This is a genomic window from Sulfitobacter noctilucae (genome assembly GCF_000622365.1).
In the GTDB taxonomy this organism is placed as follows: domain Bacteria; phylum Pseudomonadota; class Alphaproteobacteria; order Rhodobacterales; family Rhodobacteraceae; genus Sulfitobacter; species Sulfitobacter noctilucae.
Genome location: NZ_JASC01000013.1, coordinates 166373 through 279300 on the forward strand (window position 1 = coordinate 166373; position 112928 = coordinate 279300).

Sequence of the window (112928 nt, forward strand, 5' to 3'; positions counted from 1 at the left end):
ATGGAAAGTTTGTCAATGGAAAGTCCGCTCATATTCACACCGTCCCACCCCTGTCAGGGTCAAAAGGGCAGGGTTTTCCCCGCCTCTATGTCATTAAAGGTAAAGAGAGCGCGGCCCTGTTCTCAAGGGCCGCGCCGCAGCATTTACATGCCTTTGGCTGCTTCCAGCGGGCCCGTGTTCACGGTGCCGGAATAGTCATCAAGCGCGCTGTCGATAGAACCCGCTTCGACGAACACATCAGCCACGCCCTTCATGAAGGGTGCCGCGTTACCGCCGAACCATGAGGCCGAAAGCTGTTCGTCAATTGTAGGAAACACAAAGCCCGCGATAGAGGCGCGTGCAGCTTCAACATCCATGCCTGACTGCTCTGCGATCACGGCCAGCATTTCATCGCTTTGGTTCGCGGCCCATTCAGCGTTCGCATCTGCTGTGACTTTCACAAACTTGGCGACCGTATCACCGTTCTCGGCGATGTAGGACGCAGGTGCGGATGTGACATCAAACACCAGAATGCCTAGCTCCTGCTTTTCAGCGCCGGTCAGCAGGATGTTGCCGTATTCCTTCATCCGGCTCAGGCCACCGCCCCAGCCGCAGGCGAAATCAACAGCACCTTGAGACAGCGCCGCGGCACCTTCTGGTGGGGCCATGTCGACGATCTGCAAAGACGCAAGATCGACACCAAAATGATCCATCTGTCGCAGGAAGCCGTAGTGCGCAGCGGTACCCAGCGGCACGGCGACCTTTTTGCCCGCAAGTTCGCCAGCAGAATCCTTGTCGATCTCAAGCTCGGAACGAACAACGCAGTTATCATTGTCAGAATAGGACACGGCCACATCGACGATCTGCAAGTCCTGACCACCTGATGTTGCCACAACGAAAGGCGGCACACCCTGTGACACGGAGAGTTGCACATCGCCCGATGCCATCGCGGCGGACATCGCTGTGCCGGTCTCGAAGGACACCCAGTTCACTTTCATGCCCAGCGCTTCGTCATAGGATCCATCGGCCTTGGCGGCGAGGAACGGCATGGGCCATTCGAGGAAATAGCCGACGGTGATTTCACCATGGCCGTCTGCAAAAGCGGCCTGACCGGTCATTGCCATCACGGCACCGGCGACAAAACCTGTTGCTGTTTTTTTGATCATTTGATTCTCCCTATTGATCAAACCCAGCGCTGTTTCGCGCGGGCCTATTCTCCGCCGACATGTTTGCCGGTCTTGGTTGGTCCTTGTGCACATCATACCGCCCCCGGAAACATCTTGTCTTAGATAGCAGCACAGATGCACATGCGTCCGCCGTCACCATGTCCGTTCTGGGATTGTAAGGCAAATACATCTGCGTAAAACATAGCCAGACCACTTCCATTGAACCCAAGGCGTCGAAATGCATGCACAAACCGCTTGGATGTTGTGCAATGGACTATTTGAAATGGATTGCGAGCATAGATGATATGTCCAATTTGCGCATAGCCTTGAGTCCACGCGACCTTGTGCAGGCGATGGCGCGCGGTGTGTCTCACCCCATATTTTAGGCAAGTGCATCGTCCAGCACGTTGCCCCCCAACCCGCCTCCGACCACCTTCCAGGCACATCCGCAGCTGTTTCCAGCGTTAGACAGGCGCAAATTCTGGCGCTACAGTCAAAGGGTGTCTGGCCCTACTCGATTCTCGGATTTTTCAGCACTGATTGGAAAACACGGGGGCCTTTGCACCGTGATTTCACGCATCATCTCTTATTGAAAGGTCTGGCACATGGACGGCAATTTCAACGAAAACGACATCTCCCGTGTTGTCGAGGCGGACCGCGCCCACATCTGGCATCACCTGAGCCAGCACAAGCCGTACGAGACAACTGATCCCCGCATCATCGTCGAAGGCAAGGGTATGCGCGTTTGGGACCAGAAGGGCAAAGAGCACATTGATGCCGTGTCCGGTGGCGTCTGGACCGTCAACGTTGGCTACGGCCGCGAGCGGATCGCCGATGCCGTGCGCGACCAGCTTGTCAAACTGAACTTCTTTGCGGGTTCCGCCGGTTCGATCCCCGGCTCCAACTTTGCCCAGATGCTGATCGACAAGATGCCCGGCATGTCCCGCGTCTATTACGCGTCTTCCGGATCCGAGGCGAACGAGAAGGGCTTTAAAATGGTCCGCCAGATTGCGCATAAGCGGTACGGCGGCAAAAAGCACAAGATCCTCTACCGCGATCGTGATTACCACGGCGGCACCATCGGCACGATGGCCGCGGGCGGGCAGGACGAGCGGAACGCGCAGTATGGCCCTTTCCCCGAAGGCTTCATCCGCGTCCCGCATTGTCTCGAGTATCGCAAACACGAACAGGACGGCGCGCCCGATGAAAACTACGGCGTCTGGGCCGCCGACCAGATCGAAGCGGTCATTCTGCGCGAGGGTCCCGAGACTGTTGGCGCGCTTTGCCTTGAGCCTGTGACCGCAGGCGGCGGCGTCATCACGCCCCCCGACGGCTATTGGGATCGCGTGCAGGAGATCTGTAAAAAGTACGACATTCTACTGCACATCGACGAGGTCGTCTGCGGTGTGGGCCGCACCGGCACTTGGTTTGGCTATCAGCAATACGGCATCAAACCCGACATTGTGACCATGGCAAAGGGTGTTGCCTCCGGTTACGCTGCAATCTCCTGCACAGTCACGACCGAAGCCGTCTTTGACATGTTCAAGGACGATGCGGCGGACCATATGAATTACTTCCGCGACATCTCGACCTTTGGCGGATGTACCGCGGGCCCCGCAGCGGGGATCGAGAATATGCGCATCATCGAAGAAGAGGATCTGCTGCAGAACACCACCGATATGGGCGGTTACATGCTGGACCAGTTGAACGCGCTGGCCGACAAACATAGCGTGATCGGGCATGTACGCGGCAAGGGTCTGTTTCTGGGGGCCGAACTGGTCACTGACCGCGACAGCCGTGATCCGGTTGCCGAGGCGCTGGTGGGCAAGGTGGTCGCCGACTGCATGCAGCAGGGTGTGATTATCGGCGCGACCAACCGTTCCCTGCCGGGCAAGAACAACACCCTTTGTTTCTCCCCCGCGCTGATCGCGACCAAAGACGACATCAACCAAATCGTGACGGCGGTAGATGGTGCCTTGGGCCGGGTGTTTGGCTGAACCAAGCCAAGCGGCATTCACGCAATCGCCGGGCATCGCCCCGGCGATTTGCATTTGAATTGGCACGATCAGCTAATTCTCGCTCAAAGCTTCGATACCAGAATCTTGTTGGAACCCTTTGCGCTGCGACACGTTAACACATCAATCAATTAATGGAGTCCAACATGAAAAAGCTTATCCTTTCCTTGCCGCTGATGGCCGCCTTGGCAGCCTGCGCGCCTGCCGATCAGCAGACAAACACACTCGCCGGTGCCGCTCTTGGTGCCGCTGCCGGTGCTGCAGTTTCGGGCGACGATGATAAGGTTGTGGGTGCGCTGGTTGGTGGTGCAGCCGGTGCCGCAGCGGGCAGCTACTTGGGCCGTACATCAAGCGGTGCTTGCGTCTACCAGAACGCAGACGGCTCCCGCTACACGGCAGCTTGCCCATAAACCAGAAATTCAGAATACTGAAATGAAACGAAACCCGGCCATTGTGCCGGGTTTTTTTCATATAGACCTTACGCCAGACGCGTCATGGCTGGCGCGTCCAGCCGACCGGCGTGCCCTGTCCCAACCATATTCACACGGCGATATTACCAGATTGAAAACAATTTCGGTCCAGATTAGGCTCAGTCTATGACCCTTCCTGTCGAGACATTCTTTCTGAAACCGCAGGCGCAGGGCACGCTGCAACAACAGATACAGCAGATGATTGCGCAGGGCATATTGTCCGGCCGCTTTCAACAAGGCGAAAAACTCCCCTCGACGCGCAAACTCGCCGCACATCTGGGCGTCAGCCGGATCACCGTCACAATCGCCTATACTGAGTTACTGGCGAATGACTACCTGACCTCCAAGGGGCGCTCGGGCTATTTTGTGTCGGAAAATGCCCCCGCACCGCCCGCCTTTACTGCGCTGCCTGAAGGGCCGGATGCCGTTGACTGGACCCGCGCCATCGGCCAAAAATTCAGTGGTGGTGCGGTCCTGACTAAGCCCGAAGGCTGGGCCAATTTCCGCTATCCCTTCATCTACGGGCAAGCAGACCCGAACCTGTTTGACCATGCGAATTGGCGGCTATGCGCTTTGCAGGCTTTGGGCCAGCGCGACTTTACTGCGTTGACCACGGACTACTACGATCAGGACGATCCGCAACTGATCGAATTCATCGTTCGTCACATCCTGCCCCGGCGTGGGATTACTGCGCGCCCCGAACAGATCCTGATTACATTGGGCGCTCAAAACGCGCTCTGGCTGACGACGCAAGTCCTGCTCACCCAACGCCGCTCTGCTGCGCTCGAAGATCCCTGCTATCCGGCGTTGCGCGAAATTCTGACGCAGTCCCGCGCCCATGTAACCCCTGTGCGCGTGGATCAGGACGGCCTGCCCCCGGATGCCATTCCGCCCGAAACGGATGTGATCTTTGCCACGCCCAGCCATCAATGCCCAACCAATGCGACGATGCCGCTGGACCGCCGACAGGCGCTGCTTGACCACGCCCGCGCTATTGATGCGCTCATCGTCGAGGATGACTATGAATTCGAAATGTCGTTTCTGAAATCGCCCTCCCCCGCGCTCAAATCACTCGATGCCGATGGCCGGGTGATCTACGTGGGCAGCTTCTCCAAATCGCTTTTCCCGGGTCTGCGGCTTGGCTATCTGGTAGGCTCCGAACCCTTTATCCGCGAGGCCCGCGCCTTGCGCGCCAGTGTGCTGCGCCACCCGCCCGGCCATATCCAGCGCACCGCGGCCTACTTTTTGTCCCTTGGTCACTACGACGCGCTGATCCGACGCATGGGCACCGCACTGCAGGACCGCCGCCGCGTGATGGAAGCCGCATTGGCCGCCCGAGGGCTGACCATTTCCGGCCGTGGCTATTTCGGCGGATCGTCCTTCTGGATGCGGGCACCGGTGGGCATCGACACGAAAGTTCTGGCCCGCCGCTTGCAAAGCAAAAGCGTGCTGATTGAGCCCGGCCACGTGTTTTTCGCGCCCGACCAGCACTCCTCGAACCACTACAGACTGGCCTATTCCTCCATCCCCAGCGCAAGGATTGCAGCAGGGGTCGATCTGATCGCAGATGAGATAGCCGGATTTGGCAGGTCTGGCCCTATTTCCTAACAATCACTGGCCCTAACCTGTATAGACTGAAAAGCCTAGCTTGCTCCAAAGACAGAATCGCATCCCCATAGAATCCAAGGAATCCCGCCATGAAAATGACCACCGAAGAAGCTTTCGTCAAAGTCCTGCAAATGCATGGGATCGACAATGCTTTCGGGATCATCGGCTCGGCCATGATGCCGATTTCCGATCTGTTCCCTGCGGCTGGCATCACGTTCTGGGATTGCGCCCACGAAACATCCGGTGGGATGATTGCGGATGGCTACACCCGCGCGTCCGGCAAAATGTCGATGGCGATTGCGCAGAACGGCCCCGGCATCACTAATTTCGTGACGCCGATCAAGACCGCCTATTGGAATCACACTCCGATGCTGCTGGTCACACCACAGGCCGCGAACAAAACCATCGGTCAGGGTGGGTTTCAGGAGATCGAGCAGATGAAACTGTTCGAAGACATGGTCTGCTATCAGGAAGAAGTCCGCGATCCGTCGCGCATGGCCGAAGTGCTGAACCGTGTGATCGAGAAAGCATGGCGCGGTTCTGCGCCTGCGCAGATCAACGTGCCGCGTGATTTCTGGACTCAAGTGATCGACATCGAACTGCCCCAGATCATCCGTCTTGAGCGCCCGCAGGGTGGTGAGCAAGCGGTCAAGGACGCAGCCAAGCTGCTGTCCGAGGCGGAGTTCCCCGTCATCCTGAACGGTGCGGGCGTAATTCTGTCGGGTGCCATTGACGCATCGGCCAAGCTGGCCGAAGCGCTGGATGCCCCTGTCGCCTGTAACTACCAGCACAACGATGCTTTCCCCGGTTCGCACCCATTGGCCATCGGCCCGCTTGGCTACAACGGGTCCAAAGCCGCGATGGAGATCATTCAAAAGGCCGACGTGGTGCTGGCGCTGGGCAACCGGTTGAACCCCTTCTCCACCCTGCCCGGCTACGGCATCAACTATTGGCCCACGGACGCCAAGGTCATTCAGGTAGACATCAACTCTGACCGGATTGGCCTGACCAAAAAGGTCGATGTGGCCATTCAGGGCGATGCAAAGCGCGTGGCCGAACAACTGTTAGAGAACCTCGGCGCGGGTGCCGGCGACAAAGGTCGGCAAGAGCGCAAGGATCTGGTGGGCCTGACAAAATCCCGCTGGGCGCAGGAGCTGTCGTCGATGGATCACGAGGATGACACCGACGAGGGCATCGATTGGAACGAGCGGGCCCGCAACCGGCAGCCCGACCGCATGTCGCCCCGCATGGCCTGGCGTGCGATCATGTCCGCGATGCCCAAGGACGCGATCATCAGCTCTGACATCGGCAACAACTGCGCCATTGGCAATGCCTATCCGTCCTTTGACAAGGGCCGCAAATATCTCGCACCCGGTTTGTTCGGGCCCTGTGGCTATGGGCTGCCTGCGATACTCGGGGCCAAGATCGGATGCCCCGATGTTCCGGTCATCGGCTTTGCCGGGGACGGCGCATTCGGCATCTCCATGAATGAGATGACAGCCTGTGGGCGCGGCGACTGGCCTGCGATCACCATGGTCATATTCCGCAACTACCAGTGGGGCGCGGAAAAGCGGAACACCACGCTGTGGTTCAAGGACAACTTTGTCGGCACCGAACTGAACGAAGGCGTGAACTATGCCGAGATCGCCAAGGGGTGTGGTCTGAAAGGCGTGCAGGTCGACGGAATGCAAGACCTGACAGAGGCGCTGAACACAGCCGTTAAAGAGCAAATGAAGGATGGGATCACCACCTTTATCGAAGTTATCCTGAACCAGGAGCTGGGCGAGCCGTTCCGCCGCGATGCAATGAAAAAGCCGGTGCAGGTGGCAGGCATCAGCAAGGATGACATGCGCCAGCAACAGACTGTGTAAGGGCTTGGACCGGGCCGCCGTGATCAAAGCAGCCATCCTTGTCCTGAACGCCGGCTCTTCCTCTATCAAGGCGGCCCTTTTTGACTCAGACCTCACCGAGGTTTTGCGGATCGAGGCAAGCGGCATTGCAGAGACGGAGGGCAAGCTGGTCTGTGCAGGGCGGGTACAGCCCTGCCAGCTACCAGATAATGCGGCGGCCCTCGACGCGGTCCTGAGATCACTGGTAAACGAGGGTATCGCGCTGAGCGATCTGCAAGGCGTGGCGCATCGTGTCGTGCACGGGGGGCCGCACCTGACCCGTGCCGAACGCATCACCCCTGCGGTGCGCGATATGATCGCGGCCAGCATCCCTCTGGCCCCGCTGCATAATCCGCATCATTTGGCTGCCATTAATGCAATTGCTGCACAGGCCCCCGATTTGCCCCAATGTGCCAGCTTCGACACCGCTTTTCATGCCAGCCTTCCAGAGGTCTCCTATCGCTATGCGCTGCCAGATGATCCCGAACATGCCGACCTGCGGCGCTACGGATTTCATGGCAACAGCTATGCGGCCATGGTGCACGCGCTTTCCCAACGCCCGGACGGCGTGCCGCCGCGCCTGTTGGCTATGCATCTGGGCAATGGTGCCTCGCTTTGCGCCATTCACGAGGGAAAGTCGGTTGCGACCACCATGGGATATTCGCCGCTTAGCGGTCTGACCATGGGCACGCGCGCGGGTGAAATTGACGCCGGCGCTGTCTTGCGTCTCGTGCGGGATCTGGGGTTGGAGAGTGCGGAGACCCTGTTGTACCACCGCGCCGGTTTGCTGGGCCTATCAAATCTCAGCGCCGATATGCGCACCGTTAGCCAAAGCGAAACACCGCAGGCCCGTTTTGCCATCGACCATTTTTGCTACTGGATCAAACGGCATGCGGGATCAATGATCGCGGCCATGGAAGGCCTTGACGCCGTGGCCTTCACCGGCGGGATCGGCGAAAATGCCCGCGACATCACGGACAGGATTCAGCGTGACCTTTCCTGGGCCGGACCGTTCGAGACGCTTGTGATCCCCGCCGCAGAAGAATTGCATATTGCCCGCGAGGCACAAACGCTGCTGACGCAAGGCGAAAAGGGTTCAGATGTTTGACGCCTGGGGCCAACTCTCGCTCTCCTCTGGCGAGGTGGCAGCGCTGATCGTCATCGTCTTTGTTGCCGGTCTGGTGCGTGGGTTTTCGGGTTTTGCCCTATCGGCATTGGTCATGGCATCGGCAGCGAGCTTTGTGGCACCCATCCTGCTTATCCCGATCCTCTGGTTTCAGGAAATATCCGCCAGTCTGTTGATGGCCAGCGGCGGCTGGCGCGATGCGAACCGCAAGCGGGCCGCGCTTTTGGTCGTCGGCAACTGGCTGGGCTGGCCGCTGGGCCTATGGATGACAATCAGCCTGCCGGTAGAGACCTCGAAACGCATTGCACTAACGGTCATCGTTATCCTCGCAGCGCTACAACTGCTCAAGGTCAACATCCCTGCGCTCGCCAGCCGTACCGGTACCCTGATCACCGGAGTTGTTGCCGGGATCGTATCCGGTGTCGCACATGTCGGCGGCATGGTCGTGGCGCTTTGTGTGCTCAGCCAGAACGAAAGCGCACGTTCCATGCGCGGCACGTTAGTGCTCTATCTCTTCGCCGGCTCACTTGGTTCGTTGATCTATCTGATCTTTTTTGGCGTGATGACCTATACCGCGCTGCTCTGTGCTCTTACGCTGATACCCGCCACACTGCTGGGTGTCTGGCTGGGCACAAAGTTCTTCAACCCCCGGTGGGAACCCTACTACAAACCTTTCTGCCTGTGCCTGCTGATCGGCTTGGCGGCATTCTCCCTGCTCCGCAGCCTGATCTGACCTGAAAAGGACCGCTTCGCATGACCCAACCGACGCTAGACCTGAGCCCCAAGGTATCGGACGAAATCCGCAAGACGACCTGCTACATGTGCGCCTGCCGCTGCGGCATCAACGTCCACATGAAGAAAGACGACGCGGGTGAGCTGCGCGTCGCCTATATCGAGGGCAACCGCGATCATCCGGTCAATCAGGGTGTGCTCTGCGCCAAAGGTTCGGCGGGCATCATGCAGCACAACGCACCCTCACGGCTGCGCGCACCTTTGAAACGGGTCGGCCCGCGTGGATCGGGCGAATTCGAGGAAATCTCATGGGATGAAGCCTATGACATTGCGGCAAGCTGGCTGAAACCGATCCGCGACACCAACCCTGAGAAGCTAGCTTTTTTCACCGGACGCGACCAGTCTCAGTCCTTCACCTCCTTCTGGGCGCAGAATTTTGGCACGCCCAACTATGCCGCCCATGGCGGGTTCTGTTCGGTAAACATGGCTGCCGCTGGCATCTATACAATGGGCGGTGCGTTCTGGGAATTTGGCCAGCCCGATTGGGACCACACAAAACTGTTCATGCTGTTTGGTGTGGCTGAAGACCACGACAGCAATCCCATCAAAATGGGGCTGGGCAAAATCAAGGCACGCGGCGCGCGGGTGATCGGCGTGAACCCGATCCGCACCGGATATAATGCCGTGGCGGATGATTGGGTCGGCATCACGCCCGGCACCGATGGTCTGTTCATCTTGGCGATGGTCCATTGCCTGATGAAGGCAGGCAAGATGGACCTGACCTATCTGGCTCAATACACCGACGCGCCCGTCCTGCTGAATATGGACGAGAAATCGCCAGACTATGGCCTTTACATGCGCGATGAGAACGGCAAGCAATTGGTGATCGACCGGACGACGGGCAAACTTGCCCCCTTCGACAGGCCAGGCGTGAAACCTGATCTGTCCGCTACCCACCGCGCCAAGGGCATCACCCATGTGCCCGTCTTTCACAAGATGGCCGAGAAGTACCTAAACGAGGAATACGCGCCCGAAGCGGTCGCCGACCGCTGCGGCATTCCCGCCAATCGTATCCGCGCCATCGCCGCCGAACTGGCCCGCGTCGCCTTTGACGAGGCATTCGAGCTGGACCAGGAATGGACCGACTTCCGCGGCGAAACGCACAAGACCATGACGGGCCGCCCGGTATCGTTTCACGCGATGCGCGGGATTTCGGCCCACGCCAACGGGTTCCAGACCTGTCGCGCCTTGCATGTGCTGCAAATCATCCTTGGCACGGTCGAGGTGCCGGGCGGGTTCCGCTTCAAACCGCCTTACCCCAAACCCGCGAGCGCGCATCCCAAACCGCATGTGGGCCTGACACCGGGTGCGCCGCTGAACGGTCCGCATCTGGGCTTTGTCCACGGCCCCGACGATCTGGCGTTGAAAGAAGACGGCACGCCCGCCCGCATCGACAAGGCCTTCACCTGGGAAAACCCCATGTCGGCCCACGGGTTGATGCACATGGTCATCAGCAATGCCCACGCGGGCGATCCTTACAAGATCGACACGCTGTTCATGTATATGGCGAACATGTCGTGGAATTCGTCGATGAACACCGGCGGCGTGATGGAGATGCTGACGGACAAGGATGAAAACGGCGACTATGTGATCCCGCATATCATCTACTCCGATGCCTATTCCTCCGAAATGGTTGCCTATTCCGACCTGATCCTGCCCGACACCACCTATCTGGAACGACACGATTGCATCTCCCTGCTGGACCGCCCGATCTGCGAGGCCGATGCGATGGCCGACGCGATCCGCTGGCCTGTGGTCGAACCGGACCGCAACGTGAAGGGTTTTCAATCCGCGCTCTGTGATCTGGGGGCCAAACTGGGCCTGCCGGGGTTTGTAAACGACGATGGCAGCCAGAAGTTCGCCGACTACGCCGATTATATCATCAACCACGAACGCCGTCCCGGCATCGGGCCACTGGCCGGCTGGCGTATGGGGGACAGAGGCCTGCAATCGGGGCGCGGCGGCGTGAACGCCAGCCAGATCGACAACTACATCGAAAACGGCGGCTTCTTTGTCGAACACGTTCCCGAAGACGCGAACTACTACAAACCGTGGAACATGGCCTACCAGAAATGGGCCGTCGACATGGGCCTCTTCGACAGTCCGCAACCCTATCTGTTCTCGCTTTATGTCGAACCGATGCGCAAGTTCCAGCTGGCCGCCGAAGGGCATGGCGACCGGCAACCGCCCAACCATCTCCGTCAGCGGATCAAAGACACGATGTCCCCCCTGCCCATCTGGTATGAGACAGATCAGCAAGGCAACGAAGGCTACACGATCACGGCCCTGACCCAGCGGCCTATGGCGATGTACCATTCCTGGGGATCGCAAAATGCATGGCTGCGGCAACTGCACGGCCACAACCCGCTGTATCTGCCGACCAAACTGATGCAGCAGCACGATCTGAGCGATGGCGACTGGGCGCGGGTCTCCTCTCCGCATGGCGAAATCACGGTGCCGGTCATGGAAATGGCCGCGCTGAATGAAAACACCGTCTGGACATGGAACGCTATCGGCAAGCGCAAAGGCGCATGGGCGCTGGACAAGGACGCACCAGAGGCCACCAAAGGTTTCCTGCTGAATCACCTTATCCACGAATTACTACCGCCCAAGGGCGACGGCCTGCGCTGGGCAAACTCCGACCCGATCACCGGACAAGCAGCGTGGTTCGATCTCAAGGTGCGCATCGAAAAGACCGATGCCCCCAAGGAATCGCGCCCCGAATATCCGCCTATCACATCCCCTGTGGGCCAGGGCCCCGACAAACTGGCTTGGAAGGTCGGCAAATGATGCTTTCTCTTTTTGGCCTTATATCCCGCGGGGAATCGATCTTTGATCGATGGGGCAGAGCCCCCTCCAACAAAAGCAAGGAGCGCCACATATGACGACCCTTCCCGAAACCACCCACAAGAAGCTCGGCCTTGTCATCGACCTCGATACCTGTGTCGGCTGTCATGCCTGTGTCATCTCCTGCAAGGGCTGGAACACCGAAAACTACGGCGCGCCCCTGTCTGACCAAGACCCTTATGGTGCCGATCCTTCCGGCACCTTCCTCAATCGCGTACACTCCTATGAAGTGCAACCAGCCGAAGGTGCGGCGCAACTGATCCACTTTCCCAAGTCCTGCCTGCATTGCGAAGACGCCCCCTGCGTCACGGTCTGCCCCACCGGTGCCAGCTATAAACGCGTCGAAGACGGCATCGTGCTGGTCAATGAGAGCGATTGCATCGGCTGCGGGCTGTGCGCCTGGGCCTGTCCCTACGGCGCACGCGAGATGGACGCCGAGGAAAAGGTGATGAAGAAATGCACCCTCTGCGTGGACCGTATCTATAACGAGAACATCCCCGAGGTAGACCGCGTGCCTTCCTGTGTGCGGACCTGTCCGGCGGGCGCGCGGCACTTCGGTGATCTGGGCGACCCTGACAGCGCTGTCAGCCAATTGGTGGCAGAGCGGGGCGGTATGGACCTGATGCCGGAACAGGGCACTAAACCCGTGAACAAATATCTACCACCGCGTCCCAAGGATGCCTTGCCGGAATTCGACGTGCTGGCCCCCTTCCTCGATCCAGTGATCGCCGAACCGAAAGGTTTCCTCGGCTGGCTCGACAAAGCGCTGGAGAAACTCTGATGCATCCCGCGCCGTCCGTCATCTTTTTCTCGACCTTTTCGGGCCTGGGCTTTGGCCTGCTGTTCTTTTTGGGTTTCGGCTTTCCCGCCGTAACCGGCTTCACCGCATTTGCCTTTTTTGCCATCGCCTATGTGCTGGCAGTGGGCGGATTGATCGCTTCCACCTTCCACCTTGGGCATCCCGAAAGGGCGCTCAAAGCCTTTACGCAATGGCGTTCAAGCTGGCTGAGTCGTGAAGGTTGGTGCGCAGTTGCGGCACTCTTGGTGATGGCCCTTTACGGCGCGGGGCTGGTCTTTCTGGAACAACGCTGGACGGTGCTGGGCATTATCGGAGCATTCCTGTCCATCGGAACAGTTTTCACCACAGCCATGATCTATGGACAGCTCAAGACGGTCCCCCGTTGGAACACCCCCCTGACCCCTGCTTATTTACTGTCGATCAGCATCGCCGGTGGTGCCTTGATGGCCGGACAGATCACATGGGCCATTGCCTTGCTGGTTCTTGCCGGTGCCGTGCAGGTGATCACATGGACAATGGGCGACAATGCCTTCGAGTCGGCTGGCACCGATCTGGCGAGTGCCACGCAGCTAGGCAACATCGGTACCGTCCGCTCGTTCGAGCCGCCGCATACAGGCACCAACTACCTGCTGCGTGAGTTCGTCTATGTGATCGGGCGTAAGCATGCGCTGAAACTGCGGGTCATCGCACTGGGGTTAATGGTGGTGCTGCCGGTTCTCGTGCTGCTCTTACCGTTCAACCACTGGCTCGCGCTTGTCGCTGTGCTGTCCCATGTGGCAGGCGTGCTCGCCTCGCGCTGGCTGTTCTTTGCGCAAGCCGAGCATGTTGTGGGTCTGTACTACGGCAAGCGCTGACGAGGGCGTTAGGTCAGCAGACCCGCGTGGCGCATGCCCTCTTCGACCAAGCCCTTGGTCTCGTCAGACAGGCCGGTCAGCGGCAGGCGCACCTCTTCGGAACACAGGCCCAGACGCGACATGGCGTATTTTACGCCAACCAAGCCAGGCTCTGTAAAGATCGCCTTGTGCAGCGGCATCAGCTTGTCCTGAATTTCCAGCGCCTTGGCATAATCGCCTGCGGCACAGGCCGCTTGCAACGCGGCTGACAGTTGGGGTGCCACGTTCGCTGTGACCGAAATACAACCCACACCGCCCTGAGCGTTGAACCCATGCGCGGTGGGGTCTTCGCCGGACAACTGGCAGAAGTCCGGTCCACAGGTGATCCGCTGCATCGACACGCGCGCCAAATCGCCCGTGGCATCCTTGACACCGACAATGCGCGGCAACTTGGCCAGTTCACCCATCGTCGCTGGCGTCATGTCGATGACCGAACGGGGCGGGATATTGTAGATGATGATCGGCAGACCGCAGGCGTCATGGATCGCCGTGAAATGCGCAATCAGCCCGCGCTGGGTGGGCTTGTTGTAGTAGGGCGTAACCACAAGAACAGCATCTGCCCCGACCTTTTCGGCGTGCTGCGCGAGGCGGATCGACTCGACCGTGTTGTTCGATCCTGCTCCGGCGATCACCGGAATACGGCCCGCCGCAGCTTTGACCACTTCTTCGACCACAAGTTCGTGCTCGCGGTGTGTCAATGTCGGCGATTCGCCCGTGGTCCCTACAGGCACCAACCCGTTCGACCCTTCGCCGATGTGCCATTCCACCAGTTTCTTGAGCGTTTCCAGATCCAGTTCGCCGCCCTGAAACGGCGTGACGAGTGCAGGCAGTGAGCCATTGAACATTTGCACGCTCCTTTGATGTGCTGGCCGGCGCAAAACCGGACTGGGAACAAGGTGGCGACAGCTTCGTGATTTGATTGCGCCGCCCCATGGGATATGTTGGAAGGCTGTAGCCCCTAGATCACAGGAAATGCAAGCGATGACACGGATTCTAACCGCACTGCTGCTGGTATTTGTGACCGCGTTGCCCAGCTTGGCCGAGCGACCGCGCCCTTTGGGCTGGGCCATCGAGGCGATGCGACAGGGCAATTGGGACAGCGCGCGGCAGCTTGCAGCCCGTGATGGGCAGGTTGCTGCCGATGTGATCGAATGGCACCGTTTGCGGGCGGGACGCGGTACCTTTGAACAGGTGCAGACATTCCTTGAGCGCCGCCCCGACTGGCCGGGAGAGACTTATCTGCGCAAGCAATCAGAGGACGCTGTGATCAAGGAAGATGACAGTGCGGTGCTTGCCTTCTTTTTGCAACAGCCGCCTCAAACCCCGCGCGCTGTGCTGGCCCATGCCGCCGCACTTACCCGCGCTGGTCAGTCTGCGAAGGCGCAGGACAGCGTGACGAACGCCTGGCTAACCATGCCGATGAATGCGACCTCGCAAGCGCTGTTTCTGGCCGAACATGCCGAGCTGCTTAAACCGCACCACCGCGACCGGCTGGATGCGATGCTTTGGGCCCGGGAACATACCAAGGCCCGGCAGATGTTCGACCTTGTCGACAAAGCCGATATTGCTTTGGCTGAAACGCGGATCGCGCTGCAGCGGCGGCAGGGCGACGTGAACGCCATGATCAATGCTTTGCCCGCGCCACAAAACACCGACGCAGGGTTGCAAGCAGACCGTTTCGAATGGCGCATTCGCAAGGGGTTGGTGAACGATGCCAAGACGCTTTTGCTGGAACAATCGACCAGCGTTGAGGCACTGGGCAATCCCGCCGCCTGGGCAAACCGGCGCCGCGCGTTGGCCCGGGGCGAGATGCGCTCTGGCGATCCTGTGCGCGCCTACCAAATGGCCTCCCAGCATTTCTTGACTGATGGGTCGCACTATGCGGATCTGGAATGGCTTTCAGGCTATATCGCGTTGAGGTTTTTGAAAGACAACGATGCCGCCTACCAGCATTTCCTAAACCACGACCGCGCTGTCGCATCGCCCATTTCCCAAGGCCGCGCGGGGTATTGGCAGGGCCGCGCACTCGAAGCGATGGGCAAGATCGAAGAAGCCGCCAAAGCCTATGCGATGGGTGCGAAATACCAGACCTCGTTCTATGGACTGCTTGCCGCTGAACGCGCCGGATTGCCGTTCGATCAGGACCTAGTCGGTGCGCCGCCTGCCATCGACTGGCGCAAATCGCCTTTGGCCGCTGCGCCGTTGTTCGAGGCAGGATTGCTGCTGCAAGCTTCGGGCGAGGTGTCGCTGGCCGAGCGGTTCTGGACCCATCTGGCCGAACAACTGGTGGCCGAAGACATCGCGCTGCTGGGACAAGCCGCCATCGACGCCGACCAGCCGCATTTGGCGGTGATGATCGGCAAACGCGCCGCGCAGCGTGGCTTGACCATCGCGGCCCCCTATTATCCGCTGCATTCCCTGACCGAGATGGACCTGCCCATGTCGCCCGACATGACGCTGGCCATTGCACGCCGCGAAAGCGAATTTGACGCCGGCGTGCAAAGCGGCGCAGGCGCGCGCGGTTTGATGCAGGTGATGCCCGCGACCGCCCGCGATGTGGCGCGCGATCTGGGCGTTTTAGCACTACACAGCACCGACAGATTGACCGCCGATCCCGACTACAACGCCCGGCTTGGCGCGAAATATCTATCGCAGATGGCCGGACGCTTTGACGGTAATGTGGTGATGGTATCAGCGGCCTATAACGCCGGACCTGCGCGTCCGCCACGCTGGATGGAGGATTATGGCGACCCGCGCGCGGGGGAAATTGATATCGTCGACTGGATCGAGATGGTCCCGTTTCGCGAGACGCAAAATTACATCATGCGTGTCACGGAAAGCTTGCCAGTCTACCGTGCACGGTTGGGGATGGACCCGCTGCCCATCCCATTCAGCGAGGAACTAGTCGGCAGCACGCTGAAGGCGTTCGCGCCAGAAGGTGAATAGCCCCGCCGCGACAATCAGCGCGGCACCGATGGCGACATTGGTCCGCACGGTTTCGCCAAAAATACTGATCCCGATGATCGCTGCGAAGACCAGTTGCAAATAAGCAAAAGGCTGAACCGCGCTGGCCTCTGCCACCTCATAACATTTGATCAACAGCCAATGTCCTGTCACGCCGGTTATGCAGAGACAGCCCATATAGAACCAATCTGAAGCGATCATCGGCTCCCAAAACCATACGCCAGCGCATGTCATCGCCACTGACCCCATAACACCCGTCCAGAAAAAGCTTGTGGCGGTGGTATCTTCGCGTGCGACATAGCGTGTCAGCAATCCGTAGACCGCGAACATCGCCGCCGCCAGCAGCGGGATCGCCGCCGCCGGATCAAACACACTCATCCCCGGCTGCAGAATGATAAGCACACCGACAAAGCCGACACCGATCGCTGCCCAGCGCCGCCAGCCGACCTGTTCGCCCAACACGGGGCCCGAAAGCGCCGCGACCAACAGCGGATAGCACGTGAAAACAGCATGGCTTTCGACCAGCCCTAGAATGGTGAATGCGACCACCATCACGCAAATCTCCGCCGCCAGCAGCAGTCCGCGTGCCGCTTGTAACAGCGGTTGCGAGGTTTGCGCCGCGGCACGAAGACTGCCTGCGTTGCGTTTGGCGATGGCCATCACGAATGCCGCGAAGAACCAATATCGGATCATCACAACCATCATCACATTGTATTCCGAAGCGAGGTGCCGCGAGAGCCCGTCCTGAACGGCAAATACAAATGTCGTGGCGACCATCAGACCAATGCCAAGAGGGATGTTGTTGCTCTGGCTCATACTGGCATCCTCGCGCGGGTCATATGCCGTTTGCGGCCAAAGCCTGATGTGCGCTCTACCTCAAAGCCTGCATCAGTCAAACCGCGCCGCACAAATCCCGCAGCAGTATAAGTTGCCGCCGTTCCATTCGTCACCGTATGGTTGGCAACCTCCGCCATCAGATCTTTCGACCAGAGTTCGGGGTTCTTTGCTGGCGAGAACCCGTCGAGAAACCAGGCATCGGCTTTGCCTTCCCAGCGGGGCAGCATCTCGCGGGCGTCACCCTCGATGACTTCGAGCCGCAAACCGGGAAGCTCTATCAAACCGCCCGCTCCTGTCCACGCTTCGGCCAAGGCATCGCGGCGACCGTTGAAATTTGGAAAGGCACGATGGGCCCGAACCATATCAGCAGGTGCCATCGGATAGGCCTCGAAACTGGTGAAATGCAACGCACCATTTTGACCCGACGCAATCCAGGCATCCCACGCCACCAACAGGTTCAGCCCGGTGCCAAATCCAAGTTCAGCAATCTGAAACCCCGGCGCAAAACGCGCGGGCAGGTCGTTGCCCCCCAAAAACACATGCTGAGTCTCGGCCACGCCATCCTCAAGGCTGAAGAACGGGTCGTCGAACAGGGTCGACACGGGCACGTCGCCGTCCCGCCACGCGATCTGATCTGACTGGTTCTGCATGGCGACACCGCGTAAAGAGTAACTGCGTCACATGTGCGCGAAGGAGAAACGCTTGGCAAGCTGCGATATCACTGTCCGGGGGGCCGGGATTTTCGGCCTATCCATTGCTTGGGCCGCTGTGCAGTGCGGCGCGCGGGTCCAGGTGATGGACCCGAACGGCCCAGCCAGCGGCAGCAGTGGCGGGATCGTCGGTGCGCTTGCCCCGCATGTGCCCGAAAACTGGAACGCCAAAAAGGCGTTTCAGTTTGAAAGCCTGCTGATGGCGCAGGATTTCTGGACGGGTGTTGAGGCCGCGAGCGGTGCCAGCAGCGGCTATGCACGCCACGGACGCCTGCAACCTATCGCAGACGATCACGCCCTCGATCTTGCGCACCAGCGGGCCGGTACAGCGCAGGAACTTTGGCAGGATCATGCGCGTTGGAAGGTGATCCCCGCAACCGATGCACCTTGGGAGCCGCACAGCCCGTCGGGCTACCTGATCTACGACACGCTGAGCGCCTTGGTTCATCCGCGCCGTGCCTGTGATGCGCTGGTGCAGGCATTGGCCGCCAACAGTGTGCGCATAGCGGCAGAAGCAGAGGACAGCGGGCAGACCATATGGGCCACCGGCGTGACGGGCCTCCAAGACCTCAGCGCCCAGCACAGCCGCAACATGGGGGGAGGCGTCAAAGGTCAGGCCGCCCTGCTGCAATATGATGCCAGCGGACAGCCACAGCTTTTTGCGGACGGATTGCACATCATCCCGCATTGTGACCGAACGGTCGCCATCGGATCAACGTCGGAGCGGGAGTATACGTCGCCGAGCGACACCGACGCGCAGCTTGACGAGGTGATCGCGCGGGCAAAAGCCGCCCTTCCGGCCTTGAAGGATGCACCCGTCATCGCCCGCTGGGCCGGGGTGCGCCCCCGCGCTCGCAGCCGCGCCCCGATGCTGGGGGCCTGGCCGGGCAAAGCCGGTCATTTCATCGCGAATGGCGGGTTCAAGATTGGCTTTGGGATGGCCCCCAAGGTGGCCGAGGTTATGGTCGATCTGCTGTTGGACGGGCGCGACAATATTCCGGATGGCTTTCGGGTAGAGGACAACCTCTAGCGCTCGGCAATCTCAACCGTTGCCGTCATGCATTGCCTGCCATCCGGCCCCCGCACCCACAGATCGGTCCCTTTAAGGCATAGCTCTGCTTTCTCGAAATGCATCAGGGGTGCCGTTGCTCGGAACGAAAAACGATGCAAAGCACCAAGATGCCGCTGCGCCATCAGCATGAGAAGCTGCGCCAGCAACGGACCATGCACCACCAACCCTGCATAGCCTTCAATATCGCGGGCATAATCCAGATCATAATGGATGCGGTGCCCGTTGAATGTCAGCGCCGAATAGCGAAACAGCAGCGTCGAGGTGAACTGCGCCTTTTCGCAAACCATCTCGTCGCATCGGGCTGTCGGTGGCACCGGCGTTGACGCCGCCGGGTTCGGGTCTTCGCGGTAAACCAAATCCTGCGTTTCGCTCAACGCCAATTTACCATTCTGATGCACATCATGGCGCAGAGTGACAAACCCAAGCGGCCCGCTGCGGCCCTCTTTGCGCTGTGCGTTTTCACAAGTGGTGGTGCGGGTCGCTGGCACCCCTGCAAGCAATGGCTGGTGAAACACCAGTCGCCCCGCCGCCCACATCCGGCGCGGCAAATCCAAATCGGGTATCAACCCGCCCATGCGCGAATGCCCGTCGCGCCCGAGCGCATCAGGCGGCTGCGGTTCCCAGAAATAGAGCTGATGGAAGAAAGGCGGCAGCGCATCACCCGCTACAATATCGGCCCCCTGCCCCAAAGCGACGCGCATCGCATTGGCCCGGGCCGGGTCCATTACATCGCTTTGACTTGTGCTTTGCATAGGGTCAGATTGCATACGTTTTAAGTAAGGAAGACCCGCCCATGTCGCAAGACCAACCACGTCTCGTCTCCCTGGATCATCTGGTGCTGACCGTTGCCGACATTCCCGCAACGCTCGCCTTTTATACAGAAGTGCTGGGAATGACCGTGCAGGAATTTACAGTCGCGGATGGCAGCACGCGGCAGGCTTTGCGGTTTGGGATGTCCAAGATCAATCTCCACCAACGCGGTGCGGAATTTGAGCCGAAGGCAAGCAAGCCCACGCCGGGCAGCGCGGATCTGTGCTTTATCACCGATCAACCGACGGCCGCATGGATCCGACATCTCTCCCATCATGGTATTGCGATTGAAGAAGGTCCGGTGCCGCGCAGTGGGGCCACCGGGCCGCTCACCTCTATCTACCTGCGCGACCCCGATCAGAACCTCATCGAGATTGCGACGCAGATCTAGATCATCTCGCGCAAAGACTTCATCAGTTGGGTCAGTTCCTTGATGTACATCTCGCCTTTCAGCTGACCGTTCTCGTCGAATTCTTCGCTGCTATTGGCCAGATGAATTTCCGGTCCTTGCAAGATGCGTGTGCGGAAAGGCACCATGAAACCACGCAGGATCATCTGTGCCCGCTCACCGCCCGCGCGCCCCGCCGCAGCGGACATGACCGCCACCGGTTTGTTGTCCCACGGCGCGCTCTCAACCCGGCTGATCCAGTCCAGCGCGTTCTTCAGCACACCCGACGGCCCCTTGTTGTACTCTACGGTCGAGATGATCACCGCATCGGCCTCGGCAATCTGTGCAGCGGCCTGCCTGACTGCCTCCGGCACGCCAGTGGCTGCTTCATCGTCGCCGCTATACAGCGGGAAACGGAGGTCCAGCAAACTGAACTCGTTTTCGCCAAAGAGGCGCGATGCCTCGTACAGAAGCTTGGTGTTTGTCGATGCGCCCCGCAGCGATCCCGAGATACCGACAAGTTTGGGTGTAGCCATTCAGTGGTCTCCAATCCGGTTGCAACTTGCCCTATACCTTGACCGGATACCCCAAAAAGCAAGAAGCCCCCGCGTGATGCAGGGGCTTCTGTGCGTTTTCGCTGAAATATCGGATCAGGACGGGTTCGGCAGGATCACAATTTCGACGCGGCGGTTTTGCGCTTTGCCTTCCGGTGTCAGGTTGCTGGCCACAGGCTGGTTTTCGCCCCGGCCAAACGTCTGAAGACGGCTTTGCGGTACACCATTGCTGACCAAGACATTTGTGACGGCCCGTGCGCGGCTTTCGGAGAGCGTTTGGTTATAGGCCGCATCGCCATCGCTGTCTGTGTGTCCAACGACCTGCAGCGTAGAATTGGAATAGACCTGTACGTTTTGCGCCAAGGCACGCAAATCACCCTGCAGCGTCGGGGTCACCGTGCTGCTGTCTGTGGCGAAAAGCAGACCACTGGGCATTGTAACGATCAAACGGTCGCCGGTATTTGAAATGGCGACATTGCTGCCCATTTGCTGACGCAGTTCGGCCTCTTGGCGGTCAAGCGAATAGCCGATGCCAGCACCCAGCGCGCCGCCCAGCACGGCACCTGCAAGCGCACCATCTGCGCGGTTGCCGTCGCCTTTAGACAGCGCGCCAATCAAAGCACCGGTGCCTGCACCGATCAGCGCACCATTCTTGGTTTTCTGGTTCGGATCACCCGGCTGGGCCAGGATATTGCCGCCACCCGGCTGCGTACATGCGCCCAGCGTCAGTGCGCCTGCAACGACGGCGACAAGGGAAAGTTTGGAAGAATTCATAGCAACTGCCTTAATATGTGTTGGCCCCGTTCGGGCAGGGCGCTTGGTATGTTCAGTATATATGCTCTGCCGGATGGAAAAATCACAGGGGAAATTTTTCGGCGTGAAGTCGCCTATCCCTCGGCGCGCGCCGCCTCGAATGCCAGCATCACGCGCTTGACCGGCAGACCCCAGTGATAGCCGCCCAACGCCCCCGACTTGCGCAATGCACGGTGACAGGGGATCAGCCAAGACACCGGATTGCGGCCCACGGCTGTGCCTACTGCACGCACCGCCTTTGGGTTGCCAACCGATGCCGCAATATCTGAGTAGGTCGTCACATAGCCCGACGGCACCCGCAACAGCGCCTCCCAGACCTTGATCTGAAAGGGTGCGCCAATGAGATAAAGTGGTGCTTTGTCCGCCACGCCGTCCTGCGCTCCGAAAGCCGTCAGCACCCAAGGGCGTAGCATCTCGGGATCTTCGACAAACTCTGCCAAGGGCCAACGCCGTGTCAGGTCGGCCATTGTGGCCTCTTCCCCCAACTCGGCAGCCAAAGCCAATCCGCAGATGCCTTTTTCCGTGCCCATCACCAGCACCTGACCAAAGGGGCTGTCGAACCACCCCCATGAAATGCGCAATCCTGCGCCTTGCCGTGCAAACTCTCCGGGGCTCATCGCCTCCCACCGCAGAAACATATCGTGCAGGCGGCCCGTGCCAGACAGGCCAACCTCATGCGCGGCCTCAAGCGTGGTGGCCTTCGTGCGCAGCATTTCCTTGGCCTGACCCAGCATTAGATACTGCTGATAGCGCTTTGGCGACACGCCGACCCAACGCGAGAACAAACGCTGGAAATGGGCAGGCGACATGCCCATCTCGGCTGCGACCTGATCAAGGCTGAGGGGTTCCTCGGCCCCGTCAAGGAGGTCAATCGCACGGCGCATCACCTTGTAATGATAGCCATCGTCCAAAGCGGGGATGTTCAGTGTCTGGTTCATACCCCCAATCTAAAGCCAACACCGCCGCCCCGCGACCCGAAACATGCGCAACTGCTTGCCCCTGTGCGTCGCATCGCGCATACCCTGCACATGGCAAAACAGCTCGACTATCATACCATCCGCGAGATTTTTACGCGTTTTGAGGCGGCGGACCCCGAACCCAAGGGGGAGCTGGATCACGTCAATGTTTATACGCTGGTCGTGGCCGTTGCCCTGTCAGCGCAGGCCACGGATGCAGGTGTGAACAAAGCGACTGCCGCGCTGTTCAAGATCGCGGACACCCCGCAAAAGATGCTGGATCTGGGGTTGGACGGGTTGACCGACCACATCAAAAGCATCGGCCTTTTCCGCCAGAAGGCGAAGAATGTAATGAAGCTCAGCCAGATACTGGTCGATGATTACGGCGGCGAAGTCCCTAATTCACGCGCTGCGCTGCAATCGCTGCCCGGCGTGGGCCGCAAGACCGCCAATGTCGTGTTAAACATGTGGTGGAACTTTCCTGCGCAGGCGGTGGACACGCATATCTTCCGGCTGGGCAATCGCAGCGGCATTGCACCGGGCAAAACGGTCGAGGCCGTTGAAAAAGCCATCGAAGACAACATTCCCGCCGATCAGCAGTTGCACGCCCATCACTGGATGATCCTGCACGGGCGCTATCATTGCAAAGCGCGCAAGCCGCAATGCCCGACCTGCCTGATCAAAGACCTCTGTGCCTTTGAGGACAAAACCGAACTTTCCTAAGGATTCCCCATGAAAACCTATGACCTTGTTGGCATCGGCAATGCCGTTGTGGATGTGATCAGCCAGACGGACGACAAATTCCTGACCGATATGAACATCGAGAAAGGGATCATGCAGCTGATCGAACAGGACCGCGGCGAAGTGCTGTATTCTGCGATGAAAGACTGCGTGCAAACGCCCGGTGGGTCGGTCGCCAATACCATCGCCGGGGCCGGTGCGCTGGGTCTGGACACTGCTTTCATCGGGCGCGTGCGCGACGATGAACTTGGCACCTTCTACGCCAGCGCGATGGCCGATCACGGTATTGATTTCGTCAATGCGCCCGTAGCGGATGGCGAGGCACCGACCTCGCGCAGCATGATCTTTGTCACCCCCGATGGGGAACGGTCGATGAATACCTATCTTGGCATCTCGACGGGGCTGTCTTCGGCGGATGTGCCTGCGAATGTGGCGGGCACTGCGCGGATGATGTTCCTCGAAGGCTATCTGTTTGATCAGGACGCGGGCAAGACCGCTTTTCGCGAAGCTGCACGCGCCAACACGGCGGGCGGCGGCATGGCAGGCATCGCCATTTCCGATCCGTTCTGCGTCGAGCGGCACCGCGCCGACTTTCTGGACCTGATCAAGAATGATCTGGGCTATGTCATTGGCAATGAGGCCGAGCTGAAATCACTGTTCGAAACCGACGATTTCGAGGCCGCTCTGTCAAAGACCGCTGACATCTGTCCCATCGTGGTCGCCACCCGCTCCGGCGATGGCGTGAGTGTGATCAAGGACGGCACCCGCGTCGATGTGCCCGTGACCGAGGTTACTCCCGTGGATGCCACCGGTGCCGGGGATCAATTCGCAGCCGGGTTCCTCTATGGTCTGGCCAAGGGGCTGAACCTTGAGACATGCGGGCGTATGGGCAACCTGTGTGCAGGCGAAGTGATCAGCCACATCGGGCCGCGCCCGCAAAAGGACATGCTGGCGGTGTTTAAAGCGGAAGGGCTGGTCTGAACCATGATGAAAGACGGTATCTTTGAGGTACCCGCGGGCAAAGTGGCTACTGTCGTGACGCATCTTGAGATGACGGCCAAGCCAGCCCCGCGCGAGGCGAGCCTGCCCGGCGACGTCACCTTTCGGCAGGTCGCCCCCGATCTGGAGTGGTACCGTGATATGTTCGACCGCGTGGGTCGGGCGTGGCTGTGGAACGGGCGGCGTAAGCTGAGCGATGCGGCCCTGATGGAAGTGCTGAACGATCCGAAGGTCGCCTTGTTTACGCTGTCCCGGAACGGCCAGGACGAGGCACTGCTGGAGCTCGACTTTCGGCAAGAAGGTGTTTGCGAGCTGGCCTATTTCGGTCTGGCCGATGCGCTGATCGGCACCGGCGCGGGCCGGTACCTGATGAACGAGGCGATTGCACGGGCCTGGGCGGCCCCGATCGAGCGGTTCTATGTCCATACCTGCACGCTCGACAGCCAGCAGGCGATGGCCTTTTACCAGCGCAGCGGTTTCACCCCCTTCAAGCTAGAGGTCGAGATCGAAGACGATCCGCGCCTGACGGGCCTTCTACCCGAAGATGCGGGATCGCACGTGCCTTTGGTGCGCTGAGATCAACGCGCCGTGCATTCTTTCCCGACGAAACAGGTGTGCAGCTGCTGCAGCATCTCCGGCTCCGGGCTACCAAAAACCGCACCGCCACAGGGCCTGATGGCCAGCGCATAACCGTCTTCGTCTTTGCGCACAAAAGCCACGATATCTTCGCCGGTCTTGGCGTTGCCACACCATGGGCCAGCGCAGCTTACCTCCAGCGTGACCGGCTGGTCATAGGACCGCACAAAGCCGTCCGTGGTCAGCGAGGCGCCTTTCAGATGTGCGGACACCAATGTGAGCTCCGGCGGTAGAGGATCCTGCGTCATACCTTCGGGAAGCAATTCCGGATCGAAGTTCAGCTTGCCGTGCACGACAATATAAACCTCTTCCGCTTCCTGAAACTGGGCAAAGCTGCGTTCAACGGAGGGGGCCATACAAGACAAGGCAAAGGCAGGTGCAGGGGCCAGCAAAGCAATGGCAAACAGCAGCGCACGCATCACAGAGCATCCTTGAATTCAGCCAAAACAGCCTCGTAGACGGGACGCTTGAATGGGACGATGCTGTCCAGCAAATCATCGACAGCCATCCATTTCCAAGCGGAAAATTCCTGATGCTCAGTTTCGATGTTCACATCCGTGTCTTCCCCATGAAAGCGCAGCAAGTACCACTTCTGCTCTTGCCCGCGAAACTTGCCTTTCCACAGCTGCGGCACCAGATCATGCGGCAAATCATAGGGCACCCAGCCCGCTGTCTCGGCCAGCACACTCACCTTGTCGCGGCTTATACCGGTTTCTTCTTCCAACTCGCGCAGGGCGGCATCGCGCGGTGCTTCGCCCTTCTCGACTCCACCCTGGGGCATTTGCCAGGCTTCGGTGAAACGGTCCTTGCGTTGACCTACAAAAACCGCGCCCTCTGCGTTCAGCACCATCACGCCTGCGCAAGGGCGATAGGGCAGTTTTGCAATCTCGTCTGGGGTCATCTGACACGGCTCCTTTGGGCAATTGCGGCAGAGGTATCATGGCACGGCCAGCGCCGTCCACGTCTGCTGTTGTGCCAAGCGCCGCGTTGATATCCAATAGCAATCAGATGACGCCGCGTTTGGCGTGACACAAAGGGTCATTGCGGCAATGCTGCCTGACACCGCCACAGCCAGAAAGGTTCGCCCGATGTCCAGCTATCCACATATGCTCGCCCCCCTCGATCTGGGATTCACCACGCTGAAAAATCGCGTGCTGATGGGGTCGATGCATACCGGACTTGAGGAAACCAAAGACTGGAACCGCGTGGCCGAATTCTATGCCACCCGCGCGCGCGGCGAAGTGGGGCTGATGGTGACAGGCGGGATCGGGCCAAATTCTGAAGGATCGGTCGCCCATGGTGCCGCGATGATGGTGTCGGACGAAGACGTGAAGAACCACAGCATTGTCACCAAACGTGTGCACGATGCAGGCGGCAAGATCGCCATGCAGATCCTGCATGCGGGCCGCTATGCGTTTTCACCCGATTGTGTCGCCCCCTCTGCGATCAAATCCCCGATTTCCATGTTCGCCCCGAAAGAGCTGGACGAAGAAGGCATCGAAAAGCAGATCGCCGATATTGCCGCCTGTGCGGGCCGCGCCAAGGAGGCGGGGTATGACGGGGTCGAGGTGATGGGATCGGAAGGATATTTCCTCAATCAGTTCCTTGTCACCCATACCAATAAACGGGAGGATCGCTGGGGCGGCTCATACGAGAACCGGATGCGCCTGCCAATCGAGGTGGTCAAGCGCGTGCGCGAGACGGTCGGGCCGGAATTTATCATCATCTACCGGCTGTCGATGATTGATCTGGTGCCCAACGGATCAACCTACGAAGAGGTTGTCAAACTGGCGCAGGAAATCGAGAAAGCCGGGGCCACGATCATCAACACAGGCATCGGCTGGCACGAGGCACGCATTCCCACCATCGCAACCTCCGTGCCCCGCGCGGCATTCGCATGGGTCACAAAGAAACTGATGGGCGAAGTCGGCATTCCGCTGATCACATCGAACCGTATCAATACCCCCGTCGTGGCCGAAGAGGTGCTGGCGGATGGCTGCGCCGACATGGTGTCGCTGGCGCGGCCCATGTTGGCCGATCCTGATTTCGTATTGAAAGCGATGAACGACAAGGCCGCGCAAATCGCGCCCTGTATTGCCTGCAACCAGGCCTGTCTGGATCACACCTTTGGCGGCAAAATCTCAAGCTGCCTCGTCAATCCCCGCGCCTGCTATGAGACCGAGCTGGTTGTCGAAGAAGCATCAACCCCCAAGAATATTGCGGTGGTCGGCGCTGGCCCGGCGGGGCTTTCTTCGGCGCTGACAGCGGCGGAACGCGGGCACAAGGTTACAGTCTTTGACCGTGCAAGCGAAATTGGCGGGCAGCTGAACCTGGCCAAACAGGTCGCAGGCAAAGAAGAATTCTGGGGGTTCGTCGATTGGTACCGCGAGATGGTGCAAACGCTGGGCGTGACCGTGAAGCTGAACACCGAGGTCAGCGCCAACGATCTGGACGGCTTTGATGAAGTGATCATCGCCACCGGCGTTGTGCCGCGTGATCCGCAAATCCCCGGCCAAAACGCGAGCAATGTCGTCAGCTATATCGACGTGCTGAACGGCACGGCAGAGGTGGGACAGCGCGTTGCCGTGATTGGCGCGGGCGGCATCGGGTTCGATGTGTCCGAACATCTGGTGCATGACGGCGAAAGCACCACTTTGAACCTGCCGGAATGGATGAAGGAATGGGGCGTGGCCGATCCGGCCGAGCATCGCGCCGGTCTGGCCCCCGAAGGCCCGCAGCCGCACAAACCGGCGCGTGAGGTTACCATGCTGCAACGGAAAACCAGTAAGGTTGGCAAAGGGCTGGGCAAAACGACCGGTTGGATTCACCGCGCCTCGCTGACCATGAAAGAGGTCAAGATGATCGCCGGTGTGAACTACGAAAAGATCGACGCGGACGGCCTGCATATCTCATTCGGGGAGGCCCGCGAAAAGCCGACGCTGATTGAGGCAGATACGATTGTGCTGTGTGCCGGGCAACTGTCTGAACGGTCTCTTGCCGACGCACTGGAGGCGAAAGGCAAGACCTGCCATGTGATTGGTGGGGCCGACGTGGCTGCCGAACTGGACGCCAAGCGCGCCATTGACCAAGGCACACGGCTTGCCGCGGCGCTCTAGGCCTTAAGCAACCAGCGCGGCGACTTCATGCCGGCGCAAACAGACACGCGCAGCTTGGCCTGCGCGGGTCATCACATCCTGGCACGGGAAGAGTGACAGTAGCTCTGTCTGCACCGCCATTGGCAGATGGGTTTGATCCGATGGCAAAAAGGATTCGCTCGGGCATCCGCCCGAAAAGATGATCTGATGGGTGTCGAAAACCAGGTGGATATAGCGCACGGAACCGCCTTCGCGGCGGTAGCCCAACCCGTGCTCTGCCAGAAAAACAGCAGGCACCAGCACTTCTGCTTCACCGAACAAAAGCTCGGCCCGTGGTCCGGTCAGCAGCATCCTGTGCTGGGGAGAGACCACAATCTCGATTGTATTGCCAAGGATTCCCACTGGAAAAACCACAGGCGCAAATTGGGCGATTGCCGCGACAGACTGGGACAGCACACCGCGCAAAGGTTGCAACCCTTGGTCCATGGTCACCACCAGATCGCCCTGCTGTAAATCGCCCGCTGCAACGGGGCCGCGATCTGTATCAATCATCGCGCTATGCGCAAAACAGGCGACATAGTCCGCATATTGATTGTTCTGCTGGTGCGACGTCCGTTCGGCATCAAAAGTATAGCTTTGACCTGACTGCAAAATCTCTGTTGAGGCGATGCCGGCCACGGCCCCTTGCTGATAGCCGTCGCCGCCAAAATGTACCGATGTAACGCGGTGGCCGGTGGTCGTATTTATCAGATCATAGGCGGTATTGATCGTGGTGCCCGCGGCATAGGTCGTGCCATCAAGATCAATGTCATTGGTGATGCTTTGTGTGGCATCAATTTCGTCAAAAACGGTATCGTCATCCGTAATCTCAACCACCGTTGGTTTCGCACCGGGGCGAAGGGTAAGCACGAAAGGTGCCACGCCATCTGCCGCAGCACCCGCTTCGATCGGGGGCGCGGTGACAAAATCATCTGGGCTGTAGATATAGACAAAGGGCATATCGGGCACTTGGAAACGAAAACACTAGGCCTTGTCATCTGAGCGATGTCTGCGCTCACAGCGCGGCATCATTTGGACATTATTAAGGTTAATCATGCATCTGGCGGGCCGCACACGCCCCCGTCAATCATGGCGGTCAGAATAATTGTGTCTGGCAATTGTGCGAGGTTTGCGAAAAGGGCATCGTTGCCAGCAAAGCAATGGAATGCCTTTATGCCGATATGTGTCTTTGACGTCGCCGCAGATGGAACAACCTCCGTTCCAACAGACCGCAACCTGACTGGACCGGGGCGATATCGCTGGTGGCATTATGACATGACCGATCCGGATTTTGCCGATTGGGTGCACCAACATTTGCCATCCATTCCCGCCGGTGCGCTACTGCAAAGCGAAACGCGGCCCCGGTGTGACCGGTTCAATGACGGGCTGATCCTGAACCTTCGTGGTATTAATATGAACACCGGATCGCAGGCAGACGAGATGATCTCACTTCGGATGTGGGCGGCGGATGATGTGATCATAACGGTGCGCCGCCGCAAGGTATTCGCCATTGATCTGATCCGCCAGCGCTGTGGCGCGGACCGTGCTCCCCTCACTACAGCCGCGTTTCTGGAAACGCTGATTGCCGGGCTAACAGACAGGGTCGAAACCCACATCGACACCATCGAAAAGCTGACGGACCATTATGAGACCGATCTGGAAGACCTGACCACCCCGCCCCCACGCGATCTGCCCGAAACCCGCCGCAGCATCATCCGCCTGCGCCGCTATCTAGAGCCGCAACGCACGGCGCTGGCAAAACTGGCCGCAGTCGACATTCCCATCCTACCGGAACCCAACGCCCTGCAATTACGCGAATTGGCCAACCGCTCTACCATCGCGGTCGAAGAACTGGACGAATTGCGCGACAGGCTGATCTCGGTTCAGGACGAACATGACACCAACGTCGCTCAAAGACAGGCACGACATTCCTATGTTCTGTCCGTCGCCGCAGCAATTTTTCTGCCGCTCAGCTTTATAACGGGACTGTTTGGTGTGAACCTGAATGGCATGATCGGCGCAGAATCGCCCTATGCCTTTGCTGTCTTATGCCTGTCTATGGTGGCGCTTGCCGTTGGTATGGTCGCCGTCCTGCGTTGGGTGCGTTGGCTTTGAGATTATATTGTGGAAACACAGCGTTCACCTGTTTCCGCGCCCTGAACGATCCGCTCAATTACCTTGCTACTGTCCCACCCCTGCCCCGTTCCTGCCTGATTTGATCCGCATACACTCTTTCAAATGAAGTGATGTGAAGGAGCGGGTATGGACCGCCTGACAGAAATGGAAGCTTTCGCCACCGTGGTGGATCAGGGAGGCTTTACCGATGCCGCAAAGAAGATGGGGATCTCGAAATCCGCCGTGTCCAAACATGTTTCCTCGCTTGAGGCCCGCCTCGGCGCACGTCTGCTGAACCGGACAACCCGCCGCGTCAGCCCGACAGAAATCGGTCTGGCATACTACGACCGCGCACGCCGCGTTCTGAACGACGCAGGCGAAGCCGATGCGCTGGTCACGTCCATGCAATCGGCACCCTCAGGCCTTCTGCGCATTTCGGTCGCGACCGACTTTGGCGTGAACCACCTGTCACCCGCCTTGTCAGAGTTCCTGTCAGATTTTCCCGACATCACGGTGAACATGGTCCTGAACAACCGCTATGTTGAGCTGATCTCGGAAGGCTTCGACATGGCCGTACGCATCGGCGAGTTGGAAGACAGTACGCTGCGGGCCCGCAAGCTGACTGAAACCACAAAACGCATGATCGCATCCCCGAAGTATTTTGAACAATACGGGCGCCCCGAGAAGATCGACGATCTGAACGATCACAAGCTTTTGCACTACTCCAACCAGTCCAGCGGCAACGTCTGGAAGTTGACCGCGCCCTCGGGCGAAAAGCGTCAGGTCCGTACCGCAGGCTGGCTGTCGGTCAACGATGGTCAATCTCTGCTGAACGCCGCAATCTCCGGCCTCGGCATCGCCTATTTGCCTAGCTTTCTTTACTCGGACGCGATGGAGAAAGGGCTGGTCGAAGATGCCATCCCCGAGCTTCCGCTGGAAACCCAAGGCATCTATGCCGTCTATCCGCCGGGTCGCTTTACCCAGCCCAAGGTCCGCGCCTTTATCGACTTTCTGGTCCATGAATTTGCCGAAAAAGGCCCCAGCGACTGGTAAGACACCACACCAAGACACCGCCTCCCTCGGTGAAACTGATCCCCCGTTGCGCTTCTCGCATCGGGGGCTTTTTCGTTTTCCCGGAAGTGCCGTGACAGTTTAACGCCTGCCAAGAACGCTTTGTAATTGATTTGGAGGACGGCAGATCCGAGCATGAAGATGGCGCGGACCACGACGATACGTTTTCAGCCCGCGGCAATAATCACCTGCTTTATGCGCTACTCTGCCCCCAGCAGGACCACTTCAACGCGTCGGTTGCTTTCGCGGCCCGCTGGGTTGAGATTGTTGGCGACAGGCGCAAGATATCCCATGCCTTCGGCATCCAGCCGTGCACCCGAAATGCCGTAGCTTTCGATCAACCGTTGGCGCACAGCACGGGCACGGGCGCGGGAAATACTGATGTTAGTGTCCAACCCCCCCACCGTATCCGTATGCCCGACCAGTGCAATCCGCATGTCAGGTTGCGCCTCAAGGAATGCTGCAAGCTCGGTCAAAGACCCGAAAGGCCCCGGCCCCAGATCGGTCGTGCCAGTGGCAAAATCGAGATCGGGCAACACAGCATGGCCTGCGGACAGCAACTGCGCAGTGACACCTTTTTCCACGTCCTTATCGTTTGAAACAAGAAGTGGCGCATCTGCCGCTGCGGTCGCCGAAACGGAGGAAACCTCGCCAGCCTGAATGATCTGCACATAGGCAGAGGTCGCAGATGTGCTGGCCAGCAGCGTGATCACTTCGACCACCTTACCCTCATCCCGACGCAACCCCGTGACGAATTGAAAGGCGCGGATGTTCACATAGAGGTTTGGGCCGGGCAGCGTTTCGGTGGCAAAGCGAAAATCAAAACCGCCGCAGGTAACGGCACGACAATCCAGCTCAATCTCATATCCGGCATCGATCAATTGAGTGCGCAAGGGACGCATCACCTGGAACGGCGTCAACCCCGGCGAATCCAGCCGCCAAGCGCTGCGCCGCACTGGCCCTTCGACCGTGACAACCGGCACTTTGCCATCCGCAAAGACGCCCACCGGCGCATCATAGATATCAGGGGCGGTATCGCGTTCGACGGTTTGGCGTGCCGTGGCAGGCAGGCTGAATTCCAGTGCCGCAGCCGGCCCTGCAAGCAGGAAGACCAGTGCAGCGACGGCGCGGATCATCTGGCCTGTGCGTGATATTCGGCATTGGGGCGCATATCGGTTCCGCTAGCGACCCGGTTGGTCATGTTGAAAAACGCCGCGACCGAGGCGATGTCCCAGATGTCGCGGTCGCTGAACCCTGCTTCGCGCAGCTTTTGGCGATCAGCCTCGACCACACTGGCGCTTTCGCGGGTCAGTTGAACGGCGAAATCAAGCATCGCCATCTGTTTGGCGCTGACATTCGCAACCTTGTAATTCATCACCAAAGCTTCACCCAATGCCGGATCCCCCGACAACTGCCGCACTGCCGCGCCATGCGCGACGAGGCAGTAAAAGCATTTGTTGACCGAGGAGACCGCCACCGCAATCATCTCGCGCTCCAGCTTACTGAGGTTGCTGTCCCTGAGCATCAGATCGTTGTACATCGCCGTGAAACTGTTCAGCTTTTCCGCATCAAAGGCGTAGGCCCGCAGGACATTCGGTACCATGCCCAGCTTTTCCTGACAGATGTCGAAGTATTTCTTCGTGTCCTCCGGCAGCGGGTCCATCATCGGCAGGTCAAGGGCGGTGGGCATGTCATCAGCCATGGGAAATATCCTTTAATCCGGGTGCTTTCGATAATGGTATCCGCCCATGGCGGCAAAGCCCAGAGCCCGGTACAGAGCGTTCGCGCTTTCGTTGTCATCCACGCAAAGCACCGCCATATGCGTTGCCCCCTGCGCCTGCCCCCAGAAAGCAGCGCGACGCATCATCCATTGCGCTACGCCCTGTCGGCGCTGGTGGGCCAGCACGACAACCGCGTGCACCATACAGATCTTGCCATGCACCGCAGCAAAAGCCACACCGCCCGGCTTTTCGTTCCAACGCGAAAGCACAGCCGTTTTGCAGGCTGCACGCGCCATCACATCGCGCCGCGCTTGCCCCACTCCGTCAGTCTCCCAGACCTCATTCATGATCGCCAAAGGCTCCCAGATTGAAAAAGCTGTGACTGGGGGAATATCTTTGTCGGTAAGCTGTTCAATCGGCAGGACGTAAACGGTGGTCGGGTCTTTGGCGATGTACCCTCGCGCTACAAGCGCCTCGTCCAAGTCAGGCGCATCACCCAACAAGCGAAACAGCGGCGTTTGACCCATTTCGCGCATCGCTCCCTCTGCGGCATCTATCTGTGCTGCGGTCACCGGACCATCAGCTGTCGCGGCAGACACCCGCTGGCCCCCGCCTTGCCCGTCACGCAGGGTAAATCCGTGGTCCTGCCAACATCGCGCAGCGGGCCAGGTTGCTTCGGCAGCGGCAAACAGTTCTGACAAGGACGGGTTCACGGAAAAGCCACCGCAAGCTTGCCCAACGCCGCGTCGATCTCGTCGGCGTCATTGCCCCGGATCACGATATGCGCGCCGTATTTGCCGTCTTTCTGAAACGGATAAGAGCCCATCGACAGGAGCGGATACTCTTTAGCCAGCACCCCCAATGGACCGGCAATGTCACCCTCCCCCCGTTCGATCCGCATCGTCTTGCTGATCAAGGGCGCACCGCCCGTCAACGTTGGCAGAACAGACGCGACCATTGCCTCAAACACCGCAGGCACCCCCGCCATCACATGCACGTTGCGCAGCAGAAAGCCCGGTGCAGCGGACACCGGATTGTCGATCAGCGTCGCGCCATCGGGGATGCGCGCCATGCGCAGCCGCGCGTCGTTCAGGTCGGTCGCCGATTTTGCGTAGTGCTCCGCAAGAACGGCCTTTGCATCCGCGCGCACATCGATCCCGACATCAAAGGCGGCAGCAATGCAATCGGCGGTAATGTCATCATGGGTGGGGCCAATGCCGCCGCTGGTAAAGACGTAGTCGTACACTGTCGCCAAGGCCTGTACCGCTGCGATGATTGTGCCGCGCTCGTCACCCACAACGCGCACTTCCTTCAGATCAATGCCTGCCTCCGTCAACTGACCGGCTAGATGATGCATGTTGCTGTCGCGGGTGCGTCCTGACAGAATCTCGTCTCCGATCACAATCATGGCGGCGGTGGGGTTGGTCATGGCGCTTCTCCTTGAGCGGGTCTTGGATAGGGTATAGGCCGCGCCCCATGCGCTTTCAAACCGAACTTGTCCCCGCCCGTCTGATCCGCCGCTACAAACGGTTTCTGGCCGATTGCACACTGGAGGACGGGAGCGAGGTGGTGGCCCATTGTGCCAACCCCGGCTCCATGATGGGACTGGCCGAACCCGGCAGCAAAATATGGCTGGAACCCAATGACGACCCCAAGAAAAAGCTGAAATACGGTTGGCGATTGGTAGACCATGAAAACGGCCATTTCACCGGCGTCGATACGTCGCTGCCCAACAGGGCCGTGCGCGCCGCGCTGGAGGCGCAACAGATCGAAGCACTGGCCGGATACACCACCGTCAAACCGGAGGTGAAATACGGAGAGAACTCCCGCATCGACTTTCTGCTGAGCGCTGAGGGACTGCCGGATGCCTATGTGGAAGTGAAATCCGTTACCTTGTGCCGCCAGCCGGGACTGGCCGAATTTCCCGATTCCGTGACCGCACGAGGGGCCAAACATCTTGGCGAACTGGCCACCGTCGCCCGCGCCGGGCACCGCGCCGTTCTGCTCTATCTTGTGCAACGCACCGATTGCGCACAGGTCGCGATGGCACAGGATATTGACCCGACTTATGCGGCGGCTCATGTTTTAGCAACGCAGGCAGGGGTGGAAACCATGTGCATCGGCACCCATATCACCCCTAAAGAGGTGCGGATTTCAGCGCCTCTGGCCCTTGTCGGCCCCACGCGCTAAGAAGACTCAATACTAGCCGATAGGAGAAACCGGTGAACGAACAACACCGAGGCCGCCAGACCAAAGACGGTATCCGCATTTACGATCCTTCCGACTTTGCTGGCATGCATGCCGCAGGGCGGCTGGCTGCGACCATTCTGGACGATATTGCCGCGCATGTGACCGTTGGCCAAACCACCGGTGAGCTGGATCGCATCATCGAGCAAATGGTGAATGACGCAGGCGCAAAATCGGCGACCATCGGTTACAAAGGCTACAAGCACGCCAGCTGCATCAGCGTGAACCACGTTGTTTGCCACGGTATCCCCGGCGACAAAAAGCTGAAAGACGGCGACATTCTGAACATTGATGTCACGGTCATTGTCGACGGCTGGTTCGGCGACACGTCACGCATGTATGTGGCCGGCAAGCTGCCGCGCAAGGCGGAGCGGTTGATCGACGTCACCCATGACAGCTTGATGCGCGGGATTGACGCGGTTAAACCCGGCAACACATTCGGCGATATCGGTCACGCGATCCAGACTTTTGTCGAAGGTCACCGCATGGGCGTGGTTACCGATTTCTGCGGCCACGGTCTGGGCCGTGTTTTCCACGCGCCGCCCAATGTTCTGCACTATGGCAAACCCGGTACGGGTGCCGTTCTTGAACCCGGCATGTTCTTTACGATCGAGCCGATGGTGAACCTTGGACGGCCGGAAACCAAAACACTGGCAGACGACTGGACCGCGGTGACCCGCGACAAATCCTTGTCTGCGCAGTTCGAACATTCTGTCGGCGTAACCGAAGACGGGGTAGAGATTTTCACCCAATCGCCCGGCGGAATTTTTCATCCCACCTACGGCTGATCGTCTTTCATCATCCGCTTCATCAGCAGTGACAGCACCGTTTCCCCCGCCAGCGGGGTGACGCAGTCATGGATAAACACAGGTCCACCAAAGGGTTGCGGTTTGGGCAACGGCAGGCTGGGTGCTTTCTGTTTTGGGGCGACAAAGGCTCCCTTGATGTAGCTCGCATCAGTCATGTGCTGAATATACCTGATAATGCTCTATTTTTTAAATAGTGTTCCATCCAGGCGGAAATAGGTAATAATTGTTGCCATAAATTGCGATCCGTGATGATTTCGCCAAAACAGGGAGGGATTCTGTAATGGACTGGACCAATATTTTTGCCACGCGCATGGACCGCATGAAGGCGAGCGAGATTCGCGAACTGCTCAAGCTGCTGGACCAGCCCGATATTATTTCTTTTGCGGGTGGCATCCCCGACCCCGCGCTGTTCCCGACGCAAGCCTTTCAGGAAGCGCTGACCGATGCGCTGTCACCTGCGAACAGCAGCGCCGCGCTGCAATATTCGGTCTCCGAAGGCTACGGCCCCCTGCGCGACTGGATCGTTGATCAAATGGCCGAACTGGGCGTACCCTGCACCCGCGACAACGTGCTGATCACTTCCGGCTCGCAACAAGCGCTGGATTATCTGGGTAAAATGATGCTGTCGCCCGGCGACACGGCGCTGGTCACATGGCCCACCTACATGGGTGCCTTGGGGGCGTTCAACGCCTATGAACCGACCTATGACCGGTTGATACCCGGCGGCAACCGGTCCGCTCAGGACTATGCGGAAACCGCAGAAGCCTCAGGCGGGCGGGTGAAATTCGCCTACGCCTCTGTCGATTTTGCCAATCCCACCGGCGAAACACTGGATCTGAAAGCGCGCGAGAGCATCCTTGATCTGGCGGATGATTTGGACATCGCGGTGATCGAGGACAGCGCCTATCAATCATTGCGCTATGACGGTGATCCGATCCCGCCCATGCTCGCGCTTGAGATCGCCCGGAAAGGCAACATTGACGCTTGCCGCACGCTGTATTGCGGGAGTTTCTCCAAATCCCTGGCCCCCGGTTTGCGAGTCGGTTGGGTCTGTGGCGCGGCCCCGGTGATCAGCCAGTTGGTGTTGATGAAACAAGCCGCTGACCTGCATTCAGCTACGCTCAACCAGATGGCAGTGAACACGGTGGCGCGGTCGGTTTTCGCAGAACATACCACCACGCTCCGCCGCACTTATGCCGCGCGCCGCGATACCATGCTGGCCGCACTTGCCGAGCATATGCCCGAAGGCGTGACATGGACCAAACCGGAAGGCGGCATGTTCATCTGGCTGACCCTGCCCAAGACCATCGACGGGGGTGACCTGCTGAAATCCGCGCTTGAGGCGCAAAAGCTGGCCTTCGTGCCCGGACAGGCGTTTTTTGCAGATCGCTCGGGCGCAAATACCCTCAGGCTCAGCTTTTCTCTCGCGGATGATACCAAGATCGTGGAAGGCATGAAACGCCTCGGAGCCGCGATCAGGGCTGCGCTGTAACGCGCAACAGGGTGACATGCGTGTCGCCGTATTTTCGTTTGTCGATCCGCTCAAAGCCTTTGGGCGGCAACATGGGTGCCGCCTCTTCCCAGACAACCGTCGCTGCTGGTGCCAGCCATCCGCCAGCCAATGCCGAAGCCAGCGCCACCTGCCCCATGCCTTTGCCATAGGGCGGATCGAGAAACACCAGATCAAAGGGGGCCATCGGCCAGGCTCCCAACGCAGTGGCGTCGCCACGCACCAGTGTGGCAGTGTCCTTGACGCGCAGCTTTGCGATGTTTTCGGTCACCAGCTTTTGCGCCGTTCGGCCATTTTCGACAAAGCACACTCGTTCAGCGCCCCGAGATAAGGCCTCCAGCCCCAAAGCGCCGGTTCCGGCGAACAGGTCCAGCACATTGGCTCCGACCAGCACATCGTGGTGCGTCAGCATCGAAAACAGGCTTTCGCGCACGCGGTCAGAGGTGGGGCGCAGATGTGCTGCCGCGTCGCCCTTGCCCAGTTCGGCCAAAACCGTACCGCGAAATTGTCCTGCAATGATCCTCATGCTTTTAGCATCGCCTTGAGGTCGGTCGCCGCATCCGCGACGGCGGCAGGGTCCGGCGTCTTTCCAGCCTCGATCAGCCGTTTGCCCACCATATAACCGCGTGGATCGTTCATGGCGTCCACGGCCAGCAAGCGGCCCCCGCCATAGTACCAGAAGCTCACCGAATCCGCATCGGCCCGCCGTGTGACCACCCGGTCATATCCGGTGTTCAGCCCGGCGATCTGCAGTTTCACATCGTATTGATCCGACCAGAACCATGGCTTCGCCACATATTCTTTGGCCGTTCCCATCAGGTTTTCGGCCACACATTCCGCTTGTTCGATTGCATTGGGCACCGATTCCAGCCGGATACGCCCGCCGCGATAGGGAAACGACGTGCAATCCCCCGCAGCCCATATGCCGGGCAACGAAGTACGCCCTTGCGCATCCACCTTGATGCCATTCTCAATCGTCACGCCTGCTATTTCAGCAAGCGCGGTTGCGGGTCTGATCCCCACGCCGACAATGACGAAATCCGCCTCAAGCGTGCTGCCATCGCTCAGTACCGCGCCAGTCACTGCGCTGTCCCCCGTCAGCCGCTCCAGCCCGACGCCCTCGCGAATATCGACACCATGCTGCTTATGTAGATCACGAAAGAAATCGCTGGTCTCGGGGGCGGCGACCCGTTGCAGGATGCGGTCTGACATCTCAACCAGCGTGACTTGCACGCCCAGCTTGGCCGCGACCGATGCCGCCTCCAGCCCGATGTAGCCTCCGCCCACGATCAATACCCGCGCACCTTTGGCAAAGCGCGGGGCCATGGCATCCACGTCCGCCAGATCGCGCACCACATGCACGCCGCCTAGATCCCCGCCAACGGCAGAGGGCAGCCGGTTCGGCACCGAACCTGTCGTCAGCACCAGATCATCATAGGCCAACACCTCGCCCGCCAGCGCGATGGTTTTTGCCTTAGCGTCAACCGCCGTCACCGCCTGACCCATCCGCAAATTGATGTTGTTCTCGGCATAGAAACTCTCGGGCCGCAGAAACAACCGCTCCAATGTCATATCACCCATCAGATAGGCTTTGCTCAGCGGGGGCCGCTGATAGGGGGGCACCGGCTCTGCACCGATCAGGGTCACATCGCCGTCAAAACCACCATTGCGCAGTTTGGCCACCAGCGATGATCCCGCCTGCCCCGCGCCCACGACTACCACATGGCTCATAAAACTCTCCCGCAATCACTGGTCGCACCTGCCCGCAAAACCTATATGCTGCGATAGAACAAACGCAATGACATGAAAGGCCTATCCTATGACAATCTCCCAAGGTGACAATCTGCCCGACGCAACTCTTGTGGAAATGGGTGCCGAAGGGCCCTCGCCTGTAAAGATGTCCGACAAGCTGAAGGGCCGCAAAGTTGTTGTCTTTGCTGTGCCGGGTGCTTTCACACCGACATGTCATTCTGCTCATGTGCCCAGCTTTGTGCGCACCAAGGGTGATTTCGACGCCAAGGGCGTGGACGAGATCATTTGCGTTTCTTGCAACGACCCTTTCGTGATGAAAGCCTGGGGCGAGGCCACGGGTGCCGCGGATGCAGGCATCACCATGCTAGCGGATTCATCTTCCGAATTCACCAAGGCCATCGGTATGGATTTTGACGCACCGCCTGCCGGTCTGGTGGCGCGATCCAAGCGCTATGCCATGTTGGTAGATGACGGCAAAGTGACCCTTTTCCAGGCCGAAGAAAATCCCGGCGTCTGTGATGTTTCTGGTGGTGAGGCGCTGCTTGCCAGCATGTAAATCTACGCTTGTCTGAAAGAAAATCGGGGCGTCCATCTGGACGCCCCGATTGTTTTTCGGTCCTGCTAACCCGATCAATCTTCGCGATGATCCTGACGTGCGGCAGGGCTCTCTAAAGGCGCAACGTCCGTGGATGTTGTCTCCTTCTTCGCTTCCCCTTCCGCGTCGCTATTAGCATAGAATATGGTCCGTGAGGGAAACGGAATATCAACGCCGCCTGCGTCCAGTGCTTCTTTGACCTCACGTGTCATATCTGCGCGGAAGGCGAAATAATCGCCCGCGCTGCACCACACCCGCACCAGAAAATCGACGGAGCTGTCGCCCAGGTTCGTGACCTGAATAAAGGGTGCCGGATCGCTGTGTGCGCGTTCGTCGGCCATGATTGTGTCACGGATAATATTTTCCGCATCCTTCAAATTGGCACCATACCCGACGCCAAAGGTCCATTCCGCCCTACGCGTGGCATTGCTGGAGTAGTTGGTAATCACATTGCCCCAGACTTCGGAGTTGGGCACGATGACTTGCACGTTGCTTAGATCGGCAAGTTCGGTGAAGTTCAGATTGATGACCTTTACCGTGCCCATCTGACCTGCAACCTCGACGAAATCCCCGATCTTGATCGGCCGGAACAGGATCAACATGACCCCGGCCGCCACGTTCGACAACGTACCTTGTAACGCCAGACCAATCGCCAAACCGGCGGCACCGATGACAGCAACAACCGAGGTGGTTTGCACCCCAAAGGTGTTGAGGACGAACAATAAGGTAAAGCCCAGCACGACATAACGGACAATGGATGCCAGAAAGTCGAACAGCATCTCGTCCAGATGCCTGTTCTTGCGCCCCAGATTGGACACCCGCCGCTGCAGCCAGGCGGATACGATCCAGCCCAGTAGGATGATGGTGATCGCCCCAAGGATTGACCCCGCTGCGCTTGCCAAAAATTCAAGCGTCAACAGATCGGACAGGCTTTTGCCATTCCAGATTTCCGAGGTCATGAAGCCGTCGACGGTATTTGCTACTTCCTCCATCAGCCCGCTGCGCTCCCTGCGAGGCCGTCCATCTTGCGCGCCAGCTTGGCGTCAAGGGCGCTCAGGCCATCAACATCATGGGTCGTCAGGGTCACATTCACCGTCTTGTAGACATTGTCCCATTCCGGATGGTGGTCCCATTTTTCGGCCCAGATCGCCACCTGCGTCATCCAACCAAAGGCATGGACAAAATCGTCAAATACGAACGTCTTATGGATTGCATCCCGGCCATCTATGAGTTCCCAACCACTGGCATAAAGGGGTTCCAGCACTGTTTTTCGCGTTTCTTCGCTTAATCTCTCAGTCATTCCTGCTCCTCGATACGGACCTGCTTGAAAGGTCCGTATTCTGTCAAAACTTCAATCTCGTGGTCAACGGCATCACGCTCGGCCTCAAGGTATTCTCCGACCGCGCGACCAAACCCCGCATCTCGCATCCAGTGCAGCGACCAGGTTGCCGTGGGCAAATAGCCGCGTGCCAGCTTGTGTTCACCCTGTGCGCCCGCCTCTACGGTCGATAGCCCGTTTGCAATCGCAATGTCGATGGCCTGATAATAGCACAGTTCAAAATGCAGGCAGGGGTGATGCTCTGTGCAACCCCAATACCGCCCGAACAACGCATCGGCCCCGATAAAGTTCAATGCGCCCGCCACCCAGCGTCCGGCCCTTTCGGCCAGCACCAACGCCATATCATCGCGGAGCGTTTCTTGTGCGCAGTCAAAGAACGCCCGCGTCAGATACGGCGTGCCCCATTTGCGCGCGCCAGTGTCCTGATAAAACTGCCAGAAGGCATCCCAGTGCTCAGGCTGCAATTGATCACCCGTAAAGGTCTGGATCGTCCCACCAAAACTCTGCGCCTGTGCACGTTCCTTGCGGATGTTCTTGCGCTTGCGGGAATTAAGGCTGGCAAGAAAGCCATCAAAATCAGCGTAGTCATGGTTGCGCCAGTGGAACTGTTGGTTCTTGCGGATCATCATGCCGAGAGTTTCGGCATATTCAGCCTCTGCCTGCGTACAGAAGGTGATGTGCACCGAGGACAGATCGTTGTTGTCTGTCACCTGCATCGCCCCTTGGATCAATGCCTGTCGTCCAATGTCCTCGAACCCCGGCTTGGTCAGAAAGCGCCGCCCCGTCACTGGCGTGTGCGGCACGGCGATCTGTAATTTGGGATAATATTGCCCGCCCGCCCGCTCATAGGCGTGGGCCCAGTTGTGGTCGAATATGTACTCGCCCTGCGAATGGACTTTGGCATAGAGCGGTGACACCGCGATCAGTTCATCTTCGACAAAAGCCGCAAGGTGTTGCTGTTGCCAGCCCGTGCCCGGCCCCACACTACCGCTGTCCTCAAGCGCCGAGAGAAACCGGTAAGTTGTGAAGGGATCATTTGGCCGTCCGCCATCCGCGGCTTCGGGGCAGGCGCAGGAATCCCATGCGGGCTGACCGATCTCGGCAATATCGCCCATCAGCCTGATTTCGATGCTTTGCGTGCTCATATCCTGCCCTTGGGATGCCTTTCCCCTTATCTGTGCCTGATGGCGCGGGGTTCAAGCGCCAAGCGCTGCGGCATAACCTTCGAAGGTAATATTGTCGGCAATGGCGCGGGCCTGCGTTTCCTGCTCAATATCGCGCACCGTCCAACAACAGACCATCGCGCCCTGCGCCTTAAGCGCTGCAACACGCGGTGCGGCCAAATCACTGACTTCATGACTGATAAAGGACGCTCCCACCCTGTCGTAGTCGGGGACCGCGCGCAGATGATCACAGATAGAACGCGGCAGCGGCCAATCCTCATAGCGGTAGGCGCTGGTCGTGATACCGCGTGGTACATCTGGCAAAAGTTCGGCCATCGCTGCCACGGAATGCGGGTTGAAAGACATCACCGCCAGTGGCCCTTGATAGCCTTGCAATGCCGCCGCTGTGGCCCGCTCCAATGCGCCCACATCGGCACCCATGCCGCCATCCTGGTCCTTGATCTCAATCAGCAGGGGCACCTGCCCTGCAATGAGATCAAGCACTTCAGGCAGGTCCGGTATGCCCTCATTGCCACCGGTCAAAGGGATTGCGGCCAGATCATCCGCAGTGCGCAGACGCACCGCCCCTCTGGCACCTGTCAACCGCTCAAGCGCATAGTCGTGAAAGACAATCGGTCTTTCATCCGCGCTCAACTGAAGATCAATTTCAATGCCATAGCCCGCCGCAATTGCGGCTGAAATAGCGGCACGGCTGTTTTCAGGGCGGCCATCGCTGACGTCATGCAAGGCACGATGCGCCAATGGCACCTCATAAAAAGAGTGCGGCAGTGTCATTTGATCTCGAAAATGCCTTCAATCTCGACAGCGACCCCCAGCGGCAGGGACGCGGCAGAAACGGCCGAACGTGCGTGACGGCCAAGGTCGCCCAGCGCTTCGACCATAAAGTCAGAGCATCCGTTGATGACCTTGGGCTGATCGGTGAAGTCAGGCGTTGAGTTTACGAAACCGGTCAGCTTGACCACCCGCACCAACCGTTCGATATCGCCTTGGCAAGCCGCTTTGACCTGCGCCAACAGGCTGATTGCGCAAGCCTTGGCAGCGGCGGCCCCGGCATCCACATCCATGTCCGCGCCCAGCTTGCCTTTGATCAACCCGTCAGAACCGTTCGAGATCTGCCCCGACACATAAAGCGTGTTTCCGATCTGAACGAAGGGGACATAGTTCGCGGCCGGAGCGGGCGCGTCCGTTAGAGTGACGCCCAGCTCTTCCAATCGGTTGGTAATGCTCATGTCGGGATCCTAGCTGATATTATTCTTCTGCAAACTAGCGGGCCTGCACAGGAACGAAAAGCCCCCGCCGCTGCCAAGTCTCAGCTTTCACGAAAGGCACGGGCGAAATAATCCGCCACCGGCTTTGTCAGATACTGGAGCGGCGACCAGGTCCCTGTCTGCAAGAAGACCTCCACCGGCATACCCGGCAACAGAACCGCGCCCTCAGGCAGCTTGTTCAATTCACCTGCAAGCGGAGCGACACTTACGCGGTAGTGGGACGCGTTAGTGTTTTCATCGGTGATGACGTCCGCAGAGATAGTGGACACTTTCCCGAGTATTTCTGGCGTCAGCCGCTGATCCAGCGCTGACAACCGCAGCTTGACGGACTGGCCCACCTGCACCTGATCAATATGTCTGGGCGAGACCTGTGCCACAAAAATAGGTGGTCTATCCTGCGGTACAATATAAAGAACCGGCTCGGCCGGGCGCAGCACAGACTGTGCAGCGTGTATCTTCATCCCGTAGATAATGCCTGACGCCGGCGCCCGGATCTCGGCCTGCGCGATCTGCGCCTGCAAGGATTGTACTTCAGTGCGATACCGACGCATTGGCGTTTCCAGCTCTCCGGCCTGCAGGATCGCCTTCTCGCGGTGCTGCGCCATCCGCTGCAACCGCTCCACCTCGACACCGGCAAGCCGCTCTTTCGCTTGCGCACGTTGTCCGACCACCTGCGCGATATCACCCAGCAACCGCGATCTTTCGCGTTCAAGGTCCAGCACCGTCGCGGCAGGCACCAGCCTGCGGGCCAGTAAGTCCTTTTGGTTTTCCAGTGCCACTTCAATCAATGTGAGTTGCACTTGTAGGGCAGCGTTGTGTCCGTCGATCCCCGCAAGCTGCGCATTGATTTGCGCGGTTTGCTGACGCAGTTGATTGACCTGTTCGGACATGGTCGCCTGCGCTGCCCGAAACATTTCGCGCTGACCTGCCAGCAAGGCCGACAGTGCGGGATGTTGATCGCTGTAGGCCAATAGAAAAGGTGCGAAGGACACCGATTGATTATCGAGATAGATTGCACGCAGCCTGTCTCTTTGGGCGGAAAGATCAAACAGGTGCTCTTGCGCTGCGGCAAGGGCGGCTTGCGCGGCACCGGTATCAAGGCGGACCAGAACATCCCCTTCGGAGACCAGATCCCCGTCGCGCACCAGAACATCGCTCACGATACCGCCGGTCGCGTGCTGCACGATTTGCCGGTTGAGGTCTGCCTGCACCACCCCCGGTGTGATAATCGCCCCTGCCAGTCTGGTTTGCGTGGCCCAAGTGCCAAACCCGGCAAGCAGTAGGCCCAACGCTATGACACCGGCAACAACATAGCGCAGCAGCTTTGGCTCGGGCACGGACGAGGCGGGGGCTGCATATGCTTTCATCGCATGCCCGCCGCTGCGGGAGAAACGGTCTGGATAGATTTGGCATTCTTGACCATGCCCTTGAGGACTTCTTCCTTGGGGCCGAAGGCCACGCGCATCCCGCCATCCAGAACCAGCAACATATCACATTCGTGGATCGCCGCTGGACGGTGCGCCATAATCAGGACCGATCGTCCCATTTCCTTCATCTGGCGTATCGCGTGGTTCAGCGCGGCCGATCCGGCGTTGTCGAGGTTTGAATTGGGCTCGTCCAACACCACGATGACTGGTTCGCCATAAAGCGCCCGTGCCAGACCGATCCGTTGTAGTTGCCCCCCTGACAGGCGAAGCTGGCCCGCAATTATGCGCGTGTCATAGCCTTGCGGCAAACCAAGGATCATCTCATGTGCGCCGGCCATACGCGCGGCACGCACCACAGCGTCATCATCTGGCGCGGGCGATAGCCGGGAAATGTTCTGCGCGACAGTGCCGTCAAAAAGCTCGACTCGTTGGGGCAGATATCCGATGTGGCGGCCCAAAGCATCAGGCTCGTATTGATTTAGCGTTGCATTGTCCAAACGGATATGCCCTCCGGCGGTCGGCCAGACGCCGACCAATGCGCGTGCCAATGTGGATTTGCCTGTTCCGGAAGGACCGATCACACCGACAGCCTGCCCCGGCTCCACCGTAAAGCTAACCGATCTAAGTGCCGCGATCCGGTCACCCGGCGGCACAACGGTCATGCCCTGCACTGCCAACCGCGCGGCGGGTTTTGGCAGCGCGATACGCGGTGTTTCAGCAGGCACTTCCCCCAAAAGCGCGGCAAGGTTTGTCCAGCTTAGTCGCGCTTGCTGTGCCATCGGCCATTGGTTCAGCAGCACTTCAACCGGAGCCAATGCACGCCCCAGCAGAACGGATCCTGCAATCATGCCGCCCGGCGTCATCTGATCGCTCATCACCAGCCAGGCCCCTAGCCCCAGCATCGCGGATTGCAGCAAAAGGCGCAGCACTTTGCCAAAAACCGAAAACCCCGCGCCGGTGTCCGCCGCCGCCATATCTGCGCTCAGTACCAGATCATTGGCCTGTTGCCATCGGGCAAAAGCTGCACCTGTCATGCCCATCGCCCGCACTGATTCAGCTTCGGACCGCAACTGCTCTGCCAAGTTCGTGGCGGCTTGCCCATGATAGCCTGCCGCCGCTTGGTTGCGAAATGACAGCATCTGGTTTGCGATGGTAAGCGCCACCAACACCCCAGCGCCCAGCAGCGCCAAGCCGCCAAGAAGCGGATGAAAGATAAAGATCACAGCAAAGAAGACAGGTGTCCAAGGCAGGTCGAACCCCGCCGATGCAACAGGTGCTGCGATCACGCGGCGCAACATATCCAGATCAGAAAATCCGCTGGTTGTACGTTCATCGGGCAACACCGCCGCCTTGCGCATTACCGCGACAAAAACCCGGTGCTGAAGGGCCCGCCAGACCCGCAGCCCGACCTGCGCCATGATCCTTCCGCGCACAAAATCGAGCGCGGCCATCACGCCATAAAGGAATAGAACCAGCAGCGACAAAGCGATCAATGTCTCGGTCGACTCGGAAGACAGAACCCGATCATAGACCTGCAGCATATAGAGCGGCCCTGTCAGCATTAGCAAATTGGCGAACAGGCTGAACAGGCCCACGACCCAGAACAGCGCATGATCCTGCTGGCGCACCTGACGCAACTCTTGCAATCCGCGTCTTGTGTGATCGCTGCGCATCTTTGTTTCCCACTCAAATCGCACACCGACAAAGGCCTGTGCCGGTGCTAGCCCGGCGCAGTAAGAACAGGTGTTGTTTAAGATTGGATTGCCGTTGGGCAGGGTGGTTAACGAAGCCTTTTCAAGCCTCATCCATCCAGCGCACCGCGCCGCTGACCCGCACGGAAGCGCCTGGCGTGCCGGTCACATCGACCCGCAAAGCGGAAGGCATGCCCATGTCTTCGCCCTGCCGCACATCAAAGCTGCCACCACGCCCCAAGCCGTCCCAGTCAAGATCGACCAGCATGCCCCCGAGTGCTGCAGCGGCGGCGCCGGTCGCGGGGTCTTCGATCACGCCCCCGCTGGCGAAGGCGTTCCGCGAAATAAACAGCCGCGGCGATTCTATGTGCAGCAGGTTGACCGTGACCAGATCGTGCGCCGCCATCAGGTCGCGCATCGCATTAAATGGATAGGACATCTGTGCCAATCGCGATCGTTCTTTCAGTGTCAAAACCGCATGCTGCACTCCAGCAAAGGCCAGCCGAGGGGCCAGCGCAGGATCAAGATCACCATCCGACAGAGCAAAGGCGTCGAGCAAGGCATAGCGCAGATCGTCGTCCAACGGGCGCGACCATGTTTCGGGCGATTGCAATGCTGCGTGCCACCGATCGCCCCTTTTTTCCGCCTCAACCGAAATCTTGCCATTCTGCAACGACAGATCAAACCGGCCCGCGCCATATTGCGCGCCGAGGGCCGCGCCCAGTGCGATCGTCGCATGACCGCAAAAGGCGACTTCTCCGACAGGGGCGAAATAGCGGACGGTCCAGCCGCCGCTCCGGGGCGCTGCAAAGGCCGTTTCGGAAAAACCCAAGTCTGCCGCGATGCGCTGCATCTCTTCAGGGGCCGGTAGCACTTCGGCGATCACGACACCGGCCGGATTGCCCCCCGCGTCCCGTTCAGAAAAGGACGTGATTTTGATCGGTTCCATAGCCATGCTCCACCCCCGCTAGGCCTAAACGATGACAAACTGGTGAAACAGTATCAGATAAATGCAGATCCAAGCAGATCGCATCGTACCAAGCAATCAGCCCTAACGGTCACCGCCACTCGGGGCCGGTATGTTGTTGCCTGACCCACCGCCGCCAAAGATATCGCGCAAGACCTGATCAATGATGGTACCACCGGTTTCGCGCGGCGCTTGCTGTTGTACCGGAGCGGGCGCCTCCACCGCAGGCTCACCAAATCCTGTCGCCGGGCCGGGTTTGACCATCGGCAAGGGCGTCAGCGGCAATCCTTCATGCGTGCGGCTCATCACTTCGCGCCAGATGTCAGTTGGCAATCCGCCACCCGTCACACCCTTGAGCGGCGTGTTATCGTCATACCCCATCCAGACCCCGGCAACATAATCCGCGGAGAACCCGATGAACCAGGCGTCTTTGGCCGCAGAGGTGGTGCCCGTTTTACCAGCCAGTTGGCGCCCGCCAAACTGACCACGCTGGCCGGTCCCTTCTGCGATCACCTTTTCCATCATATAGATCAGCTCGCCCGCCGCACTTTCTTGCACAACGCGCTCACCGATGCCGCCGCCGGTGCCCATCAACGGGCTGTCATCGCCCAGCAATGTCAGCTCGACCAAGCCGTACGGCGTCACGGATGACCCACCGTTCAGGATGCCCGCATAGGCCCCTGTCATCTCGATCAACGTGCTCTCGGAAGCGCCCAGCGCCAGCGCGGGTCCTGCGGCCAGATCGTTCTGAATGCCGAATTGGGTTGCAACCTGACTGACTAACTCGCGGCCCACACTTTCTGATATCTTGACCGCCGGGATGTTAAGCGAATCCTTTAACGCCTGTGTCAGCGTCACCTGACCCTTGAACGAATTGGTATAGTTTCGCGGACACCATTCACCCGAACCGGGGATGTTGAGACAGTAGGGAGAGTCGTCGATCAGATCGTTGGGCGAATAGCCCAGATCAAGCGCTGCCGCATAGACGAAGGGTTTGAACGCCGATCCGGTCTGGCGAAGCGCCTGGGTCGCGCGGTTGAAGGCCCCTGCTACCTTGGTCTTGCGCCCGCCGACCATCGCCCGCACCGCGCCATCCGCCGACATCACGACAATGGCAGCCTGCGCTTTTGAGCCTTCGCGGACCTTGTTGTCGAACACCCATTTCAACCCGTCCTCGGCTGCTTTCTGAATGCGCTGGTCCAGCGTGGTTTTGATGCGCACATCCTCTGTGGTGTTGCGGGTAAAGAACTCCGGCCCCGTCGACATAACCCAATCGGCGAAATAGCCGCCCGCGCGGGCTTCTGCCGCCTCGGACAGTTCCGCAGGGTTGGCGCGTGCCGCTGCTGCTTCCTTGGCACTCAGATAGCCTTGTTCTTCCATCAAACGGACGACTGTGGCCGCGCGGTTTTGCGAGCGGTCCAGGTTGTTGGTGGGAGAAAGCGTTGTGGGTGCCGTCAATAGCCCCGCCAGCATCGCCCCTTCCGCCACACTGAGCGCCGCCGCCGGTTTGCTGAAGAACCGTTGCGCCGCCGCCTCAGCCCCGAAAGCCCCACCGCCCATATATGCACGGTTCAGATAGATCGATAGGATGTCGTCCTTGGAATACTTCGCCTCCATCGCCATCGAAAAGAGCGCTTCCTTGGCCTTGCGTTGGATGGAGGTGCGCCGACAGCCTGCTTCGTATTCTTTTTCGGTAATGCCTGCGGAGGGGTCAAAGGGTTCACCAAGGCAGATCAGCTTGGCCACCTGCTGTGTGATGGTTGACCCACCGTGGCCTGACAGCGGGCCGCGCCCCTCGCTCAGGTTGATGCGCACCGCCGAGGCAATGCCACGGGGGCTGATGCCGAAATGACGGTAGAACCGTTTGTCCTCGGTCGCGATCACCGCGTTGCGCAAATGCGGTGACACGGAATCTGCCGTCACCACGCCGCCAAACTGATCGCCACGCCAGGCAAAGACATCTCCGTTCCGGTCAAGCATTGTGACCGACCCCTTGGCACGACCGTCCAGCAAGGCTTCAAGCGGCGGCAGGGTGGTGTAGAGATAGCCAACCGCCAACGCGAGCACGAGTGTTACCACCGCCGTGATCCGCCATGTGATTTTCCAGATCAAACGCAGTATCCAGCGCAGCACTGCGCTGAAAAACCCCAACACACCGCCCCGGCGCGCAGCTTTGGGCACTGGCTTTTTGCGGGTGACCTTCGTTGGCTTTTTCTTGACGGGTTTCTTCGCCGCCTTGCCAGAAGCCGCAGCCGATTTGGACGTATAACGTTTGTCTGCAACAAGCGGACGCTTGCGCTTGGATGAATCACTCATAACTCTGCCTGCTCGGCTGCTCTTTTTTCGCACCATAGCCCGCTTTGCGCAGATTGTTTAGAACTTGCTTGGCCTGATACGCATCAAACATATGCACATTTATTATGCGATATTCTATGTTTGATTAATTATTAATCATCTTCGGCAGTTTGGGCGGACTGAATCGGCCCGAGAACCTTCCAAACCAACGTGAAATACCTGCTCCTGCTCCCACACAACGCGGGTTCAACCTGCACATTGGAAGAGGGATCAAAGGTGAAACTCATCATTGCAACTATCAAACCATTCAAGCTGGAGGAGGTGCGCGAGGCACTGACCGAAGCGGGCGTCCGCGGGCTGATGGTCACTGAAATCAAAGGTTTCGGCGCACAATCCGGCCACACTGAAATCTATCGTGGTGCGGAATACGTCGTGAACTTCGTGCCCAAAGTGAAACTGGAACTGGTCGTCGCAGATGCGATTGCCGACCAGATGGTCGAAGTGATTTCGCGCACGGCACAGACCGGCAAGATCGGCGACGGCAAGATTTTTGTGCTCGATGTGGAACAGGCGGTACGCGTGCGCACCGGCGAAACCGGCGATGACGCCATCTAAACGAAGGACGTAATGATGAAAAATACAACTCTCATTCCCGCAATCGCCGCGGCGCTGATGCTGCCGACGGTCGCGCTGGCGCAAGACACTGCCGCGGCACCTGTCAGCGCTGAAATGATCTGGATCATGAACACATTGCTGTTCCTGATTGGTGGCTTTCTGGTGTTCTGGATGGCCGCAGGCTTTGCCATGCTTGAAGGGGGTCTGGTGCGTTCCAAGAACGTGACCATGCAGATGACCAAGAACGTGTCTCTCTTCTCTCTGGCCGCAATCGCCTATTGGGCGTTTGGCTATAACCTGATGTACCCGCTGGGCTCATGGTCTGTCGAAGGTGTGCTTTCCGGCGTCTTTGGCCCCGGTGTTCTTGAAGCTGTTGGCATTGATCTGGCAGGGGCCGACGATGGCGAATATGCCTCAACCGGTTCCGACTTCTTCTTCCAGTTGATGTTCTGTGCGGCGACAGCTTCGATCGTGTCGGGTGCTTTGGCTGAGCGCATCAAACTGTGGCCCTTCCTGATCTTCGTCGTGATCCTTACCGGCATCATCTATCCATTGCAGGCTTCCTGGAAATGGGGCGGTGGCTTCCTGGACGAAATGGGCTTCCTCGACTTCGCAGGTTCAACTGTTGTCCACTCTGTGGGTGGCTGGGCCGCTCTGGCCGGTGCCCTGATCCTCGGGCCACGTATCGGCAAGTACAAAGACGGCCGTGTAAACCCGATGCCGGGCTCCAACCTCGCCCTCGCGACACTGGGTATGTTCATCCTGTGGATGGGTTGGTTCGGCTTTAACGGTGGTTCGCAGCTCGCTATGGGGTCTGTAGGCGATATCGCTGACGTGTCCCGCATCTTTGCAAACACCAACGCAGCCGCTGCCGGTGGTGCTGTTGTGGCGCTAATCCTGACGCAGATCATGTACAAAAAGCCTGACCTGACAATGATCCTGAACGGCGCGCTGGCGGGCCTTGTCTCCATCACAGCCGAGCCGCTGACGCCAAGCCTTGGCATGGCGACACTGATCGGTGGCATTGGTGGCGTGATCGTGGTCTTCGCAGTGCCCTTCCTCGACAAGCTCAAGATCGACGATGTGGTCGGTGCGATCCCTGTGCACCTCTTTGCAGGTATCTGGGGCACCATCGCGGTGGTCCTGACAAACGGCGACGCAAGCATCGGCACGCAGCTGTACTCCATCCTCGTCGTGGGTATCTTCACCTTCGTCGTCTCGGGTGTGGTGTGGTTCATCCTGAAGGCCGTGATGGGCATCCGCGTCAGCGAAGAAGCCGAGATCATGGGTCTGGATACATCAGAGCTGGGCATGGAAGCCTATCCTGACTTCTCCAAAGGCTAATCCCTTCCCATAAGTACAAAGAAGGCCCGGAGCATTGCTTCGGGCCTTTTGCGTTTCAACATCAGGGTGGGTCTGGCAATCAGGCCGCTTGGCTCAGGAAGGTCAGCCAATCATAGCCCTCCGCCCGGTCTGCCTCGCGTCGTTCCGGCGTTACAAGGCAGTAGCCCCGCCCTTTCACCGAGTGGATCACATCCTTGGGTGCCCCGGCCTGTGCCATCCGGCACCGCAAACTATGGACGAAGACATGAAGTGTGCAGGATAGCGTGCCCTCTTCGATACCATACAGCAGCCCCATCATTTCATTCTGGTCCACCAAACGCTCCTTGTGTAAAACAAGATGCTCAAGCACTTCATACTGCGACGGTGTCAGGTGCAGCGGGTTCGACGCCCAGAAAGCACGTCGCGCCACCGTGTCGATGGTCAGCGCACCCGCCCGCAAAACCGACGTGGCAAAACCGGCCCGCCGGGTCATCACACGCAAGACACGCGCTCTCACCTCATCTGCACTCATGCGGGGTGTAAGGATATCATCGACACCCTTTGACAGGATCGCGATGTCCTCCGTCACGGATTGAGATTCGGAGAGCGCGATAACAGTCGCCGCTGGCTGTGCGTTACGTATCTCGTGAAACAGGCTCAGCCAATTGCGATCCGGCAGGTCAGTTTCTATCAAAATCGCGGCGCGGCGCACAAGATCGAGGCAGGCCAACAGATCTCCTGCGTCGGAAACTGCCGTGACCAATGTACCCGTTGATCGCAAGTCGTGTTCGACCTTTGCGCCGAACCACGTTGCCGTGCTTAGAATTGCCCTCATACGTCACCTCGTCAGATTGAGGTGCATGATTCTGCGCGGCCCGCAGGACCACGCACATGGTTGTCAAAATCCACCGGCCTATCCGGCCTGCAGGAGAGATAACACCTGACCCTCGCTGCCGTCAGCAGCTTCCTGAGTGCTTGGTAAACGCTACTGCGGCGAACCTGGAGCGGCTTTTAGATACCCACATCCACTATTGCCGCAGCAAGGATCGGCACAGTCTGGCTGTTCAGCCCGGCAATATTCATCCGGCTGTCCCCGACCATGTAGATCCCGTGCGTGGCCCTTAGCGCCTCGACCTTGTCAGCCGTCGTGCCCAGCCGAGAGAACATCCCGCGGTGCTGCGCGAGAAAGCCGAAACGGTCAGACCCGGAAAGCCGCTGCAATTCGCCAGCAAGCTGCGTACGCAGGCCCAGCATGGTGCCGCGCACCTCCTCAAGCTCCGCCATCCAATCAGCCCGCAAGGCGTCATCGTTTAGAATCGTGGTGACGATCCGTGCCCCATGATCAGGTGGAAAGCTGAAGTTCTGACGGTTGAGATATGCCAGCGTTTGCTGGTTTACCGCATGAGCGGCGGGATTCGCAGCCACCGCCATCAACAAACCGGTCCGCTCGCGGTAGATGCCGAAGTTTTTCGAACAACTGGCGGCAATCAGGCACTCCGGTACCGCCGCCGCAATCTTGCGTGTCGCTGCGGCATCCGCATCCAGCCCATCCCCAAATCCCTGATAGGCGATATCAATCATTGGCGTGGCCCCGGTGTCTTGCAACACCTTGATCACCGCATCCCACTCCGCCGCATTCAGGTTCGCACCGGTGGGATTGTGACAGCAGCCATGCAGCAAAATGACATCACCCGCATGCGCCTGTTTCAAATCTTCAATCATGCCGTCGAAATCAACGCCGCGTGTTGCATCATCAAAGTAGCGGTACGGCACCACCTCGACCCCAAGATAACTCAGGATCGACAGATGGTTCGGCCATGTCGGGTCAGAGACAAAAACCCGCGCATCGGGTTTCGCCATCTTAATCATCTCGAACGCCTGACGCACGGCACCTGTGCCACCCGGCGTGGCCGCAGCCGCGACAGTTGCGCGGGGCACAGCATCGTCCAGCACAAGCTTGACCAGTGCATCGGCAAAGGCAGGATCACCCGCCAACCCGGTATAGACCTTACTGTCCTGTGATTCCCAAATCTGCTGCTCGGCCGCCTTGACCGACCGCATCACTGGCGTAAGCCCCGTGGCGTCCTTGTAGACCCCGACACCCAGATCAATCTTGGTGTCGCGCGGGTCGTCCTTGAACATCTGCATCAAAGCGAGGATTTTGTCGGCAGGCTGTGCCTGAAGTGTTTCGAACATTAGGCTTCTCCGGTAGCGACAGGAACCGTAGGGAACATGCCCCACTCGGACCAGGACCCGTCATAAAGCGACCAGTCATTGTGGCCCATCCGCTCGAGCGCCAATGCCAAGACTGACGCTGTCACGCCAGAGCCGCAGGTGGTTATCACAGGCTTGCCCAGATCGACTCCCGCAGCCTCGAACACCGCGCGAGTTTCCTCGACCGATTTCATCGTCTTGTCGTCGTTCAGCAGCGTCTCATAGTGCACGTTGCGCGATCCGGGGATATGCCCGGCACGCAACCCTTCGCGTGGCTCTGGCGCTTCGCCTTTAAAACGGGCGGGCGCACGGGCATCAACAATCTGCGGGTCTTTCAGCTTGGAGGCATGGGCCACTTGCGTAACATCGCGCACAAGTTGGTTTTGCAGGCGCACGGTCATGTGACGATCGCGCGGAATGGGCGGCATGTCTTCGGTGGGATGCCCTTCGGCCACCCATTTCGGCAGCCCGCCATCCAGCACGGCAACATTTTCTTGACCCATCAGTTTAAACAGCCACCAGACCCGCGCCGCCGACATCAAACCGGCCCCGTCATAGACCACGACCTGATGGCCGTCGCCCACGCCCATCGCCCGCATGCGCGACATGAATTTCTCGACCGGCGGGGCCATATGCGGCAGATCGGACCGTGCATCCGAGATATCGTCTATGTCGAAGAACCGCGCGCCTGGAATATGCGCCGCGTCATATTCAGCCTTGGGGTCACGGCCCGCATCCGGCAAATACCATGAGCCGTCCAGCAGCCGCAGATCTGGGTCTTTCAAATGTTTGGACAACCACTCAGTAGAGACAAGCGTTTTGGGATCATCAGACATGGGCCATCCTTTCAATAGGTCTCTTCTGACCTACCTTTCACGCGCTCTGCCCGCAAGAGGATGGGTGTTTTTCCAACGCCACAGGCAACCCTCTGCACGGTCAGAACTCGACCGCGAAACGCGTGCTCCTAGCCGTGGTCCTTAAGCAGTCGCGACTTCTGCCGCGCCCAATCACGCTTGGCCGATGTTTCGCGTTTGTCGTGGTTCTGCTTGCCCTTGGCGACACCGATTTTGACCTTGGCCATGCCGCGATGGTTGAAATACATCACCAGCGGCACCAGCGTCATGCCTTTGCGCTGGGTGGAGGACCACAGATCGGCCAATTGTTTGCGGCTCACCAGCAACTTGCGGCGGCGCCGCTCCTCATGACCAAAGGTTTTGGCCTGCTTGTACGGCGCGATATAGGAGTTCACGAGCCACAGCTCCCCATCCTCAACCGCCGCATAGCTTTCGGCGATGTTCGCACCGCCATTGCGCAGCGATTTCACCTCGGAGCCTTCAAGCATGATGCCACATTCGATATCTTCCTCGATCGCGTAATCGTATCGCGCCCGCCGGTTCTCGGCGATGACCTTATAATTCGGGTCGGATTTTGAGGATGATTTAACCTGAGACATATAGGGCATTTAGGATGATGTACGCGCGCGCGCAAGGGACAGGTAAGAGAGGCGGATCGTAGATATGAGACTTTTGCTGCTTGCGCTCGTTCTCGTGCTAGGGACAGGCACCCCGGGCCTCACCGATCCCGATCCGCCACGCATCCTTGTGATGGGCGACAGTTTTATGACCTCGAACGGCTCCTCGCAGCAGTCGTTTTCGCACGCTCTGCGCCGTGGCTTGAATGCATTTGTGAAAAGCACCGCCGTCACCGGGGCCATGTATGTCTATCGGTTACCAATCACCGGTGTGGTGGGGCTGAACATCACCAAGCAATACCGCAAGGGCAGCTGGGACTATGTGGTGATGAACGGTGGCGGCAATGACCTATGGCTGGGCTGTGGCTGCATGCGGTGTGCCAAACGTATGGCGCGGCTGATATCGCCTGATGGCACCGCCGGGCTGATCCCTGACACCGTGCGCCAAGCACGGGCTGGCGGCGCGCGCGTGATCTATCTGGGGTATCTGCGCAGTCCGGGCCTTGGATCGCCCATAGAGCATTGCAAAGATGAGGGTGCCGCTTTGGAGGCACGACTAAGAAACATGGCGAGACGCGATTCCGGCGTCAGCTTTGTGTCCTTGGCCGATCTCGTGCCACAGGGCGACCGCAGCTTTCATGCGCTCGACCTCATCCATCCTTCTCCGAAGGGCAGTGCCGCCGCCGCAGCGCGGGTGATCAAGCTGATCCAAAGCCTCGAGTGAAGCGGCTGGTGACGTCAGTCGCCCAGCTTTTTATGGACCTCTTCCAGATCAATCTCGCCAATCGGCATCTTGTTGCCCGGATTATCAAAGTCATATTTGAACAGATCAAAGTCGCGTTTGTAAATTTCGCGCACCAGATGCATCGAGAGATCATCGAAATAATTCTCGACCGGATGCGCGCGCTTGGGCCCATGCCCTTCGCTTTCGTTAAAGCGTGGGATCTCGGTCAGGTTCACCTTGTTCGGCGTTTTGATTGAATCAAGGACGTCCTGCATCCCGTCATTAAAGCTTTCGGTCCAAACAATCTTGTCATAGGTGCCGCCGTTGGCAATGAAGGTGCTGACATGCCCTGACATTGCGGACCAGTGGATGTCCGGGTCCATCGGACGACGCCAGCGGATGGTATCGCGGGCAAACAGTAGGAACCGCCGGAAGCTGGCGATCTGATCAAACTCTTGCTTGCCATCGGGACCGCCCACATCGATCCCGTATTTCTGGATCAACAGCGGCACAAGATTGCCGCGGTAGCGTTTGCCGTTGCGCTGAATGCCGCAAATCTTGTCAAAGAACGAAGACAGGATGCGCGTGTAAGGGTTGCGCACACAGGTAAAAGCATAGGACGCATGATTGGTCACATTGGCCGAAATCGGTGTCTGCGAGGCTTCAAGCGCCCATTTGTGCATGCCGGACTGCGCATCATGGATATCACCGTCAAAAAACGCGCCATGATCGGAATAAAACATGATCTGACCAATAGTCGAGCAGGCACATTTGGGCACCACCCGGTACACAACGCTTTCACTTTCCGTCATCCAGGTGCCCGGAAACCCCATATTCTCGCCCTCTGCTCATATGACTGTTTTGCGCAACAGTTCACTCTTGCCTTAAAAAAGCAAATTAATGGTGTTTATTCAATCTGTCTTCACCTTTATCAACGAAACAATCGCAGTCTAACAGGCGCATCGTCTTCAATATGGCCAAAATCGCCTATATTCTTCTATGTCACAAGGACCCCGTCGCCGTCATTCGGCAGGCGGAGCGTTTGACGGCAGTGGGCGACTTTATGGCGATCCATTTTGATGCCTCTGCCAAACCCAGCCACTTCAAGCAAATTCAGGACGCTCTGAAGCACAATCCAAACGTGACCTTTGCCAAGAAGCGCATCAAATGCGGATGGGGTGAATGGTCTTTGGTGCAAGCCACATTGAATGCCGTGCAGTCAGCGGTCGATGCCTTTCCGCGGGCCACGCATTTTTACATGCTGTCGGGTGATTGCATGGCGATCAAATCCGCCGAATACACCCACAAGTTCCTCGACGAGAACGATGCCGACTTTATCGAAAGCTTCGACTATTTCGAAAGCGACTGGATCAAGACAGGTTGGAAAGAAGAGCGGTTGATCTACCGTCACTTTGTCAACGAGCGTGAACACAAGAAGCTGTTCTATTTCCTGTTTGAAGCGCAAAAGCGTTTGGGGCTGGAACGCGCCATTCCCGGCGATTTGCAAATCATGATCGGAAGCCAGTGGTGGTGCCTACGTCGTCAAACCATCGAATGGGTGCTGGATTTCGTGCGCATGCGGCGCGACGTTGTAAGGTTTTTCCGCACCACATGGATCCCGGATGAAACCTTTTTCCAGACACTGGTACGCCACCTTGTCCCCGGGAAGGAAATCCGTTCGCGCACACTGACCTTCTTGATGTTCACCGACTACGGCATGCCAGTGACGTTTTACAATGACCACTACGAATTGCTGCTTTCGCAAGATTATCTGTTCGCCCGCAAGATCAGCCCCGAGGCCCAAGACCTGAAACGCCGGCTTGGTCTGCTTTACGTGGCGCAGAAGGTGCAGTTCCAGATCAGCAACGAGGGGCGCAGCCTGTTCCAATTCTTGTCGGGCCGGGGGCGCATTGGCCGCCGCTTTGCCACGCGCTTTTGGGAAACGGAATCGACGCTGGGCCGGGAGCGTGAGTTACTGATTGTAGTGTGCAAAAAATGGCATGTGGCCAAACGCGTGCTGGATCGGGTCCGGCAGGTGACGAACGTCCCAGCCATCGAATACCTCTTTAACGAGGAGGACACGCCACTGCCTGATCTGGGCGGAATCCAGAACACTTTGGAAAAGCGCCACCGCCACCGGAGGGCGCTGATGCGTATGCTGTTTGACTATTTCGAAACGGACAAGCTGATCATCTGCATGGACCCGGCCAACCTTGATCTGCTGAACGACTTCGCCTCTGACCGCTCTGTCACCCGTATTCTGGAAATCGAATGCCAGTTTACCGATGACTATCTGACCGGCCATGCGATGCGCGTGGGTCTGGCGGGGGATCAAACCTCGGCCGATACGCTGGATCGGCTACTGCCCACCATCCGCAACGACATGGTGTTTGAATCCGACCGCATTCGGGACGCGCAGTTTGAACATCTGACCCGGATGCGGGAAGCCGCAGATGCGGAAATGAACGCCGAGGCGCTCAGTGCATTTCTTGCCGTTCCGAAAGACAAGGCCGAAGAAATCGCGCAGACCGACTATTTGTTCGCGGATTAGGTTTTCTTCTTCCACGTCCCGAACCAGCGCCGCACAGCACCGCGTCTCTCGGCCATATCATCCTCGATCGCTTCTAGCGTGGGATCAATCCGCGCCATGCGAAAACGGCGCCAGCGCACCCAAATGGCCCAGCTGATTGCGGCAAACAGCGTGATGATAAAGATGTTCAGGAAGGGTATCCCCTTGGAGGCCTCCGGCCCCTCGACCTGGCGCAGCGAGATCGCATTGGGAAAGATCGTGAAAAACTCGTTCCGCCAGCCATAGTGTTTGAGCGCGAAATAACGCGGTGCCTCGTTGGTTGATTTCGCGTCGGCCGCTTCGGCCTGCAGGTTCGACGTGTCAAACTTGAAATACGGCGGCCAGCCCCAGCCCGTATCCTCATTGCGGTACACCATGACATCGCCCTTCACCCGCCGCGTCTGGATAAAGAACACATCGCGGTTGGCCATCGTCCCGTCAGAGCCGACATCCGCCTGCGCCCAGAACAGCGAATTCTCGCCCGGATCAATCCGCTTTTCATAGGTGTCCGTGACCCGCACAATATCGACCTGCGGCAGGGTATAGTGGAAAACCGCAACCACCAGCGTCCAGAAGGTCGCCCAGAACACCCATTTGAGTACTGTAAACATCAACACACCCTCTCAGGTAAAATTCGTCAGGTAGATGATCACCGCGATCACAACCACAGGCACCACATAGACACCTAAAATCAGCTTGCGCCGGATCGACCCGTCATAGCGTTCCAGCCCGCGCTGCACAAAGGTATCACGGTCCACCAGCTGTTTGCCATCATGCCACTTTTTCTTCAGCTTGGACCGCCGCACCGCGCGGGAATAGAACGACAGGCTGACATAAATCACCGTCAATGCCACGAACAGCATGATAAACAGCCGGATAAACCCGATCATCGTTTTTTCCTCACCGCGCCCCAGGGGCCAACCCGTGCGATCATATCGGGCACGGGGCCAGGCTCTTCCATCGGCGCGTCATGGCCGAATAACGTATCGCGCGCCCCCGCTTTATCCACCTGATACTCCGCCACAAGGAAATCCACAACGTAGGCCTTCTTGGCCTCGTGCCAGCCTTTGTAGGTCGCGTAGAACAACTCCTTGTGACAAATGAACATCTGCCGCGCATCCTTAGGCGCCAGTTCGGCCAGCAGCATGTTCACCAGCGCCGCATCGGGCGTGTCACTGGCCCGAAACATATAGAAGTAAGCCGGATGGTCGGAGGCGATCTTGGGCCAGGCACCGCCACTTTCGGCCCAGTTGACCAGCGCATTCAGCGCGTGGAACTCCGGCGGCAGCAGCGCATGATGCTGCCGCGCCAGCCTGCGCATATCGGCGCGTGTGGCCCCGGTCAGGTCACCGCCCTGATCGGCCACAGCATCGACCAGAATGAAATCCATCTTCTGCCGCAGGATCGCTGCTGCACGTGATTTGCGCCCTTCGACAATCGGCTCCACCAGCCCGTTCAGCTTGAGGAATTTGGCGATCTGGTTCCGGTCGCCCGCGTCAAAGACGTGTTCAATCGGCAGCTTGCCCAGATGATCCTTACCCCCCGGCGCAATCACCGCCGGATGCGCTACGTCCTGAAACAGATACATCCCGCCAAAATGCGCCGTCCAGAAGTTGCGCTGGTCAAACCGCATTTGCGACAACGAAACCGGGTTTCGCGTGATATCGCCCGTCTTGCCCGCCAGCGTTATCATCTCGGCGATCAGCACATCGTCGTACCAGCCGTCCTTGTCATTCTTGAACCGCCCGACCAGCCGCCCCAACTCCCACGCATCCTTCACCGCACCGCCTGTGGTATCGGCCTCAATCTCCACCCGCCGGTAATCGAACAGCCGCGCGGGCGTGGACACATCGTAAACCGAATTCACCAACTCCCCCGCCACCGCATCGCGGGCCGTCAGGGCAAAGAGTTGCGCTTCATTTTTGTCGATGAATTCCTTCAGGATCCCCCGCGAGGTCGAGAATTTCATATGCAACAAAGGCGCCGTCCGCTGCTCCATACTCAGCAAAATGAACTGCCGGTTCACCCCTTGGTGGTTGAGGTAGGCATGGTCTTGCAGCGCGTCCCCGATCTCAGGCGAATAGCCGGAGATATCGATGTGGAAATCGGTGAGGTCGGTGCGTTTGCCGGTGAGGTGCTCGAGCGCACGGTTGTAGCGCTCGACCAGCGCGGGCGAGGAGACATGGAACAGGTTACCGAACATGAGGCCGTGGCGGATGAGGCGGTTCATGGCGGCGTTATCCCTTCACCGCCAGCCCAGAGGCCATCCTCAATCAGAACGGCTTCCAAATCATGTACCAACTTCTCCAAGCCAAGGCCCTCGAATCTAATCGTGTGTGCGTCTCCAGCGACATGGGCTTTTGAATTGCAGAGCTCTTTCAAGAGCTCTAGGATTTGGGAATATCCTTGGTATCTTGTTGCTGTGCTAAGTAAGCCGCGCTCCTTTTCAGCACTTGCCAAAAAGCTCATCACTTCCGCTCTAAGAAAATGCAGTTCCCTAGACCACTTTGCAAGTTTGGCCAGATTGCTTTCTAGTGAAGGATCGCTCTCAAAGATTTTCACATGACGACTATATTTTTTTCTCCATTCAGGCTTGGCAACATCTCGCATACCCTTGGGTGGGTGCGGAGTAAAACTCCATTTCCTGCATCTGATTGGAATAGCCTCGATATGAAAAATTACGACCTGCAATTTCTCTTCAATTATTCTCCATACATTCTCAGAACGTCGATAATCCTGTTCTTCTGAGAAGATTTCCCCTTGCTTAACTAATAGCAGCACTTGCTCTTCCTGGGCATCTGCCATTTTTTCGAATTGTTCTCTTTGTTCCCTTAATTCAGCGGCTTGAAGCAAAACTGTCACAACGATCCAGATAAAAGCGAGGGCTCCAGCGAAACCAGCAAGCAAATCTCCTATCTCATTTGGCTTGGAATCAAAGCGAAGGACATCCCAGTTCGACTTACATGGTCCGACATCCACGCAAGGCGGCCACGAAAACAGGGAGAACGCCGCAAATGCAAGCACCACGATTGTCAGCACTACGCCGAAAATGAACGGTCCCCGCGACCAAATTGATGATCTTGTAATTGCCGAAGCCATTAACTTTCCCGATCCAAATACCGTTTTTTCGCCTCTTCCATCCGCCCCATATCCCGCACCGCGTTCTCAATCGCCACTTCATCCGACTTATCCGCGTACCGGAACTCAGAATCCGCGTACCGATTGATCTCTTGCACCACCATCTCCACGGTGATCGGCTGGCGCATCCCCTCAATCATCGCCTTCTTCTCATCATACCCTTTGAACAAAAACAAATCCGGCTCGGCCATCCATTCATCCGGCAGTTCAAAGTCCATCGCCCGCACCTTCACCGCGTCCGTGATGTTCTTGATCGCCCGCCCGGTGAACCGCGGATCGGCCTCCTGTATCGCCTTCAGGTACGTCCCCAGCTTGCTGATCGTATCCAGCTCCCCGATCTCCGCCTGCACCGCCTCATAGACCGTCAGCAAACCCGCCTCATGCGGGCGCGCATGCCCCTCGAACGATGCCGCCACAGCCTTCTTAATCGCCTGCGCCTCGAACACCTGATGATCGCCCAGCGGGATGTCGTGGTTCTCGCCCATCAACAGATAAAGGATATCCACATAATCCTCCCGCGTCTGCGGCCCGTCGACCAAAAACCTTGCCCCCGCCCGCTGGCGCAAGGCATCGTCCACATTCTCTGGATAGTTCGAGAACATGCCGAAGGTGCAATTCCCGCGCACAACCGTATTCGCCCCCGCAAAACTCTCCATCAGCACGGCGGTAATCTCCAACTGCCCCGCCGAAGACTGCCTGTCGCCGCGCTTGCCTGCCAACTGATCAATGTCGTCAATCGTCCCAAAGCCGATGACGTTGGGATCAATGATGTTGTTGATAAACGCCTTGGCGTTCTGCCCCGATTTCCCCTGATAGCTGTCGATATTATCGGTGCTCAGGTTCTGATATCGAAACGGATAGCCGGCATTGCCACAATACTCCGAAATCAGCCCCGCCATCATCTGGATAAGCGTGGTTTTACCCGTCCCCGGTGCGCCGTCGCCCATGAAGGTAAAGATGAACCCGCCCAGTTCGGCAAAGGGGTTCAGCCGCCGGTCAAAGTCATAAGCCATCAGCATCTTGGCCAGCTTCATCGCCTGATATTTGGCGATATGGTTGCCCACAACCTCGTTGGGTTTCTTGAACGTCATGGTCAGCTTGGTGGATTTGGCCTTGGACGCAGGCGAGAACCCCGCGACAATGAAATCATCCGCCTCCACCCGCCAGCTGGCGTTCTTGAACCCCTCCAACCGCGGCGCTTCCTGCGCCCGCAGCGCGACCTTCTCCATCAACTGCTCCGCAAACGCCGCGACCGTCGCCACCACGTGCGCATCATCCGACCCATGCGCACCGATGTCCTGATCCAACTCCCACAACGCGCCGTGCAAAGCGGTCTGCCCGTTGTCGAGCAAAACCTCCTCAACCTCGCCGACCTCGACAGAAACCTCCGGCAAATGGGACGACAGCAAATAGGCAGTCGCATTGCCAAAGACATAAAGCGTGACCAAAGACTCCGCGGCCAGCAATTCAGAGAATTCCGTCTTACGCGCAGCAGGCAATGACCCGTCAAGGTTCGACCGCTTTAGATCGCCAAGCCCGGACTGCTCTGCCACATTCTCGGCCACCGCCACCGCAATCGCGATGGCCCGGCGCAGCGCGTGCAGCACCGTCGCCTGCATCGGCGACATCAGCGCATCATCGCTATCCGCCCCTTCAACCCGCCCGATCAGTGTCACCGCCCCCGAGGCCACCCGCCGCTGCGTCACCAACCCCGGTGTGGTACTCCGGAACCGCCGCCGCGTCACGATGCCCGAAGACCGCTCTGCCGGCGCACCACTCCGCGCCGTGCCGATCCGCGGCGCATGATCGAACCCCTCCAACAGCGATTGCGCGATGGCCACATGGCCCGCAATATCCTCTTCCCGCAATTCCATCGCATCAGATGTCTGGCTCACATGCGCCTCCTGTTTTCTCTTTTTGGCCTTATATACCGATCCAACACGCGCTGCCCGCACCACCCTCTCGGATTTAATACTGCAACACCCGCCCCGACGCGCCGACCACAAACTTCCGCACAGAAGCAAAACCGCTAGGCTGCTTTTCATCCAGTACCTGAAACACCCGCTGCGGCAGAATGATCGAACGTTCTTGCCGCGTTGCCCCCAGATCAGGCCCTTGTGCGGCGAAGGGGTCAAGTGCGAACACCTCGCGCTCTACAGTTGAAAACCAACCGGACTTTTGTGCGATCACCCGGTCCGACAAAAGCTCTTCCTCGGTCCAGACCAGCGCCCAGTCCTGACCTTCGGGCGCGGCAGCCTCTGCCAAAACATCGCGCAGCGGTCCGGCCTGCCGGGTATAGGCATGTGAATACATCGGACCGAGATGAAACCGGCGCAAGCGTTTGGGGTGCAGGTCGTCAAAATCTTCGTCAAACCCTTTGGCAATTGTCAAAAGTTTCAATCCCCCCAAAGCCTGTGCGCTCAAATGGCCCTGCACTTCGGGCCACCGCCGGGGGTCTTTGGGCAGGCCGACGCGACCGGTATCCTCAAGCTCCATCATGTAAATGACAGGTAAATTGACTTCGCTGTCGTAACTTGCCCAATGCAGACGAAACTGCCGCCGGCCGTCCGCGGCGATCCCCACCCACTGCGCCTGAACCTCGTTCTGCACCCAGAACAGATCGCCCTTCGCCAGCTCTTCATAATAAAGCCGTTGTGACAGCGCGAATTGCAACTTGGTGGGCACTTTGCGCTCGGCCAATATCGCCTGAACCATTTGATCCTTCAGCGCATCAACTGCCGCCATGCCTGCCAAATGTGCCGATGCCTGTTGTGCGTCATTGGCCATCGTCATGATTTCGGCGGTCACAGGCAATCCGCTGTCGCGGTTGTCAATGGTCAATGATCCAAAGAAACGGCCCGTCTCGCGCCCGACCAGGAGATATTTAAGACCCAACGCCTTGAAACTATGGTTCAACTTCACCGCATAGCGCGTCAAAATCTCGACTTCATCCGTGTTCAGCCTGCCCTCGGCGCGCAAGACCGCTGCCACGTCCAGCATATGCTGCATGATGCCTTCGAATTTGCGGAAGTACCGACGCGAGGCTTGGGTTTCGCTCAACCCGACATGGTCGCGCGTGAGATCAGACATGTGCCGCCATCACCGGGGCGAAGAAGTCTCGGCAGAGACCGGATGAGCCGCACTCACCCATTCAACGTAATCGACGGTGCGCGCCGCATTGAAACCCCGAGCCAAGCCAGTGGCACGGCAATCAGCCAGATCGACGCAACCAAAGGGATGCGATGCTTCTTAGGCATACTCATTTAAGCCCCGTACTGGTTGCTGTCATGCTTCTCGATGATGGCCTGAAACCGCCGGGCAAACCTTTCGTCTGCCTTGGCTTTTGCCTCCAGCACCTCGCGCGCGAATACCATGTGGTCCTCGTGCTTCTCCATCATCTCGGCCATACGTGCATTGGTGGCCGCCCCGATACCCGCCATGGCGGACTGCGCCTCTTGGTCTGTCTTAACGCCGATTTCATTGATGCGGTGTGCCACATCCTGCTGCTGCGCGGTCTTGAGCGATTTCGTCAGCGCATCATACAAAACAACACGTTGCTTGGTGTCGGTTTGCAGCTTGTTGATCAGCACCATCTGCGTTGCCGCCTGATTTTGCAGCGAGTCGATCCAAGTTTTGCCCTTCTCGATATAACGCTCAAGCGTCTGGGACTTGGCCAGCTTGACCTGCTCCTCCTGCACCAGCGCATTATACTTCGTATTGGCCTCGGCTAATTCGGTTTCCAGCTTGGTACGTTTGGCCGCATCGGTCTCGGACGCGATAGCATTTTCCAACTTGATGATCGCCGGATCCATCCCCTGAATATCACTCCGCACCGTTTCCAGTTCGGAAACGGTGAACTCGCGTTCGTCCAGCGTTTCGGTCAGGTTGTTTTCCACCTTGATCTTTTGCTCTTCCAACATTGCCAACTGGCCTTCCAGCAGGTTCACGATGGTGTCGGATTTTGAGATCAAATCTTGTAACTTGTCGTCAATCGACGCACTGCGCACCCGCTCCTGACGCATTGCATCGGACTTGGCGCTGGCAAAAATACCGACAAAGCTTTCCCAACCTGTCTTGTTGCGCATCTCGTCGAAATCACGACTGAAACCTGCAGTGACGTCATCCAGCCCCATGATCAACTCGGCGATATTTGCGTTCATCACTTCGGTATGGGCATGCACATCCTCAAGCGTGGCATTCTCGATGTCCATCATCGCATCATCGCCCGACTTCAGCTTGGCACGTGCAATTTCAATCCGACTGGTCAGTTCAGAGATTTTACTCTGCGCCTGCGCGACCTGAGCCTGAGACTCTTTGACCTGTGCATCCAAATTCGCCACGGCGTTCCCCTGTCTTCAATGATTTATCTCAATATAGGAAGTTTGATGGCGTACCAAACCCCGCTTGGCGTGAGTTTGTCAAAACCGTGTGGCATTTGAAAGGGTAAACCCTCAATACGCTCGCGGCACCTCTACGCCAGCAGATCGCGCGCTCAGCGCCAGTCCCAGCCAGACCACCGCACCCGCCGCGATGTACCACATCAAGATTGTCCGTATGTCGGCATGCGGCATCTCGGCCATGGTTGAGGCCGAACCCGCTGCGACCAGCAAAGACACCGAGAACACCAGTTTTCCGGATAGGTTCTGAACCGACACATAGGTCGCCCGCACGTCGTCGCGCAACAAGGGCTGGATACGCCCCATGACAAAGGGCCCGGACAACGCATCCGGCACCATCCGTAGGAAGAGTACCGCGATGGCAATCCAGCTTTGCGTGAACGCCAAAACCGAGATGAGTGCGATCTGCATCCCAAAGGCCACAAGCAGAATACGCGACAAACCGATCTTGCCACGCAGCCGCACCGCAAACAGCGATGCGATCAGGGAAAGGCCCATCATAACAGCCGACACACCGCCGCTAACCAGCGGTGCTTCGTCGCTTAGTCCAACGTCTTGCAAGGCGGCTGCGATGAACGGCTGCCCGAAAACGAAGGGCAGATGGCTAAAGCCATACATCACCACCACCAGCACAAAAATCCACCGCAATACGGATTGCGCCATCGTCGCACGCAGGGCCTCCCGCGTGGTCCCCGGCACCACCGTGCTGATCTTGTGGGACGGTTCGGTCAAGCTGACTGCGATGGTACATGACACCAGCATCGCCATTCCCGCGAGCCAGAAGGTCGCCTCGAATGACCACAGCGCCATCGCACCACCCAAAGCCGCCGAAAACGCAAAGCCCCAAAGCGCATATTGCAAGGCGCGGGTTTCCTGCTGCTCGACCTCTTCGGCGCGACCGGATTCTGCAAGGGATTCATACAAAAGCGCGCTATCCGTACCAGATGCAAAAGCAGCACCGGCCCCGATCAGAACCTGCCCGATCACAAACACAGCAAAGCTATCGCCCAAAGCCAGAAGGATCGCCCCCGCGGCACCGCATAGCCCGGATGCGATCAACGTTCGTTTGCGCCCGATCCTGTCTGAAAGCACTCCCAGCGGCACCTCGCACAGTGTCACCGATATATCATAAACCGCATAGAGGGCGATGGCCGCCGCCGGAGTCAGCGCGTTTTGAAAGTACAAGAACCACACCGCCTGCCAGAACATCAATGACTGCGCGAATTTGAACCAAGGGTACAGCGCAAGGTTTCGCTCCATCGCGATGATCTGTCCGTCCTGCGCCATCCTACCTACAATCGCCCTTGCCCTAGCCTAAATCACCGCTTCTTTGCCCCTATGAAGCAGAAGGGAACTGGACAATGATACGCTTTGTTGCTTTGGAAGCTACAAAGCATATGCGAAAGGACAGAATTCATGACCGACGCCACAAATCTTAAATCCATGCTCAAGGATCCAAGCCTGCTGGAAACCCGCGCCTATATCGGCGGCAAGTGGGTCGACGGCGAGGATGGCACCTTTGACGTAATGAACCCCGCACGCGGTGACGTGATCGCACAAGTGGCGAACTTGAGCCGCGCACAGGTGGCCGGTGCCATTGCACAGGCTGAAGCCGCGCAGAAGGAATGGGCCACTTGGACCGGCAAGGAACGCGCTGGCGTTTTGCGCAAATGGTTCGATCTGATGATGGCCAACCAAGACGATCTGGGCACCATCCTGACCGCAGAGCAGGGCAAGCCACTGGCCGAAGCCAAGGGCGAGATCGGCTACGGGGCCAGCTTTATCGAATTCTTTGGCGAAGAAGCCAAACGCATCTATGGCGAAATGATCCCCGGCCACCAGCGGGACAAGCGGATCATGGTGCTGAAACAGCCCATCGGCGTGGCCGCCTCGATCACCCCCTGGAACTTCCCCAACGCGATGATCACGCGCAAAGCCGCACCTGCTTTGGCCGCGGGCTGTGCTTTTGTTGCTCGCCCTGCTGCCGAAACACCGTTGTCTGCCATCGTCATGGGCGTGCTGGCCGAGCGCGCGGGCATTCCTGCGGGCGTGTTCAATGTGGTGCCGTCGTCGTCCTCCTCTGCCGTGGGCAAGGAATTTTGCGAAAACCCCGCCGTACGCAAACTGACCTTCACCGGCTCGACCGAAGTGGGCCGCATCCTGCTGAAACAGGCCGCAGACCAGGTGATGAAGTGTTCCATGGAACTGGGTGGCAACGCGCCCTTCATCGTGTTTGACGATGCAGACATCGATGCCGCCGTCGAAGGCGCGATCCTGTGCAAATTCCGCAACAACGGGCAGACCTGCGTCTGCGCGAACCGGATCTATGTGCAGGCCGCTGTCTATGACGAATTCGCCCAGAAACTCAAAGCCCGCGTCGAACAGATGAAAGTCGGTGACGGATTTGAAGACGGGGTGGAGCTGGGGCCGCTGATCAACGGGGATGCCTCTGAAAAGGTCAAAGAGCACATCGAGGATGCTGTGTCGAAAGGCGCCGAACTGATCCTTGGCACCAAGGACGAGAAAATGGACGGCAACTTCCTTGCGCCCACCATTCTGACAGGCGTGACGCAGGACATGATCGTGTCCAAGGACGAAACCTTTGGCCCGCTTGCACCGCTGTTCAAATTCGACACCGAAGACGATGTGATCGAGATGGCAAACGACACCATCTTTGGCCTCGCGTCCTATTTCTATGCCAAAGACCTAAGCCGCGTGTACAAAGTGGCCGAGGCGCTCGAGTACGGCATTGTTGGCGTGAACACAGGTCTGATCTCGACGGAAGTCGCGCCATTTGGCGGCGTCAAACAATCCGGTCTGGGCCGCGAAGGATCGCACCACGGGATCGAGGATTACCTCGAAATGAAATACGTCTGCCTGAGCGTTTGAGAGTTCAGCGCAAATACGAATGGGGCGGTGCAACTGCGCCGCCCTTTTTTGTGCCTTGGTGAAACCAGAAGGGCGCGTCGCCGGTCCACAGGCGTAGTCTATCCCCGATCCGGCCCGACCCGCCGCATCACGGCTTCGAACCTTGCCCAAGAGACGGACGCCTTGTTGCCTGCATAGCCAGCGTAATGGGACTTTCCACTTGAGTTCGGCAAACCAGCCCAGATCTTTGCAAGATTGTTCATGAATGCCGTGCGACCCAGCTTACCGGCACGAAACCGGTTAAGGCCCGCCTCGGCCAGCAAGACATCCGCCAGCTGGTCCTGAACAGCGGGGCTAAAGCGTTGTCCGGGCTTTACACCGGTTTTTTTCACCACGCGGCGCAGGGTTGCGGGAATGAACTGATACCGGCCAATTGCATGGGGCTGGCCCGGCGTCGCTTTGATCCAGTTGAAAATCTCCGCAAGTGTCATCTGCGTGGGCCGTTTACCCGGCTTGACCCGCGCCCCATGCTGCACGGCATCATAGCCATCACGCCGCGACTCCGCTTCCTCGATCAGCGCGCGGATCACCTGCACGTCGGATCCGCGCAAGCCCGTAACAGCGACTTCATCAAACGCAGGCTCATGCGCAGGCCGGTCTGAAAACATGCCTTTGTGATCCCGCCCGATGAACAAAGCTGCCGAATTGCGGCTCTCCGGCAGTCGCGCTGTGATAAACAGACTGTTGCGCCCGGAGTTCAAGCCGCCACTACCCAGTATCGAAACAGCTTCCGCCCGCGCGGCACCCGCAGCCACAAAAAGCACCATCAGAAAAACGCGAAGAACAAACATGCAAACTCCAGCAACTTTCGATCCCCACTCGTATCGCAGCAAGAGATTGCTAATCCGTTCAGAAAGTTTGCACCTGAACCAAGGATTGACGTTTGGCGCGCGTCATACCTAGGTGATGTTGATGCAAACCGATGACAATACGCTGGCGCTTGCTGCAGCCGGGGGGGATGCGGGTGCCTTTGCCACGCTGATAGAGCGTCAGTATGACCGGCTGTTCCGCCTGTGTTTCCGCCTGACCGGATCACAGGCCGAGGCGGAAGATCTGTGTCAGGACATTTGTGCGGCCCTGCCTGCCAAGCTGGGCGGATTTCGCGCAGAGGCAAGCTTTACCACATGGGTCTACCGCATTTGCGTCAATGCGGCCCATGACCGCCGCCGCCGCGCCGCCACCCACGCCCGCGCGGCAGAAGGCTGGGGCGATTGGGAGTTAAACCGCCGTGCCGCCGATGAACAAAGCGAAGAAGCGCTGGACTGGCTGACCACTGCCATGCGCCACCTGCCCGCCGATCTGCGCGATACACTCGCACTGGTGCTGGATGACATGACCCACGCCCAGACTGCCGAGATCCTTGGTGTGTCCGAAGGCACCATCAGCTGGCGCATCAGCCAAGCCAAAAAAAACCTCGCGTCCCTGCATAAGGAGGACACGGTATGACCGACGACCTCGACGATCTCAAATCCCTGATGAACCGCGCTACACCCCGGCCCGATGCCGCGCGCAAACGCGAAAATATCGCGCTGGCGCAAAAAAACTTCGCTGACCTCCAAGGATCGCGGGATGGCATGCGTCCTACTTCTGATCGCCCGAAAACGGGTTTTATCTCAGGAGTACGAACCATGCTGAACGCCCTTACCTCTCGCGCTGGTCTCACAGCCTCGACTGCCATCGTCGCCGTCGGTTTCATCGCCTTACTGCCGCAGACCCAAGATTTGATGCCCCGCTCCCCATCAGCCCCACCGCCCTCGGTGGTGCTGAAACAGCAACCGCCCACGACCTCGCCCGCGCCAGCACTTGCACAGGGGGCCGCACCAGCACCCCAGATGGAGCTGCAGGCTCAGGACTATGCCGTTACAGCCCCTGCCGCGGCCACTCGAATGCGTGTGCAAGGCGACGCGGCCTCTGGCATGGTCATGCCCGAACCCCCGATCCTTCTGCCGGAGGCCAATACCGAAAGCTTTGCCAACGCAGAGGCAAATCCGGTCAAGATCACCGCCGAGGACCCTGTTTCGACCTTCTCGATCGACGTTGACACCGCATCTTATGCGGTGATCCGCAACGCCCTCACCTCTGGCCAGATGCCGCCGGCAGATGCCGTGCGCATCGAAGAAATGATCAACTATTTCCCATATGACTATGCCGCTCCCGCCGATGGCGCGGCCTTCCGCCCGACTGTGACGTTGAACCAGACGCCGTGGAACCCTGACACGCAACTGCTGCAAATCGGAATTGAAGGGGCCGCGCTTGAAGTCGAGAACCGGCCGCCGCTGAACCTTGTCTTTCTGATCGACACATCCGGGTCGATGCAGAACGCGGACAAACTGCCGTTGCTGAAACAGAGCTTTCGTTTGATGCTGGGACAGTTGCGCCCCGAAGATCAGATCGCCATCGTCACCTATGCGGGCAGCGCGGGTCAGGTACTGGCCCCCACGCCGGCATCCGACAGATCGACTATCCTGAATGCACTTGAAAACCTCGAAGCCGGCGGCTCCACGGCGGGACAGGCAGGTCTGCAGCAAGCCTATGCCACCGCTGCCAAGATGGCCAAGGACGGCGAGGTGAGCCGGGTTATCCTCGCCACCGACGGGGATTTCAACGTCGGTCTCAGTAACCCCGAAGCGTTGAAAGACTATATCGCCGATCAGCGCGACACCGGCACTTACCTCAGCGTCCTGGGTTTCGGACGCGGCAATCTGGATGATGCCACGATGCAGGCGCTCGCCCAAAACGGCAACGGCACCGCCGCCTATATCGACACGCTGTCAGAGGCGCAGAAGGTGCTGGTCGACCAGCTGTCGGGTGCCCTGTTTCCCATCGCGGATGATGTGAAAATCCAGGTGGAGTTCAACCCCGCCACTGTCGCTGAATACCGACTGATCGGCTACGAAACCCGCGCCCTGCGGCGCGAGGATTTCAACAATGATGCCGTGGACGCAGGCGACATCGGTGCGGGCCATCAGGTGACTGCGCTTTATGAGGTGACGCCTGTAGGCTCCCCCGCGATCCTGAACGATGATTTGCGCTACGCCACAGAGCCCGCACGGACCGAAAGTGACGAGCTTGCCTTTCTGCGCCTGCGCTACAAGGCACCGGGTGCCTCCGACAGCACCTTGATCGAAACACCGATCGTCCAGACCAATGCAACCGATCCGACCTTTGCCGCGGCAATCGCGGGCTTTGGCCAGCTTTTGCGGGATGGCAGCTATACCGGTGACTGGTCCTATGCCGATGCTATTGCGCTGGCGACCCGAACAAAAGGCGACGATCCCTTTGGCTACCGTACCGAGGCGATCCAGCTGATGCGATTGGCCCAAAGCCTGTCGGTGCAGTAACGAAAAAAGCCCGGCGCATTGCGCCGGGCTTTCCGAGGTCTGTCTCGGGGGAGGAGGTCAGACACTCTGTCTATCAAGAAGCCGGGGGTGGCCTCAATTGACAGATTTGGCGTCGACCACATCTTTCTCAATCGACTTTACGTCGGATGCGATCTGGATCTGGCGCGGTTTCAGCGCCTCAGGCACCTGCCGCTCCAGGTCGATATGGAGCATCCCGTCGACATGGGCAGCGCCCGTCACCTGAACGTGATCGGCAAGGTGGAAGCGGCGCTCGAACGCGCGCGTCGCGATGCCACGGTGCAGATACGTTTTACCCTCATCCTCATCCGCTTTGCGGGCGGATACGATCAGTGACTTGTCGCGCACTTCAACGGACAGGTCCGCATCAGAGAAACCCGCAACCGCGATGGAAATGCGATACGCATCATCTTCACGCTTTTCGATGTTGTAAGGGGGATAGGTGGGGGCAGAACCATCGGTGCTTAGCGCCCTGTCCATCATGTTGGCGATCTGGTCAAAACCGACACTGGACCGGTAAAGCGGTGCAAAATCAAAACTACGCATGTATTCATCCTCATCTTTGAGCGATTGAAAGTGTGAGCCTTCCGTTATTGGACAGGCCTTTTTTTCGTCACCAAAGCCCTAGTCAGGCGCTTTGGTATCACTCATGTGGGAATGGGCGTTTACGGTTTCAAGACCCCTTTGCCGTCACGAATTTCGCACCTGAATTGCCTTTTTTGCCCCCGACACTCAGGCGGCGGACCTGTGCTGTAGGGCGCGGCGCGTTCGCCCGCATCTGGCGTTTCAGATCAGATACCAAAGCGGGAAGGGCCATGCCGAAAGCAACTGATTTCCCACCATAGACACCACCCCCGGAAATCACCGAAGCAATCCGTCCGCGTCCGTTTTGGTGGGTAAACACCGGGGCGCCGCTTGATCCGAATGTCACATCGCAATCAACTGCAACGATGCGATCGCGCTGGCCCAGAACCTGGCATTGGTTCTGACGCGACAATTGATCCAACCGGCCCTGACCGTAAGAGACGACACTGACCGGCCCATCCGGCACATTGCCTTGATGCACGATGAACGGGTCAAGAACATGAGTCGGGATCGGCTCTGCCAGCCGCACCAGCGCCACATCGTGACGGACGTTGTTCATGTCATGGGTGCCTTTGGGCACATAGCCCACATGCGCTTCAACTTGTGCCACCTTGCGCTTGGCCGCCGCTTTGCCGTGTGTCAGCCCCGCCTGAAAGGTAATGCTGTCCGGTTCTGCCAGTTTGCGGTCCTTGCCATAGACACAATGCGCCGCCGTCAGCACCAGATCGGGCGCGATCAACGTGCCGGTGCAGTGACCCTTGCGCGCGATGTCAAGCCGTCCCACCGCTTCCCACGCCAGCGCATCGTTGCGCGTATCGAGCGACCGCAGCTTGGTGGACTGTGCCGCAGCAACGCCTGCGTTCAAGCAAAGGGCCACAGAGAGGCCCGCGATAATATTGAATATCTTCATGGTTTTACGAATTTCGCTCCGGTGTTTGCGTTGCCCTGCCCCACCAGCACCCTTTTCCGACGGGGTGCATCGTCTTGAAAGACGCCTTTACCGGCGACCAGCTCCGCCTGCAAAACCGCCAATGTCGCGCCAAGCGCCGTGCCCAATGACACCCGCTGCCCGTCCACCTCGGCCTTTGCCGAAACGACCGATACGATATGCGGCGCGCCATCCTCAAAGCTGAAAATCGGTGCACCACTCGATCCGAAATCAACGGAGCAAGAGGTGACAAGCACACCTTCCTGCTGCGCCAGCACTTTGCAAACCTCCTGCAAAGATGGTGCCTCTGATCGGTCCTTGGCATAGCTTACCACACCTACTGAATCACCCGGACGCGGACGCGCAGCAGTGCCGAAAGGTTTGATCGTGGTATTGCGAATGGGCCGCTGCAATTCCAACAGCGCCAGATCGTTGCGCACCCGGTCGGAAGACACATCGCCATCATAGACGAACTCGGGGTGCACCACAGCGCGACGCACATCACGGTAAGCACCGGCGCGGCCATTGCGCCATCCCGCAAGGAATTGCACCTCGCCGTGATCAATCCGCAGTTTTGTGTCGCGATTGTAAAGGCAATGCGCCGCCGTCAACACCAGCCGTGGCGCGATCAATGCGCCCGTGCAAAAACCGGTGCCGCCAATGTCCAATCGACCCACCGCTTCCCAAGCACTGGCGTCCACACCGGAATCAAGGCGTTTAAGCCGTGCGTCCTGTGCGAATCCCGCCGTTGCGATGACCATTGCTACCAAAGAAACAGACATCCATCGCCGCACAGACTTACCCCATCATTAATCAGAGGGTCCGGATAGCGAAGACTTGCGGCGAAAATAGGGCAACTAGGTTAACGAAGTCGGGGAATAGCCGGATCAGGCAAAGTTTCGCCACAAAGCGCCGGTGGTTTGGGGCCACCCGACGCCCAGTCAAGCAATTCAACCGTATGCACAATCGGCATTTTGGCCGCTGAGCCGATCTGCATCATGCATCCGATATTGCCAGCGGCGATCACATCGGGCTTTTTGGCCTCCAACGTGCGCACCTTGCGTTCCTTCAACTGCGCCGAAATTTCGGGCTGCATCAGGTTATAGGTGCCCGCAGACCCACAACACAAATGCGGGTCCGATGGCTCCACTACCGTAAACCCGGCCTTCTTCAGCAAGTCTTTGGGATAGGTCTTGATTTGTTGGCCATGCTGCAAGGAACAAGCCGCGTGATAGGCGACCACCATGCCTTCGGGCACAGGCTCCTGCCGGATATGCCGATCTATTCCTGCGATCTTGCCTTTAGCCGGGCGGGGTGCTGGCGGCTCAGGCGTCTCTTGGCTCAGGTCCATCAGCACCTCGGACACATCTTTCGCGATGGCAGAAACCCGCGCGGCGTCAGCGGTCAGTGGGTCATTGCGGAACATATGCCCGTAATCCTTGACGGTGGTGCCACAGCCGCTGGTGTTGATCACAATGGCATCCAGCCCGTCGCCGTCCATTTCCGCACACCATGCCTTGATGTTTTTTGCCGCAGTCGCGTGGCTTTCGGAGGTTTTGCCCATGTGATGGGTCAGCGCACCACAACATCCGGCACCTTCGGCGACAACGACATCGCAACCCAGCCGCGTCAGTAGCCGGATCGTGGCATCATTGATGTCCGTGTTCAGCGCTTTCTGTGCACAGCCGGTCATCAGCGCGACCCGTTTTTTGCGAGGGGTTTCGGCGGCAAAGGTCTGTGGATCATCATTGCGACTGACCGGCGGGATCACCTTCGGTGCCATCTCCAGCATGGCCCGTAAACGCGCGTCCGGCATGAACCTAGCAAAAGGCCGCCCGATCTTGGCTCCCAAAAGCGCGACACGAAACCGCATCGGATAGGGCAAAATCCGCGCCAGGACCCAGCGCAAGGCGCGATCCGAGAGGGGCCGCTTGTACCGCTGATCAATGTATTCTCGCGCATGATCAATCAGATGCATGTAGTGCACCCCCGACGGACAGGTTGTCATGCACGCCAGACACGACAGACAGCGGTCGATGTGTTTGACCGTCTTTTCATCAGGCACACGCTCGTTTTCAAGCATGTCCTTGATCAGGTAAATCCGCCCACGCGGGCTGTCCAATTCATCGCCAAGCACCTGATAGGTGGGGCAGGTTGCCGTGCAGAATCCGCAATGCACGCAAGAGCGCAAAATTTCGTTGCTGCGCTGGATGGCAGGGTCGCGCAATTGCGCGTCGGTAAAAGTGGTCTGCATATGAATTCCTACCCGTAAAACATATCTGCCGAAGCAAGGCCGAACCACGGCATCGTTGTGCCCGCCGCGCCAATCACCCCGGTCCAGCGCCGCATCGCGAGACCCCGGTCAACATGCCGCAACGCCCGCGCGCCATAGGCCAGCACACCAATCCAGGCAAACCAGATCAGCAGGATGCTGACCACAGTAAGCGCAAAATGCCGCCCCCACAGGTCAGCAAAGCCGTAGCGCAAGATCAATCCACCCGCCGCCAGCAGCGCAATGCAGGCGGCCAGTGCACGCTGGCCGATCAGCGCCTCACCCCGCCGCGTCAACATCCGGAAACCAAGCGGCCCTCCGATGAAGAATACAGCAAAGATCACTGCAAGGTTCATGCGGCCGCGTCCATCAAACCAGCGTTGAACACCCCCTTGGGGTCAAACCGCGCCCGCAATCCGGCGGTCAGCCGCGCAACCCCCGCGCTTTCGAGCTGGAACACGCCCAGCCGCGCTTTGGTCTGTGTATCGCCGCGCAACAGCGTCGCATGCCCGTCAAAGCCCCCCAAACGCGCGCGCAGATCGGTGCCCGCCGCCATCCGCAGCCAGATCAATCCACCGGCCCAGTCAAAAAGATGGGCCTCCGCGCCTGCCTTGGCGGCCAGCTCGGGTGCGTCCGAGGGCTTGCAAGACAGCCGCCAGATATCTCCGTCCGTCCCTTGAAAGCTCTGCACCTGCCGCTGATCGTGCCAAAAGGTCTCGGACGCATCGGCATCCAACATCACCATCTCGGACCCACCAGCGTTCAAGACACCGCGCAACTGCTCCAGCCGATAGGCGACACTCGCCTCAAACCCCTCGACACGCAGCACGGTTTGGCCGCTTTGCGAATCATGGCAGGCTCCGCTCACCTCGAACGGGCTGCCCATAGCGCGGCTCATCGCCCCGACCGCCCGGGCGTCGTCCAGACCGTGCAAAATCAACGACCCTTGCGTCTCGGGACGCGGCAACACTTTGAACGAGACTTCGCTCAATACCCCCAAGGTGCCGAAAGATCCCGCCATCAGTTTGACCAGATCATAGCCGGTAACATTTTTCATCACGCGTCCGCCATTCTTGATGACAGTGCCCTGCCCATCGACAAAGCGCACACCCAACAGAAAATCCCGCGCCGCCCCCACCGATATCCGGCGTGGCCCGCTGACATTGGCCGCAAAAACACCGCCGATTGTCGGCTCACCCTGCGTTCCGATCAGTCCACGATGGTCCATCGGTTCAAACGCCAACCGCTGGTTTTCTTCTGCAAGCGCCGCTTCGATCTGTGCAACCGGCGTCCCGGCCTGCGCCACCATCGTCATGGCACCCGGCTCATACAGCGTGATCCCTGACAACCCAGCCGTGGACAAGACCTCACCAGCCGGTGCCATACCGCGCGTTCCGCCACCCCGCACCGACAAGGGCCCACTGGCCCCTGCAATCTGCTCCGCCAGTTCCTGTTCTGTTACAACCTGCATCTCTCTTTGGCCTTATATACCGTCCACACCGCCTACGGGCACCGCCCGCATGCGTTCATTCCGCTGCCAGTGCCAAGCCGCGCCGCGCATCAGACGCATCCAGTGGAAAAACCTTGGCCGGGTTCAAAAGCCAGCCGGGATCAAACACATCCTTTACCGCCATCTGCGCTTCCAAATCGGCAGGCGCATATTGCACATGCATCAGATCGCGCTTTTCGATCCCGACACCGTGCTCGCCAGTCAGGCACCCACCAACTTCGACACAAAGCTTCAGGATTTCCGCACCAAATTCTTCACACAGTTCCAGATCACCGGGCTTGTTTGCATCAAACAGGATCAGCGGGTGCATGTTGCCGTCGCCCGCATGGAACACATTGCCGACCTTCAGGCCAAACTCATCCGACATCTCGCCGATCCGGCGCAATACCAGCGGCAGGCTGCTGACCGGGATGGTCCCGTCCAGACACATATAGTCGTTGATCTGCCCCATTGCCCCGAATGCCGACTTGCGTCCCAGCCAGATCTTGCCGCTTTCCTCTGCGGATTTACTCTCGCGCAACTCGACCGGATTGTGCCGCCGCGCAATCTCCATGATCAGGCGCAATTGGTGGTCGATCTCTGCAACAGACCCTTCGACCTCTACAATCAACAGCGCCTCGCACATCGGGTATCCCGCCTTGGCAAACGCCTCCGTTGCTTCAATGCAGGGGCGGTCCATAAACTCGATCGCGACCGGCAAAACGCCAGCCTTGATGATGTCGCTCACGCAAGCACCAGCAACAACAGTATCGTCAAATCCCATCAACACAGGCCGCGCCCCTTCGGGTTTGGGCAGAATGCGCAAAATCGCCTCGGTCACGACGCCCAACTGGCCTTCTGAACCGCAGATCACCCCCAACAGGTCCAGCCCACCCGCATCCATATGGCCACCGCCGATTTCTATGACCTCGCCGTCCATCATCACCATTTTGACGCCCAGCAGGTTGTTCGTGGTCACACCGTATTTCAGGCAATGCGCCCCGCCGGAATTCATCGCGATATTGCCCGCAATCGCACAGGCCAATTGCGAAGACGGGTCCGGCGCGTAGAAAAAGCCGTCGGTCTCGACGGCTCCGGTCACCGACAGGTTGGTCCGCCCTGTCTGCACCCGGATGAGCCGGTTGTCGTAATCGGTCTCGATCACATCGTTCATCCGCGCCACGCCAAGGATCACACAGTCCGCCGTGGGCAGCGCCCCGCCTGCAAGCGACGTGCCAGAGCCGCGCGGCACCACCGGTACACCTTCCTCATGGCATATTCGCAGCACGTCCGAGACTTCCTGCGTGCTAGATGGCAAAACCGCCACCATCGGCGGACAGCGGTAGGCAGTCAGCGCATCACATTCGTAGGCTTTTGTCTCGCGCTCTTCATAAATCACCGCATCTGCTGGCAGAACGCCAAGCAACCGCTCCACCACACGCGCCTTGCGGGCCATCACAGCGGCGTCAGGAATAGGCATTTGCATCGGCCAGATCTCCTTTGGGGTAATTTGGTAAAATAATATGACCAATAATGACAGTTGGCAATAAACATCTCATCGCTCTATGACCATAGCATGAATTGGACAGACCGCTTCACTCTCTTCGGCCCTCTGGATTTCGGTGCAATCGCGGTCCTCTTTGCCTGTTGGCTGCTCATCGGTTGGCTGGTTGAACATCCAAGCGCGAAAAAGCCCTCGGTCTCGCGGATCATGGCGGACTATCGCCGCGACTGGATGCGCGAAATGATCACCCGTCAACCGCGCATCTTCGATGCCCAGACCATCGCAACCCTGCGGCAAAGCACCTCGTTCTTTGCGTCGACAGCGATGATCGCCATCGGCGGTACATTGGCCTTGATCGGCAACTCAGACCGGCTTTCCGGGGTGGCGCAGGACATCACCCAAATCTCCCATCCCGACATCGTCTGGGAGATCAAGTTGCTGATCGTCGTCTTCTTCCTGACAAATGCTTTTCTGAAATTCGTTTGGTCAAACAGGCTGTTCGGCTATTGTTCGGTGATCATGGGGGCGGTGCCAAACGACGTCACTCACCCAGACGCCCCTAAAATCGCCAATAAAGCGGCAGAGGTGAACATCGTCGCGGCCCGTAGCTTTAACAGAGGCTTGCGTGCGGTTTATTTTGCGATGGCCGGGCTGTGTTGGCTCGCCGGGCCAGCACTGCTGCTATTTGGTGCAATTTTGACACTGATCGTCATCTGGCGGCGCGAATTCGCATCTGAATCCCGGCGAATCCTATTGGAAAAGTAGTACAGTGGATTATATACCCTTTTTAACTCATTGGTGTTCCCATGTTGAAACGCAGTATATTAGCCCTTTCTCTAGCAGCATCGCCTATTCTGGCTGATCCCCCCGCTGTCCAAAACGCGACAGTAGAGCGGAACGGTAATCTTTGGACGTTTGAGGTTACCCTGTCCCACGGTGATACCGGCTGGGACCATTATGCCGATGCCTGGCGCGTTGTGGATATGGATGGCAACGAACTTGGCCTGCGCAATCTGGCGCATCCGCATGTCACCGAACAACCCTTCACGCGCACACTTTCGGGTGTGGCCGTTCCCGAAGGACTATCGGAAGTTGGCATTCAGGCGCGTGACACGTTGACAGGGTGGAGCCCGGACATCACCATCGTCAAGATCAGGTAAGCGTTCAAACCCTGTGATAGGGTCCGCCCGACAGGATCGAAGCGGCCCGGTAAAGTTGCTCTGCCAGCATCACGCGCACCAGCATATGCGGCCAGACCATTTTACCGAAAGACACAGCATGATCGGCCCGCGCGCGTAGTGCCGGATCAATGCCGTCGGCCCCGCCGATGACAAAAGCGACATCACTGCGGCCCCCATCGCGCCAATCTCCTAGACGCGATGCGAAAGCAGGAGAGGTTTCGACCTTGCCGCGTTCGTCCATCACACAGATCAGCGCGCCTGTCGGCACAGCCTTGGTCAGCAGTGTGGCCTCAGCAGCCATGCCACCGCCCTTTTTGCCCTCAACTTCAACGACCTGGGCCGGACCCAGCGCCATGCTGCGCCCGGTCCGGTTAAATCGTGTCAAATAATCGTTGATGAGGTCTTTTTCAGGGCCCGCCCGAAGACGGCCCACTGCACAAATATGCACACGCATACGCGTCTAATCCCGCCGCTGCGGGATCAGTTCTTCGGTGCCACGGCTTCGCCGCCGTCCGTCCACATTTTTTCCAGCTGATAGAACTCGCGCACTTCGGGCCGGAAAACGTGCACAATGACATCACCGGTGTCGATCAGAACCCAGTCGCCTGTGTCCTTGCCTTCAACTTTTGGTGTGCGGCCAAATTCGTCTTTGACCATCTGAGCCAGCTTTTCAGAGATCGCGGACACCTGACGGGTCGAACGGCCCGAGCAGATAATCATATAGTCGCCAATTTCTGTCTTGCCGCGCAGCGAGATCTGCACAACGTCTTCAGCTTTGTCTTCGTCTAGTGTGGTGAGAATACGGGCCAGAAGTGCATCACTTGTGGCCATGTCAGAACCTACCGCCATCAGCGGTGCTTTCTGTGTCGCAGACTGATCTGCGTTCGCTTGGATTGCCAGGACATTGTCCTCCTTACCTCGCGCCTCCATGCCCCGGGCGCTGGGGATGTTTAAGAATAACAACCCCAGCACGACATTTCAATGACAGCCGCCAAGATCGGCGGTTCTATGTGACCTCACCACCCTTCTTCGGTGATGATGTCTGATTTTGCGGCACCCAGATCCGTCAGGGCATCGCGCATGGCGTCCACAAATTCGCCCGGACCACAGAGATAGAATTTTTGGCTGAAACTCTTGATTGTGCCAGCGAGAAATTCCTTGTCTATCTGACCGGTTGCCAAACTGTCGCTCTCTTGATCCGTGAGGACAAAGACTTCGCTGAGGCCCAGCATGGCCTCCCACTCCCCGCGCAAGATGATGTCGTCTTCGGCCTTGTTAGAAAAGATCAGAGTACATCCATCTATTTTGTTGGCGCGCGCACGGGCGCGGAGAATTGGAATAAACGGGGTGATACCGGCACCAGCGGCCAGAAACACCCCGGGCCCTTTGTCTTCAATTGCGCCGAAAGGCTCTTCCATCGTGACGGTCGATCCCGGGCTGAGTTTCGGCAGTTGTTCGGTCACCCCATCGTGGTCGGGATAACTCTTGATGGTGAACTCAAGATCAATGTCGTCGGGTTGGGAGGTGAAGGTAAAAGGCCGACCCTTGTCGCGCCAGCCATCTGCGTTGATCGCCAACTCCGTGGCCTGCCCGGGCGCAAAGCTTGTGCCCTGTGGTTTACTGAAAATATAGCGGTGCGTGTCGTGCGTAAGCTGTTCAATTTTCTTCAAAACAATCGTTTGGGTCATGGATGTCTCCTTTGACTCATCAACGCCCCGTACGATCAGAGGTTCCGCCAGCCGCCCCTCCTGCGCCAGTAGGCCGCAGATGGAGCCTTCAGGTCGAAGCATCCTTTGCCGCACGGCGGGATAGAGACAACTTGCTGTCTTCCAGCATCAGCACCTCGCGCTGCGGGAAGGGGATCGAGATATCGTTCTCTTGGAAGGCATCCCAAAGCGCGAGATAGACATTTCCGCGGATGTTGGTCAGCCCGCCGGTGGGGTCCTTGATCCAGAACCGCAGAATGTAATCCACGGAGCTGTCGCCAAATCCCACGATGTGACAGACAGGCGGCTTGAAACTCAGCACGCGGTCAACGTTGCTGGCTGCTGCGATCGCCAGCTTGCGCACCTGATGCGGATCGTCGCCATAGGCGGTGCCGAAATAGATATCCAGCCGCACGAAATCATTGGAATGGGACCAGTTGACCACTTGGCCCGTGATTAAGTCTTCGTTCGGGATCAGGTATTCCTTGCCATCCCGCGTGACCACAGAAGCATAGCGCGCGCCGAGGGTCTGGATCCAGCCAAAGGTATCGCCCAGTGAAATCACATCGCCGGGTTTGATCGACTTGTCTAGAAGGATTATGACACCCGACACAAGGTTGGACACCACCTTTTGCAGACCAAAACCAAGGCCCACACCAATCGCCCCCGACAGCACCGCAAGGCCGGTCAGATCAATGCCCACCGCCTTGACGCCCAGATAAAGAGCGATGCCGTACATGGCCAACTGAACGCCTTTAACAGCCAGCACTTTCATCGACGGGCTGATGTCCTCGTTCTTGCGAATGGTACTGGCGGTGGCCTGACTGGCGACACGCGCCAGCGTGACCAGGACGCCGATCACCACCAGAGCGGTCAACAACGTCAAAGCCGACACACGGAAGTCGCCGACCTGTACCGCCAGCCGGTCCATAAACGCCGCTACATCATCAGAGACATTCAGCAGATAGAGTGTGGCGTAAATCCAAAGCCCCCAGGTCACGATCCGCCGCAATGGCCGGTTGCGCACCAGCCGCGTGGCGAATGCAATTCCGACAAGCACAGCCGCAAGGACGGCGGCCAACCCGATCAGATAGGACCGTGAGGGCCAGGTGATGTTTTGCATCACCGTATAGACCGCAAAAGCCAGCGCCGCGAACCACATCAGACCCAGGCGGCGTTTGAATTGCACCACAGCGCGCAGCTGCCATTTGGCCCATCCCTCGCGGGACCGCACCCACTGCTCTACCAGGCGGCCCGACGCACCATGCAGCAGATAGGCTAGCACGGCAATCGCCAGAACAATAAGTACCTGATTTTGCCGCCAGCCGGGCTGGATCACTCCTTGCAGAAACGCTGACACACTGATCCAGAAGCCCTCCATTGTGCTGATGAATTCGGCGAAGGGATCGGTCAACTCTTGCATGAAGGCTCCTGTTTGAGGAAAGGTCGCATGGGCGGGAACAGCCTGCAAGTCTTCAACGCTTGCAGCAAAGGCTGTTGGGGGGTATCTCATCCTCCATGAAACGCATTTTCGACTCAAGTGACCGTATCCGCCTGCGTGAACGCTTTTTCGGCGCGACACATGCTGTGCTGGCGCGGACCTGACCAGCCAGACGGACGGTGCCTGTACCGGACCGGACCCTGACAAAGACCCATCACTCACAACCATACGGGAGAGGACCTATGTCCCCCAAAACGCTTTACGATAAAATCTGGGATGCGCATCTCGCCCACGAGGCCGACGACGGCACCTGCCTTCTCTACATCGACCGCCATCTGGTCCATGAAGTGACCTCGCCGCAGGCCTTTGAAGGCCTACGTATGACGGGCCGCACCGTGCGCGCACCGGACAAGACCATCGCCGTGCCGGACCACAATGTGCCCACGACGCTGGACCGCGCCAATGCGGCCACCATGACCGAAGACAGCCGCATTCAGGTCGAGGCGCTTGATAAAAACGCCAAGGATTTCGGCATCCACTATTACCCCGTGTCCGACGTCCGTCAGGGCATCGTGCACATCGTCGGGCCCGAGCAGGGCTGGACGCTGCCCGGTATGACCGTGGTTTGCGGCGACAGCCACACGGCGACCCACGGTGCCTTTGGTGCACTAGCACATGGCATCGGCACCTCCGAGGTTGAACACGTTCTGGCCACGCAAACGCTGATCCAGAAGAAATCCAAGAACATGAAGGTCGAGATCACCGGCAAACTGCGCCCCGGCGTGACGGCCAAGGACATCACCCTTTCCGTCATCGGTGCCACCGGCACTGCAGGCGGCACCGGCTATGTCATCGAATACATGGGCGAAGCGATCCGCGACCTCAGCATGGAAGGCCGTATGACCGTGTGCAACATGGCCATCGAAGGCGGTGCGCGGGCGGGCATCATCGCGCCCGACGAGAAGACCTATGAATATTGCCTGGGCCGCCCTCACGCGCCAAAAGGCGCACAATGGGAAGCGGCGATGGAATGGTGGAAGACACTCTATTCCGACGATGATGCGGTCTGGGACAAAGTCATCACGCTCAAGGGCGAAGATATCGCCCCCGTCGTCACCTGGGGCACGTCTCCCGAAGATGTGCTGCCGATCACGGCCAATGTACCGGCAGCGTCAGACTTTGAAGGCGGTAAGGTCGGCGCGGCCCAGCGCTCGCTCGACTATATGGGCCTGACGGCGGGCACCCCGCTCAAGGATGTTGCCATCGACACCGTCTTCATTGGCTCTTGCACAAATGGCCGCATCGAAGATCTGCGTGCCGCTGCTGCAATCCTGAAAGGCAAGAAAATCGCCGTGACGCGTGCGATGGTCGTACCCGGCTCGGGCCTTGTGCGTGCCCAGGCCGAAGAAGAGGGCCTGGCCGATATTTTCAAAGAAGCCGGTTTCGAATGGCGCCTTGCGGGATGTTCAATGTGTCTGGCGATGAACCCAGATCAGCTTGCCCCCGGCGAACGCTGTGCTGCCACGTCCAACCGCAACTTCGAGGGCCGTCAGGGCCGGGGCGGACGTACCCACCTGATGTCACCCGCGATGGCGGCTGCGGCGGCGATCACCGGCAAACTAACCGATGTGCGCGAACTGATGTAATCCGCTGCTCATTCCGCCCTTCGAACGTTCTTTGCCATAACAGCGAAGATATCCGAAGGGTGGAGGAGCCGCGCTAGGAGATAATCCAATGAACAAATTCACCACCCTCACCGGGATCGCGGCTCCCATGCCGCTGATCAACATCGACACCGATATGATCATCCCCAAGCAGTTTCTGAAAACCATCAAACGCTCCGGCCTTGGTGTGAACCTGTTTGACGAGATGCGCTATGATGACGACCGCAACGAGATCCCCGATTTCGTGCTGAACAAACCGCAATACCGCGAGGCGCAGATCCTTGTGGCGGGCGATAACTTTGGTTGCGGATCATCGCGTGAACATGCGCCATGGGCGATTGCCGATTTTGGCATCACCTGCGTGATCGCCCCAAGCTACGCAGATATTTTCTACAACAACTGCTTCAAGAACGGCATCTTGCCCATAGCCCTGCCCCAAGAGCAGATCGACGTGTTGATGAAGGACGCGGAAAAAGGCGCTAACGCCCGTATGACCGTGGACCTTGAAGCACAAACCGTCACCACCTCTGACGGCGATGTTTTCTCCTTTGAGGTCGACGCTTTCAAAAAGCACTGTTTGATGAACGGCTTGGACGATATCGGCCTGACAATGGAGAAAGCGGCGTCAATCGACGCCTTTGAAAGCCAGGCTTCGCAAAGCCGCCCTTGGGTTTAAGGCGCAGGCTGCCTTACTCCACGCATTAACAGCACTAAGGGCTGGTCTTGTGGGTGCCATCGCGTCGCCCACAAGATGTCGCGTTCTGCCTCTTTCTTGCCTGATAATAGATGCAAGAACGCACCACCCCTACCCTCAAAATGCCCCAGATCTTCACCATCGTTAACCAATGCACTTGAGCACTAAGGCGAAAGAAGGCACAAATTGGGCAAGAATGAGGCAGTCCCCCAGATCCCGGGGGCAACAAGTTGGAACAAGACCGCGGCACGTATCGCGACTGGCCAGTTTGGAAGGGTAGAGTAGTGATTGGACGTATGACAGGCGCGGCAACGCGTGGTTTCCTTGTGGCATTGCTAATTTTGCTTCCGGCGCTCTTGTTGCCGGGCGTCGCAAGCGATTCTACACAGATCACAGTGCTGGTAGCCTTGCTTGCCGCTTTCATGACCTTCGTCGAATACAATTCAAATTTCCCCAGCATCGTCGAATTCCGTGAAGCGCCGCCGTTCAACCGGCTTCGGTTTGCGGCACTTTTCACGACTGTTCTGGTCCTTAGCCTGATCCTGCGCGGCCAAAGCAATCCGACATTGCTGACAAATGCCCTGACGTCGATCGGGACAATTCTGGGCAATGCGATCGACTTCCCCTATTCACCTGTGCGTCTGGTGGTTCTGATGCTGCCCGAGAACGCGGACCCTGCGCTGGTATCTTCTGTGCGTACCGCCGCTGGTATTTCCTATCTCGTGTCGCTTTGTGCGATGACGGCCTTTCTGGTGCTTGTCCGCGTGCTGGGCTGGCCCGCCCGCCACGGCGCATTCAACGTCTGGATCAACCTGCCGCTGTTTGATCCGACCGCGGGCGGTGACGTGCTGACCCGTTTGCAGCGGGATGCCCGTATCAATATCACGCTGGGCTTCCTGTTGCCGTTTGTCATTCCCGCAGTGGTCAAACTGGCGGCCGATCTGATAGACCCGATCACACTCGACAACGCTCAAACCCTTATCTGGACACTCAGCGCATGGGCCTTCCTTCCCGCCAGCATGATCATGCGCGGCATCGCGATGGGCCGGGTTGCCGACATGATCGAAGACAAACGCCGCCGCACCTATGCCAGCGCGGACGCAGAAGAGGGTCTGCGCCCCGCCTGATCGCAGTTTGCCTGATTGCGGTTTGCCTACTCTGGCTCACACCTGTCATCGCCGCCGCCGATACGGTGCGGGTTGCAACCTTCAACACCGAAGCGTCGCGCAAAGGTCCGGGCTTGTTGTTACGGGACATCCTGAAAGGCGATGACCCACATATCACCGGTTTGATTGCGGAAATCAGCCGCGTCGATCCCGATATATTGGTGCTTCAGGGCATAGACTACGACATTCAAAATCTGGCTCTTGCCGCTTTGGCCGATGCTTTAGCGCAGGCAGGCAGCCCCTACCCCTATATCTTTGCGGCACCGCCAAATGCTGGGCGAATGACCGATCTCGACCTTGATGGAGACGGCGCAACCGGTGGCCCGGGCGATGCACAGGGCTATGGCCGGTTCTTTGGTCAGGGCCATATGGCGCTGCTGTCGCGCTACCCGATCTTGACGGATGACATTCAGGATTATTCCACTTTGCTTTGGCGCGATCTACCGGATGCGCTTTTGCCTGAGCAGAACGGCAGCGGTTTCCCCTCAGAGGCCGCGCTGGATATACAACGCCTGTCGTCCAAGGGGCATTGGGTCGTTCCGGTCATGCATCCTGAGATGGGGCGGATCACACTGCTGACCTATCACGCCACCCCGCCTGTTTTTGACGGGCCGGAGGATCGCAACGGCAAACGCAATCACGATGAAACTGCTTTCTGGGCCCACTATCTGAACGAACAATTCGGCCCTCCCCCCCAGACCCGGTTTTTCCTGCTGGGTGACGCCAACCTAGACCCCAAGCGCGGTGATGGCATTGGCCGTGCGATGCAAAACCTGCTGGCCGATCCACGGCTGCAAGATCCCTTGCCGGAGCAACCCACAGTGGACTGGGCGCAAACCGGGCCAATGCGTGTGGACTATCTGCTGCCCTCAATCGACTGGACCGTGACAGATGCGGCCGTCGAGCCCCGAAACCCCAATTTAAGCCGTCACGCGCTGATCTGGGTCGATGTCATGCCCTAGGTCTTCTTGACCCTTGCGGACCATCACGCTACGCCGCCTGAAACAGTTTTATCAAGGAGCGTCCCATGGCCAACCCAACTTTGCTTATCCTTGCCGGTGATGGCATCGGCCCCGAGGTGATGGGCCAGGTCACACGGATCATTGACTGGTTCGGTGCCAAGCGCGACCTGCCATTTGATGTAGAGCATGACCTCGTTGGCGGGGCAGCCTATGACAAACACGGCACACCCCTGCATGACGACACGATGGCGCGCGCGCTTGAGGTTGACGCGGTCCTGCTGGGCGCTGTGGGTGGCCCGAAATACGACGATCTGGATTTCAGCGTGAAGCCAGAGCGCGGCCTGCTACGTCTGCGCAAGGAAATGGACCTCTTCTCCAACCTGCGCCCGGCCCAGTGCTTCGACGCGCTCGCAGATTTCTCCTCACTGAAGAAAGAACTGGTTGCTGGCCTCGATATCATGATCGTGCGCGAGCTGACCTCCGGCGTCTATTTCGGCGAACCGCGCGGCATTTTCGAAGAAGGCAACGAACGCGTCGGCATCAACACCCAGCGCTACACCGAAAGCGAGATCGACCGCGTAGCACGCTCGGCTTTCGAGCTGGCCCGCAAGCGGAACAACAAGGTCTGTTCCATGGAAAAGGCCAACGTCATGGAATCCGGCATACTGTGGCGCGAAGTGGTGCAAAAGGTCCATGACGAGGATTACCCCGATGTGGAGCTGAGCCACATGTACGCTGACAATGGCGCGATGCAGCTGGTCCGCGCGCCCAAGCAGTTTGATGTGATCGTCACTGACAACCTCTTTGGCGATATCCTGTCTGACTGTGCGGCGATGCTGACTGGATCACTCGGCATGTTGCCCTCTGCCTCACTTGGTGCGCCCAATGCCGATGGTCGGCCCAAGGCGCTCTACGAGCCCGTGCATGGCTCAGCTCCCGACATCGCGGGCCAGGGCAAAGCAAACCCGATCGCCTGTACCCTCAGCTTTGCGATGGCGCTGCGTTATTCCTTTGATCAGGGCGACGAGGCGACACGTCTGGAACAGGCCGTGGAAAAAGTGTTGGCCGATGGTGCGCGCACCGCTGATCTGATGGGCCCCGAAGGTGGCACGCCGATCAGCACGTCGGAAATGGGCGATGCCATTCTGGCCGCCTTGGATGCCAGCCTGTAATTAAGGCAGTACAGATGAACACGCAGGGCAGCCCGTTGGGCTGCCTTTTGCGTTTCAGACCAGATACAACGCCCAGATCCACAGCATCGCCACATAGGTCAGTTGGTGCATCATCTGATCCACCCCGAAGGCGTACCAATACCTCGCCTCATCCGGCCCGTATGGCTTTTTCTCGCTGTGATAGCCTTTGAGCCAGTCGATGTGGAAATGAACGACGAATTCCGCAAAACACAAAGCAACGACAAAACCGACAGGAGCACCAAGCGCGACGAAAGCAATTAACGACAAAATGGCATGCAGCCCGGCATGCTCCACCCTGCCCCAATGCAAGTAAGCGGCGCGTCCCGCGAGCATACGCGGCGTTTGCAGAAAGAAATCCGCAACCAGATGTTTGAACTGTAGCAGCACCAGCAGTAAAAGCGCTGTCTGCAAAGCGGTATCCAAGAGTATCTCTCCTTTCATGCAATCCTAATGAATTACGCTCTGGTCGCAAATCATTTGATTTCGCCGCCGCGCTGTTGCTAAGCCTGTGGGGCGGTCCTCATTCGTTTGACGTCTGGATTTATTTTATCGAACGCTCACTTTTCGCCTTTATCTGGAAGTACTCGCGCCGCGATCAGCTCATTCTGCTGATGGTGACGCTTACCTTGTTCCCGCTGCTTTATCTGACCTTGGAACTTCCCAAGCGGATCATCAACGACGCCATTGGTGCGTCATCCGATGTGATCGACATGATGGGCTATCAGGTTGGGCAGATCACCTTTTTGATGATCCTATGCGGTATCTTTTTGCTGTCGGTCTTTGCCCACGGCATCATGAAAATGCGGATCAACACCATGAAGGGCGTGCTGGCCGAACGCCTGCTACGGCGGCTGCGGTACACCTTGATCGCCCGCATCCTGCGCTTTCCCGCGCCCTATTTCGAACGCACCAGCCAAGGCGAGTTGGTCAGCATGGTCACGTCCGAATCCGAACCGATGGGCGGGCTGATGGGCGATGCGGTGGCCCAACCAGTGCTGCAAGCGGGCCAGATGCTGACCATTCTGGTGTTTCTCTTTCTGCAAAGCATCGCTTTCGGGCTGGCCGCCTGTGCGCTTATACCGCTTCAGGCATGGCTGATCCCCAAGCTGCAACGCCAGATCAACCTACTGAACAAAAAGCGCGTCATCCAGTTGCGCGCCCTTGCGGCCGAGATTGGCGAAGGGGCCGCCGGAGCCAGCACGCTTCGCACTAACGGTGGCTGGCGCTACCGGCTGGCGCTGATCTCGGAACGGCTGGGCAGGCTCTATGCCATCCGGTTCGAGATCTTTCAAAAGAAGTTCTTCATGAAGTTTCTCAACAATTTCATTAGCCAGCTAACGCCTTTTTTCTTTTACGCCGTCGGCGGTTATCTCGCCATCAAAGGTGAGATCACCGTCGGCGCACTGGTGGCTGCCCTTGCCGCTTACAAGGATCTGTCCAGCCCCTGGAAAGAGCTGCTGGCCTATTACAACCAGTCACAGGATATGTCGTTGCGTTGGGAAATCATCACCGAACGTTTCGCTCCCGCCGGCATGGTGGCCGAAGAAAACTTCTTTGGCGAACCGGAGGAGGTGCCGCGCCTGACCGGTGATCTGGTCCTGAACGACATCAGCGTTCAAGACGAAGACGGCAACCCGGTGCTGGAAGAAATCAACGTGACCTTCCCGCAAGCAAGCACCATCGCTGTCACCGTCTCCGATGACGAAGACCGCCGCGCATTGGCCGAAGTCCTGCTGCGCGAAGTCACGCCCGCCACGGGCAAAATCCACTTGGGCGAACATGATCTGGCCACACTGCATCAAGCGACGATTGCCAAGCGGATCGGCTATGCCACATCGCGCCCGGTGATGTTTCTGGGCAGCTATGGGGACAACATCGTGCTGCCCCTGCGGATGCACCCCACCTCCGACCCACCCGACACCCTTGAAACCCGCGAAAGCCTGCGTGCCGGCAATAGTACTGAGCCCTCTGCCGGCGACTGGTTCGACTTCAAAGCACTTGATCTGCAAGACGAGGCCGATCTGCGCAACTGGTGGCTTGATCTGATCAAGGGGTTGGACATTGACCGCCTGCTGTTCACCCGCGGCATGGACCAACGGTTTGATGCAAAAACTCATTCCAGACTGGCGGCGGCCCTTGTTGAAGTGCGCGATCAAGTCAGACGCAATATCGGCGCCACAGGACTTGAAGATCAGGTCCATTTTTTTGACCCCGCACAGTTCAACGCCGCCTTGCCCGTTGCCGAAAACCTGATCTTTGCCACGCCGCATCAGCGCATTACGCCGCAGATTCTGGTTGAACAAACCGATTTCATGCAGCTGCTGGTCACTCTTGACCTGGAAACCGATCTGCTGCAGCTGGCGGTCGATATGGTCAATCTGCTGCGCCAAACCTTTGGCGTGGACGGCACCGACCACCCTTTGTTCCGCAAACTGGGGCTGGATCCTGCGGTCTTTGAGGCGGCTGTCGGGCTGCGACAAAAGCATATCAGCCAGGAGCCGTTGACCCCTGCGGACAAGGCGGCGTTGCTTGCTGTGACCTTTGCCATTCCTGCCGAAAAGCTGGGGTCTGCCTTTCCTGACCAGATCATCGAACGGGTGCTTGATCTGCGCAAACAGCACAGCACCGCCCTGCAAAAAAGCCTGACCGATGTCATGAGCCCGATCACCGCCGGAACGCCCGTCGCGGGTTTGACGGTTCTGGAAAACGCGCTCTTTGGCAAGATCGTTGAAACGGCAGGCTCTTCGGCTGACGATTTGCGCCGTATTGTCGTAGAGGCGCTTTATGACGCGAAACTTGAAGGGCTGGTGCTGGATCTGATTTTTGACGTGCCGCTGAGTTTGGGCGGCACCAACCTGCCCGCCTTACTGTCCGAGACACTGGCAATCAGTCGCGCCACGATCAAGCGGCCAGATATCCTGATCCTCGATAACGTCCTATCGAGCTTTGACGCCGCCACGCGCGCGGGATTGCACGACCGTCTGCGCGGCTTGCTACCCAATGCCACCATCATCCGGCTGGAACGCAGCCTTGACGAAAGCGCGGACTTCGACGCAAAATTTGTGCTGCAGCAAGGCCGCATTTCCAATGTCGCGCCGGAGGTATCCGCCGATGAGGACAACACCGTGAGCGCCGATCTGGCCCGCAAACTGCGGGCGCTTGAGCAAACCGATCTCTTTTCCGGGCTGGACCGCAAACAGCTGCGCCTGCTGGCCTTCGGGGCGCGGTGGTACAGCGCCAACGCAGGGGACTATGTCTTTCACAAGGACGATGACCCCACCAGCGGTGCCTATCTGGTGGTCGAAGGCACCGCCGATCTGCTGCTGCCGGTCGAGGATGGCGACGACGTTCTTATCGCCACGTCTGGCCCCGGAAAACTCGTGGGCGAGCTGGGCCTCATCCGCAACGAACCACGGGCGCTGGACATGCGGGCGGCCACCGATCTGACTTGCCTGCGCATCGGTGCGCAGGAGTTTCTGGACGTAGTCGGGACAGACGCCCGCACCGCCTACAAGCTGCTGCAGGTCGTTGCGGGCTACGTCAAAAACTAGCTGCTTTTATCTGCCGAATTGCGCGAGGGTGATGCCCGCGTCTTCAAGTTGCGCACGCACCGCACCCGCAATCTGAACCGCCTCGGCGGTGTCGCCGTGAAGGCAGATCGTGTCGAACCGGGTTTTGATATGCTTGCCGCTTTCGGTGATGATGGCACCTGCCTGCACCATCTCGACCATCCGCGCACCAGCGCGGTCCGCATCGTGGATCACGGCACCGGGCAAAGACCGATCAACCAGCGTGGCATCGTCGTTATATGCGCGGTCGGCGAAAATCTCTCCGGCCCATGCGCAGCCCAGCTTTTCAACCGCATCCTGCTGCGCAGTTGCCGCCAGCACCATGATGATCAGGTCAGGATCAACGCTCAGCGCCGCTTCATAAAGGTCACGCGCCATGCCCTCGTCTTCGGAGCACATGTTCGCCATCGCACCATGCAGTTTGAGGTGACGCACCTGCGCCCCGACAGCCCGTGCCATCCCAAGCGCCGCCCCCACCTGATAGCGTACCTGATTTTGCAGCGTCGCACGTGGCACCGACATGCGATTGCGCCCGAAACCGGCGATATCCATGAAGCCCGGATGCGCCCCGATGCCGACACCATTGTCACGGGCCAACCCCATAGTTGCCGCCATGACATCCGCATCGCCCGCATGGCCGCCACAGGCAATATTGGCAGATGTTACAATGCGCAGCAAAGCCGCATCATCGCCCATCTTCCACGCGCCAAAGCTTTCGCCCATATCGGCATTCAGATCGACAGTCGCCATTTAGTCTTCCTCCATCTTTAGCGGATCAGTCCGCGCGGACACCGCGCCGCTGATCAATTGGTAGCCCAGCAAATCACGGATCGCTGCAGGGTCGCGCACCAGCGGTGCGACTTTTGATGCCAGCGCCTTGATCTCCGCCAGATAGCGGTTTTGCAGGGCCACCGCCTCGTCCATCTCGACAAACTCGAAGGTCAGGTTGGCCCCCGTCTGCGCCTGCGCGACGCGCGGCAGATCACAGGGCAGCACCGATCCGATGCGCGGATAGCCCCCTGTGGTCTGGCACTCGTACATCAACACATAAGGTGCACCGTCGCCTGAAATCTGGATATCACCAGGCACCACCACTTCGGAAACGATGCTGAGTTGATCTGCAGTGGCAAACCCCTCGCCGTCAAAGGCCATGCGCACCCCCATGCGGTTGGCACGGGCATCGCGGCGAAACACGGTCTTGGTAAAACGTGCAATCGTCTCCGCGCTGAAATTGTCCGTCTGCATGGACGCCACCAGCCGTACTTTTCCCCCACCGAAGCGATCAAGCGGTGGAACAGTCAGCGCCACATCGCGCCCCTTATCCACGCCCAAGGCCAAGCGTTCGCCGGTCTGCAACAAGGCACCGATTCCGCCCGCCAAGTGACTGCTGCGGGCGTCCATGACCACCGGCGTGTCAAAGCCACCGCCCACATGGAGATACCCGTAGCTGCCGTCGCGGGCGCCACCGATCTCCAACTTGGCGCCGGCAGGCAAAAGGTGGCTGGCGTTCCAGACGATCTGTTCTCCCTCGACCTTGGCCACCATTTGTGCACCGGTCAGGGCGATGCGGATATCGACATCTGCCGTGAACGTCCCGCCGGAGCCCGCCATTTCGATCACGGCCAAGTCCGGTTTCTGACCCAACAAGGCCGCGCCCTCATAAAGCGCTATGCGGTCAGCGGCCCCACCTACAGTTAATCCCTGCGCACGGTATCCGCTGCGGCCCATGTCTTGCAGGCTCAATGCGGGGCCCGCGTGTGTGATCGTCAGATGTCCGCTCATGACAGCGCCTCTCGCGATGCACCGCCCAAGCCCGAAGTGTCTTTGGATTTGATCCTGTCAAACTCCTCCCGACTGATCGCCGGAAAGGTCAGCTCGTCCCCCGGTGCCAGCGTGAACGGACGTTCAGACTTCGGCAGGAAGGTACCAAAGGCGGTCTGGCCGATGTGTCGCCAGCCTGTAGGCGCGGCGTTGGTGAATACAATCAACTGGCGGATCGCAATGATCAACGCCCCCGCAGGCACCGATTTCGTCAGCCCCTGTTGGCGCGGAATGTCCCATGTCTTCGACAGCTCGCCCATATAGGGTTGCCCCGGTGCAAAGCCGATGGTCAGCACCCGCACACGCGATGCCGATATTTCGGCCACCGCCGCATCCACATCGACACCTGCGACGGCGGCAGCTTCTTCCAGCTGCGGAGCGAGATCAGTGCCATAGACCGTCGGCACATGCCAAAGCGTACGGCCGGGCGGCAGGTCTGCACTTTGCCAGTCGCGGCTCTCCAGCAGGTTGGTCAATCGCTCTGTCATTGCGGCCAATGGCGTCACTGCCAGATCGACCTCCAGATAAGTCGATACCAGCGACGTGCTGGTCTCGCGCACTTCGGGCCAGTCCTGCGCTTCGACGGCGGCGCGAAAGGCAAGGGCGGCGCGGTTGGCCGGCTCGGACATGGCACCGGCAAAAGTGACCAGCACACCCGACACACCAACGCTGCGGATTTTCGGCCAATCAGTCATCTTGCAGCGCCCATCGGTAGAGCCGCGGCAATAGCATCGGCGTTAGGTACATCGGCAGTTGCCAGCAGCCGATAAAAACCATCAAAGGGGCCAGCACATCGCCGGGCAGCGCCACGAGAAAAATCGCGATGTTGCGATTGCCTGCGCCAATGGCTAGCGGTCCGGCGACCGCGCGCAAGGGACTGCGGCGCAAGGCAAGGAGTGTGAACATCTGCAACAGATAGCTGATGGCAAAGGCAAGCACCGCCCATTTCGCCACGGCCCACGGATCGCGCAACAGTGCAGGCGTAAGAGCCGCCATTAACCCGACAACGATGATCGAGAACGCCAGCACCGACAGCCCATCGAGCGCTTTGATCTGGCCTTCCGAAGGCACCGGGAAGAGCCGCTCGCGCAGGATAAAGCCCAGACCTGTTGCCAGTACGATGATCAGCAGCAGGTTGAGCGCGGCCCAGATCACCTGTGCCGCAGGTCCGGCTTGCGGCAACAGCGCTAGTACCGGCAAGACGGTCAGGGGAAATGCGGCCGTGCCCAGCACAAGAATTTGCATCATCCGACCCGCATCCAAATGCAGCAAAAGCGCGAGATTGACGCTGCCGGTGATCGCGGGTGCGGCCGAGGTCAGCACGATGGCCAATGCTGCGGGCGTATCGCCCCATCCGGCCAGCGACAAAACTCCCAGCAGGATCAGCGGCACCGCCATTTGCAGCGCCAGAACCGAACCCAGCCCCCAGCGCAAATCGCCAACCGCGCCCATCGCAGCCCGGTGCCCGATGCGCAGTGCCGTGACCGTTAGCAAGATCGCGACCATATGCGGCAACCACGGCACAAAGCGCGCGGCCACACTGAGCAACAGTAGTCCGGCAGCTAGGCCGATCAGCAGACAGGACCGCGCATGGGTCGATGCCAGCCAGAGGATATGATACATCTGCCTTCACTTCTAACTTGGAGAATTGCGCATGTTGTCGGGCAACCAAGTCGCAAGCTCCGGAAACCAGATCAGGACAAATACCATCAGCACCATGATGGCAAACATCGGTAAGGCCGCCTTGGTGCTATAGCCAATTTCATGGTCCGTCATGCCTTGCAGCACAAAGAGGTTGAACCCGATCGGCGGCGTGATCTGCGCCATCTCGATGACTACGACAACGAATATGCCGAACCAGATCAGATCAATACCTGCACTGCGCACCATTGGTTCGACCACAGCCATGGTCAGCACAATCGCGGAGATACCATCGAGAAACATCCCAAGTATGATGTAAAACACCAAAAGCGCCATCAGCAGCTGAAACCGCGTCAGCTCCATTGCCGCAATGCCATCGGCAAGCGAGCGTGGCAGGCCGGTAAAGCCCATCGACAGTTTCAAGAACGCAGCCCCCGACAGGATGAGCGCGATCATTGCCGAGGTGCGCGTGGCCCCCATCAGGCTTTCACGGAAGCTGTCCCAGGTCAGTGAGCCTTGGAACATCGCCAGCACCAGCGCGCCGATCACCCCGATGGCCGCCGCTTCGGTGGCGGTGGCAAGGCCCGCGTACATCGACCCGATGACAACCGTGATCAGCGCAAAGACCGGCAGCAGAAACCGCGAGTTGGCCAGCTTCTCCCTAAAGCTCATGCCGCGTTCAACGGTCGGGTTCCAACCCGTTGAGGTAAAGCTGACCAGCGCCACATAGCCCATGAACATCCCCGCCAGCACAAGGCCGGGGAACACCCCGGCAAAGAACAGCTTGGTGATACTTTCATTGACGGTCACCCCATAGACGATCAGCGCCAGCGAGGGTGGGATCATCAGGCCAAGGGTCGCCGCACCCGCAAGCGTGCCGATCACCATCTTTTCGGGATAGTTCCGCGCCCTGAGTTCCGGGATCGCCATTTTCCCGACGGTCGTCAGCGTTGCCGCAGAAGAGCCTGATACCGCCGCGAATACGGTGCAGGACACAATATTGGTATGCACCAAGCCGCCCGGCAACCGCGCCAGCCAGGGCGATAGGCCTTTGAACATATCTTCGGACAATCGCGTTCGGTACAGAATTTCTCCCATCCAGATGAACAGTGGTAGCGCCGTTAATGTCCAGGATGAAGACGAGGCCCAGATGGTCGTGATCATCACATCGCCCACCGGTCGCGTCGTGAACAACTCCATCCCGACCCAAGCAACGCCCATCAGCGCAAGGCCGACCCAAACGCCGGTGCCAAGCAAGAGGAACAGCACAAAGAGGAAGAGAACGATGGCGTAGACTTCGGTCATCGGATTATTCCCCGTGGCTTTCAACCGTATCGCGCGTGATGCGGTGTTGTCCTTTAAGTAGGACGTGAACGAGATTGTCGGTCAAAGCGAGCGCAAGCAGCCCGCCGCCTAGCACCATGACCGACTGCGGTATCCAAAGCGCGGTGGCATCCTGCCCCTGACTGATCTCGTTGAACTTCCATGACCAGTAGACGAACCAATAGGCGTAATAGGTGAAATACCACGCGATGGCTGCCGCCAAGCCAAAGCACCAGATTTCCAGCAACCGTTTTGGCCCCGGTGCCACGGCATTCAGCAGGATCGACACGCGGATATGTGCGCCCCGGTTCAGCGCATTGGCAAAGGCCAGAAAACTGGCCGCCGCCATTGCATAGCCTGCGTAATCCGGCGCACCGGGAAAGATCGCGCCGGTCCAGCGGGCGAGCATCTGCATCACGATCAGCGACAGGATTGCTATCAGGCAAAGTGCTGCCAACACGCCTGCCGCCATATAGATGAAATTAAGTGTTCTGCGAACGACGCCCATGATGCCCCCCATCGAGTAGGAAAGGACGGTCCCGAAGGCCGGGACCGCCAATGTGCTTAGTTCATGCCTTTGTAGGCATCGACGATGGTTTTGCCATCTTCACCCGCAGCTTCGAGCCATTCTGCGGTCATCGTTTCGCCGATTTCACGCAGCTCAGCCATCAGCGCGTCGCTGGCGGAACCAACGGTCATACCCCCTTCGGCAAGGCCGTCCATCGTAAGCTTCGTATAGGCTTTGGCGGCGTCGAGACCGCGCTCTTGTGCTTCACCTGCACAGGATGTGATGATGCCCTGATGCGCGTCTGATGTGTCTTCCCAGACATCTTTGTTCACCATAACATAGTTATAGGGCAGCCAGGCATCGACTTCGTAGAAGTGGCTCAGGCTTTCCCACACCTTGCGGTCATACCCCGTCGCCCCAGATGAGATCATGGATTCGGCAACGCCTGTTGCGAAGGCCTGCGAAATCTCGGCAGCTTCGATTGTGACCGGCAACATGCCTGTCAGCTCGGCCAAACGCGCAGTGGCGTTGTTATAGGAGCGGAACTTCAGACCCTTCATATCGGCCACGCTGTTTACTTCCTTGTTGAAGTACAGACCCTGCGGCGGCCATGGCACGGCGTAAAGCATGACCAGATTCTGCTCTTCCAGCAGCTTTTCCATCGACGGTTTGGCCGCCTCGAACAGCTTTGCGCTGTTCTCGAAAGAGGGCGCAAGGAAGGGAACACTGTCAAATCCGAAAACGGCATTCTCATTGGCATGGCCGGACATCAGGCGCTCGCCGATCTGGACCTGACCGGTCTGGATGGCGCGCTTGATATCGGCACCGGCAAACAGCGCCCCGCCCGGATGGGTGGTAATTGTGATCTCGCCCTGCGTGCCGGTAGTCACGCATTCAGCGAATGCCGCACCGTTTTCAGAGTGGAAGTTCGAGGCGGAATAGGCCATCGGCATGTCCCACTTTTCGGCCGCCAATGCGGGCAGTGCGCCGGTCACGGCGATCGCGATGCTTGCCGCACCTGTCATCAATTTGTTGGTCAGTTTCATTGCTATCTCCCTGGTTGGTTTTGTTTGCGCTTACGAAAAGCGCTGTGGATGGTAAGGCGTGAGGTCCGTATTGACCTGCGCGCCAGTGATCAATCCGGCGACCAGTCGGCCCGTTTTCGGCCCGCCCGTCAACCCGATGTGATGATGCCCGAAGGCGGTAAAGACCTTCGTTTCGCCCACTTGCCCGATGAGAGGCAAGCTGTCAGATGGGGCCGGGCGGTGGCCCAGCCATTCAATTTCATTCGCGGCCTTAAGGTTCGGAAAGGCCGCGGCAGCCTGCCGCCGCAGCAAAGCGAGCGGCGCATTTGAAGGGCCAGCCTCCAGCCCGCCGAATTCTACGATCCCAGCACAGCGGAGCCCCTGCTCCATCGGTGTCGCTACAAATTTGCCACTGGCGATCATGAAAGGCTTGGACGGCCCGCCGGTCGATCCTTCAAAAACGATGTGATAGCCGCGCTCGGCTTCCAAGGGCACATTCAAGCCCAGTTTGGCCATCATCGGCTTGGACCATACGCCTGTAGCCAGCACGACCTCGGTGCAATTCACGGTGCCTTGGGTGGTCTGCACTGCGCGAACCGATCCGCCGCTCAGGTCGAAATCCTTGACCTCGGCCTGCATGATGGTGCCGCCCATCCCCTGAAACGCTTTTGCCAGTGCCTGCACATATCCGCCGGGACTGCGGATAAAACCCTGGTTTTTCAATCTGGCGACGCAGGTAATCTCTGACCCCAATGCCGGTTCAAAATCGCGGACATCCTCGCCTTCGATCAGTTCGGGTACGAAGCCCGCCTCGCGCCGTAGCTCCCAAACATAGCTTTCGGCATCGAACTTCGCGCGAGTGGCATAGGCAAAGCTGTAATCGCTTTCCGTAACCCAATCGCCCAGACCCAGATCATCGCACAGACTTTTGTGCTGTTCGACAGAATCTCCCACGATTGAGGTAAGGCCCAAGGCAATGCGTCGCGTGTCGGTGTCGTTCGCCGTTGCCAGATATTTGCGCAGCCAAGGCAGCAACTTCGGCAGATAACCCCAGCGCAGGAACAACGGGAATTCGCGGTCCAGCAACATGCCGGGGGCCTTGGTCATCAACCCGGGCCCAGTGACAGGCACCATCGCGCAGGCCGCAAGAATACCGCCATTGCCATGCGATGTCCCCGTTCCCGGCGCGCCCCGGTCAATTATGGTGACGTCCACCCCGGCACGTTGCAACCAGATGGCGGTGGAGACACCCACGATCCCCCCACCGATGACGACGACGTGACGGCTCATTCAAAGTGTCCGGGCAAAAGGCAGTAGGGCAAGATACGATTCTCCTTACGTCACCTTCGCACGAAAATTCGAAATATCAACAATTTGTTTACAAAATGTCATCGTTAGCCTTTCTTCTTGCCCATCGCACCGCGAAACCGCAAATATTTACGGCATGAGAGACCCTGTGCAGCCCCTTCTTGGTATCCTGATGCTGGACACGCGGTTCCCGCGGATCATAGGCGATGTGGGTAATCCAGATACCTGGCCCTTTCCCGTGCGGTACGGCGTGGTCGCGGGTGCCACCCCTCAGGCGATTGTCTGTGCGGACATGACCCCCTTCGTCGAGGCCTTTATTTCCCAAGGACATGCGCTTGTGCGCGAGGGCTGCATTGGCATCGCGACGACCTGCGGTTTCCTGTCCCTGATGCGGCCGCAATTGGCGACGGCTCTTGGTGTACCCGTTGCGGCGTCCGCACTGGAACAGGCGGGCCAGATCATACCAATGCTGGCACACGGCAAGCGGCTCGGTGTGCTGACGATTTCGGCGGAAAGCCTGAGCGATGCGCATCTTGCAGCTGCGGGCGTGCCCTTGGAAACTCCGGTAGCAGGGATGGAGGGCAGCAGCCTTGCGGCTTCGATCCTGGGAAACAAACCGACACTGGATGTGCGGGCCGCGCGGACTGAAATGATACGGGCCGCAGAGAAACTTATCTCCCTGCATGACGATATCGGAGCCCTTATTTTGGAATGCACAAACATGGTGCCCTATGCCGCCGATGTTGCACGGGCGACGGGGATACCGGTGTTTTCGATCTATACCTACTTGCGGTGGTTCCACGCGGGCTTGGCCCCGCGCCAATTTTGATCGCACCACCTCACAGGAAATCCTGTGCCGGCCCCCGCAGCCAACCATCCTCGAACGCGACATTATCAACGCCTGCCAGCTTTTTGATCCGTTCGAGCTCGGCCTCAAATGCGGCTTGCCGCCCCTTGCCCCACCGTGTTTTGCCCTCCGGCCAAAGCGCCTTGATGCGCAAGGTATCTTCGTCGCGAAAAGCTTTCATATCGACACGGGCGACCAACTGATCTCCCTGAAGCACCGGAAAGACATAGTAGCCAAAGCGGCGTTGTGGCTCGGGTACAAACACCTCGATCCGGTAGTCAAAACCAAACAGCCGCTCCGCCCGCTTACGGTCCCGCAGCGCCGGGTCAAAGGGGCTGAGAATGCGCAGGCGGTTGGTCGGTTCCGCATCCAGCGCAGTGTCCTGTTCCAATCCCTGCCGCGCATAGGCCAGCTTGACACTGCCATCCGCGCCCGTGATCGCCACCTCTTGCAGACGCCCGGCGGTCTGTTCGTTCTTGCACCACTCCCGCGCCTCTACCGGGGTGATATGCGCCCAGAATGCAGCCAGTTCACCGTGGGTCGCAAAGCCCAATCGCGCCAGCGCCTGATCGCAGCACCAGTCAACGGTCGCTTCTACATCGGGCGGATCGGCGGGAGTGCACAAATGCTGCTCCAACACCCGCTCCGTCAGGTCATAGCGCTTTTTGAACCCGTCCCGCCCCGTCACGCAGAGCGCGCCGCTGCGCCATAGATACTCCAGCGCCGTCTTGGAGGGGTGCCAATCCCACCATCCGCCCGAACCGCGCGGTTCATCCTTGCCTACGTCACCGGAGCACAAAGGCCCTTCTGCCTTGATCTGGTCCAATATAACTTGAAACTGCCGCTCGAACCCTTCGCGACGGTCCTTTCGCCAACGGCTGCGCAAACGCTCTGCATCACGTTGGCGGCGCAGGTGCCATTGCGGATAGAAGTCCATCGGAATGACAGCGGCATCATGAGTCCAATGCTCAAATAGCTTTCGTTGCTTTTCGTACAGCGACTTGAGCGCGGCAGGCCGGTAACGCGGACGCCGGGTGAACAGGATCAAGTTATGCGCACGGGCAACAGTGTTGATGCTGTCAAGCTGTACGAAACCCAAGCTGTGGATCAATGCCAAAAGGTCATCGCCCTTGGCCGGTCCCTGTGGGGCTTCTGACAGGCGGTGCCGGTCCAGAAAGACCCGCCGCGCCTGCGTATTCGTTAGCGTCAGCATCGCGTTAGCGGCGGCGTCTGCGCAGGGTATCCCCCAAAGACAGCGTCGATTTCAGCGTGATATGCTGTTCGGCATTCGGGTCGGGCGCATCGGATGTGCGGTCCAGAATGATCCGCGCTGCGGCCTGCCCGATCTCAACACGACAGGCGTCCATCGTCGCCAGTTGGCGGGGCAACCCTTGCAACAGTTCGACGTTATTGAACCCGGCAAGCCCGATCTGACCTGGCACATCAATGCCCTGATCCAGCAGGTACAGCAGCCCCCCTGCCCCGATCATATCATTGGAATAATACAGAAAATCCAGATCTGGCGAGCGTTCCAGCATCTCTTGCGTCATTTCGCGGCCCTTGGCCAAAGCCGATCCGCCGGAATAGAACGCGCGGTCCTCGATCTCCACACCGGCCTTGGCCAATGCTTCGGTAAACCCTTCAAACCGTTTGCGGGCGCGGTGATCCAGAGGCATCTTGGTGCCCATGAACCCGATGTGTTCATACCCTTCCTTTAGGATTGCCGCCGCCATCTCGCGGCCCGCACGGCGGTGCGAAATACCCACCATTGCGTCTACGGGTTTGCCATCGGTGTCCATAATCTCGACCACCGGAATACCGGCAGCAGCCAGCATGGCACGGGTCGGGTCCGAATGCTCTAACCCCGCAATGATCACACCAGAAGGACGCCATGACAGCATCTCGTAAAGCACGCGCTCTTCTTTCTCGGGCATATAGTCTGTGACGCCTACAACGGGCTGAAGCGGTGTGTCTTCCAGCACTTGATTGATGCCGGTCAACACTTCGGGAAACACCATATTGCTGAGCGATGGAATGATGACAGCTACAAGATTGACGCGCTGCGATGCAAGTGATCCTGCGATCTGGTTGGGCACGTATCCAAGCTCCTTGGCTGCGGCCAGTACCTTGTCACGCGTTGCCGCCGATACGTCGCCGCGGTTGCGCAATACTCTGCTGACCGTCATTTCGGACACCCCGCAAGCTTCGGATACATCGCGCAGGGTAAGAGGACGTTTGGCAGGTTGGGACAATCTGTTTCCTGACTGGCTTTTCTATCAGGCTACCTTAACAGAAGTTTGCCGCGCAAGGGCCGATCTGTCCGACTACTCCGAAGCCGGTGCCGTTTCCTGTGGCTCGGTAATGGGATCAAATTTGCCCACCGAAACATCCAGCAGCACCCAGCGCGCCTTTTCATTCACAAAGACCAAATCAAAGCTGATGTGTTCCGGCAGCACCGGAAAATAGCCCGTCAGCCGGATCTGCGTATCACCGGCGGCAATCTGGGTGTTCAGTATTTCAGGCTCGGTTGCGAGCACAGGCAGCATGTCCAACCCGGCTTCGCGAACCGGAGCGAAGAGACCGGCCAAACGTGTGGGATCGTTCGCCGTTGCAAAGTCACGCGAAGCATAGTCCCGCAGCACGGTATAATTGCCGGTCCAGTTGCCATGATTAATTGCGGTCAACACATCCCGGATCAACGCCACGGCAAAGCTACGCTCCACCTGTTCTACCTGTTGCGCCTGCGCAGGCGCGCCAAGTGTCATCGCACACACAAACACCGCGCAAAAAATGCGCGGTGCTTTCGATAGCGTTCTGTGGATCACTTTTACCACGCGTATGTTACGCCCAAACGACCACCAACCTGATCCTGATCAAAGCCATACGTGATACCGGCGTCGAACTGTGTGTTCGGGTTGATACGGTACCCCATGGACACAGCCATCGCTTGCGAGCCTTCAAAGCTGCCCAAACCGCCCGAGATGGCGAACTGCTTGTCCTGCGGGACGTACGGCGCATCGAGCGCCATCGCCATCGCAATACCCTCTTTGTTAGCGGCAATTGCTGCGGTGTTGCTTTGAACTGCTGTCCCGAGGTTCAGCACCTGGTTCAGATCGACACCCGCTGTGGCGAGGTTGCCCTGGCTATCAGACGTCACCAACGCAAGAGATCCGCTTTGCGCGGCCTTGCTGGCATCGGACGTGATACCTGGTGCGGAATAGGTGTTGTTGGCATTACCCAATGTGAACTGGTTGTCGCGCGTGGCAGTTGCACCGTTGCCGATAGCAGCGGAATTATCGCCCGTGGCCGAGGCCAGATTACCAAAGGACAGGGATTGTTCACCAGAGGCGACGGCTCCTTCACCAACCGCTGTCGACCGTACACCGCTCGCCTGTGCAAGATGACCAAATGCTTGCGCACGCTCTGCCGTGGCCATGGCACGCCAACCAACCGCTGTGGCCCCCGGACCCTGAGCGACCGACTCACCGCCCAAGGCAGATGTGGACGGCCCCGTAGCGACGGATGTGTCACCCAATGCAATCGCGTCAACTCCGTTCGCAATCGCTTCATTGCCAATGGCGGTCGCATTGTCCGACTGCGCGTCAGCGTTCTCGCCTACTGCCAATGACCGCACGCCTTGCGCCGTTGCCAAGTGACCAAAGGCTTGGGCCCGCTCGGCCGTGGCTGCGGATCGCCAGCCAATGGCAGTCGTGCCCGGACCAGTCGCCACTGTTTCGCCGCCGACAGCCGTCGTGGATGGGCCAGACGCCATTGCCGCGTCGCCCAGAGCAATGGCATCAACTCCATCGGCAATGGCTTCGTTGCCAATGGCAGTCGATTGATCCGAAACCGCATCCGCGTTTTCACCAATGGCAAGCGACCGCACACCCTGCGCTGTTGCCAGATGGCCAAAGGCCTGCGCGCGCTCAGCGGTCGCCGCTGATTTCCAGCCAATCGCAGTTGCACCGGGGCCTGCCGCAACAGTCTGGCCCCCGATCGCCGTGGTAGATGGACCTGTAGCTGAAGTATTGATCCCGTCATCGCCATCACGATTGCCGCCGATTGCGATGGAATCGCCGTCATTTGCAGCCGCACCATTCCCGATGGCGATTGCATTCGATCCACCCGCCATGGTGTTCGCCCCACATTCAACCGACCCGTCACCCGCGCCCGCATTACACGCATCCGTCTCGTCCGCGTAAGCAAAAGTAGCCGCGCTACACAACAAAAGAGCCGCAGTTGTTGTTTGACCCAAACGGGCAATTGGAAGGCGGAAAAGCATGGTATGACTCCTGTCACTGTATGGATTGTACGAACAACGCGTTCGCGCGGTGTACAAACAACAACGATCCCTACCCCCAAGAGTTTCACTGTCGCAAAAATAAACTTCTCGCGAGAATATTTAAGGCGGGACCGTAGCCATGTGATGGCGCAATAGATAAACACAAGAAACGGCCCCGTGGCTCAACTGGATAGAGCAGCCCCCTCCTAAGGGGCAGGTTGCAGGTTCGAATCCTGCCGGGGTCGCCATTTGTCCGAATCCATTGTTTTTTAGTCCTCTTTACAGTGAGTTACTCTTGTGTATCCCGTTCTTAAAATGCTGTGTCCCAGCCTTTGCGTTCCCCACCAGTAGCTTCACCATTCGCTCACGGTCAGCGGCGCGCGTATACCGTTCCACCTCCGACAAGCTCAAATGGCCAGCCATGGCGGCTATCTGGTGTGTGGTCGCGCCCTGTTCCGCCCAATAGATGCAGAAGGCTTTGCGTAGCCCGTGCAGACGCGCATTCATACCGGCGTCCTTGGCAGCATCACCGAAAAGGTTGCCGAGGCTTCCGGCGGCAAACGACTTGCCGCGCGCGTTCAGGATGAACGTGGGGGAGATGTCCGGGGTTTGACTAATCACAGCGCGCAACTCGGCAGTCAGGGGAACGCGGGCATTTACCGTGCTCTTTTGGCGTCGATAGATCAGCAGATCATCCCCAATGTTCTTGCGCCCGAGCTTGGCCAAGTCGGACCGTGCCGCCCCGGTGTAGAGCGCAAGGTCGAAGATCAACCGTTGTACAGTGCCTACTGGCCAGCGTTTTTGAAAAGCGGCGATGTCTTCTGCTTGAGCCTCGGGGAAGCCTTCAATTTTCGGCTTGTCCAAGCGGATTCCGAGCATGGGGTTCTTTTTAATGAAGCCTTTCCTGTACAGATGCTCGAATACGGGCATAAGCGCCTTGTACTCATTCACTGCCCCGTGGCCGCCTTTCGCGTATAGGGCGCGCTCAATCGTTTCGCCAGTTATAGTACTGAGCGGACGAGTGCCTTGGGCCTTGCGATACCGCGCGAAGATCGCTGCGCGCGATTTCTGGGTGCCTTTAGCATATTTGGGCCAGCGCTTGTTCCCTGAAAGGTAGATGTCCAATGCCCAGGCAAACGTGCCTGATGCTGGTGTTCCAGTACAAGGCGGCATTTCTTGCCATCGGGCGTGTTCTGCAGCCCAAGCAGCAACAACCTTGGGATCGGTCGGGTGGAGTCCGTGAACGCCTAAGGTGCGTTCTACTTCACCGCGACGATATGTGTGGAACCAGCGCCCACGCCGCAGCTTCGAGCGTAAGTAGGGCAGTTTAGTTTTGCTCATGTTGCTTCTCCTGCGAACGGCTTCCCGTCCCATTCTCCGCTTGAGCCATTCTCTTGCGGATATTCGAAGGTCACACCTGCTGGCCCGACCGCCGTAATTCGCGCATCAGGTCGCGATTCTTGGACTGCTTTAAGTGTTTCCTTGATCTGCCGAGGGGTGGGCAGGCCGGGGGAGCGAGATGACGGCACTAGATTTTACCTCATGAAGCTAAGATGCGGACCCTCTAATCGTGGCGAATTCCGAAGTTTCCACTGGGTGCCAATGTCCTAGATCGCCGACTGCAGAGTGCGCAATAGACTTTAAACGGCGGGGCAATACCGTACAATTTGCGAAAAAAAACAAAGCCCTAGTGCGAAAAATGCAGCTTTTCCCGGCCATAGTAAGCTGCGATGTCTCAATTGCGCGATGTTTCATTAAAACAGGTGAGGCGACGCGCCTCAAAACCCGTGATTGCGAAAAATACCTGAATCGAGGCTCATTTAACTTCAAAAACCCTCGCTGTGCTAATTTCAAATGATCTGTGGTTTTTTCAAAGTGTGATAAAAAAGATACATTTGCATGGAAGAAGCTTGGTAAAGGCCTTCGCGAACTTGAGGGGCTATAGAATGAGGGGATTAGGACGAGCGGCAATCTCGCTCGAACTTAACCCCGACGTTGTGTTCGACAAAAGGGACCGCTCAGCCTCTGCCGGGACTCACCGATGAGCACGGGTGAAGTTGTAGGGTCGGCAAACTTCTGTGTGAGTATCCTCGCTACAATAGATGACTATCCCTTGGGGTGTAAAACACACGCGATCCTTCGATCATTTGAATGATTCCATGCGGTAGAGCTGATTAGGGCTGTTCTTTGCAGCTGTCGATTTAATCCCACGGGCTTGGAGTAAGCGGCCTTCTGCTTCACAAGTAAGCGCAGCGGCCATGCTGGATGGGAAGCGACGGTTCGCAAACGACAGTTGTCGCGGGGCCGGTCTATCGCTAACAATGCAGCTATGGATGGCACGTTCAAAATTGTGCAGTTAGCGATTAGTGAAAAGTTTTAGGAACAACCCGTTGGCTTCTACAGTAAATGAGAAAACTCGGCACTTGGCAGAGAATATTGCCAAGAGCCTAGAGAGTGGTGAAGCGGCAGTTGGTCAGTTAGAGACAAATGACCGAATTATTTCTCGTGTCACTGACGGTATCTACCGTGAGCCCTGGTCTGCTTTTAGGGAGCTCGTGTCTAATGCATACGATGCCGATGCGACGCAGGTGGCAATTGATAGTGATTATCCATTTTTCAATGAAATACGCATTAGTGACGACGGTATCGGGATGGATAGCCAAACCGTTGCGGACTTGCTGACCAATATTGGCGGGAGTTCCAAGAGAACGTCACGGGGCAAGAGCCTTGGGACCGTTAGTAAAGACGATCCTACAGAGAGCCCATCTGGTCGAAAATTGATAGGAAAGATTGGGATTGGTCTGTTCGCGGTTGCCCAACTTACCAACCACTTCCAGATTATATCAAAACGGAAAGGCTCAGCAGAAAGAGTCTCTGCGACGGTCAAAATTGATACATATCGGGAAAATACGCTCGTCGAGAATGACGATGAGACATATGCAAGTGGAACTTTTAAGGTAGTTGCAGAGAAAACACCTGATGTTGACTCGCACGGTACGACGATCGTGCTAATGAACGTTCAAAGAGCCGTCCGCGAGAAGCTTCAAAGTCGCGAAATCTGGGATGCATTAGATGAGCAGTCTGCAGACCAAACAGGCGGGCTATTTGACGTAATTGCGGAACCAAAATTCCATATTGGAAGGGTGTCCAGTGACGGGCTTCTGAGCAAAGAACCACAGTTGCCTTGGGCATCAGGTTGCAGCCCCAAAAACAAGTTCGAAGCTCTGTTTTCGGAGACCATTAAGTTGGGCCGCAATTCGAAGGATCGCACGGATCTTTCCCACCTTGATAATTACTTTAAAATGCTTTGGCGGCTAAGCCTGGGAAGCCCGATAGAGTATTTGGGAACTCACCCATTTGACTTTAAAGGAAGCAGCAATCTGGAATTCTACAAGCTGTCTAATAAACAAAAAGGCGGTGCTGAGAATGTTGAGCTCGCGAGCGAGAATAGATTGCGTGAGGATTTGGGGCTTGTAGCAGGAACTAAAGATCCGCTGTCGAAATTCTCAGTGTTTATCGACGGTGTTCAACTGTTCAGGCCCGTAAGACTTGCTGAAGAGCTACAGGGCTCTCAGGATCTACCATGTCCACTTCTTTTTGCAGGTAAGGTTGAAACTAATTTTGGGGGCGCGTCAGAGGAGCTATCAGGCGGCCGATTAGCGTTTGAAGCCTACCTATATTGGAATTCTAAGATTATACCGAAAGAGAGCATCGGAGCTCTTTTAAGAGTAAATGGTGCAAGTGGAACCCTGTTTGATCCAGACTTTCTCGGCTACCAGATTGCCGAACAAACAAGGAAAAAGCAGGTAACGTGTGAGGTGTTCGTCTTAGAAGGATTGGATGGTGCGCTAAACATTGACCGGGAATCGTACAACACCAGCCACCCCCATTATTTGTATATCCAAAAATGGCTTCATAACGCCTTTAGGCAGTTTGCGACTCAGCATAAACGCGTTGGTCGTGAAGTAAGAGATAAGCAGAGGATTAATCGCGAGCAGGGGGCGATCAGCAAGTTATCAGATTTTACCGGTGAAGTTTGGGAGCGCATGCGCGGAAATAATCTGGCTCTGCCGACATTGGAGGTCACTGAAGGTGATAACGGAGTAAGCCTGCCTGTTAAGGTAGGAGGCAACCCTATTACCTGGAACCAACCCAGAATCGATCCAAAGAAATTTCGGCGCTCTGATCGCATTGAAGCTGTGACTATAACTTTGGATGCATATGGCATTCTTGAACTCTTAGATGATGAACGAAGAGCTGATCTTATTTTTGATATTATTTCGATTTTTGAAGACGACGAATGAGTACAGAGTTCGATAGTCCCGATGACTCATTCGATGAGTTCGCTCTGCCCGCGCCAGTGGACGAGGTGGCCACGCCAGAGCCACTGGCCTTTGCGCCCTGGCACAAACCACGCAAGCAGTATGTGCGCAGGTACCAGTGGGCACATCATGCTGACAAACTGATCCAGCAACTGCGGGATACCGGGGCGTTGATTGACGGAGCCCCGGTGAGATACCTTACCCTTCCAGGCCCAGATTTATTTGACGTTAAGTTGATAGCCGACGTTTGCGCTGAACATGGGCAAACCCTTCACTACACAGGCTTCTGCTATGTCCGAGAAACCGAAGCCGTTCGTTTGCGCAGACATACGCGGCAATTTGAGGTGGATCGAGCGGGATTGGTTCACGCGGGCTCTAGCGTTCACGTCTCGAGATTAGAAGACATCACTTTGGCTAATTCTGAGGCTCGCACATTAATGCGAAGAAGCGGTCCATACGACATCGTAAATATTGATGCGTGTGAACCAATTGCCAATTCTCACACCGACCAAACAGGACGGCTCGTTGACGCTATTCGAAGTATTGTAGAGTTTCAGTTAGGAGCTCAACGGCGGCCCTGGGTGCTATATCTTACGACTCCAGTGCAAATTGACAGCATTTCACCACAGTCACTCGATGCGCTTTATCAGCAGGTTCTTCAAAATGTCCAAGGAGACCCAGATTTTGCCGCTGAATTCGGTGGTAAGTTTGTACCCGGCGAACCGGTGGAGGATTTCTGGGCAAGAGTTTCTCAGGATAATGGAATCGAGTTCATCCGCGCTGTAACTCTGGGTATTTCGAAGTGGTTGGTCCATCTGGCGGAGCAAGCCAATTTCAGCGTCAAAAAACTGCCAAGTTATTGCTACTCGATGTTTCGAAAAGAACCGTTCGTCCCGAATATGATCTCGACTTGCTATATCTTCATTCCCAAACCAATAGAAATATTTGATCAGACAGGATTAACGCTGAATCAGACTGTGCCTCAAGGCACAGCTCCTTTGTCAGATCATATTCGCGCCCTTCGGAGGTCATTTGGTATTGAAAACCTTGATACCAAGATGGATTCCGATCTTGCAGTTAAGCAGGCCATGATTGATGAATCGAAGACTTTGCTGACGGCAGCTGGTTACCCGGTAGAAGATGCGAACCATGGTTATGATCTATGGCTATCTACTGACCCCATGGAGGCTCGCGAAAAAGATAGTGTGACACAAGACTAGGAATTCAGGCTGCGCCCAAGCGATTTCGCTACTGCGTAAGCGAGAGGAGGGGGAACTGCTTCGCTGACTTGCGTTATCTGGGAAGACATGGAGCCGTTAAGCACAAACCAACGCGGGAACCCTTGCAGCGTCATAGCTTCGAAAACACTTAGTCGCCGCTTCCCGTTCGGGTGTATGTGAACCTCACGGTTCCCGTAACTCGCCGTATAACTCGGTTGATCCCACCAAAGGGTCTTGAAACTTCTATTTTCCGTAAACCCTTCAACAAGCGTCCCATCAAAAAACTTCTTCGACTTTGGCATCATGCACCAATGGTTTTCGTGAAAAGGATTGCGCTCAGAATTCCACCCGCGTTGGAAAATTGCTGGTTCTGGAAAATCTCCAATCGCCGACCTGACAGTCTCCTTCTGGCCGTAGGGTTCCGGAGGGATCCAGCCGGATTTAGCCGCTGTTTTGGGAATCGCAACTAAGAAAAACCTCTTTCTTCTTTGGGGAACCTGGTAATTAACTGCGTCCAAAACTTTACAATTCACGTTGAAACCGCGTTCAACTAGTCTCGCTGAAGCCTCGTCTATAATTCCCCCCCCACGCTGGCCCTGAATTGGTGGAACGTTTTCCATAGCTATGAAAGAAACAGGATTGCGATCGTGAAGCTTGAGGGCAATATCGAAGAATTTGCTGACCAGAGTGTTTCTAGGATCTTTGTCGCTTCCATTTCGATTGGCTATTGAGAATCCTTGGCATGGAGGACCTCCAATAATACCGGTTGGATGAAATTCACGCCCAAAGTCCTGATCGATTTGCTCAAGAGTCAATTCGCGTATATCTCGTACCCTTGAATTGGCCTCTGCCCGGTTCCGGTTCCAAGATGAAACTGCGTCTTTACGTTGATCATATGCTAACGCCGTCTCATACCCGACTTGTTCAAAGCCGAGGTCCAGGCCACCACATCCACAAAACAGACTAAGTATTTTTCCGAGCTTCTTTGTCATGGCTCCCGCCTGTGGTCATGAAGCCTAAGCGACCTCAGGGTTGTGGCACGCTACATGCCTACGACAGTTTTTTGGGACGCTTATCGCAGACGTGATCGTTTGTACAAGGTATCTCAAACTATGGGTTCGGTCTGCCCTTAGCGAACTGATTATACCTACTACCTCCGTTCGTTCAACGAGCCGGTCGGCGATGCGAATAGTGCAGCCGTCGCCAATTCTGGTGGATAATGGCGCTGTATTAAAAAAGCGGTGATGGGGGCTGGGACTGTAGGGCCGATGACGGGTGACAGCTATTTATACCTAGCCGATCTCAGGAGACCAACATGGGCAACTGCCAAAAGTTGCGTCGCAAGGGGGG

The 112928-nt window shown here is 58.2% G+C and carries 108 protein-coding genes and 1 tRNA gene (1 of these 109 cut by a window edge); 41 read left to right on the forward strand and 68 right to left on the reverse strand.

Annotation, left to right across the window (positions count from 1 at the left end):
• Positions 1–32: the start of a taurine ABC transporter ATP-binding protein gene (locus tag Z945_RS0107565; protein WP_025051495.1), read on the reverse strand. Its footprint begins 775 nt before the window's first position; the window shows 32 of its 807 coding nt (coding positions 1–32); the start codon lies at positions 30–32; its stop codon lies beyond the left edge, outside the window.
• Between the two features lie 111 nt (positions 33–143).
• On the reverse strand, positions 144–1145 hold the full coding sequence (locus Z945_RS0107570) for a taurine ABC transporter substrate-binding protein (RefSeq protein WP_025051496.1): 1002 nt from the start codon (positions 1143–1145) through the stop codon (positions 144–146).
• A 605-nt stretch (positions 1146–1750) separates the two neighbouring features.
• On the opposite strand from Z945_RS0107570, the gene Z945_RS0107575 reads away from it, so the two are divergent.
• The 9 genes from Z945_RS0107575 to Z945_RS0107615 all read left to right on the forward strand — a co-directional run bounded on the left by Z945_RS0107575 (position 1751) and on the right by Z945_RS0107615 (position 13545).
• Entirely contained in the window at positions 1751–3142 is a 1392-nt protein-coding gene (locus tag Z945_RS0107575) for an aminotransferase family protein (RefSeq protein ID WP_025051497.1), read from the forward strand.
• A 164-nt stretch (positions 3143–3306) separates the two neighbouring features.
• Complete coding sequence (locus Z945_RS0107580) at positions 3307–3570, forward strand: glycine zipper 2TM domain-containing protein (protein WP_025051498.1); 264 nt, start codon at positions 3307–3309, stop codon at positions 3568–3570.
• Positions 3571–3756: 186 nt separating this feature from the next.
• A complete protein-coding gene (gene pdxR, locus Z945_RS0107585; protein WP_025051499.1) occupies positions 3757–5238 on the forward strand; it encodes a MocR-like pyridoxine biosynthesis transcription factor PdxR in 1482 nt (493 codons plus the stop codon).
• An 89-nt stretch (positions 5239–5327) separates the two neighbouring features.
• Positions 5328–7109, forward strand: a complete 1782-nt coding sequence (gene xsc, locus Z945_RS0107590; protein WP_025051500.1) for a sulfoacetaldehyde acetyltransferase — start codon at positions 5328–5330, stop codon at positions 7107–7109.
• Positions 7110–7128: 19 nt separating this feature from the next.
• Positions 7129–8235: an acetate/propionate family kinase gene (locus tag Z945_RS0107595; RefSeq protein WP_037970873.1), complete on the forward strand. Its 1107-nt coding sequence runs from the start codon at positions 7129–7131 to the stop codon at positions 8233–8235.
• A complete protein-coding gene (locus tag Z945_RS0107600; RefSeq protein ID WP_025051502.1) occupies positions 8228–8986 on the forward strand; it encodes a sulfite exporter TauE/SafE family protein in 759 nt (252 codons plus the stop codon). The genes Z945_RS0107595 and Z945_RS0107600 overlap by 8 nt, the downstream gene beginning before the upstream one ends.
• Before the next feature lie 20 nt (positions 8987–9006).
• Entirely contained in the window at positions 9007–11835 is a 2829-nt protein-coding gene (locus tag Z945_RS0107605; RefSeq protein ID WP_025051503.1) for a molybdopterin oxidoreductase family protein, read from the forward strand.
• 91 nt (positions 11836–11926) lie between these two features.
• Complete coding sequence (locus tag Z945_RS0107610) at positions 11927–12673, forward strand: 4Fe-4S dicluster domain-containing protein (protein WP_025051504.1); 747 nt, start codon at positions 11927–11929, stop codon at positions 12671–12673.
• Positions 12673–13545, forward strand: a complete 873-nt coding sequence (locus tag Z945_RS0107615) for a dimethyl sulfoxide reductase anchor subunit family protein (protein ID WP_025051505.1) — start codon at positions 12673–12675, stop codon at positions 13543–13545. The genes Z945_RS0107610 and Z945_RS0107615 overlap by 1 nt, the downstream gene beginning before the upstream one ends.
• Before the next feature lie 8 nt (positions 13546–13553).
• On the opposite strand, the gene dapA is transcribed toward Z945_RS0107615, so the two are convergent.
• The gene (gene dapA, locus Z945_RS0107620; RefSeq protein WP_025051506.1) at positions 13554–14429 is read right to left on the reverse strand and encodes a 4-hydroxy-tetrahydrodipicolinate synthase; all 876 of its coding nucleotides are present in this window, start codon (positions 14427–14429) and stop codon (positions 13554–13556) included.
• Positions 14430–14556: 127 nt separating this feature from the next.
• Here dapA and Z945_RS0107625 point away from each other — a divergent pair, with 127 nt between their 5' ends.
• On the forward strand, positions 14557–16530 hold the full coding sequence (locus tag Z945_RS0107625) for a lytic transglycosylase domain-containing protein (protein WP_025051507.1): 1974 nt from the start codon (positions 14557–14559) through the stop codon (positions 16528–16530).
• Here Z945_RS0107625 and Z945_RS0107630 read toward each other — a convergent pair.
• Together Z945_RS0107630 and mnmC2 are read right to left on the reverse strand one after the other, a co-directional pair.
• Complete coding sequence (locus Z945_RS0107630; protein WP_025051508.1) at positions 16486–17364, reverse strand: DMT family transporter; 879 nt, start codon at positions 17362–17364, stop codon at positions 16486–16488. The two genes, Z945_RS0107625 and Z945_RS0107630, sit on opposite strands and share 45 nt — an antisense overlap.
• On the reverse strand, positions 17361–18035 hold the full coding sequence (gene mnmC2 / locus Z945_RS0107635) for a tRNA (5-methylaminomethyl-2-thiouridine)(34)-methyltransferase MnmC2 (RefSeq protein WP_025051509.1): 675 nt from the start codon (positions 18033–18035) through the stop codon (positions 17361–17363). The genes Z945_RS0107630 and mnmC2 overlap by 4 nt, the downstream gene beginning before the upstream one ends.
• Positions 18036–18087: 52 nt before the next feature.
• Here mnmC2 and Z945_RS0107640 point away from each other — a divergent pair, with 52 nt between their 5' ends.
• Positions 18088–19125, forward strand: coding sequence for an NAD(P)/FAD-dependent oxidoreductase (locus tag Z945_RS0107640; RefSeq protein ID WP_025051510.1), 1038 nt, complete (start codon positions 18088–18090; stop codon positions 19123–19125).
• Here Z945_RS0107640 and Z945_RS0107645 read toward each other — a convergent pair.
• The gene (locus Z945_RS0107645) at positions 19122–19892 is read right to left on the reverse strand and encodes an HTD2 family dehydratase (protein ID WP_241434479.1); all 771 of its coding nucleotides are present in this window, start codon (positions 19890–19892) and stop codon (positions 19122–19124) included. The genes Z945_RS0107640 and Z945_RS0107645 overlap by 4 nt on opposite strands.
• A gap of 68 nt (positions 19893–19960) precedes the next feature.
• On the opposite strand from Z945_RS0107645, the gene Z945_RS0107650 reads away from it, so the two are divergent.
• Positions 19961–20368 carry a VOC family protein gene (locus tag Z945_RS0107650; protein WP_025051512.1) on the forward strand — a complete coding sequence of 136 codons (408 nt, stop codon included), beginning with the start codon at positions 19961–19963 and terminating at the stop codon, positions 20366–20368.
• Here the strand turns inward: Z945_RS0107650 and Z945_RS0107655 are convergent.
• The 3 genes from Z945_RS0107655 to Z945_RS0107665 form a co-directional block, all read right to left on the reverse strand.
• Positions 20365–20901 carry an NADPH-dependent FMN reductase gene (locus Z945_RS0107655; RefSeq protein ID WP_025051513.1) on the reverse strand — a complete coding sequence of 179 codons (537 nt, stop codon included), beginning with the start codon at positions 20899–20901 and terminating at the stop codon, positions 20365–20367. The two genes, Z945_RS0107650 and Z945_RS0107655, sit on opposite strands and share 4 nt — an antisense overlap.
• Before the next feature lie 114 nt (positions 20902–21015).
• The gene (locus Z945_RS0107660; RefSeq protein ID WP_025051514.1) at positions 21016–21693 is read right to left on the reverse strand and encodes a YiaD family glycine zipper/OmpA-like lipoprotein; all 678 of its coding nucleotides are present in this window, start codon (positions 21691–21693) and stop codon (positions 21016–21018) included.
• A 113-nt stretch (positions 21694–21806) separates the two neighbouring features.
• Positions 21807–22670, reverse strand: a complete 864-nt coding sequence (locus Z945_RS0107665; RefSeq protein WP_025051515.1) for a bifunctional helix-turn-helix domain-containing protein/methylated-DNA--[protein]-cysteine S-methyltransferase — start codon at positions 22668–22670, stop codon at positions 21807–21809.
• Positions 22671–22760: 90 nt separating this feature from the next.
• Here Z945_RS0107665 and nth point away from each other — a divergent pair, with 90 nt between their 5' ends.
• From nth to Z945_RS0107680, 3 genes are read left to right on the forward strand one after another with little or no spacing between them, the layout of a single operon-like run.
• Positions 22761–23411, forward strand: coding sequence for an endonuclease III (gene nth, locus Z945_RS0107670; protein ID WP_025051516.1), 651 nt, complete (start codon positions 22761–22763; stop codon positions 23409–23411).
• A 9-nt stretch (positions 23412–23420) separates the two neighbouring features.
• Positions 23421–24410 (forward strand): adenosine kinase, encoded by a 990-nt coding sequence (locus tag Z945_RS0107675; protein ID WP_025051517.1) that lies wholly within the window; start codon positions 23421–23423, stop codon positions 24408–24410.
• A 3-nt stretch (positions 24411–24413) separates the two neighbouring features.
• Complete coding sequence (locus Z945_RS0107680) at positions 24414–25004, forward strand: GNAT family N-acetyltransferase (protein ID WP_025051518.1); 591 nt, start codon at positions 24414–24416, stop codon at positions 25002–25004.
• A gap of 2 nt (positions 25005–25006) precedes the next feature.
• Here Z945_RS0107680 and Z945_RS0107685 read toward each other — a convergent pair whose 3' ends face one another.
• On the reverse strand, positions 25007–25483 hold the full coding sequence (locus tag Z945_RS0107685) for a hypothetical protein (RefSeq protein ID WP_037970781.1): 477 nt from the start codon (positions 25481–25483) through the stop codon (positions 25007–25009).
• Entirely contained in the window at positions 25483–25965 is a 483-nt protein-coding gene (locus Z945_RS0107690; protein WP_025051520.1) for an RNA pyrophosphohydrolase, read from the reverse strand. Before Z945_RS0107690 ends, Z945_RS0107685 begins: the two co-directional genes overlap by 1 nt.
• A 187-nt stretch (positions 25966–26152) precedes the next feature.
• Between Z945_RS0107690 and Z945_RS0107695 the strand changes: the two genes are divergently transcribed.
• Positions 26153–28180, forward strand: a complete 2028-nt coding sequence (locus Z945_RS0107695; RefSeq protein WP_025051521.1) for an NADPH-dependent 2,4-dienoyl-CoA reductase — start codon at positions 26153–26155, stop codon at positions 28178–28180.
• A 3-nt stretch (positions 28181–28183) separates the two neighbouring features.
• Here the strand turns inward: Z945_RS0107695 and Z945_RS0107700 are convergent, their stop codons facing one another.
• Complete coding sequence (locus Z945_RS0107700) at positions 28184–29158, reverse strand: Hint domain-containing protein (protein ID WP_025051522.1); 975 nt, start codon at positions 29156–29158, stop codon at positions 28184–28186.
• 213 nt (positions 29159–29371) lie between these two features.
• Here Z945_RS0107700 and Z945_RS0107705 point away from each other — a divergent pair, with 213 nt between their 5' ends.
• Positions 29372–30313 (forward strand): zinc transporter ZntB, encoded by a 942-nt coding sequence (locus tag Z945_RS0107705; RefSeq protein ID WP_025051523.1) that lies wholly within the window; start codon positions 29372–29374, stop codon positions 30311–30313.
• Between the two features lie 147 nt (positions 30314–30460).
• Positions 30461–31366, forward strand: coding sequence for a LysR family transcriptional regulator (locus tag Z945_RS0107710; protein ID WP_025051524.1), 906 nt, complete (start codon positions 30461–30463; stop codon positions 31364–31366).
• Between the two features lie 218 nt (positions 31367–31584).
• Here Z945_RS0107710 and Z945_RS0107715 read toward each other — a convergent pair whose 3' ends face one another.
• From Z945_RS0107715 to Z945_RS0107730, 4 genes are read right to left on the reverse strand one after another with little or no spacing between them, the layout of a single operon-like run.
• The gene (locus tag Z945_RS0107715) at positions 31585–32520 is read right to left on the reverse strand and encodes an OmpA family protein (RefSeq protein WP_025051525.1); all 936 of its coding nucleotides are present in this window, start codon (positions 32518–32520) and stop codon (positions 31585–31587) included.
• On the reverse strand, positions 32517–33086 hold the full coding sequence (locus Z945_RS0107720; protein WP_025051526.1) for a peroxidase-related enzyme: 570 nt from the start codon (positions 33084–33086) through the stop codon (positions 32517–32519). The genes Z945_RS0107715 and Z945_RS0107720 overlap by 4 nt, the downstream gene beginning before the upstream one ends.
• Positions 33087–33098: 12 nt before the next feature.
• Entirely contained in the window at positions 33099–33806 is a 708-nt protein-coding gene (locus Z945_RS0107725) for a GNAT family N-acetyltransferase (RefSeq protein WP_241434480.1), read from the reverse strand.
• Between the two features lie 8 nt (positions 33807–33814).
• Positions 33815–34534, reverse strand: coding sequence for a competence/damage-inducible protein A (locus Z945_RS0107730; protein ID WP_025051528.1), 720 nt, complete (start codon positions 34532–34534; stop codon positions 33815–33817).
• Between the two features lie 47 nt (positions 34535–34581).
• Between Z945_RS0107730 and sfsA the strand changes: the two genes are divergently transcribed.
• Together sfsA and map are read left to right on the forward strand one after the other, a co-directional pair.
• Positions 34582–35295 carry a DNA/RNA nuclease SfsA gene (sfsA, locus tag Z945_RS0107735; protein WP_025051529.1) on the forward strand — a complete coding sequence of 238 codons (714 nt, stop codon included), beginning with the start codon at positions 34582–34584 and terminating at the stop codon, positions 35293–35295.
• A gap of 32 nt (positions 35296–35327) precedes the next feature.
• A complete protein-coding gene (map, locus tag Z945_RS0107740; RefSeq protein WP_025051530.1) occupies positions 35328–36140 on the forward strand; it encodes a type I methionyl aminopeptidase in 813 nt (270 codons plus the stop codon).
• Here map and Z945_RS0107745 read toward each other — a convergent pair.
• Entirely contained in the window at positions 36131–36316 is a 186-nt protein-coding gene (locus tag Z945_RS0107745; RefSeq protein WP_025051531.1) for a hypothetical protein, read from the reverse strand. The genes map and Z945_RS0107745 overlap by 10 nt on opposite strands.
• A gap of 125 nt (positions 36317–36441) precedes the next feature.
• Here Z945_RS0107745 and Z945_RS0107750 point away from each other — a divergent pair, with 125 nt between their 5' ends.
• Positions 36442–37653, forward strand: coding sequence for an aminotransferase-like domain-containing protein (locus Z945_RS0107750; protein ID WP_025051532.1), 1212 nt, complete (start codon positions 36442–36444; stop codon positions 37651–37653).
• Here Z945_RS0107750 and rsmD read toward each other — a convergent pair.
• Together rsmD and Z945_RS0107760 are read right to left on the reverse strand one after the other, a co-directional pair.
• Complete coding sequence (gene rsmD, locus Z945_RS0107755; protein WP_025051533.1) at positions 37637–38197, reverse strand: 16S rRNA (guanine(966)-N(2))-methyltransferase RsmD; 561 nt, start codon at positions 38195–38197, stop codon at positions 37637–37639. The two genes, Z945_RS0107750 and rsmD, sit on opposite strands and share 17 nt — an antisense overlap.
• A complete protein-coding gene (locus Z945_RS0107760; RefSeq protein WP_025051534.1) occupies positions 38194–39402 on the reverse strand; it encodes an NAD(P)/FAD-dependent oxidoreductase in 1209 nt (402 codons plus the stop codon). The genes rsmD and Z945_RS0107760 overlap by 4 nt, the downstream gene beginning before the upstream one ends.
• An 88-nt stretch (positions 39403–39490) precedes the next feature.
• Between Z945_RS0107760 and Z945_RS0107765 the strand changes: the two genes are divergently transcribed.
• Positions 39491–39979, forward strand: a complete 489-nt coding sequence (locus tag Z945_RS0107765) for a peroxiredoxin (protein WP_025051535.1) — start codon at positions 39491–39493, stop codon at positions 39977–39979.
• A gap of 74 nt (positions 39980–40053) precedes the next feature.
• Here Z945_RS0107765 and Z945_RS0107770 read toward each other — a convergent pair whose 3' ends face one another.
• The 9 genes from Z945_RS0107770 to Z945_RS0107810 all read right to left on the reverse strand — a co-directional run bounded on the left by Z945_RS0107770 (position 40054) and on the right by Z945_RS0107810 (position 50210).
• On the reverse strand, positions 40054–41010 hold the full coding sequence (locus Z945_RS0107770; protein ID WP_025051536.1) for a mechanosensitive ion channel family protein: 957 nt from the start codon (positions 41008–41010) through the stop codon (positions 40054–40056).
• Positions 41010–41318 (reverse strand): 4a-hydroxytetrahydrobiopterin dehydratase, encoded by a 309-nt coding sequence (locus Z945_RS0107775; RefSeq protein ID WP_025051537.1) that lies wholly within the window; start codon positions 41316–41318, stop codon positions 41010–41012. Before Z945_RS0107775 ends, Z945_RS0107770 begins: the two co-directional genes overlap by 1 nt.
• A complete protein-coding gene (locus Z945_RS0107780; RefSeq protein WP_025051538.1) occupies positions 41315–42502 on the reverse strand; it encodes a GNAT family N-acetyltransferase in 1188 nt (395 codons plus the stop codon). The genes Z945_RS0107775 and Z945_RS0107780 overlap by 4 nt, the downstream gene beginning before the upstream one ends.
• Before the next feature lie 51 nt (positions 42503–42553).
• Positions 42554–43315: a glycerophosphodiester phosphodiesterase family protein gene (locus tag Z945_RS0107785; RefSeq protein ID WP_025051539.1), complete on the reverse strand. Its 762-nt coding sequence runs from the start codon at positions 43313–43315 to the stop codon at positions 42554–42556.
• Positions 43312–43770 (reverse strand): RidA family protein, encoded by a 459-nt coding sequence (locus tag Z945_RS0107790; RefSeq protein WP_025051540.1) that lies wholly within the window; start codon positions 43768–43770, stop codon positions 43312–43314. Before Z945_RS0107790 ends, Z945_RS0107785 begins: the two co-directional genes overlap by 4 nt.
• Positions 43771–43850: 80 nt before the next feature.
• Positions 43851–45176, reverse strand: a complete 1326-nt coding sequence (locus Z945_RS0107795; protein WP_025051541.1) for an HlyD family type I secretion periplasmic adaptor subunit — start codon at positions 45174–45176, stop codon at positions 43851–43853.
• Entirely contained in the window at positions 45173–46909 is a 1737-nt protein-coding gene (locus Z945_RS0107800; protein ID WP_025051542.1) for a type I secretion system permease/ATPase, read from the reverse strand. Before Z945_RS0107800 ends, Z945_RS0107795 begins: the two co-directional genes overlap by 4 nt.
• 121 nt (positions 46910–47030) lie before the next feature.
• Positions 47031–47876, reverse strand: a complete 846-nt coding sequence (locus tag Z945_RS0107805; RefSeq protein ID WP_025051543.1) for a PhzF family phenazine biosynthesis protein — start codon at positions 47874–47876, stop codon at positions 47031–47033.
• A gap of 102 nt (positions 47877–47978) precedes the next feature.
• Positions 47979–50210, reverse strand: coding sequence for a transglycosylase domain-containing protein (locus Z945_RS0107810; RefSeq protein ID WP_025051544.1), 2232 nt, complete (start codon positions 50208–50210; stop codon positions 47979–47981).
• 255 nt (positions 50211–50465) lie between these two features.
• On the opposite strand from Z945_RS0107810, the gene Z945_RS0107815 reads away from it, so the two are divergent.
• Both Z945_RS0107815 and Z945_RS0107820 read left to right on the forward strand, forming a co-directional pair.
• Positions 50466–50804 carry a P-II family nitrogen regulator gene (locus tag Z945_RS0107815; RefSeq protein WP_025051545.1) on the forward strand — a complete coding sequence of 113 codons (339 nt, stop codon included), beginning with the start codon at positions 50466–50468 and terminating at the stop codon, positions 50802–50804.
• A gap of 15 nt (positions 50805–50819) precedes the next feature.
• On the forward strand, positions 50820–52148 hold the full coding sequence (locus Z945_RS0107820; protein ID WP_025051546.1) for an ammonium transporter: 1329 nt from the start codon (positions 50820–50822) through the stop codon (positions 52146–52148).
• A 79-nt stretch (positions 52149–52227) separates the two neighbouring features.
• Here the strand turns inward: Z945_RS0107820 and Z945_RS0107825 are convergent, their stop codons facing one another.
• The 4 genes from Z945_RS0107825 to smpB all read right to left on the reverse strand — a co-directional run bounded on the left by Z945_RS0107825 (position 52228) and on the right by smpB (position 55794).
• Positions 52228–52962 carry a winged helix-turn-helix domain-containing protein gene (locus Z945_RS0107825; RefSeq protein ID WP_037970786.1) on the reverse strand — a complete coding sequence of 245 codons (735 nt, stop codon included), beginning with the start codon at positions 52960–52962 and terminating at the stop codon, positions 52228–52230.
• 176 nt (positions 52963–53138) lie between these two features.
• Positions 53139–54323, reverse strand: coding sequence for an amino acid aminotransferase (locus Z945_RS0107830; protein WP_025051548.1), 1185 nt, complete (start codon positions 54321–54323; stop codon positions 53139–53141).
• Entirely contained in the window at positions 54323–55177 is an 855-nt protein-coding gene (sseA, locus tag Z945_RS0107835; protein ID WP_025051549.1) for a 3-mercaptopyruvate sulfurtransferase, read from the reverse strand. The genes Z945_RS0107830 and sseA overlap by 1 nt, the downstream gene beginning before the upstream one ends.
• Positions 55178–55305: 128 nt before the next feature.
• Positions 55306–55794 (reverse strand): SsrA-binding protein SmpB, encoded by a 489-nt coding sequence (gene smpB / locus Z945_RS0107840; protein ID WP_025051550.1) that lies wholly within the window; start codon positions 55792–55794, stop codon positions 55306–55308.
• Positions 55795–55858: 64 nt separating this feature from the next.
• Here smpB and Z945_RS0107845 point away from each other — a divergent pair, with 64 nt between their 5' ends.
• Entirely contained in the window at positions 55859–56536 is a 678-nt protein-coding gene (locus Z945_RS0107845; RefSeq protein WP_025051551.1) for an SGNH/GDSL hydrolase family protein, read from the forward strand.
• A 14-nt stretch (positions 56537–56550) separates the two neighbouring features.
• On the opposite strand, the gene Z945_RS0107850 is transcribed toward Z945_RS0107845, so the two are convergent.
• Positions 56551–57369: a sulfotransferase family protein gene (locus tag Z945_RS0107850; protein WP_025051552.1), complete on the reverse strand. Its 819-nt coding sequence runs from the start codon at positions 57367–57369 to the stop codon at positions 56551–56553.
• A 140-nt stretch (positions 57370–57509) separates the two neighbouring features.
• Here Z945_RS0107850 and Z945_RS0107855 point away from each other — a divergent pair, with 140 nt between their 5' ends.
• Positions 57510–59087 carry a DUF5928 domain-containing protein gene (locus Z945_RS0107855; protein ID WP_025051553.1) on the forward strand — a complete coding sequence of 526 codons (1578 nt, stop codon included), beginning with the start codon at positions 57510–57512 and terminating at the stop codon, positions 59085–59087.
• Here Z945_RS0107855 and Z945_RS0107860 read toward each other — a convergent pair.
• The 8 genes from Z945_RS0107860 to Z945_RS0107895 all read right to left on the reverse strand — a co-directional run bounded on the left by Z945_RS0107860 (position 59084) and on the right by Z945_RS0107895 (position 67927).
• Entirely contained in the window at positions 59084–59716 is a 633-nt protein-coding gene (locus tag Z945_RS0107860; RefSeq protein WP_025051554.1) for a DUF1523 family protein, read from the reverse strand. The two genes, Z945_RS0107855 and Z945_RS0107860, sit on opposite strands and share 4 nt — an antisense overlap.
• Positions 59717–59728: 12 nt before the next feature.
• Complete coding sequence (locus Z945_RS0107865) at positions 59729–59995, reverse strand: hypothetical protein (protein ID WP_025051555.1); 267 nt, start codon at positions 59993–59995, stop codon at positions 59729–59731.
• Positions 59992–61335 (reverse strand): DUF6638 family protein, encoded by a 1344-nt coding sequence (locus tag Z945_RS0107870; RefSeq protein ID WP_025051556.1) that lies wholly within the window; start codon positions 61333–61335, stop codon positions 59992–59994. The genes Z945_RS0107865 and Z945_RS0107870 overlap by 4 nt, the downstream gene beginning before the upstream one ends.
• Positions 61332–62204, reverse strand: a complete 873-nt coding sequence (locus tag Z945_RS0107875; protein ID WP_025051557.1) for a hypothetical protein — start codon at positions 62202–62204, stop codon at positions 61332–61334. Before Z945_RS0107875 ends, Z945_RS0107870 begins: the two co-directional genes overlap by 4 nt.
• The gene (locus Z945_RS0107880; RefSeq protein ID WP_025051558.1) at positions 62204–64138 is read right to left on the reverse strand and encodes an AAA family ATPase; all 1935 of its coding nucleotides are present in this window, start codon (positions 64136–64138) and stop codon (positions 62204–62206) included. The genes Z945_RS0107875 and Z945_RS0107880 overlap by 1 nt, the downstream gene beginning before the upstream one ends.
• Positions 64139–64211: 73 nt before the next feature.
• Complete coding sequence (locus tag Z945_RS0107885; RefSeq protein WP_025051559.1) at positions 64212–65333, reverse strand: hypothetical protein; 1122 nt, start codon at positions 65331–65333, stop codon at positions 64212–64214.
• Between the two features lie 173 nt (positions 65334–65506).
• A complete protein-coding gene (locus Z945_RS0107890; RefSeq protein ID WP_025051560.1) occupies positions 65507–66583 on the reverse strand; it encodes a coiled-coil domain-containing protein in 1077 nt (358 codons plus the stop codon).
• 111 nt (positions 66584–66694) lie between these two features.
• Positions 66695–67927, reverse strand: a complete 1233-nt coding sequence (locus Z945_RS0107895; protein WP_025051561.1) for an MFS transporter — start codon at positions 67925–67927, stop codon at positions 66695–66697.
• A 129-nt stretch (positions 67928–68056) separates the two neighbouring features.
• Here Z945_RS0107895 and Z945_RS0107900 point away from each other — a divergent pair, with 129 nt between their 5' ends.
• Entirely contained in the window at positions 68057–69529 is a 1473-nt protein-coding gene (locus tag Z945_RS0107900; protein ID WP_025051562.1) for an NAD-dependent succinate-semialdehyde dehydrogenase, read from the forward strand.
• A 98-nt stretch (positions 69530–69627) separates the two neighbouring features.
• Here Z945_RS0107900 and Z945_RS0107905 read toward each other — a convergent pair whose 3' ends face one another.
• Positions 69628–70359, reverse strand: a complete 732-nt coding sequence (locus Z945_RS0107905; protein ID WP_025051563.1) for a hypothetical protein — start codon at positions 70357–70359, stop codon at positions 69628–69630.
• A gap of 121 nt (positions 70360–70480) precedes the next feature.
• Between Z945_RS0107905 and Z945_RS0107910 the strand changes: the two genes are divergently transcribed.
• Positions 70481–71014: an RNA polymerase sigma factor gene (locus Z945_RS0107910; RefSeq protein ID WP_025051564.1), complete on the forward strand. Its 534-nt coding sequence runs from the start codon at positions 70481–70483 to the stop codon at positions 71012–71014.
• Positions 71011–72909 carry a vWA domain-containing protein gene (locus Z945_RS0107915; protein ID WP_025051565.1) on the forward strand — a complete coding sequence of 633 codons (1899 nt, stop codon included), beginning with the start codon at positions 71011–71013 and terminating at the stop codon, positions 72907–72909. Before Z945_RS0107910 ends, Z945_RS0107915 begins: the two co-directional genes overlap by 4 nt.
• Before the next feature lie 93 nt (positions 72910–73002).
• Here Z945_RS0107915 and Z945_RS0107920 read toward each other — a convergent pair whose 3' ends face one another.
• From Z945_RS0107920 to Z945_RS0107950, 7 genes are all read right to left on the reverse strand, one after another.
• Complete coding sequence (locus Z945_RS0107920; RefSeq protein ID WP_025051566.1) at positions 73003–73473, reverse strand: Hsp20 family protein; 471 nt, start codon at positions 73471–73473, stop codon at positions 73003–73005.
• A gap of 127 nt (positions 73474–73600) precedes the next feature.
• Positions 73601–74422 (reverse strand): trypsin-like serine peptidase, encoded by an 822-nt coding sequence (locus tag Z945_RS0107925; protein WP_025051567.1) that lies wholly within the window; start codon positions 74420–74422, stop codon positions 73601–73603.
• Positions 74419–75222 carry a trypsin-like serine peptidase gene (locus Z945_RS0107930; protein WP_037970790.1) on the reverse strand — a complete coding sequence of 268 codons (804 nt, stop codon included), beginning with the start codon at positions 75220–75222 and terminating at the stop codon, positions 74419–74421. The genes Z945_RS0107925 and Z945_RS0107930 overlap by 4 nt, the downstream gene beginning before the upstream one ends.
• An 80-nt stretch (positions 75223–75302) precedes the next feature.
• Positions 75303–76694 (reverse strand): glycolate oxidase subunit GlcF, encoded by a 1392-nt coding sequence (gene glcF, locus Z945_RS0107935; protein WP_025051569.1) that lies wholly within the window; start codon positions 76692–76694, stop codon positions 75303–75305.
• 8 nt (positions 76695–76702) lie between these two features.
• A complete protein-coding gene (locus tag Z945_RS0107940; RefSeq protein WP_025051570.1) occupies positions 76703–77068 on the reverse strand; it encodes a hypothetical protein in 366 nt (121 codons plus the stop codon).
• Positions 77065–78183: an FAD-binding protein gene (locus tag Z945_RS0107945; RefSeq protein WP_025051571.1), complete on the reverse strand. Its 1119-nt coding sequence runs from the start codon at positions 78181–78183 to the stop codon at positions 77065–77067. Before Z945_RS0107945 ends, Z945_RS0107940 begins: the two co-directional genes overlap by 4 nt.
• Positions 78184–78238: 55 nt before the next feature.
• Positions 78239–79687, reverse strand: a complete 1449-nt coding sequence (locus tag Z945_RS0107950) for an FAD-linked oxidase C-terminal domain-containing protein (protein WP_025051572.1) — start codon at positions 79685–79687, stop codon at positions 78239–78241.
• Between the two features lie 90 nt (positions 79688–79777).
• On the opposite strand from Z945_RS0107950, the gene Z945_RS0107955 reads away from it, so the two are divergent.
• Positions 79778–80470, forward strand: a complete 693-nt coding sequence (locus Z945_RS0107955; RefSeq protein WP_025051573.1) for a DUF599 domain-containing protein — start codon at positions 79778–79780, stop codon at positions 80468–80470.
• Positions 80471–80511: 41 nt separating this feature from the next.
• Positions 80512–80865, forward strand: coding sequence for a hypothetical protein (locus tag Z945_RS0107960; RefSeq protein ID WP_037970792.1), 354 nt, complete (start codon positions 80512–80514; stop codon positions 80863–80865).
• Positions 80866–80869: 4 nt separating this feature from the next.
• On the opposite strand, the gene rlmH is transcribed toward Z945_RS0107960, so the two are convergent.
• From rlmH to Z945_RS0107980, 4 genes are all read right to left on the reverse strand, one after another.
• The gene (gene rlmH, locus Z945_RS0107965) at positions 80870–81340 is read right to left on the reverse strand and encodes a 23S rRNA (pseudouridine(1915)-N(3))-methyltransferase RlmH (protein ID WP_025051575.1); all 471 of its coding nucleotides are present in this window, start codon (positions 81338–81340) and stop codon (positions 80870–80872) included.
• 26 nt (positions 81341–81366) lie between these two features.
• Positions 81367–81735, reverse strand: a complete 369-nt coding sequence (gene rsfS / locus Z945_RS0107970; RefSeq protein WP_025051576.1) for a ribosome silencing factor — start codon at positions 81733–81735, stop codon at positions 81367–81369.
• A gap of 167 nt (positions 81736–81902) precedes the next feature.
• On the reverse strand, positions 81903–82574 hold the full coding sequence (locus tag Z945_RS0107975; RefSeq protein WP_025051577.1) for an FAD-binding oxidoreductase: 672 nt from the start codon (positions 82572–82574) through the stop codon (positions 81903–81905).
• An 88-nt stretch (positions 82575–82662) separates the two neighbouring features.
• Positions 82663–84015 carry a mechanosensitive ion channel family protein gene (locus tag Z945_RS0107980; RefSeq protein ID WP_025051578.1) on the reverse strand — a complete coding sequence of 451 codons (1353 nt, stop codon included), beginning with the start codon at positions 84013–84015 and terminating at the stop codon, positions 82663–82665.
• 260 nt (positions 84016–84275) lie between these two features.
• Here Z945_RS0107980 and leuC point away from each other — a divergent pair, with 260 nt between their 5' ends.
• The 5 genes from leuC to leuB all read left to right on the forward strand — a co-directional run bounded on the left by leuC (position 84276) and on the right by leuB (position 89691).
• Positions 84276–85679 carry a 3-isopropylmalate dehydratase large subunit gene (gene leuC, locus Z945_RS0107990; protein WP_025051579.1) on the forward strand — a complete coding sequence of 468 codons (1404 nt, stop codon included), beginning with the start codon at positions 84276–84278 and terminating at the stop codon, positions 85677–85679.
• Positions 85680–85767: 88 nt separating this feature from the next.
• Positions 85768–86373 carry a 3-isopropylmalate dehydratase small subunit gene (gene leuD / locus Z945_RS0107995; protein ID WP_025051580.1) on the forward strand — a complete coding sequence of 202 codons (606 nt, stop codon included), beginning with the start codon at positions 85768–85770 and terminating at the stop codon, positions 86371–86373.
• 302 nt (positions 86374–86675) lie between these two features.
• On the forward strand, positions 86676–87518 hold the full coding sequence (locus Z945_RS0108000) for a hypothetical protein (RefSeq protein ID WP_025051581.1): 843 nt from the start codon (positions 86676–86678) through the stop codon (positions 87516–87518).
• A gap of 65 nt (positions 87519–87583) precedes the next feature.
• A complete protein-coding gene (locus Z945_RS0108005) occupies positions 87584–88519 on the forward strand; it encodes an endonuclease/exonuclease/phosphatase family protein (RefSeq protein ID WP_025051582.1) in 936 nt (311 codons plus the stop codon).
• A 65-nt stretch (positions 88520–88584) separates the two neighbouring features.
• On the forward strand, positions 88585–89691 hold the full coding sequence (gene leuB, locus Z945_RS0108010) for a 3-isopropylmalate dehydrogenase (protein WP_025051583.1): 1107 nt from the start codon (positions 88585–88587) through the stop codon (positions 89689–89691).
• A gap of 54 nt (positions 89692–89745) precedes the next feature.
• Here leuB and Z945_RS0108015 read toward each other — a convergent pair whose 3' ends face one another.
• Complete coding sequence (locus Z945_RS0108015) at positions 89746–90135, reverse strand: DUF3307 domain-containing protein (RefSeq protein WP_025051584.1); 390 nt, start codon at positions 90133–90135, stop codon at positions 89746–89748.
• Between the two features lie 188 nt (positions 90136–90323).
• Here Z945_RS0108015 and Z945_RS0108020 point away from each other — a divergent pair, with 188 nt between their 5' ends.
• On the forward strand, positions 90324–93263 hold the full coding sequence (locus tag Z945_RS0108020) for an ABC transporter transmembrane domain-containing protein (RefSeq protein ID WP_081780990.1): 2940 nt from the start codon (positions 90324–90326) through the stop codon (positions 93261–93263).
• 6 nt (positions 93264–93269) lie between these two features.
• On the opposite strand, the gene Z945_RS0108025 is transcribed toward Z945_RS0108020, so the two are convergent.
• From Z945_RS0108025 to Z945_RS0108060, 8 genes are read right to left on the reverse strand one after another with little or no spacing between them, the layout of a single operon-like run.
• Positions 93270–94031: a LamB/YcsF family protein gene (locus Z945_RS0108025; RefSeq protein ID WP_025051586.1), complete on the reverse strand. Its 762-nt coding sequence runs from the start codon at positions 94029–94031 to the stop codon at positions 93270–93272.
• The gene (locus Z945_RS0108030) at positions 94032–95063 is read right to left on the reverse strand and encodes a 5-oxoprolinase subunit C family protein (RefSeq protein ID WP_025051587.1); all 1032 of its coding nucleotides are present in this window, start codon (positions 95061–95063) and stop codon (positions 94032–94034) included.
• Complete coding sequence (locus Z945_RS0108035) at positions 95060–95797, reverse strand: 5-oxoprolinase subunit B family protein (protein ID WP_025051588.1); 738 nt, start codon at positions 95795–95797, stop codon at positions 95060–95062. The genes Z945_RS0108030 and Z945_RS0108035 overlap by 4 nt, the downstream gene beginning before the upstream one ends.
• The gene (locus tag Z945_RS0108040) at positions 95790–96725 is read right to left on the reverse strand and encodes a hypothetical protein (protein WP_025051589.1); all 936 of its coding nucleotides are present in this window, start codon (positions 96723–96725) and stop codon (positions 95790–95792) included. The genes Z945_RS0108035 and Z945_RS0108040 overlap by 8 nt, the downstream gene beginning before the upstream one ends.
• Before the next feature lie 12 nt (positions 96726–96737).
• A complete protein-coding gene (locus Z945_RS0108045) occupies positions 96738–98048 on the reverse strand; it encodes a TRAP transporter large permease (RefSeq protein ID WP_025051590.1) in 1311 nt (436 codons plus the stop codon).
• 4 nt (positions 98049–98052) lie between these two features.
• Entirely contained in the window at positions 98053–98574 is a 522-nt protein-coding gene (locus tag Z945_RS0108050; protein WP_025051591.1) for a TRAP transporter small permease, read from the reverse strand.
• Between the two features lie 56 nt (positions 98575–98630).
• A complete protein-coding gene (locus Z945_RS0108055) occupies positions 98631–99620 on the reverse strand; it encodes a TRAP transporter substrate-binding protein (RefSeq protein WP_025051592.1) in 990 nt (329 codons plus the stop codon).
• A 30-nt stretch (positions 99621–99650) separates the two neighbouring features.
• Complete coding sequence (locus tag Z945_RS0108060; protein WP_025051593.1) at positions 99651–100889, reverse strand: NAD(P)/FAD-dependent oxidoreductase; 1239 nt, start codon at positions 100887–100889, stop codon at positions 99651–99653.
• 154 nt (positions 100890–101043) lie between these two features.
• Between Z945_RS0108060 and Z945_RS0108065 the strand changes: the two genes are divergently transcribed.
• A complete protein-coding gene (locus Z945_RS0108065) occupies positions 101044–101736 on the forward strand; it encodes an aspartate/glutamate racemase family protein (RefSeq protein ID WP_037970797.1) in 693 nt (230 codons plus the stop codon).
• A gap of 10 nt (positions 101737–101746) precedes the next feature.
• Here the strand turns inward: Z945_RS0108065 and Z945_RS0108070 are convergent, their stop codons facing one another.
• From Z945_RS0108070 to Z945_RS0108085, 4 genes are all read right to left on the reverse strand, one after another.
• Positions 101747–102967, reverse strand: coding sequence for a winged helix-turn-helix domain-containing protein (locus tag Z945_RS0108070; protein ID WP_037970799.1), 1221 nt, complete (start codon positions 102965–102967; stop codon positions 101747–101749).
• A gap of 4 nt (positions 102968–102971) precedes the next feature.
• On the reverse strand, positions 102972–103940 hold the full coding sequence (locus tag Z945_RS0108075; protein WP_241434491.1) for a LacI family DNA-binding transcriptional regulator: 969 nt from the start codon (positions 103938–103940) through the stop codon (positions 102972–102974).
• Between the two features lie 138 nt (positions 103941–104078).
• A complete protein-coding gene (locus tag Z945_RS0108080; protein ID WP_025051597.1) occupies positions 104079–104519 on the reverse strand; it encodes a hypothetical protein in 441 nt (146 codons plus the stop codon).
• A 62-nt stretch (positions 104520–104581) separates the two neighbouring features.
• Positions 104582–106036 carry a YadA-like family protein gene (locus Z945_RS0108085; protein WP_025051598.1) on the reverse strand — a complete coding sequence of 485 codons (1455 nt, stop codon included), beginning with the start codon at positions 106034–106036 and terminating at the stop codon, positions 104582–104584.
• A 171-nt stretch (positions 106037–106207) separates the two neighbouring features.
• Here Z945_RS0108085 and Z945_RS0108090 point away from each other — a divergent pair.
• Positions 106208–106284, forward strand: a tRNA-Arg gene (locus Z945_RS0108090).
• 31 nt (positions 106285–106315) lie between these two features.
• Here Z945_RS0108090 and Z945_RS20055 read toward each other — a convergent pair.
• Positions 106316–107377 (reverse strand): tyrosine-type recombinase/integrase, encoded by a 1062-nt coding sequence (locus Z945_RS20055; protein WP_025051599.1) that lies wholly within the window; start codon positions 107375–107377, stop codon positions 106316–106318.
• Between the two features lie 1049 nt (positions 107378–108426).
• On the opposite strand from Z945_RS20055, the gene Z945_RS0108100 reads away from it, so the two are divergent.
• Positions 108427–110340, forward strand: coding sequence for an ATP-binding protein (locus Z945_RS0108100; RefSeq protein ID WP_025051600.1), 1914 nt, complete (start codon positions 108427–108429; stop codon positions 110338–110340).
• Positions 110337–111578 (forward strand): PP_RS20740 family protein, encoded by a 1242-nt coding sequence (locus Z945_RS0108105; RefSeq protein ID WP_025051601.1) that lies wholly within the window; start codon positions 110337–110339, stop codon positions 111576–111578. Before Z945_RS0108100 ends, Z945_RS0108105 begins: the two co-directional genes overlap by 4 nt.
• On the opposite strand, the gene Z945_RS0108110 is transcribed toward Z945_RS0108105, so the two are convergent.
• Positions 111575–112570, reverse strand: coding sequence for a DNA cytosine methyltransferase (locus Z945_RS0108110; RefSeq protein WP_025051602.1), 996 nt, complete (start codon positions 112568–112570; stop codon positions 111575–111577). The genes Z945_RS0108105 and Z945_RS0108110 overlap by 4 nt on opposite strands.
• Positions 112571–112928 lie beyond the last annotated feature (358 nt).

What these genes read in the sequence shown, in the direction of transcription:
- Z945_RS0107570 (WP_025051496.1), bottom strand. Translation starts at nt 1,145, where the DNA reads ATGATCAAAAAAACAGCAACAGGTTTTGTCGCCGGTGCCGTGATGGCA.
- Z945_RS0107575 (WP_025051497.1), top strand. Translation starts at nt 1,751, where the DNA reads ATGGACGGCAATTTCAACGAAAACGACATCTCCCGTGTTGTCGAGGCG.
- Z945_RS0107580 (WP_025051498.1), top strand. Translation starts at nt 3,307, where the DNA reads ATGAAAAAGCTTATCCTTTCCTTGCCGCTGATGGCCGCCTTGGCAGCC.
- pdxR (WP_025051499.1), top strand. Translation starts at nt 3,757, where the DNA reads ATGACCCTTCCTGTCGAGACATTCTTTCTGAAACCGCAGGCGCAGGGC.
- xsc (WP_025051500.1), top strand. Translation starts at nt 5,328, where the DNA reads ATGAAAATGACCACCGAAGAAGCTTTCGTCAAAGTCCTGCAAATGCAT.
- Z945_RS0107600 (WP_025051502.1), top strand. Translation starts at nt 8,228, where the DNA reads ATGTTTGACGCCTGGGGCCAACTCTCGCTCTCCTCTGGCGAGGTGGCA.
- Z945_RS0107605 (WP_025051503.1), top strand. Translation starts at nt 9,007, where the DNA reads ATGACCCAACCGACGCTAGACCTGAGCCCCAAGGTATCGGACGAAATC.
- Z945_RS0107610 (WP_025051504.1), top strand. Translation starts at nt 11,927, where the DNA reads ATGACGACCCTTCCCGAAACCACCCACAAGAAGCTCGGCCTTGTCATC.
- Z945_RS0107615 (WP_025051505.1), top strand. Translation starts at nt 12,673, where the DNA reads ATGCATCCCGCGCCGTCCGTCATCTTTTTCTCGACCTTTTCGGGCCTG.
- dapA (WP_025051506.1), bottom strand. Translation starts at nt 14,429, where the DNA reads ATGTTCAATGGCTCACTGCCTGCACTCGTCACGCCGTTTCAGGGCGGC.
- Z945_RS0107625 (WP_025051507.1), top strand. Translation starts at nt 14,557, where the DNA reads ATGCAAGCGATGACACGGATTCTAACCGCACTGCTGCTGGTATTTGTG.
- Z945_RS0107630 (WP_025051508.1), bottom strand. Translation starts at nt 17,364, where the DNA reads ATGAGCCAGAGCAACAACATCCCTCTTGGCATTGGTCTGATGGTCGCC.
- mnmC2 (WP_025051509.1), bottom strand. Translation starts at nt 18,035, where the DNA reads ATGCAGAACCAGTCAGATCAGATCGCGTGGCGGGACGGCGACGTGCCC.
- Z945_RS0107645 (WP_241434479.1), bottom strand. Translation starts at nt 19,892, where the DNA reads ATGGACCCGGCCCGGGCCAATGCGATGCGCGTCGCTTTGGGGCAGGGG.
- Z945_RS0107650 (WP_025051512.1), top strand. Translation starts at nt 19,961, where the DNA reads ATGTCGCAAGACCAACCACGTCTCGTCTCCCTGGATCATCTGGTGCTG.
- Z945_RS0107655 (WP_025051513.1), bottom strand. Translation starts at nt 20,901, where the DNA reads ATGGCTACACCCAAACTTGTCGGTATCTCGGGATCGCTGCGGGGCGCA.
- Z945_RS0107660 (WP_025051514.1), bottom strand. Translation starts at nt 21,693, where the DNA reads ATGAATTCTTCCAAACTTTCCCTTGTCGCCGTCGTTGCAGGCGCACTG.
- Z945_RS0107665 (WP_025051515.1), bottom strand. Translation starts at nt 22,670, where the DNA reads ATGAACCAGACACTGAACATCCCCGCTTTGGACGATGGCTATCATTAC.
- nth (WP_025051516.1), top strand. Translation starts at nt 22,761, where the DNA reads ATGGCAAAACAGCTCGACTATCATACCATCCGCGAGATTTTTACGCGT.
- Z945_RS0107675 (WP_025051517.1), top strand. Translation starts at nt 23,421, where the DNA reads ATGAAAACCTATGACCTTGTTGGCATCGGCAATGCCGTTGTGGATGTG.
- Z945_RS0107680 (WP_025051518.1), top strand. Translation starts at nt 24,414, where the DNA reads ATGATGAAAGACGGTATCTTTGAGGTACCCGCGGGCAAAGTGGCTACT.
- Z945_RS0107685 (WP_037970781.1), bottom strand. Translation starts at nt 25,483, where the DNA reads ATGCGTGCGCTGCTGTTTGCCATTGCTTTGCTGGCCCCTGCACCTGCC.
- Z945_RS0107690 (WP_025051520.1), bottom strand. Translation starts at nt 25,965, where the DNA reads ATGACCCCAGACGAGATTGCAAAACTGCCCTATCGCCCTTGCGCAGGC.
- Z945_RS0107695 (WP_025051521.1), top strand. Translation starts at nt 26,153, where the DNA reads ATGTCCAGCTATCCACATATGCTCGCCCCCCTCGATCTGGGATTCACC.
- Z945_RS0107700 (WP_025051522.1), bottom strand. Translation starts at nt 29,158, where the DNA reads ATGCCCTTTGTCTATATCTACAGCCCAGATGATTTTGTCACCGCGCCC.
- Z945_RS0107705 (WP_025051523.1), top strand. Translation starts at nt 29,372, where the DNA reads ATGCCGATATGTGTCTTTGACGTCGCCGCAGATGGAACAACCTCCGTT.
- Z945_RS0107710 (WP_025051524.1), top strand. Translation starts at nt 30,461, where the DNA reads ATGGACCGCCTGACAGAAATGGAAGCTTTCGCCACCGTGGTGGATCAG.
- Z945_RS0107715 (WP_025051525.1), bottom strand. Translation starts at nt 32,520, where the DNA reads ATGATCCGCGCCGTCGCTGCACTGGTCTTCCTGCTTGCAGGGCCGGCT.
- Z945_RS0107720 (WP_025051526.1), bottom strand. Translation starts at nt 33,086, where the DNA reads ATGGCTGATGACATGCCCACCGCCCTTGACCTGCCGATGATGGACCCG.
- Z945_RS0107730 (WP_025051528.1), bottom strand. Translation starts at nt 34,534, where the DNA reads ATGACCAACCCCACCGCCGCCATGATTGTGATCGGAGACGAGATTCTG.
- sfsA (WP_025051529.1), top strand. Translation starts at nt 34,582, where the DNA reads ATGCGCTTTCAAACCGAACTTGTCCCCGCCCGTCTGATCCGCCGCTAC.
- Z945_RS0107745 (WP_025051531.1), bottom strand. Translation starts at nt 36,316, where the DNA reads ATGACTGATGCGAGCTACATCAAGGGAGCCTTTGTCGCCCCAAAACAG.
- Z945_RS0107750 (WP_025051532.1), top strand. Translation starts at nt 36,442, where the DNA reads ATGGACTGGACCAATATTTTTGCCACGCGCATGGACCGCATGAAGGCG.
- rsmD (WP_025051533.1), bottom strand. Translation starts at nt 38,197, where the DNA reads ATGAGGATCATTGCAGGACAATTTCGCGGTACGGTTTTGGCCGAACTG.
- Z945_RS0107760 (WP_025051534.1), bottom strand. Translation starts at nt 39,402, where the DNA reads ATGAGCCATGTGGTAGTCGTGGGCGCGGGGCAGGCGGGATCATCGCTG.
- Z945_RS0107765 (WP_025051535.1), top strand. Translation starts at nt 39,491, where the DNA reads ATGACAATCTCCCAAGGTGACAATCTGCCCGACGCAACTCTTGTGGAA.
- Z945_RS0107770 (WP_025051536.1), bottom strand. Translation starts at nt 41,010, where the DNA reads ATGGAGGAAGTAGCAAATACCGTCGACGGCTTCATGACCTCGGAAATC.
- Z945_RS0107775 (WP_025051537.1), bottom strand. Translation starts at nt 41,318, where the DNA reads ATGACTGAGAGATTAAGCGAAGAAACGCGAAAAACAGTGCTGGAACCC.
- Z945_RS0107780 (WP_025051538.1), bottom strand. Translation starts at nt 42,502, where the DNA reads ATGAGCACGCAAAGCATCGAAATCAGGCTGATGGGCGATATTGCCGAG.
- Z945_RS0107785 (WP_025051539.1), bottom strand. Translation starts at nt 43,315, where the DNA reads ATGACACTGCCGCACTCTTTTTATGAGGTGCCATTGGCGCATCGTGCC.
- Z945_RS0107790 (WP_025051540.1), bottom strand. Translation starts at nt 43,770, where the DNA reads ATGAGCATTACCAACCGATTGGAAGAGCTGGGCGTCACTCTAACGGAC.
- Z945_RS0107795 (WP_025051541.1), bottom strand. Translation starts at nt 45,176, where the DNA reads ATGAAAGCATATGCAGCCCCCGCCTCGTCCGTGCCCGAGCCAAAGCTG.
- Z945_RS0107800 (WP_025051542.1), bottom strand. Translation starts at nt 46,909, where the DNA reads ATGCGCAGCGATCACACAAGACGCGGATTGCAAGAGTTGCGTCAGGTG.
- Z945_RS0107805 (WP_025051543.1), bottom strand. Translation starts at nt 47,876, where the DNA reads ATGGAACCGATCAAAATCACGTCCTTTTCTGAACGGGACGCGGGGGGC.
- Z945_RS0107810 (WP_025051544.1), bottom strand. Translation starts at nt 50,210, where the DNA reads ATGAGTGATTCATCCAAGCGCAAGCGTCCGCTTGTTGCAGACAAACGT.
- Z945_RS0107820 (WP_025051546.1), top strand. Translation starts at nt 50,820, where the DNA reads ATGAAAAATACAACTCTCATTCCCGCAATCGCCGCGGCGCTGATGCTG.
- Z945_RS0107825 (WP_037970786.1), bottom strand. Translation starts at nt 52,962, where the DNA reads ATGAGGGCAATTCTAAGCACGGCAACGTGGTTCGGCGCAAAGGTCGAA.
- Z945_RS0107830 (WP_025051548.1), bottom strand. Translation starts at nt 54,323, where the DNA reads ATGTTCGAAACACTTCAGGCACAGCCTGCCGACAAAATCCTCGCTTTG.
- sseA (WP_025051549.1), bottom strand. Translation starts at nt 55,177, where the DNA reads ATGTCTGATGATCCCAAAACGCTTGTCTCTACTGAGTGGTTGTCCAAA.
- smpB (WP_025051550.1), bottom strand. Translation starts at nt 55,794, where the DNA reads ATGTCTCAGGTTAAATCATCCTCAAAATCCGACCCGAATTATAAGGTC.
- Z945_RS0107845 (WP_025051551.1), top strand. Translation starts at nt 55,859, where the DNA reads ATGAGACTTTTGCTGCTTGCGCTCGTTCTCGTGCTAGGGACAGGCACC.
- Z945_RS0107850 (WP_025051552.1), bottom strand. Translation starts at nt 57,369, where the DNA reads ATGGGGTTTCCGGGCACCTGGATGACGGAAAGTGAAAGCGTTGTGTAC.
- Z945_RS0107855 (WP_025051553.1), top strand. Translation starts at nt 57,510, where the DNA reads ATGGCCAAAATCGCCTATATTCTTCTATGTCACAAGGACCCCGTCGCC.
- Z945_RS0107860 (WP_025051554.1), bottom strand. Translation starts at nt 59,716, where the DNA reads ATGTTTACAGTACTCAAATGGGTGTTCTGGGCGACCTTCTGGACGCTG.
- Z945_RS0107865 (WP_025051555.1), bottom strand. Translation starts at nt 59,995, where the DNA reads ATGATCGGGTTTATCCGGCTGTTTATCATGCTGTTCGTGGCATTGACG.
- Z945_RS0107870 (WP_025051556.1), bottom strand. Translation starts at nt 61,335, where the DNA reads ATGAACCGCCTCATCCGCCACGGCCTCATGTTCGGTAACCTGTTCCAT.
- Z945_RS0107875 (WP_025051557.1), bottom strand. Translation starts at nt 62,204, where the DNA reads ATGGCTTCGGCAATTACAAGATCATCAATTTGGTCGCGGGGACCGTTC.
- Z945_RS0107885 (WP_025051559.1), bottom strand. Translation starts at nt 65,333, where the DNA reads ATGTCTGATCTCACGCGCGACCATGTCGGGTTGAGCGAAACCCAAGCC.
- Z945_RS0107895 (WP_025051561.1), bottom strand. Translation starts at nt 67,927, where the DNA reads ATGGCGCAGGACGGACAGATCATCGCGATGGAGCGAAACCTTGCGCTG.
- Z945_RS0107900 (WP_025051562.1), top strand. Translation starts at nt 68,057, where the DNA reads ATGACCGACGCCACAAATCTTAAATCCATGCTCAAGGATCCAAGCCTG.
- Z945_RS0107905 (WP_025051563.1), bottom strand. Translation starts at nt 70,359, where the DNA reads ATGTTTGTTCTTCGCGTTTTTCTGATGGTGCTTTTTGTGGCTGCGGGT.
- Z945_RS0107910 (WP_025051564.1), top strand. Translation starts at nt 70,481, where the DNA reads ATGCAAACCGATGACAATACGCTGGCGCTTGCTGCAGCCGGGGGGGAT.
- Z945_RS0107915 (WP_025051565.1), top strand. Translation starts at nt 71,011, where the DNA reads ATGACCGACGACCTCGACGATCTCAAATCCCTGATGAACCGCGCTACA.
- Z945_RS0107920 (WP_025051566.1), bottom strand. Translation starts at nt 73,473, where the DNA reads ATGCGTAGTTTTGATTTTGCACCGCTTTACCGGTCCAGTGTCGGTTTT.
- Z945_RS0107925 (WP_025051567.1), bottom strand. Translation starts at nt 74,422, where the DNA reads ATGAAGATATTCAATATTATCGCGGGCCTCTCTGTGGCCCTTTGCTTG.
- Z945_RS0107930 (WP_037970790.1), bottom strand. Translation starts at nt 75,222, where the DNA reads ATGTCTGTTTCTTTGGTAGCAATGGTCATCGCAACGGCGGGATTCGCA.
- glcF (WP_025051569.1), bottom strand. Translation starts at nt 76,694, where the DNA reads ATGCAGACCACTTTTACCGACGCGCAATTGCGCGACCCTGCCATCCAG.
- Z945_RS0107940 (WP_025051570.1), bottom strand. Translation starts at nt 77,068, where the DNA reads ATGAACCTTGCAGTGATCTTTGCTGTATTCTTCATCGGAGGGCCGCTT.
- Z945_RS0107945 (WP_025051571.1), bottom strand. Translation starts at nt 78,183, where the DNA reads ATGCAGGTTGTAACAGAACAGGAACTGGCGGAGCAGATTGCAGGGGCC.
- Z945_RS0107950 (WP_025051572.1), bottom strand. Translation starts at nt 79,687, where the DNA reads ATGCAAATGCCTATTCCTGACGCCGCTGTGATGGCCCGCAAGGCGCGT.
- Z945_RS0107955 (WP_025051573.1), top strand. Translation starts at nt 79,778, where the DNA reads ATGAATTGGACAGACCGCTTCACTCTCTTCGGCCCTCTGGATTTCGGT.
- Z945_RS0107960 (WP_037970792.1), top strand. Translation starts at nt 80,512, where the DNA reads ATGTTGAAACGCAGTATATTAGCCCTTTCTCTAGCAGCATCGCCTATT.
- rlmH (WP_025051575.1), bottom strand. Translation starts at nt 81,340, where the DNA reads ATGCGTGTGCATATTTGTGCAGTGGGCCGTCTTCGGGCGGGCCCTGAA.
- rsfS (WP_025051576.1), bottom strand. Translation starts at nt 81,735, where the DNA reads ATGGCGGTAGGTTCTGACATGGCCACAAGTGATGCACTTCTGGCCCGT.
- Z945_RS0107975 (WP_025051577.1), bottom strand. Translation starts at nt 82,574, where the DNA reads ATGACCCAAACGATTGTTTTGAAGAAAATTGAACAGCTTACGCACGAC.
- Z945_RS0107980 (WP_025051578.1), bottom strand. Translation starts at nt 84,015, where the DNA reads ATGCAAGAGTTGACCGATCCCTTCGCCGAATTCATCAGCACAATGGAG.
- leuC (WP_025051579.1), top strand. Translation starts at nt 84,276, where the DNA reads ATGTCCCCCAAAACGCTTTACGATAAAATCTGGGATGCGCATCTCGCC.
- leuD (WP_025051580.1), top strand. Translation starts at nt 85,768, where the DNA reads ATGAACAAATTCACCACCCTCACCGGGATCGCGGCTCCCATGCCGCTG.
- leuB (WP_025051583.1), top strand. Translation starts at nt 88,585, where the DNA reads ATGGCCAACCCAACTTTGCTTATCCTTGCCGGTGATGGCATCGGCCCC.
- Z945_RS0108020 (WP_081780990.1), top strand. Translation starts at nt 90,324, where the DNA reads ATGGTGACGCTTACCTTGTTCCCGCTGCTTTATCTGACCTTGGAACTT.
- Z945_RS0108025 (WP_025051586.1), bottom strand. Translation starts at nt 94,031, where the DNA reads ATGGCGACTGTCGATCTGAATGCCGATATGGGCGAAAGCTTTGGCGCG.
- Z945_RS0108030 (WP_025051587.1), bottom strand. Translation starts at nt 95,063, where the DNA reads ATGAGCGGACATCTGACGATCACACACGCGGGCCCCGCATTGAGCCTG.
- Z945_RS0108035 (WP_025051588.1), bottom strand. Translation starts at nt 95,797, where the DNA reads ATGACTGATTGGCCGAAAATCCGCAGCGTTGGTGTGTCGGGTGTGCTG.
- Z945_RS0108040 (WP_025051589.1), bottom strand. Translation starts at nt 96,725, where the DNA reads ATGTATCATATCCTCTGGCTGGCATCGACCCATGCGCGGTCCTGTCTG.
- Z945_RS0108045 (WP_025051590.1), bottom strand. Translation starts at nt 98,048, where the DNA reads ATGACCGAAGTCTACGCCATCGTTCTCTTCCTCTTTGTGCTGTTCCTC.
- Z945_RS0108050 (WP_025051591.1), bottom strand. Translation starts at nt 98,574, where the DNA reads ATGGGCGTCGTTCGCAGAACACTTAATTTCATCTATATGGCGGCAGGC.
- Z945_RS0108055 (WP_025051592.1), bottom strand. Translation starts at nt 99,620, where the DNA reads ATGAAACTGACCAACAAATTGATGACAGGTGCGGCAAGCATCGCGATC.
- Z945_RS0108060 (WP_025051593.1), bottom strand. Translation starts at nt 100,889, where the DNA reads ATGAGCCGTCACGTCGTCGTCATCGGTGGGGGGATCGTGGGTGTCTCC.
- Z945_RS0108065 (WP_037970797.1), top strand. Translation starts at nt 101,044, where the DNA reads ATGAGAGACCCTGTGCAGCCCCTTCTTGGTATCCTGATGCTGGACACG.
- Z945_RS0108070 (WP_037970799.1), bottom strand. Translation starts at nt 102,967, where the DNA reads ATGCTGACGCTAACGAATACGCAGGCGCGGCGGGTCTTTCTGGACCGG.
- Z945_RS0108075 (WP_241434491.1), bottom strand. Translation starts at nt 103,940, where the DNA reads ATGACGGTCAGCAGAGTATTGCGCAACCGCGGCGACGTATCGGCGGCA.
- Z945_RS0108080 (WP_025051597.1), bottom strand. Translation starts at nt 104,519, where the DNA reads ATGACACTTGGCGCGCCTGCGCAGGCGCAACAGGTAGAACAGGTGGAG.
- Z945_RS0108085 (WP_025051598.1), bottom strand. Translation starts at nt 106,036, where the DNA reads ATGCTTTTCCGCCTTCCAATTGCCCGTTTGGGTCAAACAACAACTGCG.
- Z945_RS20055 (WP_025051599.1), bottom strand. Translation starts at nt 107,377, where the DNA reads ATGAGCAAAACTAAACTGCCCTACTTACGCTCGAAGCTGCGGCGTGGG.
- Z945_RS0108105 (WP_025051601.1), top strand. Translation starts at nt 110,337, where the DNA reads ATGAGTACAGAGTTCGATAGTCCCGATGACTCATTCGATGAGTTCGCT.
- Z945_RS0108110 (WP_025051602.1), bottom strand. Translation starts at nt 112,570, where the DNA reads ATGACAAAGAAGCTCGGAAAAATACTTAGTCTGTTTTGTGGATGTGGT.